Genomic DNA, 115,343 nt, shown 5'->3' with positions numbered 1-115,343 from the left:
TGTTCAAACTGATCAGCCTCTCATCCCCCACACGCCACACGGCGAGCATCGTCAGCTGGAACCCGATCAACGATAACTTCGCCGACGACATCTCGGCGGGGTTCATCGAGCTTGGGGTCAAATGCGGTGGCGATGACCAGTGCGCGACCGAACGCACGGTGCAGGAACTGCGCACCGGGAATTTCGACTTCATCTTCGTGCATCTGGACCAGCCTGACGACGCCGGCCACGAGAATGGTTTCGGACCAGGCTATCAGGATGCCATTGCCAAGACCGACAAGCAGATCGGGCTGATCCTCGACGCACTGGGCAAACGCAAGCGCGAGAATGCCGATGAGGACTGGCTGGTAATGGTCACCACCGACCACGGCAGAAGACTGCCGGACGGCTACGATCACGGCGAGCAGAGCCGCAGCGAAAAAACCGCGTTCATCGGCCTGAACAAACCGGCCAACGAACAACTGACCCAGCCCATCTCCGATCCTGACAACCCGGCGCTCAACGGTTTGTACGGCCTGGCCAGCGAGGCGGACGTGGTACCGACCATTCTCACCCACCTGGGCATCAACACCGATCCGCAGCGCTACACCATTGATGGCGTGCCGCTGATCGGTCACGTGGGCGTGCGCCAGTTGGGCGCCAGCCTGAATGCGGAAAAACGCACGGTCGAACTGCGCTGGCGCGTCACCGAAGGCAGCAAGCAGCCGCTGCGCATCTACCGTGCCGGCCAGTTGATCGCCAAACTGACGGACTCCTCCAGCCAGTACATAGACAGCGACCTGCCGCAACCCATCGGCCAGTTGAACTACACCGTGGTGTTCAACGAAGTGCCGGTGTCGGTTCTGGTATCGGACAAGTCGGTCAAGCGCTGAAGCGGCGATAACAAACGGGATCCTTATATTTTTTTCTCCTTTCACTGCGGCGCACAGACCTGAACCGCTACAAGTCCAAGCCACCGACATCCCGGCAGCACAGCAAAAACCCCTGATATTTGAATGGCTTACATGCCGGGGAAAAAACCCCGCACCACCCGTCGCGTCAAAAAAACCCGGCGGATAACCGACGCCAATCTTTAACCGCCCGCAAGCTGTTGACAGTAAAGGCCTTCGCGCATAGTTTTGGGTCAGTGATCGTTTTCTCCTGCCTGGGTCACGCTGCTGCATTTCAACAAGACGGGACGTATCCAGCCTTTTCAGTCCTGCGCTTTCAAGAAGACAAATCCTGTACATCGCCTTTGACCGGGCGACGCTTTTGTATGCCTTGGTTTAGCTGTCGTCTGACCGACGCAGTCACGGCGCGCGCGTGCCTGACTGCCCATTGATGCATGCTCAGCTGGAGTACCGGATGATGACCAATCTGTCGGCGGAGCCGATTTCGATGACCACGGGCAAGCCTGTCAAACCGGGCTTTTTCTCGCTGTCACTGCTGCCCCGGCTGGTCGGGTTCAGCGTGCTGTTTTTCATTGTCTGGCTGCTGTTTTCGACCCTGTTCATGCCGTTGCTGTCGTCATCGGCGACCCGGGCGATTCTCAATGCGCCAGTGATTCTGCTGACCACCCCCATCGATGGCGTGGTCAGCTCGCTGAAGGTCAAGGCCGGCGACACCTTCGACACCGGCCAGACCATCGCCACCATCGAGAACCCCAGGGCCAACCAGGAAACCCTGCTGACCCTGCAGACCCGCCGCCTGACCCTCGAGCAGCAACTGGCCTCGCTGAAAAGCCAGGCCGAGCACGACCAGCAGTTCTACGAGGCGCTGGACAAGACCAGCCAGCAATACCAGAGCGCCTATCACACCCGCCAGCTCTACACCCAGCGCGCCCTAAAGGCCGAAAGCGCGGCTGCCGATTCTCGCCTGCAGGATGCCCAGGCGACGGTGACGCGCAACATGGAACTGTTCCGCCAAGGCGCCGTGAGCCAGGCGGCAGTGACGTCGTCCAAGGCACAACTGGCGTCCTTGCAGGGCGCGGCCGAGTCAATCCGTTCGCAGCTGCGGATCAACAGCGGCGATGTGTCGGCGGCCAGCGAACAGGTGTACCTGGACCCCGACCAGTTGCGCATGTTCGACCTGCAATCGCGCATGACCACCCTGCAACTGAGCCTGGCCAACCAGGCGAAAAACCGCGCCACGCAACAGCAGGAGCTGGACAACCTGAACCGCCTGATCGACACCGAGCAGAACCGGGTCAAGCTGATGGCCGCCTATGATGTGGTGGCCTATGCCCCCGGCACCGTCCAGGAACTGATCGCACCCCAGGGGACGCTGGTGCGTGCAGGCTCGACACTGCTGCGGGCCACCGTGTGCGACCAGACCAACGTGATCGCCGTGTTCCCCGAGCGCATGGCCAGCAAGATCAACCGCGACACAATGCTCGAGGTCAAGGTCGGGGGCCTCAACGAACCGCTCAAGGCCCACGTGGTGCAATTGCTGGCCAAACCGGGCGATGCCCAACTGGCCAATTACAGCGTGCCCTTCCCCTTCGCCGAACAGAATGCGGTGTACGTGGTGGGCGCCTTCGATGCCGACCTTTCGCCCACCCAGCGTGCACGGACCTGCAACCCCGGCAACTGGGTCACGGCCGAGGTCGTGCGATGAAACCTCATTACTGGGCGCTGCTGGCGGCGCTCTTCGTCACGCAGGCGGCGGCGGAGCCGGGCCGGGCGCAGTTGCAGACCATGACCTGCACCGCCCTGGACCAGGCAGTGCAATCACTGGCCGAAGGACCGGTGCTACTGGCCAGCTACCCGGCCTTCGAAGGCCATCCGCCAGCAATCATCGCCTTGCGCGGCGTGGCCTTCACCTACGATAACGCGCTGGCAAGCATTGCCCTGTTCGGCTGCGCAAAACCGCAGTCGGCCCGGCGCATCGCCGACGCATTGGCCTACGCCACCGACAACGACCCGGATTACCACGACGGCCGCCTGCGCAACGCCTACGCCGCAGGTGTGGTGAAACAGCGCGGACCGATCCTGCTTCCCGGCTACTGGAGCCAGGAACGCGGCGCCTGGAATCAGGATGCCTATCAGGTGGGCAGCGCCACGGGCAATCAGGCCTGGGCGGCGCTGGCGTTGCTCGAAGCCTTTCGCCAGACCCGCGAGCAGCGCTACCTGCTGGCGGCTGAAAAGGTCCTGCTGTGGACCCAGCGCAACACCTACGACGCCCAGGCACCGGCGGGCTTCATCGGCGGCTTCTACGGCTACCCGCCCAACCCGGTGCGCCAGGGCTGGAAATCCACCGAGCACAACGTCGACCTGGCGGCAGCGTGGCAAGCGCTACAGCAGATCAAGGCCAGCCAGGACAGCGCGGAGCAGGCGCGCATCGCCCGCCACTTCGTCGACAGCCAGTGGCTGGAAAGCGAAGGCCGCTTTCTCATCGGCACCCTGCCGGACGGCCGCACCGCCGAGCATCAGCGCTCGGGACTGGATGCGCAGATCTGGCCGCTGATTGCCGTCAGCGATCCACCCAGGGACTGGTCGCGAGCATTGGCGTTCATCGATCAGGCCCACCGCTTCGACGCCGGCTACGGCTTCAACCGCAACCCCGACGGCCTGTGGACCGAGGGCACCGCCCAGGCCGCCGCCGTCGCGCAACTGACCGGCGCCAGCGACAAGGCCCGGCCCTTGTGGCCGGTGCTCATGGCCCAGCAGGCCAGCGACGGCTGGCTGTTCGCCACACCCCAGGCGCAAATCAGCACCGGGCTTGCCATCGGCCCGGACTCCACCAGCAACGACTTTTTCTACTACCACCTGCCTCATCTCGGCGCCACGGCCTGGGCGGCGATCGCTGCCAGTGGCGTCAACCCGTTCACCGGCGCTCAAGAGGCTAACTGACATGCACGCCCTCGACGATTTGCAGTTGTGGCAGTTGAACCTCGGCACGCTGGCAATGGTGATTCTGTTCACCCTGCTGACCCGCCGCGACCAGTGGCCGGCCCGCGCGGTGTTCGGGATCATGACCGGCCTGTTGCTCATCAATTACCTGGTGTGGCGGGTGCGCGAAACCCTGCCGGACATCCACGCCGGGTTCGCCACGTTGTGGTCCTACGCTTTCCTGTTCTTCGAATCGCTGGCGATCACCTACACCCTGGTGTCCATCGTGGTGATGCTGATTCGCAGCGATCACCGCAAGAGCGCCGATGCCGGGGAATACCGCCTCCGAGCGGCCGGGCGCCACGTGCCTGCGGTGGACGTGTTCATCTGCACCTACAACGAAGGCCTGGACGTTCTGGAAAAGACCATCATCGCGGCCAAGGCCATGGACTATCCCAATTTCAACGTCTGGGTGCTGGACGACACCCGCCGCGACTGGCTGCGCGACTACTGCCTGGACATGGGCGTGCACTACGCCCGCCGCCCGGACAACAGCCATGCCAAAGCGGGCAACCTGAACAACGGTTTGCGCACCTCGCAGGCCTCGACCAACGCGCCCTACATCCTGGTGCTGGACGCCGACTTCGCGCCCCAGCAGCCGATCCTGATGCGCACCCTGGGGCTGTTCGAAGACCCGAAAGTGGCGTTGGTACAGACCCCGCAGTTCTACTACAACCCCGACCCGATCCAGCACAACCTGGGCTCATCGACCTGCTGGGTCGACGAGCAGCGGGTGTTCTTCGACGTGTTTCAGCCCGCCAAGGACGGTTGGGACGCGGCTTTCTGCGTGGGCACCTCATTCGTGGTGCGGCGCGACCGGATCAACGAGATCGGTGGCTTTCCGACAGGCTCGGTGTGCGAAGACATCTACACCACCTACCGTCTGCTACAACATGGCTACGTCACCCGCTGGCTCAACGAGCGGCTGTCCATCGGGCTCTCCGCCGAAGGCCTGACCGAGTACATCAACCAGCGCGGGCGCTGGTGCCTGGGCACGATCCAGGTCGCGCTGCTGGCCGACGGCCCCTTGCGCGGGCGCGGCTACACGCTCAACGACCGGCTGCACTACATCCACGGCATGCTGCACTGGTTTTCCAAGCCGTTCATCCTGATGATGCTGATCTCGCCGCTGCTCTACTGGTACTTCGGCATCGCGGGGTTCTACGCCAAACCGATGGACTTCCTGGCCTTCGGCATGCCGGCGCTGATTGCGTTCTGGGGATACGGCACTTGGGTCACGGACCGGCGCACCCTGCCGATTTTCACCGAGGTCACGCAGATCGTGGCGTCGCTCGCCGTGACCGCGACCATCGTCAGCGCGCTGATTCGCCCGTTCGGCCGGCCCTTCAAGGTCACCGCCAAAGGGCTGGACCGTACCCAGGCCATGGTGCACTGGAAGCTGTTCGGGTTCTTTTTCTTCCTCACCCTGTTCGCTCAGGTCGGCGCCTTCACGGCGATTGCCACCGCCGACACCTTCGACGGCAACGTGCAGTTCAACCTGTGCTGGACGGTGGTGGCGCTGGTGTACAACGTCGCCACGCTGGTGGCCTGCGTCGATCGCCCGCGATTGCACGGGGAGGAACGTTTCCCCTTCGTCAAACCCGCCGGCTTGCACCTGGCCGGACGCATGTTCGCCGGACAACTGACCGACATCTCCATCAGCGGCGCGTCATTCGCCTGCGCACATGCGGCGCAGATCAGGCCGGGCCTGCGCGGCACGGTGTGGGTGAACAAGGTGGGCCGGGTGCCGGTGGAGGTCAAACGCCAGACCGGCGACGGCCGCCTGGGGCTGCAGTTCGTGGATCTGCAGGAGCCGTTGCGTCAGCGGCTTATCGGGCGCTTGTTCAGCGATGCCAATACCAACGTCGCAGGTAGAGCCAAGCCTGCGGTGGCGTTCAGCAGCCTGTTGCGCCGCTCGTTGATCGGCGAGAAGCAGCCGCGCAAGCCGGTTCGCCCGCGCAGGTCTCGCCAGCCCGGGCGTTTCGTGCAGCGCCACGGTTCGATGATCGTGGGTGTGCTTGCCTTGCTTCTGCTCGCCGGCTGCTCGCTGGAACCTACCTACGAGCGCCCCGACGCGCCCATCGATCAGCAATGGCCGAGCAACGCGCAAGGCGGCGCTGGCGAGGCGAAACTGGCGTTCGAGGAAGACTGGCACCGGTTCATCACCGATCCGCGCCTGCGCCAGGTGATCGAGCTGGCGCTGGAGAACAACCGTGGGTTGCGTCAGTTTGCGGCGTCCGTCGAGGAATCCCGGGCAGAATCCGACGGCGCCCATGCCTCGCTGTTTCCCTCCATTGGTATCAATACCTACGCCGGGCGCAGCAAGATCCCACCGCTGGTGCGCACTCAGAGCGGCGGGGTGAGTTCGGGCAGTATCGACAACACCTTCCAGGCCACCGCCGGTTTTACCTCTTACGAACTGGACCTGTTCGGGCGCCTGCGCAGCCAGCGCAATGCTGCTGACGCGCGTTTCGAGGCCAGCGAAGCGGACTACCAGACCGCGCGCCTGGCGCTGATCGGCGAGGTGGTCAGCACCTGGCTGAGCCTGAAAGCCAACCAGACGCTGCTGGACCTTGCCCAGTCCACCTTCCAGTCCCAGGAGCATTACGGCCAGTTGCTGCGCAGCAGCTACAACCTGGGCTCGACGGCGCGCATCGATGTGCATCAGGGCGATGCCATGACCAATACCGCCGCAGTGCAGGTCAACACGTACCGCATGAAAGTCGCGCAGAACCTCAATGCCCTGCGCGTGCTGGCGGGGCAGCCGGTGCCTGAATCGCTGCTGCCTCAAGGGGATCTGGCCAAGACCCTGGCCACAGCCGATGTACCGGCTGGCCTGCCGTCGAGCCTGATCCAGAGACGCCCCGACATCATGTCCGCCGAGGCGCTGTTGCGCGCCTCCAACGCCGACATCGGTGCGGCGCGCAGTGCGTATTTCCCGACGCTTTCATTGACCGGCGCACTGGGCAGCCTCAGTGGCGATTTCTCCAGACTGCTCACCGGCCCTGCCGAGTTCTGGCAACTGGCGGCCGCCGGCTCCATGACCCTGATCGACGGCGGCCAGCGCCGCGCCGTGGTCGACGCCAGCCATGCGCGCTACGACGCCAACCTTGCGGCTTACGAAGGCACGGTGCAGAACGCGTTCAGGGAAGCGGCCGATGCGCTGAATGCCCGGCAGGAAATGCTCGCCCAGGTGGCGGCGCAGAAACGTCTGGTCGAGGATTATCAGGAGGCCTGGCGCCAATCGCGGCTGCGTTTCGAGGCGGGAATGGACAGCTATTTTTCGACCATGGACGCACAGCGCTCGCTGTTTGCAGCGCAGCAGGAGTGGCTGACGCTGGAACTGGCGCGGCAGGTCAATCAGGTGAACCTGTACAAGGCGCTGGGTGGCGGCTGGAGCCCACCAAAGATGAAGGTCGCCCAAGCCAACTGACCCCACCTATCCCCCGTAGCAGCACGGCTTGCCGGCGATGGCGATCTTGCGCACGCAGTCGCGGGCAAGCGCGCTCCTACGGTATCGGGATCAACCCTATCCGTAGCAGTCCGGCTTGCCGGCGTCAGCGCCCGTGAGATCGCCATCGCCGGCAAGCCGGACTGCTACGGCAGATAGATGCTGAACAACCCGCCGCCCAGCTCGCCGCCGTTGGCGATTTCGATATGCCCCGGCACGCCCTGGCGCTGGTGCTGCCGCGCGATATTGGCGGCGAAGTACAGGCCCAGGCCCGTGCTGCCGCTGCTCTGGTTGATCCCGAGCACGTAGTCGGTCTGGTTCTCGATCATCTTGGCAGGGAAACCGGGACCGTCGTCGTTGACGCTGATGACCAACTGCTCACCCACCTGCCCCGCCGTGATCAACACTTCACTGCGCGCATAGCGAATGGCGTTGATGACCACGTTCGACACCACCGAGCCGATCAACTCGCGGTCGAAGAAGCCCGGCAGGCCGAAGTCGTCGACACTGTAGCGGGCGCTGATGCCACGGCTGGCGAGCACTTCCTGATGGAAGGCCAACTGCGCCTCGATGAAGTCATCCAGCTCGTGGTAGTCCGGGCGCAATGGCAACTGGTTCACGCCCAGTTTGTACAGCCCCAGTAACTGCACCAGCATGCCGTTCAAATGAGCGAACTCGTAGTCGATCACGCCCTGCTCGGGGGTGCCGCGCTGCGCTTCGGGCAATTTCTCCAGCCACTGGCCGTGGGCCTGGATCAGCGAGGCCAGGGAATTTTTCATGTCGTGCACGGTGGAGGCAATCACCATGGAAAAATCCAGCCCCTGATCCTGATCCTTCATTCGCCGAATGCCCTGATGCGCAGTTTCTGGTAGCGCTCGTAGCGCGGGTCGGTTTCGGGCATCTTGCCCACCATCTTCAGGCTGTTCTGACACTCCGCGAGGCTGGCCGCATCCAGGTTCTGCACGCCCATGTGCAGCAGCGACTGGGCCATGTTCAGGGCAATACTGATGTTCTTGGGTTGCAGCGCCAGGCCCTTGCGGAACAGGTCCTGGGCCTCGCCCAGCTTGCCCGCGCGATAGGCGCGAATGCCTTGCATGTTCAGGTCGATGGCGGCCTTGCCGGCGCTGAGGATGTCCGGATCGTCGGTCTGCTTGGCAATGTTCTGCATCACCACCGGGTCATCACCGTAAATTTCCGCACAGCTTTTCAGGATGCCCGCACCCGCGGCTTCCTGCCCCAACTGAGTCAGTTGCGCGGCCACGGCCAGCGCTGCATCGGCGCTCAGGAACTGCTCCATACCGTCGAGCCGGGCCATGGCCTGCTCGGTGAGTTTGGCGGCCATTTCCGGGTCGGAGCTGGCAACGCTGGTGGCCTTCATCAGGCGCGCGCGTACTTGCAGTCCGGCGTCGTTGGTGTGTTCCTTGGCAACTTCGCTCAGGGTCTGGTTGATCTCCACCCGGGTGCGCGCATCCAGCCCGCGCTCGCCGCCACGGCTGATCAACGCCTGGGCAAGACCCAGGTTGGTTTCCGGGTCCTTGAAGCGCGAGAACTGGCCCTGGGAAACCGCCTGACGATAGGCCTTGGAGGCTCCGTCAAAATCCTTGTTCTCCAGCGCCAACTGACCCAACAGCCGCTGACGACGGACCGCGTAAGGCGACAGGCGCACCGCTTCTTCAAGCATCTTCTGCGCACGCCGGCGATCACCCAGGGCGATCAGCACATCCGCCAGACCGTCGAACAGCACGGGCATGGCGTTGAAGGTACGAATCGCCTCTTCATAGACCGCCTGCGCCTCGGCGTTGCGACCACGCTTGTGCAGCAGTTTGCCCAGCGCAGAAAACGCCCAGGGTTGCGGACGGTCGGCCAGGATCGATTTGAGAAAGGCTTCCAGCGGTTCGTGCTGGTTCAGGTCACGCAGGGCGTCGGCCTTGTAGCGCAGGCACAACGGTGCGAAACGCGGATCTTGCTTGGTCAGGTTCACACAGGCGGCAAGCACTTCAGCCGGCTTGCCGCGATCCAGCGCCTGCAGGATGGGTTTGAGCAGGTTCTTGCGCTGGACGATCTTTTCCAGACGCTGGGCCAGGCTTGCGCGGTTGAACGGCTTGGTCAGGTAGGCATCGGGTTCCCACTCCAACGCACTCATGACCATCGCCTGGCTGTTCTCGGCGGTGACCATGACGAACACGCTTTCATGGCTGATGAGCTTGTCGGTCATCAGGTCTTCGAGGACCTGCTGGCCGTTCTTCTTGCCATCGCCCAGGTTGAAATCGTGCAGGACGAAGTCATAGCGCTTCTGCGAGCACATCTTCAGCGCCTGTTCGCCGGTATCGGCGGTGTCCACTTCCTTGACGCCCAATTCACGCAGCATCGACCTGACCGAGCTGCGAAAATCGGAGAAATCATCGACGATCAGAAAGCTTTTTTGGTTCCACGCCAGCATCGAGATTCCTGTCACGGGAGAAAAAATCAGCCCAGAGGCAACGGCACAACGGGTCGACATCGCCGCCCCCGATTTTTGCGGGGCAAATGATAGCCAACCACCACCGGCCAGCAAGCTATTTCACATCGGCGCCGGCCACTTTGGGTGCGGCAAGACGCCGCTTAACCGCGTTATCGGCGGCGCAGGGGTAAAGCTTAGGTGATGGCAGGGGGAAAAATCGAATGCCACAGGGGTGTTTGCCTGTCATGCGCGATGGCACGCCCCCGTAGCAGCACGGCTTGCCGGCGGGGGCGATCTTGAGGCCGCCATCGCGGGCAAGCGCGCTCCTACAAAAGCGCCGCAGATCATCCGTAGCAGCACGGCTTGCCGGCGGGGGCGATCTTGAGGCCGCCGTCGCGGGCAAGCGCGCTCCTACAAAAGCGCCGCAGATCATCCGTAGCAGTCCGGCTTGCCGGCGTCGGCGGTTTTGGAGACGCCGACGCCGGCAAGCCGGACTGCTACGGGACAGAGTAAAACCAGGCTTTTGATTTTGATCTTGGTGCGCGGTGGTACAGGCGCCGCCGAATGCGACGTCAAGGCGCCAGGCCGAGCGCAGGCGTCGTGTAGGGGGATGAGCGGCAGGAAGCCGCGAAAGCCGTGCGGGCCAGGGACGGCCCATCACGGCGTGCCCCCGGAACGGCGCCGGAGGGAGGGAAGTCCGAAGGACCCCAGCCTGTCGCAATGGCTTTGCCTACTTTCCCCGTAAGGAAAGTAGGTCGCCCGTAAGGGGCGAAACCCTAAAGCCCAACCACCGCCATAACGGATATACACACAATAACGGCGTCACCCCAAGACGCGGAGCGTCTAATCAGCCGTCACCACGCAGAGAGTGGGAACGATCATAAGCAGGCGCCAGAGCCATTCCTTCGCCACCTGTGACACATTGGCTAATTGACTAATTCGTCACATGTTTTGTCGTAAATCACATTTAAGGTACAATCCGCGCCCGCCGCACCCATCTGGACCTGATGACCGGACCGTGCGGCGGTTGTACTGTTTACTCAAGCTGCTGATTCCAATGATCTAACAACAAGCCAGCGCGGAGGGACACAGAACTCGAGGAGCGTTTATCGCCCTTGAACCCTACCTCCTCGCCCGTCGGGCGCGATACCGGACTTGCGTCAACGTCAGTTGCAAAACGACGTGACACTCCCCGGAATCGGCCCCCATAAAAACGGCAGGCGGATAATGTTCGATCAACTGGATAACACAATGCTGAAAAAGACGAGCAAGGCGCTGCTGGGGCTGGCAGTTACGCTGGGCATGCTTCAGGCACACGCCGCTGAAGCCAAGAAAGTGGATGTGCTGCTGATCGGCGGCGGCATCATGAGTTCGACCCTGGGTGTCTGGCTCAACGAGCTGGAGCCGGGCTGGTCGATGGAAATGATCGAGCGTCTGGACGCAGTCGCCGAAGAAAGCTCCAACGGCTGGAACAACGCCGGTACCGGCCACTCGGGCCTGGCAGAGCTGAACTACACCCCGGAAGACAAAGACGGCAAGGTCAACATCTCCAAGGCGATCGAGATCAACGAAGCCTTCCAGGTGACCCGTCAGTTCCTGTCCTGGCAGGTGCGCAGCGACGTCCTGAAGAACCCGCATTCGTTCATCAACTCCACTCCGCACATGAGCTTCGTGTGGGGCGATGACAACATCAAGTTCCTCAAGAAGCGTTACGAAGCGCTGCAGGCGAGCCCGCTGTTCCGCCCGATGCAGTACTCCGAAGACCCGGCGCAGATCGCCAAGTGGGTCCCGCTGATGATGGAAGGTCGTGACCCGAACCAGAAGCTGGCGACCACCTGGACGCCAATCGGCACCGACGTCAACTGGGGTGAAGTCACCCGTCAGTACGTGTCGTCCCTGCAGACTCGCCCGAACTTCAAGCTCAAGCTGTCCAGCGAAGTCAACGACATTACCCGTAACGCCGACGGCTCCTGGCACGTCGAGTACAAGAACCTGAAGGACGGCACCAGCAGCGCGACCGACGCCAAGTTCCTGTTCATCGGTGCCGGCGGTGGCGCACTCAAGCTGCTGCAGAAATCCGGCATTCCGGAAGGCCGCGACTACGCAGGCTTCCCGGTTGGCGGTTCGTTCCTGGTGACCGAGAACCCGACCGTTGCCATGCAGCACATGGCCAAGGCCTACGGCATCGCCTCCACCGGCGCGCCGCCCATGTCGGTTCCGCACCTGGACACCCGCGTGCTCGACGGCAAGCGCGTGATCCTGTTTGGCCCGTTCGCGACCTTCTCCACCAAGTTCCTGAAAGAAGGTTCGTACCTGGACCTGTTCAGCAGCATGACCACCCACAACTTCTGGCCAATGACCAAAGTGGGCATCGAGCAGTACCCGCTGGTCGAGTACCTCGCCGGCCAACTGATGCTGTCTGACGACGACCGTTTCAAGGCCCTGCAGGAATACTTCCCGCACGCCAAGAAAGAAGACTGGCGCCTGTGGCAAGCCGGTCAGCGCGTACAGATCATCAAGCGTGATGCCGAGAAAGGCGGCGTGCTGAAGCTGGGCACCGAAGTCGTCTCGTCCCAGGACGGCAGCATCGCCGCTCTGCTGGGTGCATCGCCAGGCGCCTCGACCGCCGCGCCGATCATGCTCAACGTGCTGGAAAAAGTCTTCAAGGACAAGGTTGCAACCCCTGAGTGGCAAGCCAAGATCCGTCAGATCGTTCCAAGCTACGGCACCAAGCTGAACGACTCCCCTGCCGCCGTTCAGCAGGAGTGGAACTACACCGCTGAAGTCCTGCAACTGGACAAGCCGCCAGTGATCGACCAGAGCGTCGGCACCAGCACCGCGACCCCAGCCACGCCGGTTGAAAGCAAGCCTGCGAACGACATGGCGCTTTAACAGGCTCCATCGTTGACGCTGTAAACAAAAAAGCCACGGGATTTGAACCCCGTGGCTTTTTCGTTTGTGATGCCCCTACCCTAAAATTGCAGCCGCCTACGTCCCGTAGCAGCACGGCTTGCCGGCGGGGACGCCCTCGAGGTCGCTCCGCCGGCAAGCCGTGCTGCTACCTGAGCGATCGCGACGGGATTTATTACACGGCATCACAAATGAAGTACCCGCCCCCGTATTTATCCGCTTCACGCAACTTTCTAAAGTCCACTCCACCTGCTGACCGATCACCCCGACCGGTCAACCTCTGGAGTTGCACTCATGCCTTTCATCAGCGTTCGCATCACCCGTGATGGCGTTACCAAAGAACAGAAAGCCCAGGTCATCGCCGAAATCACCAAGACCATGGAAACCGTGCTGGGCAAGGACCCGCACCTGACCCACATCGTGATCGAGGAAGTGGACACCGATAACTGGGGCTACGCTGGAATCACCACCACCGAGTACCGCAAAAACCTGACGCAGGCCAAATCGTGACCGTCGCCGTCAGCGTCGACTTCGTGTCGGACATCGTGTGCCCCTGGTGTGCGCTGGGCGCTACCGCCCTGGAACAGGCCATCGACAACCTCGCTGGCGAAGTGACCGTGGAGCTCTCGTACAAACCCTTCGAACTGAACCCGGACATGCCGGCTGAAGGTGAGCACGCGGTCCAGCACATGATGCGCAAATACGGCCGCACGGCTGCCGAAGTCGCTTCACGCAACGAGATGGTCATCGCCCGCGGCAAGGCGCTGGGCTTTGACTTCGACCTGGAAAAACGCAGCCACTTCTACAACACCTTCGACGCCCATCGCCTGCTGCTGTGGGCTGCGGGAGAAGGTCGCCAGGTCGCGCTGAATAAAGCACTGCTCAAGGCCTACTTCACCGACGGCCAGAACCCCAGCGACCTCGAGACGCTGGTACGCCTGGCGGGTGAAACCGGGCTGGACACCGCAGCCGCCCGCGAGGTGCTGGCAAGCAACCGGTTCGCCGAGGAAGTCCGGGAGCTGGAAGGCTTTTATCAGGCGCGCGGGATCACTTCGGTCCCGGCGATGGTGCTCAACGGTCGTCAGTTGGTCACCGGTTCTCAGTCGGTCGAGTACTACGAACAGGTCCTGCGGGAAATGGCGCAAACGCCTACACCGGCCTGAAGCCTTACCCCATTCGTTCAATACGCATTCTTACGTTTAAAGAGGATTCATCATGAGCAATTCGAAAAAAGTCGTTGTGGTCACTGGCGCATCCCAAGGTCTGGGTGCAGGCATCGTCGCGGGCTTTCGCAAGCTGGGTTATCAGGTGATCGCCACCTCCCGTTCGATCAAGCCTTCCACCGATCCGGACATCCTGACCGTGGCCGGTGACATTGCTGACCCGGCCACCGCCGAGAAGATCATCCGCGAAGGTGTGGCCCGTTTCGGCCGTATCGATACGCTGGTCAACAACGCCGGGATCTTCGTGGCCAAGCCCTTCACCGAATACAGCCTGGACGACTACGCCCAGATCGTCGGCACCAACATGACCAGCTTCTTCCGCATGTCGCAGCTGGCCATCGCCCAGATGGAAAAACAGGGCGGCGGCCATGTGGTCAGCATCACCACCACCCTGGTGGACCATGCGGTTGAAGGCGTGCCTTCGGTCATGGCTTCCCTGACCAAGGGCGGCATGAACGCGGCGACCAAATCCCTGGCCATCGAATACGCCAAGCGCGGCATCCGGGTGAACGCCGTTTCCCCTGGCATCATCAAGACCCCGATGCATGGCGAGGAAACCCACACGGCCCTCGGCGCCCTGCACCCGGTCGGCCACATGGGCGAGGTAGAAGACATCGTTGGCGCCGTACTGTACCTGGACAGCGCGAACTTCGTGACGGGCGAAATCCTGCACGTCGATGGCGGCCAGAGCGCCGGGCACTGATCGGACACGTCCGATTCGACAAACCCGAAAAGCAGGCAACACTTGAATCGGCCCGGTAAGCGGGCCGATTCCTCATTGAATGGCACAAGGCACTACTAATAGGGGCACATCATGAGCAAAAATCTGGACAAAGTGCTGTACACCGCCAGGGTCCACACCGATGGCGGACGCGACGGCGCTGCCGCGAGCGACGACAATCGCCTGAACATCAAGCTGTCTTCTCCGGGCGCCAAGGGCGACGGCACCAACCCCGAGCAACTGTTCGCGGCGGGCTGGTCGGCCTGCTTCATCGGCGCCATCGGCGTGGTCACGCAGAAGATGAAAGTGGCCATGCCCGCAGACACCAGCGTCGATGCCGAAGTCGACCTGGGCACCAACGAAGGCGGCTACCTGATCCAGGCCCGTCTCAAGGTCAGCCTGCCAGGGCTGGATCGTGAAACCGCGCAGAAGGTCGTGGAAGCGGCGCACCAGGCCTGCCCGTATTCCAAGGCGACCCGCGGCAACATCAATGCCGAAGTCACCCTGGCCTGACCGAAACCGGCGGCCATCCCAACCAGCTTCCCGAACGTCGGGCGGCTGGTTTTATTTTTTGATAGGCAGCTGGAAATTGTCGGCAAAACGCCCCGAAACAGTGCAAGAAATAACGATTCAGCGGCCATATCCTCGGCATCATGTGCGGTGCGCATACCCCATTCCCAAACGACATAACCCAGGGTTTACAGGCGTGATAGTCTCGCCGCACCTATGAGCATATGAAATGGCGTCAACGATGATCGCCAGTACAGGAAACGTCATGTCCAGAATGTCCCACACCGCGCTGCGCCGTAATTTCCGCGAGCTTCTCGCCTCCAACAAGTGCTTCGACACCGCCTCCGTTTTCGACCCGATGTCTGCGCGCATTGCCGCTGACCTGGGCTTCGAAGTCGGCATTCTCGGTGGTTCGGTCGCCTCGTTGCAGGTGCTGGCCGCCCCGGACTTCGCCCTCATTACCTTGAGCGAATTCGTCGAGCAGGCCACCCGCATCGGTCGCGTTGCGCAACTGCCGTTCCTGGCGGACGCCGACCACGGTTATGGCAACGCGCTGAACGTCATGCGCACCGTCGAAGAACTGGAGCGCGCAGGGGTTGCGGCGCTGACCATCGAGGACACCCTGCTGCCAGCGCAGTTCGGGCGCAAGTCAACGGACCTGATTTCCATCGAAGAAGGCATCGGCAAGGTCAAGGCGGCCCTGGAAGCGCGCTGCGATCCGGAACTGGCAATCATTGCCCGCACCAACGCCAACGTGCTGTCGGTGCAAGACCTGATCGAACGCACCCAGGCCTACGAAAAGGCTGGCGCGGATGGCATCTGCATCGTCGGCATCAAGGACTTCGAACACCTGGAGCAGGTGTCGGCCAAGCTCACCGTCCCGCTGATGCTGGTGACCTACGGCAACCCGAAGCTCAACGACTTCGAACGTCTGGCCAAGCTGGGTGTGCGCATCATCGTCGCCGGCCACGCGGCGTACTTCGCCTCGATCAAGGCCACCTACGACTGCCTGCGCGCCCAGCGCCAGGTCACCCACAGCACCGAAAACCTCAGCGCCACCGAACTGACCCACACCTACACCTTGCCTGAAAACTACGTGGCATGGGCCGAAGAGTTCATGGACGTCAAAGAGTAACAGCCCCAAGAGCGGTGCCCTCCCCTGGCACCGCTTCCCTCCCGCAAAACCCCACGCTCCCGTAGCAGCACGGCTTGCCGGCGGGAGCGATGTCAGGGCTGGCTCAGGCGCTCAGGTGTTCGTAGAGAATCGTCGAGCCCACCAGCATCAGCACAATACCGCCGACGATTTCGGCGCGCTTGCCGACCACTGTGCCAAGCACCCGACCCAGCATCACGCCCAGGGTGACCATGACCGTGGTCGCAAGGCCGATGGCACCGGCCGCCACCAGGATGTTCACGTTGACGAAGGCCAGGCCCACGCCCACCGCCAGCGCATCGATGCTGGTGGCAAACGCGGTGATCGCCAGAATCACGAAGGAATGGGAGTCGGGTTTTTCCTCCTCTTCGTCATCGTGCTTGATGCCGTTGTAGATCATGTGCAGGCCCAGGATCAGCAACAGCGTAAAGGCGATCCAGTGGTCCCAGTTCTCGACGTACTGAGTGGCCACTTGACCGATACCCCAACCCACAACCGGAGTAATGGCTTCGATCACACCAAAGATCAGGCCGGTGCGCAGCGCTTCGCTGAAACGTGGTTTGTGCAGGCTGGAGCCTTTGCCGATGGCCGCCGCGAAGGCGTCCGTGGACATGGCCAGGGCGAGGAAAATCAGGGAAATGGGATTCACGGTGTACTTCCAGTCGGGCTATAGAGACAACGACGCAACCACACGCCCGACTTTAGGCATGGATGCATCGCTGGTCTCGCCAACCGAAAGGTGTTCGCGCCACGGCATGAAGCCGAGAATGTTGACACGAACGCTCATGACCAAGGCCTGAGCAGGCTACTCCCCAACAACGGTGGCCACTATAGCGGCTACGATGTGAAAATTATATGACCTCGATAGATTTTCGTGGTTATGGCTATCGGCTTAGCTCTTCACCTTGGCCGCATACAACCCACCGGCAATCACCAGGCACGCGCCGATGATGGTCCAGTTATCCGGCAATTCGCCAAAAACCAACAGGCCGATCAGCGTGGCAAACAACAGCAGCGAATAGTTGAATGGCTGCAGGGTCGATGCCGTGGCGTAGCGTAACGCCTGAAGCAACAAGAGCTGAGCCACCACGCCGGTCATCGACAGAATCCCCAGCAGCACCCACTCCGTCCCCGTTGGCGTCACCCACAACGGCAACCCCAGCACCGTCACGGCAATTGCACCGATTACGCCCATGTACAGCATGTTGGTCGCGAAAGAGTCGTCCTGGCTGATGCGCCGGGTCAACACGCCGAAAAACGCGAAACCCAGGGCCGAGATCAGCGGAATCAACGCAGCCAGCTCGAACACCCCGGTACCCGGCCGCAGGATCACCACCGTACCGAGAAAACCCACACCCGCCGCGAGCCAGCGTCGCAGCCCGATGTACTCCTTGAGAAACAACCCGGCCAACCCCAGCGTCATCAAGGGGAACACCGCATACAACGCATGCATCTCCGCCAGCCCCAGGTAACGCAAGCCGATGCCGAACAGCACGATATCCCCTACCCCGAGCAAGGCCCGGATGATTTGCAGAAAAGGATGACGGCTCCGGCTGGCGTTTCTTACACCGCCACGATAGGTGCAGTAGGCAATGGCGAACAGCAGGAACACCCAGTAGCGCACCATCACCAGCTGCATGATGGGCAAGTCCCTGACCAGCACCTTGGTGATCCCGTCCTGGGCGGCAAAAATCAGCATCGACAGCAGGCACAACAAGATACCGAGTTGAGGTCTCGCAGCTTCATGGGCGCGCGCAGCGCCTTGCAGCGGAGTGCTCATAGAGGGTCAGTCCAGTGGCGGGTTTTGGGGTAGGTCGCAGGTGGTCACAGCTGCCGGGCATTTAAGCCAGAAAAGCGCGAGGGATGCATGTCTGGTAACGACGTGAAGGCGTCGGTGGTGGCCATGACTCACCGCCTGTGAAGCATTACCGCCACAAGAAAAAAACCCTTGGCCTCCCGTAGCAGCACGGCTTGCCGGCGGGGGCGATCTCAAAATCGCCTTCGCCACCAAGGCGGCTCCCACAGGATCGAGGTCAGCCATACCCGTAGCAGTCCGGCTTGCCGGCGTCGGCGATCGTGAATACGTCCCCGCCGGCAAGCCGTGCTGCTACAGGATGGAGTGGGTGTTTTGTGCAGACGCGACGTCAAGGCGCCAGGCCGAGCGCAGGTGTCGTGGAGGGGGAATTGCGAAGAAAAGGATATGTCCCCTGCAGGAATCGAACCTGCATCTAGCCCTTAGGAGGGGCTCGTTCTATCCGTTGAACTAAGAGGACGTAACGTCTGTAGCCTGAAACATGCCGACCGAACCGCTGAGCATGCCTGTCGGCGTCAGCGGGACGGCGAGCATGTTAACGGTAAGCCTTTGTTTTGTCATGTCGTCATTGTCATTTCAAGCTGTAGCCTCTTTCCCACGGACGCCCCCGCCCGAGCATCATCATGCAATTTGCAATGCACCACATTGATATCATTGCAAAGTGCAATCCAAACCCGCGCAAATTCATTCGTAAACCATTGATTTTATTGATTATTTTTTCACTAAAAAGCTGGCATGCAGGCTGCATTACTCCTGTTCGTGCAAATCCCCTTCAAAATCAATTCCAAGCGAAGGTAACCGACATGAACATGACTCTCTCGCTGTTGAATGCTGCGGCCCTGGTCGCTCTGGTGGCCTTTCACTTCCACGATGCTGGCAGCAAGACCGAGACAGTCGCCGTTCAGGCACAGCCTCATTATCTGATCAAGCAGGCGCCTCGCTACGCTGCAATGCCAAGCCAGCATTCCGACGCCATGCTGGCCAACGATACCGATGAAGCTATTCCTGTCGACCGCTCCGAACGCTGGGTGTTCTGATTTTTTACCAGCTGAAGCGGATTTGCCTGCTTTTCACTGACTACGACTACGAGAACCGCCATGTCCAAAGCAGCATTGTCCTTCTTGATTCTGAGCATCATGGCCATCGCGACGGATCAATTGCTCCCGACATCGATGGACACCCTGGGCACTATCGCCAAGGTTTCAGCAGGACTGTTCGCCTGCCTGTTCATGATGGCGTTGATCGTGGGACGCCGGATCAAGTTCGACCCTGTACTGCGCCAGGCCAAGCCGTGATCCACGGCGCTGCCATCTGCTACGCTTTTTTCAACTCGATCTGAGCTGCTTTCCTACACCCGCGCCCTACGCACCCGCCTGCCCCGCCCGAAGACCCTTCGTCTCTTTCTTGAGCCTGTGCTCGTATTTTGACCCAGACGCTTCTACTCTGAAGACAGATAGCCATCATGGCGCAAAGCCGCGTCTACGGCGGTTATCGCCTGGAATGTGGCAACCGGGAACTTTGCAAACCAGAACGCATTTCTGATAATTGGTGCTGGCTAAACGCCTTTATCTAGTTCAATATTGTCACAGATTTGACGCCAAGGATCCGACGTATTGAGGCATGATGGCGGACCTTTATGTTGGCTGGTTGAACATTTCGCCAAAATGACAGTCAGACGATGACATCACGCGGCTGAATGCAGAACCGCCTGCCCCTTTGAACTAAATCGGTTAAATATATGAGCCCTATGAAACAGGCCAATTATTCCAGTCGCACAGCTGACAAGTTCGTTGTCCGCCTCCCGGAAGGCATGCGCGAGCGTATTGCGGAAGTCGCCAAGCAGCATCACCGCAGCATGAACTCGGAAATCATTGCGCGTCTTGAGCAAAGTCTGATTCAGGAAGGCGCACTGGGCGACGAGCCAAGCCTGCGTCTGGACAGCCCGGAGCTGTCTCTGCACGAGCGTGAGCTGCTGCAGCGTTTCCGCCAATTGGCTCATCGTCAGCAAAACGCCTTGGTGTCGTTGATTGCCCACGACACAAGCCTGGCAAACGACGACGAATAAGTCGCCCTTGCTCTCCCGAAAGCCAGCCTGGCGCTGGCTTTTTCATGCCCGTCATAAATGCACTGCACGCTGCCATGAAAAAACAAAAACCGCCTCCCAGGGCGGTTTTTTGTTTGCTTGCGCGGACTAGAGCAGGAACAGCGTGGCCAGCCCCAGAAAGATGAAGAAGCCGCCACTGTCGGTCATTGCAGTGATCATCACACTGGAACCCATGGCCGGGTCGCGCCCCAACCGCGCCAGGGTCATCGGGATCAGCACCCCCATGAACGCCGCCAGCAGCAGGTTCAGCGTCATCGCGGCGGTCATCACCACGCCCAGCGACCAGCTGTGGTACAGCAGGTAGGCCACGACGCCGATCACCCCGCCCCACAACAAGCCATTGACCAGCGCAACGCCCAGCTCCTTGCGCATCAGGCGCGAGGTGTTGCCGTTGCCGGTGCTGACCTGGTCCAGCGCCATGGCGCGAACGATCATGGTGATGGTCTGGTTGCCCGAGTTGCCGCCGATACCGGCCACGATCGGCATCAGGGCCGCGAGCGCCACCAGCTTCTCGATGGAGCCTTCGAACAGGCCGATCACGCGGGATGCGAGGAAGGCCGTGATGAGGTTCACCGCAAGCCAGGACCAGCGGTTGCGCAGCGAACGCCAGACCGAGGCGAAGATGTCTTCCTCTTCCCGCAGACCGGCCATGTTGAGGACTTCGGTCTCGCTCTCTTCGCGAATCAGGTCGACCATTTCATCGATGGTCAGACGGCCGATCAGCTTGCCGTTCTTGTCCACCACCGGCGAAGAAATCAGGTCGTAACGTTCGAACGCCTGGGCGGCCTCGTAGGCGTCGCCATCAGGGTGAAAGCTGACCGGATCGTCGGCCATGACTTCCGACACCTGTTTCTCCGGGTCATTGACCAGAAGGCGCTTGATCGGCAGCACACCCTTGAGCACGCCGTCGTAATCGACCACGAACAGTTTGTCGGTGTGGCTTGGCAGCTCCTTGAGGCGGCGCAGATAACGCAAGACCACTTCCAGGCTGACGTCCTCGCGGATGGTGACCATCTCGAAGTCCATCAGCGCGCCGACCTGTTCCTCATCGTAGGACAGGGCCGAACGCACGCGCTCGCGCTGCTGGGTGTCCAGCGCTTCCATCAATTCATGCACGACGTCGCGAGGCAGTTCAGGCGCAAGGTCGGCCAGTTCGTCAGCGTCCATCTCCTTGGCGGCTGCGAGCAGCTCGTGATCGTCCATGTCGGCGATCAGGGTTTCACGGACGGAGTCGGATACTTCCAGAAGGATGTCGCCGTCGCGCTCGGCCTTGACCAGTTGCCAGACCGTCAGGCGGTCCTCAACAGGCAGGGCTTCAAGAATGTAGGCGACGTCGGCGGAGTGCAGGTCATCGAGCTTGCGCTGCAGCTCGACCAGGTTTTGCCGGTGAACCAGGTTTTCGACGCGATCCTGATGCTGACCTTCCTGGCGATGGGTCAGATCTTCGACGACACGCTGGCGCTGCAGCAGATCGACCACTTGCGCAAGGCGATCCTGCAGGCTTTCCTGCGTCTTTTTTACTTCGATTTCAGTCATAGGCGAACTCCACTCCCAGCAGTGGAACACGCCGGAAGATCAATCAGTCGATTCTTGATTGGTACAGCTTGGATTTAAGTTGCTACTGGGTAAGTCCATGGAGGTATTCCACAAGCCCCGGCGGGGCTGACGGGCGCAATCATACACCGCTTGTCGAGGCTGCATGTTAAAAATTCAACACGGAACAAGCGCTTGCAACGCAATGCTGACCGCGGGATGAGTCTCTCTATCCTGCGACGTCACATCCGGTGAAGAAAACACGCTCGCTCCCGAATAATCATCTGGCTAGGCTGCGCTGACCCCGTCAAGGAGGACGCGCCTGTGCCATTGGACCTTCGAAAAGCCATTATTGCTGCCCTGTTTTTCATTCCCGTGCCTACATGGGCAAACAGCGTGCAGCGCTGCACCGATGAAAGCGGCAATCTCACCTTCACCACCCTGGGCTGTCCGCCCGGCCATGACATGCAGTTGCACCAGGCTTACAACGCCCCACCGGGAACGATAGCACCCAGCCCTGCTCCGCCTGCGCCAGATGCCAAGACTGGCAGCAGCCACGAACTGGTGATCGTCGGCCAGCGGGACGACGGCTGCGGCAACGTGCTGGGTGCTGAACAGCGGCGCAAGGCGATCATCAACTACCAGACACCTGCCGGCATGACCAGACGCGATGTGGAAAGCCTGCTGGGCAGACCGGACAAGGTCGTGAGCCGCAACGGCGAGGTGAAGTATGTATACGAGGAGAAAAAAGGCAAAAGCCGGCAGGTGTCATTCGATGAACACGGCTGCGTGAAGGGCAGGATTCAGAAGCAGGAACGCTAGAAAGACAAAAGGCCCGCATTTTCATGCGGGCCTTCTGATTTATGGTGCACTCGACAGGATTCGAACCTGTGACCGCTCGGTTCGTAGCCGAGTACTCTATCCAGCTGAGCTACGAGTGCAAGTGGCGCTTGTTAAACCAGATCACCACTGGTTACTGCATTTTACTTCTGGAAGTGAGTGGTGCTTCCGAAGACCTGTTGAAGCCAGGCTCTTTCTTAAAGCAGTTATCTGTATCACTACAAACAACGCTTAAATGGTGCACTCGACAGGATTCGAACCTGTGACCGCTCGGTTCGTAGCCGAGTACTCTATCCAGCTGAGCTACGAGTGCATTTGTTGCCGCGCATTATAGGCCGTTGAATCTGCTTGTCAACCACTTTTTCTAGTAAATTCAACAACTTACCGAAGAAGCCAGATTACAACGTACTACGCAAATAATGGCGGAGAACGGGGGATTCGAACCCCCGACACCCTTTTGAGGTGTACTCCCTTAGCAGGGGAGCGCCTTCGGCCACTCGGCCAGCTCTCCGCAACACGGGGCGTATAATAACCACCCTTTTCCCCGTTTGCAAACCAAAAATTCAATAAAAATTAATGGCTTGGTTCCTGGCCCTTCTCTTTCTTGATGCGCTCGTAGATCTCTTCACGGTGAACAGCCACTTCCTTGGGCGCATTGACGCCAATTCGTACCTGATTACCTTTAACGCCGAGCACGGTTACGGTGATCTCACCGTCACCAATAATCAGGCTCTCCGCGCACCGACGGGTCAAAATCAGCATGCCTATCTCCTCAATCTACATTCAGGGACTACAGTCTGCACAACCAAAAGGCATCGTCCGGAACCTGTACCAGCAGCCCGGTCAGCCTTGAGTATTGACTAGCGGCGGAAAAAAAACAGTTTTATCGCGCCGTTCAGAAACACGAAAGGCGCGGTATTCACCGCGCCTTTCGGTCAACGCTCACTCGCCCTGGCGAGGCGCGTCGAGTTCAAAGGCAGTGTGCAGGGCGCGCACGGCCAGCTCCAGGTACTTCTCTTCGATCACCACCGAAACCTTGATTTCGGAGGTGGAGATCATCTGGATGTTGATGCTTTCCTTGGCCAGCGCTTCGAACATGCGGCTGGCAACGCCTGCGTGGGAGCGCATGCCGACGCCAACGATCGAAACCTTGGCGATCTTGGTGTCGCCGATCACTTCACGGGCACCGATTTCGCTGGCGGTCTTGTTCAGCACGGCCAGGGCCTGGTCGTACTCGTTGCGGTGCACGGTGAAGGTGAAGTCGGTGGTGTTATCGTGCGCAACATTTTGCACGATCATGTCGACTTCGATGTTGGCGGCGCTGATCGGGCCGAGGATCTTGAAGGCAACGCCTGGAGTATCCGGGACACCACGAATGGTCAGCTTGGCCTCGTCACGGTTGAAGGCGATGCCAGAAATGATCGGCTGTTCCATGGATTCCTCTTCATCAATGGTAATGAGGGTACCTGGACCCTCCTTGAAGCTGTGCAGCACGCGCAGCGGGACGTTGTACTTGCCGGCGAATTCCACCGAACGGATCTGCAGGACCTTGGAACCGAGACTGGCCATTTCCAGCATCTCTTCGAAGGTGATCTTCTCCAGGCGCTGTGCTTGTGGCACTACGCGCGGGTCAGTGGTGTACACGCCATCGACGTCGGTGTAGATCTGGCACTCGTCGGCCTTGAGGGCCGCCGCCAGGGCAACGCCCGTGGTGTCGGAACCGCCACGACCCAGGGTCGTGATGTTGCCGCTCTCGTCGACGCCCTGGAAGCCGGCGACGACAACCACGCGACCTTCCTTGAGGTCAGCGCGAATTTTCTGATCGTCGATCTGCAGGATACGCGCCTTGTTGTGCGCGTTGTCGGTCAGGATGCGCACCTGGTTGCCGGTGTAGGACACCGCAGGCACGCCACGCTTGATCAGCGCCATGGCCAGCAAGGCGATGGTCACCTGCTCGCCGGTGGAAACGATCACGTCCAGCTCGCGCGGGACCGGTTGATCGCTGATCTGCTTGGCCAGGTCGATCAGGCGATTGGTTTCGCCGCTCATGGCCGACAGCACGACCACCAGATCATCACCCGCCTCGCGGAATTTCTTGATCTTGTCGGCCACCTGCTCGATGCGCTCTACCGAGCCCACGGAGGTGCCGCCAAATTTCTGTACGATTAAAGCCATCTCAAAGCCGCCTCAGCCCGTGAAGGGCGCCCGTTAAACATTCAAACCACCAAGCGCTGCGACCTGCCGGCAGGCAGGCCGCAGTGGGTCGACCAAGGGTTTGTTACAGTCCCTGATCGGCGAACGGAACCGCCAGCGCGAGCGCTGCGTCCAGGCCTGCGGCATCGACACCGCCGCCTTGCGCCATATCAGGACGACCACCGCCTTTACCGCCAACGGCAGCAGCCGCTTGCTTCATCAAATCACCGGCTTTGAGTTGGCCAGTCAGGTCCTTGGTGACGCCAGCCACCAACACGACCTTTTCCTCATGCACACCGCCGAGCAGGATCACTGCGCGGCCGAGTTTGTTCTTCAACTGGTCAACCAGGGCCAGCAGCGCCTTGCCATCCTGACCGTCGAGACGGGCAGCGAGGACCTTGGCGCCCTTGACGTCCACCGCAGCGGCAGACAGATCGTCGCCCGCAGCGCTGGCCGCCTTGGCCTGCAGTTGTTCCAGTTGTTTTTCCAGCAAGCGATTGCGTTCCAGGACAGCCGACAGCTTGTCCAGCAGGTTGTCGCGGTTGCCTTTGACCAGGCTCGCGGCTTCCTTCAGTTGTTCTTCGGCACCGTTCAGGTACGCCAGCGCCACGGCGCCGGTGACCGCTTCGATACGACGCACGCCGGCAGCGACGCCGCCTTCGCTGACGATCTTGAACAGCGCGATGTCGCCAGTGCGGTTGGCGTGAATCCCGCCGCACAGCTCGACGGAGAAATCACCGCCCATGCTCAGTACGCGAACGCTGTCGCCGTACTTCTCGCCAAACAGCGCCATGGCGCCTTTCTTCTTGGCGGTGTCGATGTCGGTTTCTTCGGTTTCGACCGCAGTGTTCTTGCGCACTTCGGCGTTGACGATGTCTTCCAGGGCCTTGATCTGCTCGGGCTTGATCGCCTCGAAGTGGCTGAAGTCAAAGCGCAGGCGCTGACTGTCGACCAACGAGCCTTTCTGTTGGACGTGATCGCCCAGGACCTGACGCAATGCCGCGTGCAGCAGGTGGGTGGCCGAGTGGTTCAGGGACGTGGCCTGACGCACATCAGCAGCGACCTCAGTCTGCAGTGCAGCGCCTACCGACAGGCTGCCGGACACCTGCACGCCGTGGTGCAGGAACGCGCCGCCGGTCTTGGTGGTGTCGCGCACGTCGAAACGCGCAGCGCCAGCCTGGAGGAAACCGCAGTCGCCAATCTGGCCACCGGATTCTGCGTAGAACGGCGTGCGATCGAGGATCACCACGCCCTCCTCGCCTTCGTTCAGTTGCTGGACCGACTCGCCATCCTTATAGATAGCCACGACCCTGGCGTCACCGTTGGTGGCCTTGTAACCGGTGAACTCGGTGGCCACGTCAACCTTGACCAGGCTGTTGTAGTCCATACCGAAGGCGCTGGCGGAGCGGGCGCGCTCACGCTGGGCGTCCATCTCGCGCTCGAAGCCTTCCTCATCGAGGGTCAGGTTGCGTTCGCGGGCGATGTCGCCGGTCAGGTCCATCGGGAAGCCATAGGTGTCGTACAGCTTGAACACCACTTCGCCCGGCACCACGGTGCCCTTGAGCTCGGCCAGGTCCTGCTCGAGGATTTTCAGGCCCTGCTCCAGGGTCTTGGCGAACTGCTCTTCTTCAGCCTTGAGTACGCGCTCGATGTGCGCCTGCTGGGAAGTGAGTTCCGGGAAGGCTTCGCCCATCTCGGCAACCAGCGCCGCGACGATCTGGTAGAAGAAGCTGCCCTTGGCACCCAGCTTGTTACCGTGACGGCAAGCGCGACGGATGATGCGACGCAGTACGTAGCCACGGCCTTCGTTGGATGGCAGCACGCCATCGGCAATCAGGAAGCCGCAGGAACGGATGTGGTCGGCCACGACTTTCAGCGAAGGCTGGGCGTCATTGGTGCAACCGATGGCCTTGGCGGCAGCGGCCAGCAGGCTCTGGAACAGGTCGATCTCATAGTTCGAGTGCACGTGCTGCAGCACGGCGCTGATCCGCTCAAGGCCCATGCCGGTGTCGACCGACGGCGCTGGCAGCGGGTGCAGCACGCCGTCGGCGGTGCGGTTGAACTGCATGAAGACGTTGTTCCAGATCTCGATGTAACGGTCGCCGTCCTCTTCGGGCGAGCCCGGCGGCCCACCCCAGATGTCGGCGCCGTGATCGTAGAAGATCTCGGTGCAAGGACCGCACGGGCCGGTATCGCCCATGGTCCAGAAGTTGTCGGAAGCGTACGGCGCGCCCTTGTTGTCGCCGATACGGACCATGCGCTCGGCCGGTACGCCGATTTCCCTGGTCCAGATGTCGTAGGCTTCGTCGTCGGTGGCGTAGACGGTGACCCAGAGCTTGTCTTTCGGCAGTTTCAGGACGCCGGTCAGGAAGGTCCAGGCGAAGGTGATCGCATCGCGCTTGAAGTAGTCACCGAAGCTGAAGTTGCCCAGCATTTCGAAGAAGGTGTGGTGACGCGCGGTGTACCCGACGTTTTCCAGGTCGTTGTGCTTGCCGCCGGCGCGCACGCACTTCTGGCTGCTGACGGCACGGGTGTAGGCTCGTTTTTCCTGGCCCAGGAAGCAGTCCTTGAACTGGTTCATGCCTGCGTTGGTGAACAGCAGGGTCGGGTCGTTGCCCGGAATCAAGGAGCTGGAGGCTACACGGGTGTGGCCCTGCTCTTCGAAGAAGCTCAGGAAGGCTTCACGGATTTCTGCGCTTTTCATAGGTTCTTCCACGGGAACTGCGGCCAGAGGCAAATGCATAACGTCATTCGACGTAGCGACGGCAAAGGGCCGCATTATATAGGCGTTGCTTCCACGGTACAGCGTCTTTGTACGATAGAAGCAACCAATTGGATTATCGGTCGATTATTGCGCGCCGAATTCGGCAAATGCTGCAACCACCTGCTCCATTTGCGCGCCAGACACGTCCAGGTGCGTGACCATGCGCAGCCGCGACGCCGCGCTCAGGACGATGCCGCGCTCGGCGCAAAACGCCTTGAGCTGGTCGGCCCGCTCACCGATCTGCACATACACCATGTTGGTCTGAACCGGCTCGACGGTGAAGCCCAGCTCCGACAGAGCCTTGCCCAGGAACGCGGCATTGGCGTGATCGTCTGCCAGGCGCTGGACCTGATGCTCCAGCGCATACAGCCCCGCCGCCGCGATCAGACCGGCCTGGCGCATGCCACCGCCGACCATCTTGCGCAAACGGCGAGCCTTTGCGATGAACTCACTGGAACCGCACAGCACCGAGCCGATGGGTGCGCCCAGGCCTTTGGAGAGGCAAACCGATACCGAATCGAAATGCCGGGTGATCTCGCGGGCATCCACGCCCAGCTTGACCGAGGCGTTGTACAGGCGCGCGCCGTCAAGATGCAGGCTCAGGCCCTTTTCAGTGGTCAGTTTGCGCGCTGCGGCCAGGTAGTCCAGCGACAGGACCTTGCCCTGCATGGTGTTTTCCAGCGCCAGCAAGCGGGTCCGGGCGAAATGGAAGTCATCGGCCTTGATGGCCGCGACCACCTGATTCAGGTCCAGGGAACCATCAGGCTGGTTATCCAGCGGCTGGGGCTGAATCGAACCCAGCACTGCCGCGCCACCGCCTTCGTATTTATAGGTGTGGGCCTGCTGGCCCACAATGTATTCCTCGCCGCGCTCGCAGTGGGCCATCAGGCCCAGCAGGTTGCTCATGGTGCCGGTGGGAACGAACAGCGCCGCTGCGAAACCCAGACGCTGCGCCAGCCAGGATTCCAGCTGGTTGACCGTCGGGTCTTCGCCATACACGTCATCGCCCAGGGGCGCGCTGGCCATGGCCTCGCGCATGCCGGCGGTGGGCTGGGTCACTGTGTCGCTGCGCAGATCGATTACCGTCACGATGAAGCTCCCTGAAAAGTGTGTCGAACCTCAGTTCTGAGGCCTGGACCCTTGATAATCAAGTCTTCGCGCGGCAAAGCCAAGGCCTGCTTATAAGAAAACCTGATGAAAACCATCCAAAAGGCTCCATGCACATTCTGAAAATCTGTGTTACAAACTGCACGCCGACGAAATATGCCGTCGGCAACGTTCTCAGGGCGGGGTGCGATTCCCCACCGGCGGTAATGGCGCGCAAAGCACCTAGCCCGCGAGCGCTCGGTCGGGGTTTCGGTCCTGAACGAGGTCAGCAGACCCGGTTTGATCCCGGGGCCGACGGTCATAGTCCGGATGAAGAGAGAACGGGATTGGCACCACAGGATCGTCTCGCAGCCGGGTCAAGGGCATTTTTTTGCCGGGCCGCTTGCGACCGTACCCTGGCATCCCCTTCGATCCAAACGCCCTGTTTTTTAATTAAACAGGAGTCAGAACAGATGCAACCCACCGCAATTCACGCTCACGAGCGCATCGCTTTCATTCAAGCTTGCTGGCACAAAGATATCGTCGATCAGGCGCGCAAGGGCTTCGTCGCCGAGATGGCCAACCATGGCTATGCCGAATCCGACATCGATTTCTATGAAGTGGGCGGCGCCTTCGAAATCCCGCTGCACGCCAAGCTGCTGGCCAAGACCGGTCAATACGCCGGCGTCGTGGCCGCGGGCCTGGTGGTTGACGGCGGCATCTACCGCCACGAGTTCGTCGCGCAGTCAGTCATCAGCGCGCTGATGCAGGTCCAGCTGGAAACCGAAGTGCCGGTGTTCTCGGTGGTCCTGACCCCGCACCACTTCCACGGCGGCGAAGAGCATCACAACTACTTCTTCAACCACTTCGTGCACAAGGGCCAGGAAGCGGCGAAGACTTGCGCAGATACGCTGACCAAGCTGCGTGCGGTGCGGCGTCTGGGTGAGTCGCAGAAGGCTGTGGGCTGATTCACGCAAGCCCGGAATCGCCATTGTAGGAGCGCGCTTGCCCGCGATAGCGGTGTGTCAGCCAGGTATTCGTGATTGACACACCGCAGTCGTCCGAATGCGGCCCAGACCAAGCGCGCTCCTACGAGCCGGGTCAGCTACCCCAACTGCTCATCCGTAGTCGGCACGATGAGAATCCCGGCACGCAGGCCGTTCTTGACCTTCGGGTTGGGGAAGATGATGCGGGCGCCCTCCTCCTCTACCACCCAGCGTGAATCGGCCAGGTCCTCGGCCAGCACGAACCCCTTGTCCAGCCTGGTGAAGTTCTCGATGTCCGCCGGAAGGTGCAGGCGGAAGGCGTCGCTGTGCTTGATGATCTCTCGCGCCACGCTGAACAGCTTCAACCCGTCGATCTGATCGCCCACCAGTGGCTCGGTGCCGCGAATCAGGTGTTCAAGGCAGAGCTTCAACGGCGTCAGGTTCACGCTCTGGTTCTGCCCGAACGGCCGCGCCTTGCCCAGCTCCAGCGTAAAGGCTTCTGCATCGAGCTTCTCGTAGGTGTAGGCGCTGAACACGATGGACGGCTTGTTCTGCAACAGCACGGCCTCCATCCCGGCGCGGTGCAGGCGGATCAGCTCGCGGCGCGAATGCTGGCGCCCCTCTTTCCAGGGGTAGAGCGCGAACTGTTCGATCTTCGAGCCGCGAATGGCCGTGTGCAGGTCGTAGTGCAGGCGGTAGCGGTCCGGCACGCTGAAGAAACTCGCAGCCAGGCGCTCCAGCTCACAGGCACGCATGGCCTCGGCGCCGCTGCCTTGTTCATGACGGCCATTGAACAGCCGGTTGATGTCGTGCTCGACATAACGCTCGCCGCGACGCATCGCCTCGGGGTTGCCGAACAGGAACAGAATACGCGCCCGAGGCTTGAGTTCGCCTCGGGCAATGGCATGAATCAGCTCGTCGAGCAGCTCGATCGGCGCGGTTTCATTGCCATGGATACCCGCGGACAACAGCAGGTCGGTGCCATTGTCCTTGGCCTCTGGAGGGCGCACTTCCAGCGCCCCCTCGGCCAGCCAGCGCATACGCACGCCTTCGACGGTCAGTTGAGTCTTTTCTGCGGGTTCACGACCCGCCAGGGTCAGTTCAAGCAGTTTGCCGAGGGCGAGCATAAGGCCGATTACCTCTTAGTGATTGCAATCAGGGCCGTGGACGTGACCGTCTTCTTCATCTTCGCCGACGTCGGCCGCTTCCATTTCCAGCTGCAGGCTGACCAGGTTGGTGGCCATCGGGCGCAACAGCAGGTTGGCGTATTCGGTATCGCCTTCCTCGACGTCCACGCCGATCAGCAACTGACCGCGGCCATCCTGCTGAATCCACACCTCTTTGCCCTGCCAGATCACGGCAAAACGGGTGCAGGAGGTTTCCAGCTGGGTGCCATCGGTGTCTTCAAGGATCAAACGCAGCGCGTCGGTCATGCAGAAATTCTCTCTATAAGGCAGGAGCAGCGACGCCCCTGGTGCATCAATTGATTTGGAAAGGATAGACCGCGCCCAGCTTAAGGTGCTGAGTCAGTTCATCCAGCGCCGTACGACATTCGGTCAGCAACTGCGGATCGGCCAGATCGCTTTCGCTCAGGCGGTCACGGTAATGCTTGTCGACCCACTGCGTGAGGGTGTCATACAACGGCGCGGTCATGATAACCCCTGGGTTGACCGCTGCCAGTTCAGTTTCGTTGAGCGCCACGCGCAAACGCAGGCACGCCGGGCCGCCGCCGTTCTGCATGCTTTGCTTGAGGTCGAAGACCTTCACCTCGCGGATCGGGCTCTCGTCAGCGATCAGACGTTGCAGGTAATTCCACACCCGCTCGTTGCTGCGGCACTCTTCCGGCACGATCAGCAGCATCGAACCGTCTGCGCGAGACAGCAACTGGCTGTTGAACAGGTACGAGCGCACCGCATCATCGACCGCCACTTCGGTGCGCGGCACGCAGATCGCCTGGAAGCGGCCGCCGCGACGATTCAGCTTGTCGTGCAGCTCGCTGAGCATGTGCTCGGTATTGAGGAAGGCGTCCTCGTGATAGAACAGCACCTCGCCATTGCCCACGGCGATCACGTCGTTGTGAAACACGCCCTGATCGATCACGGCCGGGTTCTGCTGGGCAAAGACCACGCCCTCATCGCTCAGGCCGTGCAGGCGGGCGACGGCTTGCGAGGCTTCCAGAGTCTGGCGCGCCGGGTATTTCTGCGGCGCCGGGAAACGGGTGTCGAAGGCCGCGCGACCGAACACGAAAAACTCCACCCCTGCCTCGCCGTAACTGCGGCAGAAGCGCGTGTGGTTGGCCGCGCCTTCATCGCCGAACTGGGCGACGGCAGGCAGGGCGGCGTGGTGGGCGAAATGCTGCTGGTCGGCGAACATGGCGCCCAGTACGCGACTGGTGGTCGGGTGCTCGATGCTGCGGTGGTATTTGCAGTTCAGGTTGGCGGCGGTGAAATGCACGCGGCCGTCGGCGGTGTCGGCGCTGGGGCTGACAGTGGCGGCGTTGGCCACCCACATGCTCGACGCCGAGCAACTGGCGACCAGCAACGGCATGGATTCTTTTGCAGCGCGCTCGATGACCTGGGCGTCAGTGCCACCGAAGCCCAGCTTGCGCAGGCCGGCGATGTCCGGACGCTCCTGCGGCGCCAGCACGCCCTGGGTGAAGCCCATTTCCATCAGCGCTTTCATCTTCGCCAGGCCCTGCAACGCCGCTTCCCGCGGGTTCGAGGACTGCTGGCAATTGCTCTGGGACGCGACGTTGCCGTAGGACAATCCGCCGTAGTTATGGGTTGGCCCCACTAGACCGTCAAAGTTGACTTCACAGGATTTCATCGGTGAGGCTCCGTGGATCTGTTTTTATATGCACATTCTTCATGCGCTGCACACCTGTAGGAGCGCGCTTGCCCGCGACGGCTCTCTGTCCGCAAACGAGGTGTCGACTGACACTACGCGGTCGCGGGCAAGCGCGCTCCTACAGTCTTATTTCAGGGTGATGCCGGGGGTCAGGCTTGCTGGCAGCGCCAGCGTCCCGCTCTCCAGCGACGCCACCGGGTACGCGCAATAATCCGCGGCGTAATACGCACTGGCGCGATGGTTGCCCGAAGCGCCGACGCCGCCGAACGGTGCGGTACTCGCAGCGCCGGTCAATTGCTTGTTCCAGTTGACGATGCCCGCCCGGCTTTGCAGCCAGAACTGTTGATAGCGTTCCTGCGAATCCGACAGCAGGCCGGCCGCCAGCCCGTACTGGGTGTTGTTGGCTTCGTCGATGGCCGCAGCAAAATCCGCATAGCGAATCACTTGCAGCAAGGGGCCGAACAGTTCCTCGTCGGGACGCTCGGCTACGTCACTCACGTCCAGGATACCCGGCGTCAGCAAGGCCGCATTGCTGTCGGGCTGGGCCATTTCCAGCAGCGCCACGGCGCCATTGGCCAGCAGGTGCTCCTGGGCTTCGAGCAGCGCCTGGGCGGCACGCAGGGAAATCACCGAGCCCATGAACGGCGCCGGCTGCTGATCGAACGCACCGACCTGAATGGTCGACGTCACCTCAACCAGCCGCGCCATGAACGCATCGCCCCACGCACCTTGCGGCACCAACAGGCGGCGAGCGCAGGTGCAGCGCTGGCCTGCGGAAATGAACGCGGATTGAATCACGGTGTAGACCGCCGCATCGACATCCGCGACCTGATCCACCACCAGCGGGTTGTTGCCGCCCATTTCCAGGGCAAGAATCTTGTCCGGCCGCCCGGCGAATTGCTGATGCAGCGAGTTGCCGGTGCGGCTTGAGCCGGTGAAGAACAGGCCGTCGATACCGACGTTGGCCGCCAGCGCGATACCGGTTTCCCGAGCGCCCTGCACCAGGTTCAGCACACCGGACGGCAGACCGGCTTCGAACCAGCATTGCACCGTCAGCTCGGCGACTTTCGGTGTCAGCTCGCTGGGCTTGAACACCACCGCGTTACCGGCCAGCAGCGCCGGGACGATGTGCCCGTTAGGCAGGTGCCCCGGAAAGTTGTACGGGCCGAATACCGCGACTACGCCGTGAGGCTTGTGGCGCAACACGGCGTTGGCGTCGCCCAGCGGGCCGCTCTTCTCGCCGGTGCGCTCGCGATAACTCTGAATCGAGATCGCGACCTTGTTGACCATGCTGGTCACTTCCGTCGCCGATTCCCACAGCGGTTTACCGGTTTCCTCACCGATGCAACGGGCGATTTCATCGGCGCGGCTCTTCAGCGCGGCGGCAAAGGCTTCCAGCACCACGATGCGCTCTTCCAGCGTGCGAGTCGCCCAGGCCGGGAACGCCTGACGTGCAGCGCTGACCGCCGCCTCGACCTGCGCCGTGCTGGCACCCTGGCCTTTCCAGATCACCTGCTGGGTGACCGGGTTCAGCGATTCAAAAGCCTCGCCCTGCCCGGCCTGCCACTGGCCTGCGATATACAAAGTCGTCATTTACACACCCTCCCGAGCCGGCGACAGAGGCACCGCGCGCACCTGATCGCCCGCCGTCAGACGCAGGCGCTTGGCGGTTTTCGGATCGACCACCAGCGTGCCCGCTGCGAAACGCGCAGGGGCGGCAGTCACGCGGCAATCTTCGCGCTTGCGGTTGTGGATAAGAAACGGTGTCGCGTCATCGCCCGGCGTGCCCACCGCCAGCACCAGCGCCTGGCTGTCGCGCACGGCGCGGATCTTGCCGGTTTCACATTCGATTGCAGGGCCTGCGTCGAAGATGTCGACGTAGCCCTGATAGCTGAAGCCTTCGGCCTTGAGCATGGTCAGCGCAGGTTCCGTGCTGGTGTGCACGCGACCGATCACGTCCCGCGCCGCCTGGGACAGGAAGCAGCTGTACAGCGGGAACTTGGGCATCAACTCGGCGATGAACGCACGGTTGCCGACACCGGTAAGGTAATCGGCCTGGCTGAACTCCATCTTGAAGAAGTGCCGGCCCAGGCTTTCCCAGAACGGCGAATGGCCCTGCTCGTCGGACATGCCGCGCATTTCGGCGATGATCTTCGCGCCGAACAGCTCGGGGAATTCGGCGATGAACAGCATCCGCGCCTTCGACAGCAGGCGACCGTTGAGGCCGTTGCGGAAATCGGCGTGCAGGAACAGCGAGCACAGCTCGGAGTTGCCGGTCAGGTCGTTGGCCAGGAACAGCGTCGGGATCTCGCGATAGATGTTCAACTCTTGCGAGGCGCTGACCGTCAGGCCCACCCGGTAGTTGTACCAGGGCTCGCGCAGACCGACCGCGCCGGCGATGGCCGAGATACCGACCACGCGGCCGTCGTCGTCTTCAAGGACGAACAGGTAGTCGGTGTCGCCCCGCTCGGCTTCGCCACGGAAGGTTTTTTCGGCCCAACCGACCCGGTGCGCCAGACGCTCTTCATTGGCCGGAAGCGTAGTCAGGCCTGCGCCTGTGCTGCGCGCCAAATCGATCAGCGCCGGTAGGTCACTGCTGCGTACGGGACGAACGATCATGCTTTCTCCTCAGGCCGGCTCCTGTGGGGCACCGGCGAACTCTAACCCGCGACACGGCAACGCAAGGGGTTGCCGATGACTCAACTGTCAAACCGCGACGATGCGCACGCTGGCACCTTCACCGACACCCAGCGCCTCGGCGGCAGCCAGGCTCAGGGTCACCGGCTTGCCAGGTACCCAGTCCAGTTCCAGCATCACGGCGCGGTAGTCCTGCAACTGGCTGTTGGCGACCAGGTATGGACGGCCGCCCTTCACCGCATCGCCGCTGGCGACGGTGTCGACTTTCACCGGCACCACGCGGCTCTGGGCAATCGAGCGAATGCCGGAGGTGCGCGCATGCAGGGTTGGCCCGCCGTCGAAGATGTCGATGTAATGGTCGGTCTCGAAGCCTTCGCGCATCAGGATGTCGAAGGTGATCTGCGCGCGCGGGTGGACCTGGCCCATGGATTCCTGGGCTTCGTCCGGCAGCAGCGGCACGTAGATCGGGTAATGCGGCATCAGTTCGGCGAGGAACGTGCGGCTCTTGAGCCCACAGATACGCTCGGCTTCGGCGTAGTTGAGGTCGAAGAAGTTGCGACCGATGGCGTCCCAGAACGGCGAGTCGCCGTTTTCGTCGCTGTAGCCGACGATCTCGGTGACGATCGAGTCGGCGAAGCGCTCGGGGTGAGCAGCCACGAACAGCAGGCGCGCACGGGAGTTGAGCTCCGACCACAAGGTGCCCACCAGTTCGGGCAGCACGTAGAAGCTGGTCAGCAGGCTGTTGCCGGTCAGGTCATGGCACTGGGAGAGCACGTGGATCTTGTTGTGGATCTTCAGTTCGCGAGAGGCGTGAACGAAGGTTTCGTTGCGGAAACTGTAGAACGGCTCGGAATAACCGGCCGAGGCAACGATTCCGGAACAGCCCACCAGACGCCCGGATTCGGTGTCTTCGAGCACGAAGAAATAGGTTTCCTCGCCATTGAAACTGACCTCGGCGGCGAACGACGCTTCGGAAGCGGCGATCTTGTCACCCAGACGTCCAGCGTCATCCGGCAGGGACGTGACACCAATCGGACTGTCCGCAGCCAGGCGTTGAACCTCGCTCAGATCAGCCATTTGCGCAGGGCGCATCACCAGCATGGTGTCACTCCTTGAGAAAAAATCGGGCCGGGTATCCGGCAACAGAAAAAAACGTCATTACGACAGCGCCCTGTAGGAGCGCGCTTGCCCGCGACCGCGATGTATCAGCTGATACAGGCGTGACAGGCAGATCGCGTCGCGGGCAAGCGCGCTCCTACAGGTGGTGTGGCGCGGGTCAGGCTTTGGTCAACTTCGCCACGGCACGCTCGAAACGGTCCAGGCCTTCGATGATGTCGGCATCCTCGATCACCAGGCTCGGCGCGAAGCGCACAACGTCGGGACCTGCCTGCAGGATCATCAGGTTTTCCTGTTCGGCAGCGTTGAAGAAGTCCTTCGCCTTGCCTTTCCAGGCGTCAGTCAGTACCGCACCGATCAACAGGCCCATGCCGCGCACTTCGCTGAACACGCCATATTGCTGGCCGATCTTCTCGAGGCGCGCCTTGAACAGTTCGTGCTTGGCAGTAACACCAGCTAACACCTCGGGGGTGTTGATGACGTCGATGACCGCCTCGCCCACCGAGCAGGCCAGCGGGTTGCCGCCGTAGGTGGTGCCGTGCACGCCGACAGCCAGGTGCTTGGCCAGTTTCTCGGTGGTCAGCATGGCCGCCATCGGGAAGCCGCCGCCGATGCTCTTGGCGCTGGAGAGGATGTCCGGGGTCACGCCGTAATGCATGTAGGCGAACAGATGGCCGCTACGGCCCATGCCGCTCTGCACTTCGTCGAACACCAGCAGCGCGTTGTGCTCGTCACACAGCTTGCGCGCGCCTTGCAGGTATTCAAGCTCGGCTGGCAGCACACCGCCCTCGCCCTGGATCGGCTCCAGCACCACGGCGCAGGTCTTGTCGCTGACCGCAGCCTTCAGTGCTTCCAGATCGTTGTAAGGCACGTGGGTGATGCCGGTGATTTTCGGGCCGAAGCCGTCGGAGTACTTCGGCTGGCCGCCCACGCTCACGGTGAACAGGGTGCGACCGTGGAAGCTGTTCAGCGCCGCGACAATTTCGTACTTCTCGGTGCCGTACAGATCGTGAGCCACGCGACGGGCCAGCTTGAAGGCCGCTTCGTTGGCCTCAGCGCCCGAGTTACAGAAGAACACGCGCTCGGCGAAGGTGGCGTCGACCAGCTTCCTGGCCAGGCGCAGCGCAGGCTCGTTGGTGAATACGTTGGAGACGTGCCACAGCTTGTTGGCCTGTTCGGTCAGTGCACCGACCAGCGCCGGGTGGGCGTGGCCCAGTACGTTGACCGCGATGCCGCCGGAGAAATCGATCAGCTCGCGCCCCGCCTGGTCCCACACGCGGGAACCCTGGCCGCGTACCGGAATGAACGCTGCGGGAGCGTAGTTGGGGACCATCACCTGGTCGAAATCGGCACGTTGCACCGGTACTTGCTCAACGGACATCGGAGTCTCCTGAAGAGGAACGCCTGCCTGGGACTGGCGAGCGATGGAAGGATTGTAAGGACTGATTTGAGCGCGGCCTTGCCGCCAAGCGACAACTTCTTATAGCGCAAAACCGGCTTTTTCAGAGGCTTTCGGCAATGCGACAAAATGCTTCGGAAAGGCGCAGTTTAAACGTTAGCGGCGCGCAGTAGCAGCGTTGTGTGGATTTGAATTGTCCGACATGGACATCTGTAGGAGCGCGCTTGCCCGCGACGGGCTCGTGCCAGACAGCACATCCCCACCAGGCACATCGCATTCGCGGGCAAGCGCGCTCCTGCAGGGGATCGATTTGCAGAGTGTCAACCGCGCTCGGCAGGCACCGACGACAGTTCGAACGGGCTGCTGCTGCGGCGCTGGTTGCGGTCTTCGCGGGGGGTGGCGCCGAAGAAGTTGCGATAGGCGCTTGAGAAGTGCGGGCCCGAGGAGAAGCCGCACGACAGGCCGATCTGGATGATCGACTTGCTGGTCTGCATCAGCATCTGGCGGGCCTTGTTCAGGCGCAGCTCCAGGTAATACTGGCTCGGCACACGATTGAGGTACTGCTTGAAGATGCGCTCCAGTTGCCTGCGCGAAACACACACATGCTGTGCGATTTCGTCGGTAGTCAGCGGCTCTTCGATGTTGGCTTCCATCAACAGCACGGCCTGGGTCAGCTTCGGGTGGCTCGAACCCAGACGGTTCTGCAACGGAATGCGCTGACGCTCGCCGCCCTCGCGAATGCGCTCCACTACCAGTTCTTCCGACACCGCACCGGCAAGCTCGGCACCGTGATCGCGGGCCAGCACGGCCAGCAGCAGATCCAGTACCGACATCCCGCCGCAGGCCGTCAGACGATCACGATCCCAGTCGAACAGATGGCTGGTGGCGATGACTTTCGGGAAGCGCTCGGCGAAATCATCTTGCCAGCGCCAGTGCACCGCCGCGCGATAGCCATCGAGCAGGCCCAGTTGCGCCAGCGGATAGACGCCCGCCGACAGGCCGCCGATCACACAGCCTGCGCGCACCAGTTGCTTGAGCGCGCCAGCCAGCGCAGACGCCATCGGCGCCGGTGGCTCGTCGGCGACCAGAAACACCTTCTGGCAGCCTTCAAGACGCCCCGCCCAGGGCTCGCCCGGCAACTGCCAGGCGGCGCCTTCGACCGGTGGTTCGGCCTGCAGGAACGACAGTTCGTAGACCACTTCCGGATGCACCCGCTGCGCGACACGCAGGGCTTCTTCGGCCAGCGCCAGGGTCAGGGCCTTGGTGCCGGGCCAGATAAGAAATCCGATTCGATGGGCAGTCATGTCGTGCAATCCGGAACGTGTCGCAATTTTTTATGGGTCACACGCAGGGCGTGCAAAATCTGTTGCGTTCAGTTGATGGCGGCGAGCTGAATGACGCGCAGCATGAACTGTTCTCTCACAAAACGCACCGTTGAAAACGGGCGAATCGTTATTTCAGGCTACCGGACAGGAACTGCTGCAGACGTTCCGATTTCGGATTGACCAGCACCTCGCGAGGGTCGCCGCTCTCTTCGATCAGGCCCTTGTGCAGGAAAATCAGCTGGTTGGACACTTCGCGGGCAAAGCCCATCTCGTGGGTCACCACGACCATGGTGCGACCTTCCTGAGCCAGCGCCTGCATGACCTTCAACACGTCGCCGACCAGTTCAGGGTCCAGCGCGGAAGTCGGTTCGTCGAACAGCATCACTTCAGGTTCCATCGCCAGCGCCCGGGCAATCGCCACGCGCTGCTGCTCGCCACCGGACATGTGCCCCGGGTAGGCGTCCTTGCGATGGGCCACGCCGACCTTGTTCAGGTAATGCTCGGCCTTTTCCAGGGCTTCTTTCTTCGGCACGCCCAGGACATGGATCGGTGCTTCGATGATGTTCTCCAGCGCTGTCATGTGCGACCACAGGTTGAAGTGCTGAAACACCATCGACAAGCGCGAACGCATGCGTTGCAGCTGCTTGGGGTCGGCCGCCTTCAGGCCGCCGTCCTTGTTGGCCACCAGCTTCAACTCTTCGTTGTTGAGCAGGATGCGGCCGGATTTGGGCTGCTCCAGCAGGTTGATGCAGCGCAGAAAGGTACTTTTGCCCGAGCCGCTGGAGCCGATGATGCTGATCACATCGCCCGCTTTGGCCGTCAGCGAAACGCCTTTGAGCACTTCGTGACTGCCATAGCACTTGTGCAGGTCCTGGACTTCCAGTTTGTTCATGGTTTCGGTTCTCACAAGTAATCAGTCGCTGAGCAGGCGGCCGGAACGCAGCGGGGTACGCCCCGCCACCTTGGCCATCCAGTAGCCCGGCTGGGCGTAACGCAGTTTTTCGATGGCGAACAGCACCCCGGCGGTGCCGGCGCAGACGGTGGTTGCACGGTCGTTCAGCGGATCGACGACCTCGAACAGCGGCTCGCCCGGTTCGACCCACTCGCCTGCCGCACGCAGGAAAGTCAGTACGCCGGTGTGGGGTGCGTAGATCATTTCAGTGCCTTCGAACGGCATGCCTTCGCACGGTTCATGGGCCGGTTGTGGCCACTCGCCGCTGATCAGGCCGTGCCCGGCGAGAAACGCCAGAATGCCTTCGGCATAGGCTTGCGCCTCGGCTTTGCCAGTGTTGGACTGCCCGCCCAGTTCAAGGGTGGTGGACATGCAGGCCAGCGGGATCTGCGCCTCGGGGAATTTCTTCGCCAGCCGCAGCCATGGCAGCGAGCAGGCTTCGTCGAACGAACTGCCGCCGGAGTCTTCAGCCAGCAGGCCGACGCTGACACCCAGGTAGGCCGACAGCGAACGCCACTGCGGCCAGTGCTGGGGCAGCGCGTACATGTGCAGCGAGGCGTCGGTGTCGCAGTGCAGGTCGAGCACGATGTCGGCATTGCAGGCGTGGCTCAGCAGCACGCGATGCATGCCTGCCAGTTCGCTGCCCGCAGGCGGCAACTGGTCGAGCACATCGGCCATGGCCTGGCGAATCAGCTTGATGTTGGCCCGCGGATCGTCGCCCAGCTTGCCATCGAGCATCTGCGCCACCGGCTCGCTCAGCTCGGTGAAATCGCGGTTGAAGTTCTTGCCGCTGCCGTACTCGAAACGGCCCTGGTGGTTACCCTGCAGCAACTGCCCAAGGCCGATGGGGTTGGCCACCGGAACCAGCTCGATGACGCCGTTGAGCATGCCCTGCTCTTCGAGCTCGGCCAGGCGCTGCTTCAATTCCCAGGCCGTGCGCATGCCCGGCAGTTCGTCGGCGTGCAGGCTGGCCTGGATGTAGACCTTGCGCTCGCCCTGACCGAAGCGGAACACACTCAGCGTGCGCTCGGTCCCCAGGGTGCTCCAGGGCAGTCGATGATCGATGCGTTGCATATCAGTGCTTCCTCGGTGCGAGGTAACCGAGCCAGCGGCGCTCGGCCAGCTTGAACAGTTTCACCAGAATGAAGGTCAGGCACAGGTAGAACACGCCCGCCGTGATGTACGCCTCGAACGGCAGATAGAACTGCGCGTTCACCGTGCGCGCGGCGCCGGTGATGTCGATCAGGGTGACGATGGAGGCCAGGCTCGTGGTCTGCAGCATCATGATGACTTCGTTGCTGTACTGCGGCAGCGCCCGGCGCAAAGCCGACGGCAGCAGGATGCGGCGGTACATCTTGGCCTTGGACATGCCCATGGCCCGCGCCGCTTCGATCTCCCCCGGCGGGGTGGATTTCAGGCTGCCAGCGATGATCTCGGCGGTGTAGGCACTGGTGTTGATCGCAAAGGCCAGACACGCGCAGAAGGTCGCGCTGGACAGCCATGGCCACAGGAAGCTTTCGCGCACGGCTTCGAACTGCGCCAGGCCGTAGTAGATCAGGAACAGCTGCACCAGCATCGGCGTGCCGCGAATCACGTAGGTGTAGCTCCAGGCCAGCAGATTGACCCAGGCGACTTTCGAGACGCGCATCAGGGCCAGCGGCAAGGCCGCCAACAGACCGAATAACAGCGACAGCGCGAGCAGTTTGAGGGTAATCAACAGGCCGCCGAAATACAGCGGCAGGCTGTCCCAGACCACGTTGTAATCGAAGATCATAGGTCTGCCACCCTTACGCCGGCCGAGTAGCGTTTTTCGATATAACGCAGTACCAGCAGCGAGACACTGGTGATCACCAGGTACATGGCCGCGACTGCGAGGAAGAAAGTGAAGGGTTCGCGGGTGGCGTCCGCCGCCTGCTTGGCCTTGAACATCATGTCTTGCAGGCCGACTACGGAGATCAGCGCAGTGGCCTTGGTCAGAACCAGCCAGTTATTGGTAAAGCCCGGAATCGCCAGACGGATCATCTGCGGCACCAGGATGCGGAAAAATACCCGACCGCTGCTCATGCCATAAGCCATGCCGGCTTCGGCCTGCCCCTTGGGAATGGCCATGAAGGCGCCGCGGAAGGTTTCCGAAAGATACGCACCGAAAATGAAGCCCAGCGTGCCGATACCGGCCATCAGCGGGTTCAGGTCGATGTAGTCGTCGTGGCCGAGCAACGGCGCGACGCGGTTGAGCAGGTCCTGGCCGCCATAGAAAATCAGCAGGATCAGCACCAGATCGGGAATGCCACGAATGACGGTGGAATACAGGTCGCCCAGCCAGGCCAGCCAGCGCACCGGCGACAGACGCAGGGACACGCCGACCAGACCGAGCACGATGGCCAGTGCCATGGAGCACAGGGCGAGCTGCAGGGTCAGCCATGCACCGTCGAGAATGACGGCTCCGTAGCCTTTCAACATGTAGTGTGGCCCTCGAGCGCGGGATAGAAAAATGGCGCGATCAGAAGGATGAAGACCCCGCTGATTGCGCCATTACGGACGAACGTCGACTTACTTGCCGTAGATATCGAAGTTGAAGTACTTGTCCTGGATAGCCTTGTATTTGCCGTTGGCACGGATGGCGGCGATGGCGGCGTTGATCTTGTCCAGATCGGCCTTGTCACCCTTGCGCACCGCGATGCCTACGCCGTCGCCGAAGTATTTGACGTCGGTAAAGGCAGGACCCACGAAAGCGTAGCCCTTGCCCGAATCGGTGTTCAGGAAACCGTCCTGCAGCAGGGTGGCGTCCGCTACGGTACCGTCCAGGCGACCGGCGCCGATGTCCAGGTAGATTTCGTTCTGCGAGCTGTATGGCTTGATCTCGGCGCCCAGGGGAGCCAGGACTTCCTTGGCGAAACGCTCGTGGATCGAGCCACGCTGCACGCCGATGTTCTTGCCCTTGATTTCAGCCAGGTTGTCGCCCAGGACAGTGCCCTGCTTCATGACCAGACGGGCCGGGGTGTTGTAGTACTTGTTGGTGAAGTCCACGGACTGCTTGCGATCGTCGGTGATGGACATCGAGGACAGGATGGCGTCGATCTTGCGCACCTTGAGCGCCGGGATCAGGCCGTCGAACTCCTGCTCGACCCACACGCACTTGACCTTCATCTCTTCGCACAGGGCGTTGCCGATGTCGTAGTCAAAACCCACGATGCTGCCGTCCGGCGCCTTGGAGGCGAATGGAGGGTACGCCGCTTCGATACCGATCTTCAGGGGTTTTTCATCAGCGAACGCAGGCTGTACCAGTACGGACAGCGCCAGTGCGCCCAGCAGCATGAGCTTTTTCATTCTTGGAACTCCATCGGTAAAACGCGACAAGTGACCATGGGCGGTAACGCCCGATGAGCAGAAGGACTATCTGAAATTGCGACGCGAGGCGCTGGCGGGTTCATGGCCCGACAAGCCTTCGGCGAGTGATCGGCATTTTAGCGGCAGGCTTTAAGTCGATATTTCTTCAATGCGACAACTAGTTACAGAAGCACCGAGAAAGCCATTCAGCCTGATTGACAGCTCCAGAACAATATGCAAGGAGCGACGAGAGCAAACCTATCAACGAAGCAAATAACGCGCCCATTATTGGCAAAGCCTTCTAATCCGGCAAGTCCAGCGTGGCCAGTGATGGCTTTGGGGCGATGAGTTGCAGGGGTTTCGGGGTCAAAGGCCTCAACCGCTCACGCACCGCCACGACACTGGGGTGGGCGGTAACAAATCGATATATCCCGATGTCATCTGCGCTGCCCCCCTGTAGGAGCGCGCTTGCCCGCGACCGCAATCGACCAGCTTTCCCATGCATCACAGGCAGTCCGCCGTCGCGGGCAAGCGCGCTCCTACAAGGGACGGCGCTCGGCAAAAAAAGCCCCGCGCGGCGTGCACCGGGCGGGGCGTTCGGGACGTACGAGCGTCAGGCGACGTTCATGGTCTTGTGGGTTTCCACCAGATGGGCCACGACACCCGGATCGGCCAGGGTCGAGATATCGCCCAGTTGATCGTACTCACCCGTGGCGATCTTGCGCAGGATGCGGCGCATGATCTTGCCCGAGCGGGTCTTGGGCAGGCCCGGCGCCCACTGAATCACGTCAGGCGAGGCAATCGGGCCAATCTCCTTGCGCACCCAGTTGCGCAGTTCGATGCGCAGCGCCTCGTCCGGCACCTCGCCACCGTTCAACGTCACGTAGACGTAGATGCCCTGCCCTTTCAGGTCGTGAGGCACCCCGACCACTGCGGCCTCAGCGACTTTCGGGTGCGCAACCATCGCGCTCTCGATCTCGGCGGTGCCCATGCGGTGGCCGGACACGTTGAGCACGTCGTCCACCCGGCCGGTGATCCAGTAGTAGCCGTCTTCATCGCGACGGGCGCCGTCGCCGGTGAAGTACATGCCGCGGAAGGTCTTGAAGTAGGTGTCGACGAAACGGTCGTGGTCGCCGTACAGGCTGCGCGACTGGCCAGGCCACGAATCGAGAATCACCAGGTTGCCTTCGGCCGCGCCTTCGATCAGGTTGCCCAGGTTGTCCACAAGCGCCGGGATCACGCCGAAGAACGGACGGGTCGCCGAGCCTGGCTTGAGCGCCGTGGCGCCTGGCAGCGGGCTGATGAGGATGCCGCCGGTTTCGGTCTGCCACCAGGTGTCGACGATCGGGCAGTTCTGCTTGCCGACGGTGTTGTAGTACCAGTTCCAGGCTTCCGGGTTGATCGGCTCGCCCACCGAACCCAGCAGGCGCAGGCTCGAGCCATCAGCGCCTTCGACGGCCTTGGTGCCTTCGGCCATCATCGCGCGGATGGCGGTCGGGGCAGTGTAGAGGATGTTCACCTTGTGCTTGTCGATGATCTTCGACATACGGGTGATGTCCGGGTAGTTCGGAATGCCCTCGAACAGCAGCGTGGTCGCACCGTTGGCCAGCGGGCCGTAGACGATGTAGCTGTGGCCGGTGACCCAGCCGACGTCGGCGGTGCACCAGTAGGTTTCACCCGGTTTGTAGTCGAACACGCGCTCGTGGGTCAGCGCGGCGTACAGCAGGTAGCCTGCGGTGGTGTGCAGCACGCCCTTGGGCTTGCCGGTGGAACCGGAGGTGTAGAGGATGAACAAAGACTCTTCGGCGCCCATTTCCTTGGGTGCGCAGGTGGTCGACGCCACTTCGAGCAAGGTGTGGTACCAGATGTCACGGTGGCGGTTCCACTCGATATCGCCGCCGGTGCGCTTGCAGACGATGACTTTCTGCACGCTGCTGGTTTCAGGGTTGGTCAGGGCACGGTCGACGTTGGCCTTGAGCGCCGTCTTCTTGCCGCCACGCAGGCCTTCGTCGGCGGTGATGACCACCTTAGAGCGGCAGTCGATGATGCGACCGGCCAGCGCCTCGGGGGAGAAGCCGCCGAACACCACCGAGTGAATCGCGCCGATACGGGCACAGGCCAGCATCGCGACCACCGCTTCAGGGATCATCGGCATGTAGATGGTGACCACGTCACCGCGGTGTACATCCTGGCCGCGCAGGGCGTTGGCGAACTTGCAGACTTCTTCATGCAGTTCGCGGTAGGTGATGTTGCGGCTTTCGGAAGGGTCGTCGCCTTCCCAGATGATCGCGACCTGATCGCCACGCTCGGCCAGATGACGGTCGAGGCAGTTGTAGGAAACGTTCAGGGTGCCATCGGCGAACCACTTGATGTCGACGCGGTGATCGTCGAAGGAGGTCTGTTTGACGGTGGTGAAAGGCTTGATCCAATCCAGGCGCTTGGCCTGCTCACGCCAGAAGCCATCGGGGTTGACCACCGACTGCTGGTACATGGCCTTGTAGGTCGCCTCGTCTGTCAGCGTATTGGCTGCCACTTCAGGGCGAACGGGGTACAGGGAAGCCGCACTCATCTTTCTTACCTCGGTGGAAATGTTGTTTTTGTATGCAACCGTTGTATCTGCCGATGGCCGCGAAAGCCATTCGACGATGGTCTTACCGGCCATCAGCATAACGCCGAAACGCCCTGAAGTGGCCGTTGCGCGGCAAATCTTCATATTCGAACTACGACCAAAGAACTAGGCGCTGCGACTGTTTCAAGGTCGATTTCGCGATTGTTACCGGAATGCTCAATAGTCTTTATCAAAATGGTTTCTATATGAATATTTCCTGCGAGCCTAGAATTCGTTTCGCCAACACGGCAAACGATTGACAACTAACAGCCCCCCACACCGGCTTGTCGATCTGGCAACTAAACCGATAGTTCACTGGCTTCTCACAAAGCCCCACAAGGGCTTTGTGCACCCGGCCGACCGCAATTAGCGATTAGCCCGGGGCGATGAAGCAACCAAGAGGAAACTTGTAATGAAAGCTGCACTGGTTGTAATGGCTCTTTGTGGTTTCAGCGCCGCAGCAATGGCGCAGGACGGACCGAGTGAAATTTCCAGCCAAGCACAACCTGTCGAGCACTACAGCTACTCGACCGACCTGGACATCGCCAAAGTCATCTCCGTGGACGAAACGCCCAACGTCTGCAACGTGGTGCCACAGCACATGACCTACGAAGACTCCCATGGCCAGCGCCATGTGCTCGAGTACCTGGTGATGGGCAACGGGTGCAGTAACGGTTAACGATCACCGATCTGATTGTAGGAGCGCGCTTGCCCGCGACAACGATGGTCAATTCAATATCTGTGTATCAGACAGATTGCCATCGCGGGCAAGCGCGCTCCTACAAGCGTTAATCATTTAATATATATGCCTATCCTACCCCATAAAGTTTCAACTTATTGGCAATGGTCGTGTGGGAAACACCCAGTCGTTTACCCAATAACCGACTGCTCGGATGCGCCGCATATAACTGTTCAAGTACCGCCTTTTCAAAACGCCCGACAATATCTTCAAGCCCGCCTTCAAGGGAGAAATCTCCCAGCGGCTGGCGCACGCCATAATCGGGCAAGCGAATGTGCTCGGCCTTGACCATCCCGCCCTCGCACAACGACACCGCCTGAAACAATACGTTTTCCAGTTGCCGCACGTTGCCCGGCCAGTGGTACTGGGCCAGACGCTCCATGGCCGGGGCGGAAATGCCCGGCAGCGGGCAGCCGATCTGGCGGCTGGCCTGATCCAGAAAATGCTGCACCAGCGGACCGAGGCCATCCAGGCACTCACGCAGCGGCGGAATGTGCAGCGACAGCACATTGAGGCGATGATAGAGATCCTGACGAAACTCGCCGCGTGCGCACAATTCGGACAAGTCCACCTGGGTCGCGCAGATCACCCGCACATCCAGAAACACCTCTTCATCGCTGCCCACCCGACGGAAACAGCCGTCCTGCAGGTAACGTAATAATTTGGCTTGCAACCGGGTGCTCATCTCGGCCACGCCGTCGAGAAACAGCGTGCCGCCCGCAGTCAGTTCCAGCAGCCCCAGCTTGCCCTCCGCCCGCGCGCCTTCGAACGCGCCGGGGCCGTAACCGAACAGCTCGGTTTCGGCCATCGACTCGGAAAGCCCCGCGCAGTTGAGCGCCATCATCGGCGACTGACCGCGCGGGCTCGCCAGGTGGCAGGCCCGCGCCAGCAGTTCCTTGCCGGTGCCAGTCTCGCCTTCTATCAATAGCGGGGCGTCCAGCGGCGCCATGCGCCGGGCTTCGCGAACCACGGCGGCCATCACTTTCGAGCTCTGGAAAATGCTGTCGAAGCCACGCAACTCCTGCTTGCGCACGTTATAGATGTGCTCACCTACACGGTCGGCGCGATGCAGCGTCAGCACGGCACCGGCCATGGCCTCGCTGTCTTCGTGTTCCGATTGCAGCGGCGCGATGTCGGCCAGAAACACATCGCCCTTTACTTTCACCCGTAGCCCGTTGATGCGCGAGCGGTTGGCGCGCACCAGTTGCGGCAGGTCGAAGTCTTCGGCGTAGCGGGAAAGCGGGATGCCCGGCACTTCATCGACCCGGACCCCGAGCAACTGCGCCGCCGCCCGATTGGCCGCCACGATGGACCCGCCCATGTCGATGGACAGCACCGGAAATTCCAGCGCGCCCAGCAAGGCGTTCAACTCCATGTGCCGACGCTCGCTGGGCATCAATCCCACACGCTTGACGCCGAACACCCCGGGGATCGCTTCGAATTTCGGACCCAGCGCCTGGAATTGCAGGTTGATGAGATTCGGACAACGCAGGTAGATCGCGTCGCCGAATTCGCCGCCCACCTCCCCGCCGGAAACGTTCACACCGTAGGAAACCAGCAGTTCTAGAATGTCGCGCAGGATGCCGACGCGGTTCTGGCAATGCACTTTGATGCGCATGGGAAGTCGACTCATTGAGGGCTGGGAATAGTCACCAGACGCTTTTTTATGGTGAGCCAAAGTTTACCGTCAAGAATACGTGACAGTTCAAGCTTGTCTGCGGCGATTTCAGGCCGATATTTCGCGGCCCCTCCAATGACTGTCAGGATTTCTTTACAGGCAACACAGATTTCCCGCGCCTCCAGTCACAGCACCCTCGCGGCAAATGGCACACAAACCGGTATCTATATCCACAAGCGGGACGAACCCGCAACCCATTGCTCAAGAACAAGAACAAACCATTCAGGAGAGCAGCATGAGCACGCAGTACGTCGCCCGAGAACCCGACGCCAGCGGCTTCATACATTACCCCGAAGCCGAACACGGCGTGTGGAACACCTTGATCACCCGTCAGTTGAAGGTGATCGAAGGTCGCGCCTGCCAGGAATACCTCGACGGCATCGAGCAACTGGCCCTGCCCCACGAGCGCATTCCGCAACTGGCCGAGATCAATCGCGTGCTGGAAGCCACTACCGGCTGGCAAGTCGCCCGCGTTCCGGCATTGATCCCCTTCCAGACCTTCTTCGAACTGCTGGCCAGCAAGCGCTTTCCCGTGGCCACCTTCATTCGTACCCCGGAAGAACTGGATTACCTGCAAGAGCCCGACATCTTCCATGAAGTTTTCGGACATTGCCCGCTGCTGACCAACCCCTGGTTTGCGGAATTTACCCACACCTACGGCAAGCTGGGTCTGGCAGCCAGCAAAGAGCAGCGCGTGTATCTTGCCCGTCTCTACTGGATGACCATCGAATTTGGCCTGGTGGACACTGCCCAGGGCCGCAAGATCTACGGCGGCGGCATTCTCTCATCGCCCAAGGAGACCGTTTACAGCCTGTCGTCTACACCTGAACATCAGGCCTTCGACCCGATCGAAGCCATGCGTACGCCGTATCGCATCGACATCCTGCAACCCCTTTATTTTGTGCTGCCGGATCTCAAGCGCCTGTTCGACCTCGCCCACGAGGACATCATGGGCATGGTGCGCACCGCCACCGAACTGGGCCTGCACGCCCCACGCTTTCCCCCTAAAAACAAAGCTGCCTGACAAGGAAAACCTTCATGACCGCTCCCCAATCAAACCCGCTGAATCAGGCCCACTGCGAAGCCTGCCGTGCCGACGCGCCACAGGTCAGCGAAGCCGAACTGCCAGAACTGCTGCGCCAGATTCCGGACTGGAACATCGAAGTCCGTGATGGCGTGATGCAACTGGAGAAGGTCTATCTCTTCAAGAATTTCAAATTTGCGCTGGCGTTTACCAACGCGGTCGGCGAAATTGCCGAAGCCGAAGGTCACCACCCGGGTCTCTTGACCGAATGGGGCAAGGTGACCGTGACCTGGTGGAGCCACTCGATCAAGGGGCTGCACCGCAACGACTTCATCATGGCCGCCCGCACCGACGAGGTGGCCAAAGGCGCCGAGGGCCGTAAGTAAATGCATTTTTCACAGATTCAGCGCGTACCGGACGATCCCATTCTTGGCCTGATCCAGGCCTACGCCAGCGACCCCAACCCGAACAAGTTCGACCTGGGCGTTGGCGTCTACAAGGACGCGCAGGGCCTGACCACCATTCCCCGTGCGGTCAAGCTGGCCGAACAGCGTCTGGTAGATTCGCAGCCGACCAAGACCTACATCGGCGGCCATGGCGAGCCGCGCTTCGGTGCGCTGATCTGTGAACTGGTGATGGGCGAAGACTCGCCGCTGATCGCGCAAAAACGCGTGGGCGCCACCCAGACCCCGGGAGGCACCGGTGCCCTGCGCCTCTCGGCTGACTTCATCGCCAATTGCCTGCCCGGCAAAGGCATCTGGCTGAGCGACCCGACCTGGCCGATCCACGAAACCATCTATGCCGCAGCGGGCCTCAAGGTCAGCCACTATCCCTACGTGGGCAGCGACAACAAGCTCAACGTGCCGGCCATGCTGGAAGCCTTGAACACCGTGCCGGAAGGCGACGTGGTCCTGCTGCACGCCTGCTGCCACAACCCCACCGGCTTTGACCTGGGCCACGACGACTGGCGAGAAGTGCTGAAGATCGTCAAACGCCGCAACCTGCTGCCGCTGATCGACTTCGCCTATCAGGGCTTCGGCGACGGCCTGCAGGAGGACGCCTGGGCGGTGCGCCTGTTTGCCGCCGAGCTGCCGGAATTGCTGATTACCAGTTCCTGTTCGAAGAACTTCGGCCTGTACCGCGAACGCACCGGCGCGCTGCTGGTGTGCGCCGACACCAGCGAAAAACTGGCAGACGTTCGCAGCCAGCTGTCGGCCACCGCACGCAACCTGTGGTCCAACCCGCCGGATCACGGCGCGGCAGTCGTCGCCGAAATCCTCGGGGACCCGGAGCTCAAGGCCCTGTGGGCCGACGAAGTGGAAGAAATGCGCAGCCGCATCGCGCAACTGCGCCTGGGCCTGGTCGAAGCCCTGACCCCGCTGGGCCTGGGTGAGCGCTTCGCCCACATCGGCGTCCAACGCGGCATGTTCTCCTACACCGGCATGAGCGACGACCAGGTCGCCCGCCTGCGCAAGGAACACAGCGTCTACATGGTCGCCGCCGGCCGCGCCAACGTCGCCGGCATCGACGCCACGCGCCTGGATGCACTGGCTGCAGCGTTTGCGGCGGTTTGCAAGGATTGATTCTGTAGTTTCACCTGCCGGCAGGGGTAACCTGCCGGCAAGCCGTGCGCCGCCCGCCCGGGCTGCTACAAGGCTGTTTGACACAAGGAGAGTCATCATCATGGAGGAAGCCGTCAGCTACGCTCGCGCTTCTCGCGCCACGGCCTCGCAACCCCCTCGGCAAAGTTCGCGGGGGAGTCTGTTTCCCCACGTGTACTACAGCGACTGCTTTGTACGCCGCTTCCAGGCTGCAAGGTTCACCGCGCCTCTGGCCGCCTATCTGGAAATGACCCGCGCAGCACCGACCTGGGTGATCCGCTTGCTGGCCGTTCGCGATGGCCTGGTTCGCTGGCTGGGCATGACGCCTACCCGAGGATTCAGCTCCCGCACCACGCCGCCTGCGGCGGTGTGCACTGGGGACGATCTCGACTTTTTTCGGGTCCTGTCGTCCGACGCCGACAAGCTGCTGCTGACTCTGGAAGACCGACACTTTGAGGTCACGATCGAGGTTCTGCTGATCTCGCAACCTCAGTCGCAAAGCGTCTACGTGTCATCGACGGTCAACCCCCATACGATGGTGGGCAAAGGCTATCTGCGGTTGATCGCTCCATTTCACCGGGCGGTGGTAAGGTCCCTGCTCAACAGAATCCCATGACCCCCTCTGTAGGAGCGCGCTTGCCCGCGACTGCGGTGTATCAGCCACAAATGCGAAACTGACACACCGCCATCGCGGGCAAGCGCGCTCCTACGGGGCTCGGTGGTGGCTGGTGGTTTTGGTTGTAGCCTCGCATCGCCACTACATGACCAACGGCCATCATTAAAAGTCAGTTTGTCATTTGATGTGCTGTATTCTCCCTGTGCGTTTTATGGACGCGCTGCCTGATCGGCAGCTCAGGGCGGTTTGCAAACACGCGCACAACGCAACCGGCGAACCGAACCAAGCAACTTGTGAGGAGCGACAGACGATGCATGAAATCCCAAACTTCCCCTTCCCAAGCCAAACCCAGCAAAGCGCAGCAGCCCGACAGGAACTCGGTCAGCCGATCGAGATGAAAGCCGGAGCGAAAGACGGTGATAGCAAGAAAGCCCAAGGCCAACGCTGAAGGCTAAGTTTTCAGCCCCTATGCAAGAGCGTCTGCAAGGCGTACTTCCATAAGGGCTGAATTGCTCCGATAATGGACCGCATGACCGAATTTACCGAAACACAAGCTCAGGCCCTGATCGGCACCGCCGAAAAGATGATCGAAATCTGGGCACGCCTGAGCCCCGAAAAACAGCAAGCCCTGCTGGCCCGCTTCGGCACCCAGGAAAACGCCCTCGCGGCCCTGGTCACCACGCAACTCCTGGCGCCCGCCGCCAAATAATCAGAACAATACGCCCCCGAACAAGGCCATTTCGTACAGGCCCGGTTCAACCTTCGGCTGCCACTGGCACGCCCGCCTCGTTATCATGTGGCATCGCCTGGCTTTCAAGCGTCTACGCTCCATCAGGTTTCTGCCCCGCTGTTTTTTCTCAAGTGCAATCGTGGATTGATGCTCATGTCAGACGCTTCGAGCGCCGCAACACAACGCCCTATCGCCGTCACCTTGCAGGTCGTTTCCATCGTCCTGTTCACCTTCATCGGCTACCTCAACATCGGCATCCCGTTGGCGGTCTTGCCTGGCTACGTCCACACGGACCTGGGTTTTGGCGCCGTGACGGCGGGGCTGGTCATCAGCGTGCAATACCTGGCCACTCTGCTCAGCCGTCCGTACGCCGGGCGTATCATCGATAACCGCGGGCCGAAAAAGGCCGTGATCATCGGCCTGTTCGGCTGTGGTCTGAGCGGCGTGTTCATGTTGCTCGCGGGATGGCTCGATGCCTGGCCGATGGTCAGCCTGATCAGCCTGTTCGTTGGCCGGCTGGTGCTGGGCAGTGCGGAAAGCCTGGTGGGCTCCGGCTCCATCGGCTGGGGCATCGGCCGCGTCGGTGCTGCGAACACCGCCAAGGTCATCTCCTGGAACGGCATCGCCAGCTACGGCGCGCTGGCCATCGGCGCCCCCGTCGGCGTGTTGCTGGTCAAGAGCCTGGGCTTGTGGGCCATGGGCGTGAGCATCATCCTGCTGGCCGCGCTGGGCATTGCCCTGGCCTGGAAGAAAACTCCGGCGCCCATCGTGCACGGCGAACGCATGCCGTTCCTGCATGTGCTGGGCCGTGTGCTGCCCCATGGCACCGGCCTTGCGCTGGGTTCCATCGGCTTCGGCACCATCGCGACCTTCATCACCCTGTACTACGCCAGCCACACCTGGCCCAACGCCGTGTTGTGCCTGAGCCTGTTCGGCGCCTGCTTCATCGGCGCGCGTTTGCTGTTTGGCAACATGATCAACCGCCTCGGCGGTTTTCGGGTGGCGATTGCCTGTCTCTCGGTTGAAACACTGGGCTTGCTGTTGCTGTGGCTGGCACCGAACCCGAATCTTGCGCTGGCCGGTGCGGCGCTGACCGGTTTCGGCTTCTCGCTGGTGTTCCCGGCGCTGGGGGTCGAGGCGGTGAATCTGGTGCCTGCGTCCAGCCGTGGCGCGGCGGTGGGGGCTTATTCGTTGTTCATTGATCTGTCGCTGGGGATCACCGGGCCGGTGGCGGGCGCCGTGGCGTCGGGCTTTGGCTTCGCGTCGATCTTTCTGTTCGCGGCCTTGGCGTCGTTGGGTGGGCTGGGGTTGAGTGTGTACCTGTACAAGCAGGCACAGGTGATGCGAGAGCAGAAAACCGCCTCGTAGCAGCGCGGCTTGCCGGCGGGAGCGGCGTGTCTGTGACGAATGCGCCGTCTGACACACCGCTCCCGCCGGCAAGCCGTGCTGCTACGAGAGCGTAGTTGTATTAGAAATCTATCTTTCCGCGCCCTGCCTTGATCGACCCGCGCTTGGACTTGGCTTCCAGTCTGCGGGCCTTCGAGCCCAGGGTCGGCTTGGTCGGGCGGCGTTTTTTCTCGACCTTTGCCGCGCTGACAATCAACTCGCTCAAACGCAACAACGCATCGGCGCGGTTCTGCTCCTGGGTGCGGTATTGCTGCGCCTTGATGATGATCACGCCATCGCTGGTGATGCGGCTGTCACTGAGCGCCAACAGCCGTTCCTTGTAGAACGGCGGCAGTGACGAGGCGTTGATATCAAAGCGCAGGTGCACCGCGCTGGACACCTTGTTGACGTTCTGCCCGCCCGCGCCCTGGGCGCGAATGGCGGTCAGCTCGACTTCGCTGTCAGGCAGGTGCACGTTGTTGGAGATGATGAGCATCAGGCCCCTTCGGTGCTTACTTGATGATCGATGTGCGCTGGGCCATCGATTCGCCGTCGCTGTGGCGCTTGTTCTTGATGACGTAGAACACCCACATCACCACCAGCCACACCGGGATAGCGTACACCGACACCTGAATGCCCGGAATCATCAGCATGATCCCCAGTATCAGCACCACGAACGCCAGGCACAGGTAGTTGCCATACGGATACCAGAGCGCCTTGAACAGCGGCTGCAGGCCCTTGCGCGCCATGTGCTGGCGGAACTTGAGGTGCGAGTAGCTGATCATCGCCCAGTTGATGACCAGCGTCGCGACCACCAGCGACATCAGCAACTCCAGCGCATTCTGCGGGATCAGGTAGTTGAGCAGCACGGCGATCAGCGTCACCGCCGCCGACACCAGAATCGCCCGCACCGGCACCCCACGGCCATCGACCCGCGCCAGGGACCGGGGCGCATCGCCCTGCTCGGCCATGCCGAAGAGCATCCGCGCATTGCAGTAGGTGCCACTGTTGTACACCGACAATGCCGCGGTCAGGACCACGAAGTTGAGAATGTGCGCGGCGGTGTTGCTGCCCAGCATCGAGAACACGTGAACGAACGGGCTGCCGCTGTAGGCATCGCCTGACGCGTTCAGGTCAACCAGCAGCGCATTCCATGGGGTCAGCGACAGCAGCACCACCAGCGAGCCGATGTAGAAAATCAGGATCCGGTAGATCACCTGATTGATCGCCTTGGGGATCACGGTCTTGGGCTGGTCGGCTTCGGCGGCTGTAAAGCCGAGCATTTCCAGGCCGCCAAAGGAGAACATGATGAACGCCAGCGCCATCACCAGGCCGCTCACGCCATTGGGGAAGAAGCCGCCGTGTTCCCACAGGTTGCTGACCGACGCCTGCGGGCCGCCGCTGCCGCTGACCAGCATGTAGCTGCCCAGGGCGATCATGCCCAGGATGGCCACGACCTTGATGATCGCGAACCAGAACTCGGCCTCGCCGAACACCTTGACGTTGGCCAGGTTGATCACGTTGATCATCACGAAGAAGACTGCGGCCGAGGCCCACGACGGGATCTCCGGCCACCAGTACTGCACATATTTGCCGACGGCGGTCAGTTCCGACATGCCGACCAGGATGTACAGCACCCAGCAGTTCCAGCCCGACAGAAAGCCTGCGAAACCACCCCAGTATTTGTGTGCAAAATGGCTGAAGGACCCGGCCACCGGCTCTTCGACGATCATTTCGCCCAACTGGCGCATGATCATGAAGGCGATGAAGCCACACAGGGCATAGCCAAGGATCATCGACGGACCCGCCGATTTGAGCACGCCCGCCGATCCCAGGAACAAGCCTGTGCCGATGGCGCCGCCCAGGGCGATCAGCTGGATGTGGCGGTTTTTGAGACCACGCTTCAAGTCACCTGAATGGGACATGTGTTCACTCATTGCAAAGTCACCTTATTGTTCTTGTCTGCGACGGAATCGAACCCGACACGCTCATGACGTGGCGGAATGAAACGGGATGGGTAAATCCCGAGTGGTTTGGCGTCCATACGCCGAAGCTGCACAGAAAAAACGCGGCGCATTGTACACCTCTGCGCCGAAAGCTCGCCGCCAAAAACTGCCGGGATGAAGATCTGGCGCTTGTCCGTAGCAGTCCGGCTTGCCGGCGATGGCGTATTTGCGGCCGCCGCCGGCAAGCCGGACTGCTACGGGGTGATTGCGCTCGAAACCTGCAAAAAAAAACGCCAGTCACGGGGACTGGCGTTTGTTCACATCAAGCCAGGATCACTCAGGCTTGCGACGACCGAAGCCCGGGCGCTGGCCCGAACCTGCCGGGGCGCCGCGACGCTTGCCCGACGGGGTCTTGTCGTCGTCCACCAGCTTGATGCCAGGACGGGTGGTCTTGGGCTTGGCCGGGCGCTTGTTCATCTCGCTCGGACGCTCGGCCACTGGCGTGCCACGGCTGCTGTCGCTACGACCGCCGGCCGCTGGACGCGGTGTGCGGGCCGGGCGGCTGCCGTCGGCGGGCTTGCGTGCAGGGCGCTCGCCATCGGCCAGGCGCGGCTCGCGGGCCGGACGCTCGGCAGGTACGGCATCCTTGGCCGGACGCAACTGACGCACGCGCTCGCCCTTGCCCAGCGGACGGGAAGACTGGCGCTGCAGGCGTGCCAGCTTGTCCTTGGTCTTGGCGTTCATCTGCGGCATGGCGACCGGCGTCAGGCCGACTTCGGCGCTGAGGATGTCGACTTCCTGCTGGCTCATTTCGCGCCAGCGACCCATCGGCAGGTCGGAGTTGAGGAACACCGGACCGAAACGCACGCGCTTCAGACGGCTCACCACCAGCCCCTGGGATTCCCACAGGCGACGGACTTCGCGGTTGCGACCTTCCATCACCACGCAGTGGTACCAATGGTTGAAGCCTTCGCCGCCCGGTGCTTGCTGGATGTCGGTGAAACGCGCCGGACCGTCTTCCAGGATCACGCCGTTCTTCAGACGCAGCAGCATGTCGTCGTCGACTTCGCCACGCACGCGCACGGCGTATTCGCGGTCCATCTCGAACGATGGGTGCATCAGGCGGTTGGCCAGCTCACCGTCGGTGGTGAACATCAGAAGACCGGTGGTGTTGATGTCCAGGCGGCCGATGTTGATCCAGCGGCCCTCTTTCGGGCGCGGCAGGCGGTCGAACACGGTCGGACGGCCTTCCGGGTCGTCACGGGTGCAGATTTCGCCGTCTGGCTTGTTGTACATGATGACGCGGCGGACCGTTTCGGCCGCTTCTTCGCGCTTGATGACGCGACCATCGACGCTGATCGCGTCGTGCAGGTCGACGCGCTGACCCAGGCTTGCCTGTACGCCGTTGACCTTGATCCGGCCTTCGCCGATCCAGGCCTCGACGTCACGGCGCGAGCCGACGCCAATACGCGCCAGCACCTTTTGCAGTTTCTCGCCTGCTGGGCCGATCTCTTTGTCCTGCTTGTCTTGTTCACTCATCTGGGCACCTCCCGGTGTGTCGAATCTGAAGTGTCTGGCGAACGGGATCGCCAAAAGGCCGCGCATCATACGCGGATGGCGCCGGTTGCGCATCAGAGACTAGATGAAAACCGTCGGATCGTGGGGATTTCTTGCCTAAGCAACGACACCAGCCTCGTAGGAGCGCGCTTGCCCGCGATAGCGTCGGGTCAGACGAAAGGTGTGTCACAGGTAGACTGCGGTCGCGGGCAAGCGCGCTCCTACAGGGTAGGCGGCGAATTTCGACGTTACTGCGTCTCCTGATCATCCTCATCCACCAGCAAATCATCAAAATCGGTCTTGAGGCCCTGCTCCATCGTGTCCAGTTCGGCCAGCAGGCTGCGGAAGCTGGTTTCGTCCCGGGGCGCTTCGGGCTCCTGGGATTCGCCGTCCTCGGCCAGCGCCGCATCGGCCAGCGCCTGCAGATGCGCGGGAACGGGGGCGTCGTCGAAATCCAGCACCGGCTCGGCTTCCATCTCCCGAAGGTCGGCCAGGGGTGGCAGTTCGTCCAGGCTTTTCAGGTTGAAGTGATCGAGAAACGCCTTGGTGGTGGCGAACATCGCAGGTTTGCCGGGCACGTCCCGATAGCCCACGATGCGAATCCACTCGCGCTCCATCAGCGTCTTGACGATATTGCTGTTCACCGCAACGCCGCGCACGTCCTCGATCTCGCCCCGGGTAATCGGCTGGCGGTAGGCGATCAGCGCCATGGTTTCGAGCAAGGCGCGGGAATAACGCTGGGGGCGCTCCTCCCACAGGCGGCCGACCCAGGGCGCGAATTTTTCGCGGATCTGCAGGCGGTACCCCGACGCCACCTCTTTCAACTCGAACGCGCGGTTGTCACAGGACTTGCCCAGCAGCGTCAGGGCTTTCTTGAAGACCGCAGGCGCCGGGCGCTCGGCCTCCTCGAACAGCTCGTAAAGGCGCTCCAGCGATTGCGGTTTACCGGAGGCCAGCAGGAAGGCTTCGAGCAGCGAGGCAAGGTCACGGGGGTCGTTGAGGTTCATCGATCAGTCTTGCTCTTTATTCGGCTCGGGCGCGCACATGAATGACAGCGAAGGGTTCGTTCTGCACCAGTTCCACCAGTTGCTCCTTGACCAGCTCCAGCACGGCCATGAAGGTCACCACCACACCCAGGCGCCCCTCCTCTGCCGTGAACAGCTCGGCGAAGGGGACGAAGCCTGCACCTTTCAAGCGCTCCAGCACATCGCTCATGCGCTCGCGGGTGGACAGGGTTTCGCGGCTGATCTGGTGGCTTTCGAACATATCGCCACGGCGCAGCACCTCGGCCATGGACACCAGCAGTTCTTCCAGGGCAACGTCTGGCAACAACTTGCGCGCCCGTGCCTCCGGGGCGTCGAGCCTGGGCACCACGACGTCACGGCCCACGCGACTCAGGGTGTCGATGCCCTCGGCGGCGGCCTTGAAGCGCTCGTACTCCTGCAGGCGGCGAATCAGCTCGGCCCGTGGGTCATCCTCTTCGGCTTCGGCGGCTTCCGAACGCGGCAGCAGCATGCGCGACTTGATCTCGGCAAGCATTGCTGCCATGACCAGGTACTCGGCGGCCAGCTCCAGGCGCACGGTCTTCATCAGCTCGACGTAGCCCATGTACTGGCGAGTGATCTCCGCCACCGGGATGTCGAGGATGTTGATGTTCTGTTTGCGAATCAGGTACAGCAGCAGGTCGAGCGGGCCTTCGAAGGCTTCGAGAAAGACCTCCAGCGCGTCCGGAGGAATGTACAGGTCCAGCGGCATCTGCGTGACGGCCTGGCCGTAGACCATGGCAAACGGCAATTCCTGCTGGGCATCGGCCTGGGGATCCAGCGCCGGCTCTTGCAACTGCGCCTCGGTCACTCGACTTCAACCCCGAACGGCGTCGGGTCGCCGCAACCGACGCGTACCACCTGGGGCTCGCCTTCGGACAGGTTGATGACCGTGGAGGCGGAAACCCCGCCGTGACCTGCGTCGATGATCAGGTCAACCTGATGTTCGAGCACTTCGCGCATTTCAAACGGGTCGCTCATCGGCAGGGTTTCGCCGGGCATGATCAGGCTTACGCTCATCAGCGGCTCGCCCAGTTCCTGCAACAGCGCCTGGGCCACCGGGTGACGCGGGACCCGCAGGCCGATGGTGCGGCGCTTGGGGTGCAGCACCAGGCGCGGCACTTCCCGCGTGGCGTTGAGAATGAAGGTGTAGGGCCCCGGCGTGTGGGCCTTGAGCTCGCGAAAGGCGGCTGTGTCGACCTTGGCGAACAGGCCCAGTTGCGACAGGTCGCAGCACATCAGGGTGAAATTGTGCTTGTCGTCGAGCTGGCGCAGACGGCGGATGCGCTCTACGGCGCTTTTGTCGCCCATCTGGCAACCCAGCGCGTAGGACGAATCAGTGGGGTACACCACAAGGCCCCCGCGCTTGATGATGTCCACGGCCTGCTTGATCAGACGCGCCTGCGGGTTCTCCGGGTGGACCTGGAAAAATTGACTCACGGTATCTTCCTGTTCAGACGGCAGTAGGCTGGTCATGTTTGAACCGACGCCACAAGGGCGGCAGATCCTCCGGTAAGGGACGGTAGACGCCGATCTCGGACCAGGCGCCTGGGGCATGAAAATCGCTGCCGGCAGTCACCAGCAGACCGAACTCTCGGGCCAGAATGGCGAGGCTGCCCACCTGGTCGGCAGGTTGCAGGCCGTTGACCACCTCGATCGCCTGGCCTCCGGCGGCAAGGAACTCGGACACCAGCCTGCGGCGTTTGCTGCGAGTGAAATCATAATGCCAGGGGTGCGCCAGGCTGACCCAGGCCCCGGCGCAGCGCAGCGTGGCGACGGTGTCTTCGAGGGTCGGCCAGTGCTGCTTGACGTCGCCCAGCTTGCCCGCGCCCAGCCATTTGCGAAAGGCTTCGGCACGATCCTTGACGAAACCTTCATTGACCAGAAAGTCGGCGAAGTGCGGCCGCGCCGGCGCATTGCCGCTGTCGCCGAGGGTCATCTGGACCGCTCGGGCACCTTCCAGCGCCCCGGGCATACCTTTCATCGCCAATTTGCGACTGATTTCTTCGGCGCGCAACCAGCGCCCGGTGTGCAATTGCTCAATGGCATCGAGCAACGGCCTTGCATCGACATCAAAACCGTAGCCCAGAATATGGATGGTGGCACCACCCCAGGTGCAGGACAGCTCGATGCCGTTGATCAGCTGCATGTCCAGCGCAAGCGCCGCCGTGCGGGCTTCTTCGAGGCCTTCGATGGTGTCGTGATCGGTCAGCGCCAGCACCCGGACGCCGTTTTCATGGGCGCGCGCGACGAGTGCCGCGGGCGCCAGGGCGCCATCGGAAGCAGTACTGTGACAATGCAGATCGACATTCATGGGGGCGCTTTCGCAGTCATTGATGTTTGTTATTATGCCGTCACATCCAGCTTCTGGCTCTTACTGTGAAACAATTCATCGACTTCATCCCGCTTATCCTGTTTTTCATCGTCTATAAAATCAGCCCCCAAGCCGTCGACATCATGGGCCACAGCTTCATGGTAGGCGGGATTTTCAGCGCCACCGCGATGCTGATCGCCAGTTCTATCGTGGTGTACGGCATTCTTTACGTGCGTCAGGGCAAACTGGAAAAAAGCCAGTGGCTCACCCTCGCCGCCTGCCTGGTCTTCGGTAGCCTGACCCTGGCCTTCCACAGTGAAACATTCCTCAAATGGAAAGCCCCGGTGGTCAACTGGGTGTTCGCCCTGATCTTCGCCGGCAGCCACTTCATCGGCGACCGCCTGCTGATCCAGCGCATCATGGGCCACGCGCTGACGTTGCCCCAGGCCATCTGGGTCAAACTGAACATCGCCTGGATCGTGTTCTTCCTGTTCTGCGGCGCCGCCAACCTCTATGTGGCTTTCACCTACCAGGACTTCTGGGTTGACTTCAAAGTCTTCGGCAGCCTGGGCATGACCCTGATTTTCCTGATTGGCCAGGGTATTTTCCTCGCCCGTCACATGCACGATGCCGACGCATCGACGCAGCCTTCCACCAAAAAGACCGAGGACTGAAATGCTCTACGCAATCGTGGCAACAGACGTCGCCAACTCGCTGGAAAAGCGCCTGGCCGCCCGCCCTGCGCACCTTGAGCGCCTGACCGCGCTGAAAAACGAAGGCCGCATCGTGCTGGCCGGCCCGATGCCTGCCGTGGACAGCAATGACCCGGGTGCTGCGGGCTTCACCGGCAGCCTGATCGTGGCCGAGTTCGAATCCCTGAGCGCGGCTCAGTCCTGGGCCGACGCCGATCCGTACATCGCTGCGGGTGTGTACGATCACGTGGTGGTCAAGCCGTTCAAGCAAGTGCTGCCGTAAGCCACTCTGTGGGAGCGGGCTTGCCCGCGAAGAGGGATGATCCGGCAATGCGATGTTGTCTGGACCGCCGCCTTCGCGGGCAAGCCCGCTCCCACAGTTCGTTATTGATTCAGGATCATCGATCCCCCCGGCATTGCCTCCCCCACCGCTCATCATTCGCACCCACCTGCCGATATCCTGCCAAGACCAACAATAGTCAGGAGTCCAGATGCGTCCACGTCCGTGGTGTCTGCTGGCGGCCGCGCTCGCCGTCTCAGCGATGAGTCTCAACGTTCAAGCCGAAGAAACCGCTGACACCGTCAGCCATGCGTTGCCGCTGCCCAGCACGGCCACCCAGTTGACCGAGTTGCGCCAGCGCCTGGCCGAAAGCGAGAAACAACGCGAAGAATTGACCCGCAAGCTGCAGAATGCCGACGCCGAGCGCGAAAGTATTCAGCTTGGGCGCCTGCGCCAGGAGAACCAAAGGCTTAAACTGCAGCTCAAAGAAGTACAATCGGCGATGCCTGCGCGCATGCTGACCGAGCAACAACAATGGTTCGTCACAGGGGGCGGCGTTGCAATGGTGGCCCTGCTGTGCGGTATCTTTGCCAGCGGCTGGCGTAGACAGCGTCGGCAATGGCTAAATTGAGTGAGTCATGAGCGAGCTGTTACTTATTGATGATGACCAGGAGCTGTGCGAGCTCCTGAGCAGTTGGTTGAGCCAGGAAGGCTTTCAGGTGCGGGCCTGCCACGATGGCATGAGTGCTCGCAAGGCGCTGGCCGATGCAGCGCCTGCAGCCGTGGTGCTGGACGTGATGCTGCCCGACGGCAGCGGTCTGGAGCTGCTCAAGCAATTGCGCACCGACCACCCTGACCTGCCCGTGCTGATGCTCTCGGCCCGCGGCGAACCCCTCGACCGTATCCTGGGCCTTGAGCTCGGCGCCGACGATTACCTGGCCAAGCCCTGCGATCCCCGGGAGCTGACCGCCCGCCTGCGCGCGGTGCTGCGCCGCAGCCACCCGACCGCCGTGTCCAGCCAGATCGAGCTGGGCGACCTGTGCTTCAGCCCGGCCCGTGGCGTGGTGACCATCGACGAGCAGGAATTCACCCTGACCGTGTCCGAAGCGCGCCTGCTCGAAGCCCTGCTCGGCCAGCCCGGCGAGCCGCTGGACAAACAGGAACTGGCGCAACTGGCGCTGGGGCGCAAGCTGACCCTGTACGACCGCAGCCTGGACATGCATGTGAGCAACCTGCGCAAGAAGATCGGCCCCCACGCCGACGGCCGCCCGCGGATCGTGGCGCTGCGTAGCCGTGGTTACTACTACGCTCCCTAGCACCACAATCCTGTAGGAGCGCGCTTGCCCGCGACCGCATGCTGTCCGAGACGGATGTGCCGTCTGATACTCAGCGGTCGCGGGCAAGCGCGCTCCTACACGAAAGCAGCCTTGTGTCAGGTCAGTTCAAAACCCTCTTTACCCAAGCTTTACCCACGCCTGACCTCGCTTGACCTTGATCTCCATAAACTGGCCACAACCGGCACAGAGCCGGATTCGAGACAAGGAGATTCACCATGCGTAAGACTCTGATGGCTTTGATGTTCGCTGCTGCTCTGCCTACCGTTGCGATGGCCATGCCACCGGAAGGCGGTCACATGGGCGGTCCTGGCTTCGACGGCCCTGGCATGCATCATCACAAGGGCCCGTTCGACAAACTGAACCTGACCCCTGAGCAGCACCAGAAAATCGGCAAACTGATGGGCGATCAATGGCGCGGCCGTTCCGAGATCACCCAGAAATACCTGGCCAAGCTCTCGCCAGCCGACCAGAAGGCGATGAAGGATGAAATGGAGGCCAGCCGGGCTAAAACCCAGACTGACATCCGCGCCATGCTGACCCCGGATCAGCAGAAGACCTTCGACCAGATGCAGAAGGATCGCGAGCAACGCCGTGCCGACCGCGCCGAATTCGAGGCCTGGAAAGCACAGAAAGCGACCAAGACCCAGTAACCCGCAGCTGACGCGGCGTTACACTCCCCAACCCGACACGACCCCAAGCGTGTCGGGTTTTTCCAATTCAAGGGCCGCCGTCCGGGGCCCATACGAGGGCCTCACGTGCGTTCATTGTTCTGGCGAATCCTGGCGAGCTTCTGGCTCGCAATCGCGTTGGTGGCAGGTCTGTCGATCCTGCTTGGGCACATGCTCAATCAGGACGCCTGGATCCTCAGCCGCCACCCCGGCCTGCACAAGCTGCCGGAGAAATGGACGCAACTGTACGAAGAAAAAGGCCAGGACGCGGCCCAGGACTTCCTCCAGGACCTCAAGCGCAAGTACCACTTTGACGTCCAGGTGCTCAACGACAGCGGCGAGGCGGTGGTGCCCGGTACCTTCCCGATGCGCGCCGCTGCCTTCGAGGCCCGTCAGCAGAAAGACGACCAGCGCCCCCTGCCCTGGCGCCGGCTGACAGCGGAATACACCAGCGAAAAAAGCGGCGAGACCTACCTGCTGATCTATCGCATCCCGCACCCGGAACTGGACGCCTGGCACCGTCAGAGCCTGATGTGGCCGCTCAGCGCGCTGGGCATCGCGCTGGTGGTGCTGACCCTGTTCAGCCTCCTGGTGACCTTCTCGATCACCCGCCCCCTTAGCCGCCTGCGCGGCGCGGTGCATGACCTGGGACAGACCACCTATCAACAGAACAGCCTGGCGCAACTGGCCAACCGGCGGGATGAATTCGGCGTGCTGGCCCACGATTTCAACCGCATGGGCGCGCGCCTGCAAAGCCTGATCACCAGCCAGCGCCAGTTGCTGCGTGACGTGTCCCACGAGTTGCGCTCGCCACTGGCGCGGCTGCGCATCGCCCTGGCACTGGCCGAGCGCGCGGAACCAGCCGAGCGGGAAAAACTCTGGCCGCGCCTGACCCGCGAATGCGACCGTCTGGAAGAGTTGATCAGTGAAATCCTGGCATTGGCCCGGCTGGACGCCGACATGGGCAGCGCCGCGCCGGTGGACCTGCCGGGGCTGCTCGAACACCTGAAGGCCGAAACCGAGCTGAGCAGCACAGAGCAGACGGTGGCGGTGCACACCGAGCCCGGCGTTAGCCTGTCAGGCTGGCCGAATGTACTTGAGCGCGCCCTGGATAACCTGCTGCGCAACGCCCTGCGCTTCAACCCGGCGGGCCGGCCCATCGAATTGACCGCCAGCATGATCGACGACGCGTTGCACATCAGCGTGCGCGATCACGGTCCGGGCGTCAGCGCAGAAAACCTGGCGCAACTGGGCGAACCCTTCTACCGCGCCCCCAACCAGACCGCGCCGGGTTACGGCCTGGGCCTGGCGATTGCCAAGCGCGCGGCGGAGAAACACGGCGGCAACCTGGTGTTCGAGAATCACCCGCAGGGCGGGTTTGTGGCGAGTATCGTCGTCCCGAACGAAACCAAGGCATAACCCTGTAGGAGCGCGCTTGCCCGCGACTGCTGTGTGTCAGAGAGCACATTCGGCACAGACAGACCGCGGTCGCGGGCAAGCGCGCTCCTACAAAAGCGGGCGGCGGCTTCCTTAGCCCTGCCACTCGCTGACGAAATCAGCCACGTCAGCCTTTGGCGCCTCGCGCGGCGGATTCAGCGGGGTGCCCAGGTACAGGAAGGCAACCACTTCCTCTTCGGCCGACAACCCCAGCCCCTTGGCCACCTGCGGCGAGTACGCCAGGTCGCCGGTGCGCCACACCGCGCCCACGCCCATCGAGTACGCCGCCAGCAACACCCCATGAGCCGCGCAGCCTGCGGTGATGACCTGCTCTTTCTTCGGCACCTTGTAGTGATCCTGCAAACGGGCGATCACTACCACAACAAGCGGTGCGCGCAGCGGGCCCGAGCGGGCTTTCTCCAGCGCCTTCTCGTCCGCCTCGCCGCCCTTGTCGATCAGCGCCTGGGCCAGCAACTCGCCCATGCGGTTGCGCGCCTCGCCTTCCACGGTCAGGAAGCGGTAGGGCTTGAGCCCGCCATGGTCCGGCGCGCGCAGGGCAGCGCTGAACAGCGCTTCACGCTGGGCGGCGTCCGGGGCAGGTTCGATCAGCCGGGGAACTGACACGCGATTGAGCAAAAGGTCGAGCGCTTGCATAAGTCGTCTCCTGAAAATGATGGGGCATTGTAGTGCCGCAAATGCATTCTTGAACTTCAATAACGAATGACAGTGGCATTTACTTACACGACTCTGGGAAATGCCTTCGGTTTACTTGCCCGGACCTGCGGGTAGAATGAGCGCCTTTCCCCTACCAGATCAGAGCGACTGCATGGCGTTGCCGACCCTTCGCATCATCGGTTTCATTATCGGCATCTTCCTCATCACCCTGGCCATCGCCATGGTCATCCCGATGGCGACCCTGGTGATCTTCGACCGCACCGGCGACATGCCCTCGTTCCTCTGGTCCAGCCTGGTCACCTTTATCGCCGGTCTTGCGCTGGTCGGTCAGGGCCGCCCGGATCACGTTCACCTGCGCCCACGGGACATGTACCTGCTGACCGTCAGCAGCTGGGTGGTGGTCTGCGTCTTCGCGGCGCTGCCCTTCCTGTTCACCCAGCACATCAGCTACACCGACTCGTTCTTCGAAAGCATGTCCGGCATCACCGCCACCGGCTCCACGGTGCTCAGCGGGCTGGACAAGATGTCGCCGGGGATCCTGATCTGGCGTTCGCTGCTGCACTGGCTCGGCGGCATCGGCTTCATCGGCATGGCGGTGGCGATTCTGCCGTTGCTGCGCATCGGCGGCATGCGGCTGTTCCAGACCGAGTCTTCGGACCGCTCCGAGAAGGTCATGCCGCGCTCGCACATGGTGGCCAAGTACATCGTGCTGGTGTACGTCGGCATCACCATCCTGGGCAGCCTGGCGTTCTGGTGGGCCGGCATGAGCCTGTTCGATGCGATCAACCACGCGATGTCGGCGATCTCCACGGGCGGGTTCTCGACCTCCGACCAGTCCCTGGCCAAGTGGCCGCAACCCTCGGTGCACTGGGTGGCCGTGGTGGTGATGATCCTCGGCAGCCTGCCGTTCACCCTGTACGTCGCGACATTGCGCGGCCATCGCAAGGCGCTGATCAAGGACGAGCAGGTTCAGGGATTCATTGGGCTGTTGCTGGTCACCTGGCTGGTGATGACCCTGTGGTACTGGGCAACCACCGACCTGCCCTGGTACGACGCGCTGCGCCATGTGGCGCTCAACGTGACCTCGGTGGTGACCACCACCGGCTTTGCCCTGGGTGACTACAGCCTGTGGGGCAACTTTGCGCTGATGTTCTTTTTCTACCTGGGCTTCATCGGCGGCTGTTCGGGCTCCACCGCCGGGGGCGTGAAGGTGTTTCGTTTCCAGGTCGCCTACATCCTGCTCAAGGCCAACCTGCATCAGTTGATTCACCCCCGCGCGGTGATCCGGCAGATGTACAACGGCCATCGGCTGGACGACGAGATCGTGCGGTCGATCCTGACCTTCTCGTTCTTCTTCACCATCACCATCTGCCTGATCGCGCTGTCGTTGTCGTTGCTGGGGCTGGACTGGATGACCGCCCTGACCGGCGCCGCCAGCACCGTTTCAGGCGTGGGCCCAGGCCTTGGCGAGACCATTGGCCCGGCAGGCAATTTCTCGACCCTGCCGGATGCGGCGAAGTGGATTCTGTCGCTGGGGATGCTGCTGGGGCGGCTTGAGATCATCACCATTCTGGTGCTGTGCATCCCGGCGTTCTGGCGCCACTAACGCCGACGCCCCTGTAGGAGCGCGCTTGCCCGCGACGGCGGTGTGTCAGGCGAGGCATCGTAGTCAGGCAGACCGCCGTCGCGGGCAAGCGCGCTCCTACAGGTTTTATTCAATGGATTTCCTGACCCGATACTCCCCCGGCGTCTCATCGAACCAGCGCCGGAACGCGCGGAAGAAATTACTCGGGTCCGCGAACCCCAGGAGGTAGGCAATCTCCAGTAGCGTCATCTGCGGCTGCGCCAGGTATTGCTCGGCCAGCTCCCGCCGGGTGTCGTCGAGCAGGGTCTGGAAGCTGGTGCCCTCCTCCTGCAGGCGCCGCTGCAAGGTGCGCTGTGACAGATGCAGGCTCTGGGCGACGGCTTCGCGCTTGGGCTCGCCCTGAGGCAGCAAGCGCGTCAATACCTGGCGCGCCTGGTGCGTCACCCGGCTGCTGGCGAAGCGCGCCAGATAATCCCCGGCAAAACGGTCATGCAGCTTGGCCATGGCCTCGTCGGCGGTGGGCAGTGGCGCTTCCATTTCGCTGCGGGCGAACACCAGCGCGTTGTAGGGCGCGCTGAACGTCAGAGGCGCGTGAAAGAATTTCTTGTAAGGCTCGATATTCTTGGGCTGCTCACCCTGGATCAACACCTGGCGCGGATGCAACGGCCGGCCGGTCAGCCAGCCACAGAACGCCAGCGCGAAGGCAAGCGACGCTTCGGCGCTTTGCCGGGTGGGAGGCAGCAGGTCGCCATGCACGGTAAGAATCAGCGCATAGCCTTCAGGCAGCAGACGAAAACTGAGGTCGGCGCTGTCGGCGATGATCCGCTGGTAACGCACCAGGCGCTCGAAGCCTTCCTTGAGGGTGCGGCTGGACATCAGCGCGTAACCCGCGACGCTGAACGACGCAGGCCGCACGACCCGGGCCATGTTCAGGCCAATCGCCGGGTTTCCGGACAATTCCACCGCGCGCTGCCAGAGGCGGGTCATCGAATCCTGGGCGAAACGTGCATCGGGGTTCTCGAGGTCGGCGTACACCAGCCCCAGTTCCTTGAACAACGCCCGGCAATCCAGACCGTCCATTTCCAGGGACTTGACGATCCCCATGGCCCAACTTGAAGAAGTCGTTTTTTCCATGCTTACGTCTTCTGACTGAAGTCGGTCGCCCCCTGCGACTGATAGCCGAAGGATACTACGTTGGCACCCATTGTCACTGATTGGCAGGTGGGGTTGGTTAAACTGTTGACTGACTCACATCCAGGAATCGAGCTGTGGATAACGTCAAGACCTTCGACCGTTTCGCCGACTTCTATCCGTACTATCTGCACGAACATTCAGACAGCACGTGTCGGCGCCTGCATTTCATCGGCACTACGCTGGTGATCGTGATTCTGGCGAGCGCTCTGTTGAGCGGCAAATGGCTGCTGCTGTGGGTGTTGCCGCTGGCGGGCTACAGCTTTGCGTGGGTCGGGCATTTCTTCTTCGAGAAGAACCGCCCGGCGACGTTCAAGCATCCCTTCTACAGCCTCCTGGGGGATTTCGCCATGTACCGGGACATGCTCAGGGGCAAGGTGCCGTTTTAACGCGCTTTTCGTAGCAGCACGGCTTGCCGGCGGGGGCGTAATTGAAATCGCTCCCGCCGGCAAGCGGGACGCCGCCCGGCCGGGCTGCTACGAGACGGTCTCGCCAACCGGTTGATTCGCCTCAACGGATTTGGCCTTGACGTGCGCATCGGCCAGGCGGAACAGCTCGATGGTGCCGTCCCAATGCTCGATGAGGGCGGTGCAGGACTCGACCCAGTCACCGCAGTTCAGGTACTCGACGCCACCCACCTGACGGATTTCGGCGTGGTGGATGTGCCCGCAGACCACCCCGTCCAGCCCGCGCTTGACGCATTCGTGAGCGATGGCTTCCTCGAAGTCGCTGATGAAGTTCACCGCCGTCTTGACCTTGTGCTTCAGGTACGCCGACAACGACCAGTAACCCTTGCCGTACTTGGCGCGCCAATGGTTGAGCCAGCGGTTGAGGGTCAGGGTGAATTCGTAGGCCGAGTCCCCCAGGAATGCCAGCCAGCGGTGATAGCGGGTGATGACATCGAACTGGTCGCCGTGGATCACCAGCAGACGTCGGCCGTCGGCGGTGACGTGCTCGGCTTCGTCCACCAGCTGGATATTGCCCAGGATCAGTTTGGAGTAGCGACGCAGGAATTCGTCGTGGTTGCCGGTGACGTAGATCACCTCGGTGCCGCGCTTGCTCATGGTCAGCAGCCGGCGGATGACGTTGGTGTGCGCCTGTGGCCAGTACATGCCGCCGCGCAGCTTCCAGCCGTCAATGATATCGCCGACCAGATAGATCCTGTCGGCATGATATTGCTTGAGAAATGCGGACAGGTGCTCGGCCTGGCAATCCCGGGTGCCCAGATGCACGTCGGAGATCCACAAGGTCCGGACACGTTGTTTACGACTGGGTTTCGCGTTCTCGGCAATGCTCATGGATAGCCTCCGCTCGGGTTTCCACAAGGGTGGACCGGGTCGGTGAACCGAACATGACGAGGATGTTGAAATTTAATGACATGATTGAACGCCACCACACCCGACCGCAGCAGCACGGCTTGCCGGCGGGAGCGTTGTGTCAGACGGCGCATTCGTCATAGACACACCGCCCCCGCCGGCAAGCCGTGCTGCTACGGAGGTATTACCGCGTCTCAAGTCAACACAAACTCCACCGGCTCAAGCACAGGCGGCAATGGCTGTACGCCCAGGGCATCGAGGATATCGCGCTCGATCACTCGCACCAGCGCGTCCAGCGGCAAGTCGTTTTCGTCGTAGCCGAACGGGTCTTCCAGTTCGTTGCCAATCGCGTCCAGGCCAAAGAATGTGTAGCTGACGATGGCCATGAACAGCGGCGTCATCCAGCCCAGCGGCTCGGCCATGGCGAAGGGCAGCAGGATGCAGAACAAGTAGATGGTGCGGTGCAGCAGCAAGGTGTAGGGAAACGGCAGCGGCGTGTTCTTGATCCGGTCGCAGGTGGTCAGCGCCCGGCTCATCACGCTCAGGTGATTGGCCAGCAGCGTGTAGCGCCATTCGCTGATCTGCCCCGCCTCGCTCGCCTCGGAACACTGCCGCCCGACGTCGCGCAGCACGATGTCACAGCAATTGGCCCGGTTCAGGGCTGGCAACTGACTGACCCAGGGGGCCATGGCCTTTCGCGCATCCTGGCAGCGCAATGCGGCGTTCAGGCCGTGGGCAAAGCCGCACAGGTCACGCAGGATGGTTGCGCGAGCGCCGTCATCCTTGATTGCCTGGGTCTCGCGAATGATCGAGCGGGTCTCGGTGATGATGTCGCCCCAGGCCTTGCGCGCCTCGTACCAGCGGTCATAACAGGCGTTGTTGCGAAAGCTCATGAAGATCGACAGCGACAGGCCCAGCAAGGTGAACGGCGTGGCGCTGACCTTGGCAAAGTAGTCCGGGTGCAGGCTTTCGATCAACACAATACCCGCCGCCAGCAAGGTCACCAGCAGGCTGCGACCGGCGATGCGACGGGCAATCGAGCCCTTGAGAGTCGAGAGCACGTTGAGCAGGTTGGGATGGGGGCGAACGATCATGGCGCGGTGCTCGGTTCAGCTGTCAGGGCTGCTCGTGCGGTCATTGTGGCCTAGATCGCGGTCCGGATCGATCCGGTCCCGCACCCGCTGCTTGAGCACCTTGGCCTCGGGGAAGCCGCCATCGGCCTTGCGCTCCCAGATCTGCACCTCATCGCAGGTGATCCGGAACACGCCACCGGTGCCCGGCACCAGCGAGACCTTGCCCAGATCGTCGCCAAAGGTGCTGAGCAGTTCCTGCGCAAGCCAGGCCGCACGCAACAGCCATTGGCATTGCGTGCAATAGGTGATGGTGATTTCCGCCTTGGTGGTCATGGCTCAGCCCAGCCCTGCCAGCAGGTCGCGAGCGGTCTGTTGCGGGCCGTCGTCGGATTCGTCGATCACTTCCTGCAACAGGCGGCGGGCTTCTTCGATGTTGCCGTCGTCGATCAACACCTGGGCTTCGTTGATCTTGCTCAGGGGCTCTTCGTCCAGGTCCATGAGGTCGAACTCGGTGTCGTCGGTCATGAAGCTGTCGAGGAACGCGTCGTCGAGCTGGTCGCTCTGGCTCTGGACCAGGGAATCGACGTGGCTTTCAGGCTCATCGGGAAGGTCGAAGGTCATCTCGATTTCTTCCGGCGCGGCCTCTTCTTCAGCGAAGTCACTGAGGAATTGCTCTTCCGGCATCTCGAAGACTTCCGGCAACTCGGTCAGGTTCGAGGCGAACGCCGGATCCACCGCGGGTGGTGCTTCTGGCGCGGCCTTGCGTGGGGCCGGGGTGCTTTCGAACGGGTCGACCAGGTCCCAATCGGCGTCCATCGACAAGTCGTCCAGGTTGAGCTGGAAGTCGTCGGCCGGTGCCGGGTTGAGTGATGCCGCAGCGTTCTCGTCCAGTTGGCTGGCCTGGGTGCTGCTGGCGGCTGCCGCAGCGGCGACGGTCGCAGCCCCCGCCACCACTGCGGCGGCAACCGGTGGCTGCACCGGGGCCGGGGCGGCGGGCGCAGGTTCCACCTTGAGTTTTGGGTAGCGGCTGCGGATTTCAGCGAGTTTCTCGGCTTCGATGCCGTGGTCCAGCAGCACTTTCTCCTCGGCGTTGAAGCCTTCGAGATCGCCCTGCTCGCCCAGCAACTCAAGAATACGCAGGCGTACGTCGGTGCGTTGCGGCTGCTTGTCCAGAGCGTCGCGCAGGATCGCCAGCGCCTCGGCAAACCGGCCGTAGGCGATGTAGATGCTGGCGCCATCGAGGGCGTCGGTCGCAGCCCCTGCCAGGCGCTGGCCCGATGAGCTGGCAGCAGGCGCCGGGCTGGGGGCGCTCGGCGACACGGACGGCACTTCGTAGACCGGGGTGACGGTTGCCTGGGCAGGCTTGAGGATCGGCTCGGCCGGCTCTGGCTGCAGGGCCAACTGGTTCTTGATGCGGTTGCGTCGAACGGACCAGGCCAGCGCCAGCAGCAACGCCAGGACCAGCAGGGCGGCCAGGATCATGGGCCATGGCAGACCGTCATCCTGCACAGGCTGAACCGGCGCAGGGGCGGGCATTGGCGCAGGGGCGATGGCCGCAGGCTCGGTCTTCTGCACGGGCGCGGCAGGGGCTGGCGCCGGAGCAGGCCGGGAAGCCAGCGCCTTCATTTCAGCCAGTTGGGTCTGCAGCTCGATGATCTGCTTGTCCTTGCTCGCCTCGTCTTCAGCGGTCTTCTGCGCCTGATCCTTGAGCTCATCGACGGTCTTGCTGAGCTGCTGGTTCTGCAGCGCAGTGGCCGACAGTTGCTCGGCAGGGCTTGGCGTGCCCGCAGTTGGCGCGGCAGGACTCGAAGGTGCAGACGGTGCAGTCGCAGCGCCGGCAGGCACGGCTGCAGCCTTGGGTTCCAGGGCGCTGTCGGGAAGCAAGAGGCTCTGGCCGACTTTCAACTGGCTGCGCTCGCCATTGGGGAAGGCTTGCGGGTTGAGTGCCTGGATGCCGCTGATCAGCTCCGCGGGGCTGGCCTTGCTGCCGGGTGCCTGCACGTGACGGGCGATTCCGGCCAGGGTGTCACCGGAGACCACGGTGTAATGCTTGCCCTGGACGGCCTTGGGCGGCGCCACGGGAAGCCGCGAGCCATCGTTCCTGGGCCCGGCGGCTGGGGATTGGGCACGGCTGCGGGTGGCCGCAAGACCGGTTGGCGAGTTGGGCGGGTCGAGCAGCACGGTGTATTCGCGCAGTTGATCGCCGCTGGGGCGGACCAGGCGCACGACAAAATCCATGTACGGCTCGGTCACCGCCTTGCGCGACTCGACATGGACCACGGCACGATTGCCCCGGATCACCGGAGTGAAGCGCAGGTCGTTGAGAAAGAACACGCGCTCCACGCCGGCCTTGGCGAAGGCGTCGGCAGGTGCAAGCGCCACGACGATTTCGTCAGGGCTCAGCCCCGCTGCTTCGATCAGCTCGATATCCGCGTTGAATGGCTGCCCCAGCGCCGAGTGCAGGGTCATCTCCCCCAGCCCCAACGCTGCCGCCATGGAGGTGTGCAGCATGGACGCCGAGGCCACGGCCAATGTCAGCAATCCTGTGCGCAGACCCGACTGAACGCGAAATGGAAGGTAACTCCCGCGCCGACTACCGGCCTGAAAACTCTTCAGCATGCGAACCCTTATGAGGCAGGCTTCCCTGCAAATGCGTTGTACGAACACCCTGTCGGGGTCAAACCAGTATGGCTGCAAATAGAACAGGATGTTTCCACAGGTTCAACGTTTTATTGCAGGCATTGAGCCACAACGTCAGGATTTTTCCAGATTGTCGAGAATAGTCTGGTGCACACGCATGGCCACGCGCAGGTCTTCTTCATCTATACCGACGAACAATTCATGCCGCAGGGCGGTGGCGATGGTCTCGATTTTTTCGATAAGAGGGCGAGCCGTGTCGCTGAGCAGGATCTTTTTCGCACGACGGTCTTCGACAACCGCCTGACGGCGGACCAGGCCCTGATTCTCCAGACTGTCGAGCAGCCGGGCCAGGGTCGGGCCTTCCACACCGACGCTTTGCGCCAGCTCACGCTGGGTCGGCGGCGTCTTGAAGCGCGCCAGATGAAGCAGGACCAGCCAACGGGCCTGGGACAACCCAAGATCGGCCAGACGGCGGTCCAGCTCGGCACGCCAGCCCCGGGACATATGGGCCAGCTGCATGCCAAAGCGATGTTCTTCTGTTAACGGCATAGGTAACTCGATGGTTAAAGGCTAATCCTAATTAATAGGCAGCTAACCATGGAGCTTGTGACGAGGCAAGTGTCGGGGTGTGGTGTTTCGTCGCACAGCGCCGGGGTAGACCGGAATGCGGCGGGTTTGGCGTGGTATCGGCAACTGGCGCCGATCCTGTGGGAGCGGGCTCGCCCGCGAAGACGGCGTGTCAGGCAACGCTGTTGCGATTGAACCTACGCATTCGCGGGCAAGCCCGCTCCCACAGGTCCGGAGATATTCGCGTGTTCGGGGAAGCTTGGAGGGCAATGCCGAAGCTATCCCTTACACCTCGAACTCAGACTGCAGCGCCGCACGCACGCAATACAGCACGCCTTCCGGCACCCGGCCGGTGAACATCTCGGCGATGGCGGCCACTGGCGGCAGTTCGCCTTCGCCGTCGAGGAAGGCGTCCTGGATTTCGCTCAGCAGTTCTTCGGGCAGATCCAGTGCCTGCTCCAGCGACAACTGCTGCTTGCCGATGGCTTCGGCCAGCATCGTGTAGACGTTCTTCTCCGTGCACTGCAATTGCCCGGCGATCTGCGCAGGCGTCATGCCGGCGCGGGCCAGGCTGATGAGTTCGTGACGCAGGTCGGTGACCACCCGAGGCGCAGGCGCCGCACCGCCGAGCACTTCCAGGAAGGCCTCGCCGTAACGCTCCAGCTTGCGCGCGCCGACGCCGCTGACCCGGCCCATCTCGGCCATGGTGCCGGGCTGGCTGCGCAGCATTTCCAGCAGGGTCGAGTCGGGGAAGATGACGTAAGGCGGCACGCCGTGCTCTTCGGCCAGCTTGCGGCGCAAGGCCCGCAGCGCTTCCCACTGCTCGCGCTCTTCGCCGCGCACCAGTTGGCTCGCCGGGCTGCCGGACGCCTTGGGGGTGGTCTGGGGTTTGAGGTCGCGGCGCAGTTGCAGGGTGACTTCGCCACGCAACAAGGGGCGGCAGGTGTCGCTCAGGCGCAGGCCGCCGTAGCCTTCGAGATCGGTATCGGCAAGACCACGGGCCACCAACTGGCGGAACAGCGAGCGCCATTCGCCCTCACTGCGCCCCTTGCCTACGCCGAACACCGCCAGCTTCTGATGACCGAAGCTCTGCACCTTGTCGTTTTCCTTGCCCAGCAACACGTCCACCAGGTGGCCGACGCCGTAACGCTGGCCGGTCCGATAGATGGCCGATAGCGCCTGGCGCGCGGCCTCGGTGGCATCCCAGGTCTGCACGCCATCGACGCAGTTGTCGCAATGCCCACAGGGGTTGGGCATGTCTTCGTCGAAATAGGCCAGCAGCGCCTGACGCCGGCAACGGGTTTCTTCGCACAGCGACAGCATGGCATCGAGCTTGTGCTGCTCGACGCGCTTGTGGCGCTCGTCGCCTTCGGAGTTCTGCAGCATCTGCTTGAGCATCACCACGTCCTGCAGGCCGTAGGCCATCCAGGCATCGGCAGGCAGACCATCGCGCCCTGCCCGGCCGGTTTCCTGGTAATAGGCTTCCAGCGACTTGGGCAGGTCCATGTGCGCGACGAACCGCACGTTGGGCTTGTCGATGCCCATGCCGAAGGCAATGGTGGCGACCATGATCAGGCCTTCCTCGTTGAGGAAGCGGCGCTGATTATTGGCACGGGTCTCGATGGGCAAACCGGCGTGGTACGGCAATGCCGGATAGCCGTTGTCGCTCAGGAACGCGGCGGTTTCCTCGACTTTCTTGCGCGACAGGCAGTAGACGATGCCCGCATCGCTGCGCCGCTCGGACAGGAACGCCAGCAACTGTTTGCGCGGCTGCTCCTTGGGCACGATGCGGTAGAAGATGTTGGGGCGGTCGAAGCTCGACAGGAAACGCTCGGCGTTCTGCAAATGCAGGCGCGTGACGATTTCCTCGCGTGTGCGCTTGTCGGCGGTGGCCGTCAGGGCGATGCGCGGCACATCGGGAAACAGTTCGGCCAACTGGCCCAGTTGCAGGTATTCAGGGCGGAAATCGTGGCCCCATTGCGATACGCAGTGGGCTTCGTCGATGGCGAACAGGGCAATCTTGAGGTTTTGCAGAAACGCCAGCATACGCGGCTGGACCAGGCGCTCGGGCGCCAGATACAGCATCTTCACTTCGCCCAGGCGAATCCGGTTGGCCAGGTCACGCTGTTGCTCGGCGCTGAGCGTGGAGTTCAGCGCGGCGGCCGAGACACCCAGTTCGTCGAGGGTCGCGACCTGGTCGTCCATCAGCGCAATCAGCGGGGACACGACCACCGCCAGGCCATCGCGCAGCAGCCCCGGCACCTGGAAACACAGGGACTTGCCGCCGCCGGTAGGCATCAGCACCAGGGCATCGCCCCCGCTGGCAACGCGCTCGATAATGGCACCCTGGCGACCACGGAAGCTGTCGTAGCCGAAGATGTCTTTAAGTACGCGTTGAGCCTGGTCGAGCATAGATACCCCGGATGGTGCCACTACAGCGGATGAACAGTCGCTGTGAAAATCGCAAAGCGCGGCAGTATACCGGAGCGCCCGGACAGATAGGACAGTCGTGACACGAGCGGTCGAAATTCATCGCAATCGGGCCTGGATGGCCCTCTTCGCTGGCATCTGGCGCCCTCAGGGCCTAGAATTCAGCATCGTTTATTTCCAAGGTAGTCCTTCAATGTCCTTCGCTGAGCAATTACACCGCCTGCAAGCCTTCCTCGACGCCGACGAGCTGCATGACGAAGCGCTGGACTATGTAGCCGCCCACGGCTACCTGACCGCGCTGTCGATCTGCTCTGAAGTGGTGCCGGACCGCGAGTGGATCGACGCCCTGTTCGCCGAGCCGCCGCACTACAACGACGCGGCCCAGCGCGAGGAAATCGAATCCACCCTGGTGCTGCTCAAGGCGCACATCGCGCGTCAACTGGCCTCGGACGAAGAGTTCGAACTGCCATGCGACCTGGACCTGGGCGAGGACCCGGATGACTCGGAACTGCGCGGCTGGTGCATCGGCTTCATGGAAGGTGTGTTCCTGCGTGAAGCGGTATGGTTCGAGAATGACGAGGAAGAAGTCAGCGAAATGCTGCTGCCGATCATGGTCGGTTCCGGTCTGTTCGACGAGCAGCCCGAGTTCTCGGACATCGCAGCCGATGCGAATCTGATGGACGACATGATCGTGCAGATCCCGGAAGCGCTGTCCGCGCTGTTCCTGCTGCTGCACGCGCCGGACGAAAAACCGGCCATCCTCAAGCCGCGCCACCACTGAGTGGGCGCCTATGGCGCACGGCGGTTCAGGTAACTCCTCTCCACGTACGAGTCGTTCGCGGCTCGTGCGCTATCTGTTGCAGGGCATCGGCTGGCTGAGTGTGGCGCTGGGGGTGATCGGGATTTTTCTTCCGGTATTGCCGACCACGCCTTTTCTGCTGCTGGCCGCCGCCTGTTTTGCCCGCAGTTCACCGCGTTTCTATCACTGGCTGGTCGAGCATCCCAGGCTTGGCCCGTGGATTCGCGGGTACCTGGACGGTGAAGGCATTCCCCTCAAGGGCAAGGTATACGCCATCGGGCTGATGTGGATCAGCATCGGGTTTTCCTGCTGGCTGGTGCCGCTGGTGTGGGCCCGCGGGTTCATGCTGATCTGCGCAGCGGGCGTGACGGTTTACATCTTGCGCCAGCCCACGTTGAAGCGCTGATACGGGTAAAAGCAAAATCCCCTGAAACACAACACCGACCGTAGCAGCACGGCTTGCCGGCGGGCTGATCTCCAGGCAGCCGTCGCGGGCAAGCGCGCTCCTACAGGATTGGGGTGAATCCCATTTTCTCACCATACCCGACATCCGTAGCAGCACGGCTTGCCGGCGGGGGCGATTTCAAGGACGCCCCCGCCGGCAAGCCGTGCTGCTACGGGGCGGTGTACAACCAAAGCTTTTGATCTTGATCTTGGTGCGCGATGGTGCAGGCGCCGCGGAATGCGACGTCAAGGCGCCAGGCCGAGCGCAGGTGTCGTGGAGGGGGATGAGCGGCAGGACGCCGCGAAAGCCGTGCGGGCCAGGGACGGCCCATCACGGCGTGCCCCCGGAACGGCGCCGGAGCGAGGGAAGTCCGAAGGACCCCAGCCTGTCGCAATGGCTTTGCCTACTTTCCCCGTAAGGAAAGTAGGTCGCCCGTAAGGGGCGAAACCCTATCGTCCAGCCACCGCGACAACGGATATACACACAATTACAGCGTCACCCGCCGACGCGGAGCGTCGTTCAGAGCGTTACCACGCAGAGCGTGGGAACGATCATCTTTCACCAATCACCCACACCAACCACAAAAAACTGGTGCGGTGTTCCAGGCACACCGCAAGCCTCCCAATCAAACCGTATCGACCTTCAACGAATGATCCCCCAACATCCCGTTGATGATCGACGCCGTGTCGTGCCCACTCGCCACCACTCCGCCGGCCCCAGGGGACACACCGTAGTGCTGGGCAAGGTTGACCCCGGCCAGATCGATGGTTTGAGTGGCTGCTCCGCCCGCCACACTGCTCACGTCAATACTCGAAACCAGCGACGCGCCGCTCCCGCTCACACTGAAGTGAAGGAAATTCTCCAGCGAATTCGCGTCCCCATGCTCACCTTGCAACAGCTGCGACAGGTCGAGCTTGTCGATGCCGAAGTTGAAGTCGGTGATGGTGTCATGCCCGGTATTGCCTGCCTGATAGAGGAAAGTGTCATGCCCCGGCCCGCCCGTGAGCGTGTTGTTGCCTGGCCCGCCGATAAGGATATCGTCACCGGCGCCGCCATTGAGCACATCGTTGCCCAGCCCGCCGTTGAGGACGTTGTTCCCCGAATCCCCGGTCAGGTGATCGTTGTAGTTCGAACCGATCAGGTTCTGGATATTCACCAGCGTGTCGATCCCTGCCCCGCCCGTGTGCTGCGGCCCCAGTTCCGCGGTGCTCACGGTCACCCCTGCAGTGGCCAGCGAGTAGTTGGCGGTGTTGTTGCCAGCGCCGCCGTCGAGCAGGTCATTGCCCGGCCCGCTGAAGAGCATGTCATTGCCGTTGTCGCCGTACAGCTCGTTGTTGCCCGGGCCTGCCACCAGCACATCGTTGCCGTCGCCGCCGTGCAGATGGCTGTCTGCCGCACCGACCAGCACATCGTCGCCTGTCGTGCCGAGCACCACATGGCCGTCCTGATGGGCGATATTCACCGCCGCCGTGCTGCTGCCGCCGTGCGGGTCCGTCACGGTGTAGGTGCTGTGCACGTCAGGCGTGGTGTTGACCGCCGAGTAGTCGATCGACAGGCTCAGGTTGTAATGCTCCTTGACCCCGTGATCGGCCTCGTTGACCACGATCAGCCGGTACACGCCATCCTGCGTGGCGGTAAAGGTGCCGCCGTCGTTGATGCCGTGATAGGCGCCGTCTTCGAATTTCCAGGCCATGCCCAACACATCGTTGGTCAGGTTGTGATCGACGGTGACGGTTTCGCCCGCTTTCAGATGAACGCTGTACAGGTCCTGCGCATTGGACGGCGCACCGTTGACCGCCCCCAGATAACCGCTGATGACCAGCAATGCCGTGGTCGCGGTGGTGTTGAAGAAGTCGCTGCGTTCCAGGTTCTTCAACTGGTTGCTGTCTTTGTTCTGGGTGCCGGTAAACTGGATGGTCTTCAGCGAACCTGCGCTGAAGTCGGCGCCCTTGGTGGTCCAGCCGGTGTTGAAGGTGGTCGGGGACGCTGTCAGCGCGCCGCCGTTACCCGGCACATCGTTGGCCGCCAGAGCAGCGCCCGGAATGACGATGCTCGACCCGCCCAGGTTGGTGATGACGTTGTCGGCCACCGCCATCGGCGCCTCGTACACAGGTGGCGGCACCACATGCACATTCAGGTTGGCCGAGGCCAGGTCGCCGTCGTTATCGCTGAGCACATAATGAATGTTCTCGGTGACCGGCTGGGTCACTCCGATGGCTGGCGTAAAGCTGTATTCACCGGTGCTCATGTTGACCACCAGCGTGCCGTGCTCGCCGGTGACCGTCAGGGTGTGGGTCTGGGCGTTGAACGCACCGTGGTTGTCGCCGCCGCTGGCAGTGACCGAACCCTGCTGGTTGGCAGCCTTCGGATCGAAGGTGTAGGTGGTCCCGTCCAGGCTGACCGACTTGATGAAGCCCTGATCGGCGCCGAACGTGCCGCCTTCCAGCAGGCTGCCATGCACCCCGCCCTGTACCGTGCCGCTGAGCACCACGTTGAGTTGCCCAAGGTCGGTGACGATCACCGCGTTGCTGTTGCTGCCGGTGGCGCCGTTCCACGCGACAGGGTTCAGATAGGTGCTGCTGACATCGGTGCCCACGCCGATGGCAAAGGCATTGATGTGGTGGCTGTCGAGGAAGGTGGTCCAGGCATGCTCCTCGTTCGCGTCGATGCCATCGCCGCGCGCCGGATTGGGCACGCGGTCAGGATCGGAGTGCTGCGGCGAAGTGGTCGGGTTGCCGTCTGAGAAGAAGTACGCAAGGTTCTGCCCGCCGGCAATCGCGCCCTTCTCGACGAACGCCTGCTGTGCTGCGGCGAGGGCAGCGTCATAGTTGGTGCCGTTGCCTGCGGTCAGCGCGTTGACCATGGCCTTGGCCGTGGCGACGTCCACCCACTCGTTGCTGCCGATGTTCGCCTGGCTGTTGAAGGTCACCAGTTGCACGCGCACGTCGCCCAGCGCTTCGTACTTGTTCAGCAGCTCGATGATGGCCTGTTTCTCAAGGCCCAGGCGACTCAGCCCGTTCACCCCTGACGCCTCGTTCATGCTCGCCGAGTTGTCGACGATCAGCATCAGGTTGGTGTTGACCCCTTCACTGGTCACCGTCTTGTCGATGCACGCCGCCTTGGGCTGGTCGTCGACAATGTTGACGACGATCTGCGCGCTCGAACTGTGCCCCTGGGAGTCGGTCACCGTGTAGGTGAAGGTGTCATGGGTGATGTTCGGCCCATCGTTGGCCGGCGGCGTGGTTTTCGGCGCAGAGGTCAGGGTATAGGTGTAGCTGCCGTCGGCGTTCAGGTGCAGCACGCCGTACTGGCCTTGGGCGGTGCCGTTCTGCGCGCCGCCAAGGCTGTAGGTCAGCGCGCCATTGCCACCGTGCACCGAGTCGGCCACGGTGCCGGTCCCGGTTTCGGCGGTGGACCCTGGGTGGCTGCCGGTGACATTGCCCGGAGCCAGATCCTTGCCGTCCTTGTGGGTGTCCAGCGCGCTTTCCTTGACGGTGACATCGTGGTCGTCGCACGCCACCGGAGGGCAGCTCGTGACGTTGTGGAACACGTTGACCGTGACTGTGGTGGTGCTGGTGTCGCCGTCCGCGTCGCGGATGGTGTAGGTGAACACGTCCTGATGATCACCGGTGACACTGCCGTTGTTGTCGTTGGCCACGTAGGACGCCTGGCCATTGGCATCGACGATCAAGGTGCCATACGCGCCCTGGATGATCGTGCCCACGCCACCGGTCACTGGGGTGGAAGTATCGTTGCCTGCGCGCACGCCGACGATCAGCCCGCCTGCGCCAGGACCATCGGCACCGGCGGTGTCGTTGGCCAGGATATTGCCGCTGGTCTCGCCGCCTTCGAGCACGTAGCCGATGTCCGGGTTGGCGTGGGGAACGTCATCGTTGACGTGCACGTTGATATTGCCGTCCGCCACGTCGCCGTTGCTGTCCACGGCGTGCACGGGGATCTGCTCGTTGTTGACGGTGCCGTTGCCCTGATCGTGGTTTTCTGCGCCGTTCAGGGTGTAGGTGTAGGTCACTTCGCCGGTAGTCGGGTTGTAGCTCACTACCGTGAAGGTGCTGCCCGATGGCAGGGTGGTCGATTGTGGCGAGGTGATCGGTACGCCGTTCTCGATCACGTTGACGCCGCCGATGTTCAGGGTCTGCAGGCCATCGGGCGCACCGATGTGGACGGTGCCCGTCTGGGTCAGGGCGTCGTGGTTCGGGTTCGAGCCGCCGGGCAGGTTGGCTTCGTCGACGGTGCAATCGCTGCCGCCGATGGTCACCCCGGCATTGTGGAACACATTGACCGTGACCGTGGTGGTGCTGGTGTCGCCGTCCGCGTCGCGGATGGTGTAGGTGAATACATCCTGGTGATCGCCGCTGGCGCCATTGTTGGGGTTGGCGACGTAGGACGCCTGGCCGTTGGCATCCACGATCAGGCTGCCGTAGAGGCCCGCGATGACAGTCCCCACACCGGTGGTCACTGGCGTGGTGGTATCGGCGCCTGCGCGCACACCGATGATCAGACCGCCCGCACCCGGACCATCGGCACCGGCGGTGTCGTTGGCGAGGATATTGCCGCTGGTCTCGCCGCCTTCCAGCACGTAGCCGATATCAGGGTTGGCATGGGGCACATCGTCGGTGACGTGCACATTGATGTTGCCGTCAGCCACGTCACCGATCCGGTCCACGGCGTGCACGGCAATCTGTTCGTTGTTGACGGTGCCGTTGCCCTGGTTGTGGTTTTCCGCGCCGTTCAGGGTGTAGCTGTAGGTCACTTCACCGGTGGTCGGGTTGTAGCTCAGCACAGTAAAAGTGCTGCCCGATGGCAAGGTGGTCGATTGCGGCTGGGTGATCGCCACGCCGTTCTCGATCACGTTGATGCCGCCGATGGTCAGGGTTTGCAGACTGTCGGTCGAGGTGATTTTCACCGTGCCGGTCTGGGTCAGCGCTGCAGCGTTCGGGTCGCTGCCGTCTGGCAGGTTGGCTTCATTGAGGGTGCAATCGCTGCCGCCGATGATCACGCCGTCATTGTGGAAGACATTGACCGTAACCGTGGTGGTGCTGGTGTCGCCGTCGGCATCGCGGATGGTGTAGGTGAACACGTCCTGATGGTCGCCGGTCGCGCCATTGTTCGGGTTGGCGACATAGGACGCCTGGCCGTTGGCATCGACGATCAACGAACCGTACAGGCCTTGAATCACCGTGCCGACGCCGGTGGTGACCGGAGTGGAGGTATCAGCGCCCGCACGTATCCCGATAATCAGCCCGCCCGCACCGGGGCCATCGGCACCGGCCGTGTCGTTGGCCAGGATGTTGCCGCTGGTCTCCCCGCCTTCCAGCACGTAGCCGATGTCCGGATTGGCATGGGGCACGTCATCGGTGACGTGCACATTGATGTTGCCGTCGCCCACGTCGCCGTTGCTGTCCACGGCGTGCACGGCAATCTGTTCGTTGTTGACGGTGCCGTTGCCCTGATTGTGGTTTTCTGCGCCGTTCAGGGTGTAGCTGTAGGTCACTTCACCGGTGGTCGGGTTGTAGCTCAGCACGGTAAAGGTGCTGCCCGACGGCAAGGTGGTCGATTGCGGCTGGGTGATCGCCACACCGTTCTCGATCACGTTGATACCGCCAATGGTCAGGGTTTGCAGCCCGTCCGGCGCAGTGATCTTCACGGTGCCGGTCTGGGTCAGGGCTGCCGCGTTCGGGTCGCTGCCATCTGGCAGGTTGGCTTCATTGAGGGTGCAATCGCTGCCACCGATGGTCACGCCATCGTTGTGGAACACATTTACCGTAACCGTGGTGGTGCTGGTATCGCCGTCGGCGTCGCGGATGGTGTAGGTGAACACATCCTGGTGATCGCCGGTCGCGCCGCTGTTGGGGTTCGCGACATATGAAGCGTTACCGTTGGCATCGACGATCAACGAACCGTACAGGCCTTGAATGATGGTGCCTACCCCGGTGGTCACTGGCGTCGAGGTATCGCCTCCGGCACGCACACCGATGATCAGCCCGCCCGCACCTGGACCGTCGGCACCGGCCGTGTCGTTGGCCAGGATGTTGCCGCTGGTCTCCCCGCCTTCCAGCACGTAGCCGATATCCGGGTTGGCGTGGGGCACGTCATCGAGCACATGCACGTTGATGCTGCCGTCGGCCACATCGCCATCGCTGTCCACCGCATGCACGGGGATCTGTTCGTTGTTGATGGTGCCGTCGCCCTGGTTGTGGGTTTCCGGGCCATTGAGGGTATAGCTGTAGGTCACTTCGCCGGTGGCCGGGTTGTATCCCAGAATCGTCAGCGTGTTGCCCGATGGCAGGGTGATCGACTGCGGCTCGGTGATCGCCACGCCATTGGTCACCACGTTGATGCCGCCAATGCTCAGGGTCTGCAGGCCGTCGGCGGCAGTGACCTTGAGGGTGCCGGTCTGGGTCAGCGCGGCACTGTTGGGCGCGCTGCCGTTTTCGAAATTGGCTTCATTGAGGGTCACATCGCTGCTGCCCAGCGTCACGCCGTTGTCGATGACGGGAGGTGGCGGCTCGACCGGCGGAGGCTCGACTGGCGGTGGTTCAACGGGAGGCGGCGTGATGACGGGCGGCGGATTGCCGTTGTCGGAGCCGTTGACCAGCAGGCCCACTTCAGGCTCGGGGATGATGAAGGCGGAATTCAGACCGGCCGTCGGAAAGCCGATCACCGGATCCACATGCCCTGCGGTTTCGGTCAGCAGCACGAAGGTATGCCCGCCGCCCAGCGCAGTGGGCGAGCCGCCGGGGTTGGCATTGCCGGCAGCCGGGGCGTCGGTGACTTTGCTCGGGTCGGCGCCCGCCGCGATTGCCTTCTGCACCTGCTGCACGTCGGCCAGTTGCTGCTGGCTCGGCGCCACGGCATCGGGGGTGACGATAGGCGTGGCGTGATTGGCGAGGATCTCCGGCGTCAGCGCCATGCTGCTGTCCCGGCCCAGGGTCAGCTCACCGCCCTTGGCCAGCCTCACATCCACCGCGCCCGTTGGTCCGGTTTCCAGCGATTCGCCGGCGTAGACCCTGTCGCCTTCGATCACCAGACGCTTGGTGCCGTTGCTGGCCACCGCAAAAACGTCCCCGACTACCTGTTTCACCGTACCGATCAACCTGGCCATATCCACTCCCTAGCTACGCATACCGGATCAGAAAATGTTACGAATCCAACAAGAACTGTTCGAACGGCGTACATAAATGGCTTGGAGCCAGCATCAAACGACAAATTTATGTCGCTGAATTTTTTCAAGTTTTTTGCTCGAAAAACCACTTGATCGAACGCCGTCAAATTTCCGCTGAAACTCCCATAACAATCGTAAGATGCTTGTAAAACCTTGTTTACAGGCATTTCCCTGCAAGCAACCATCGCTTGAAACAGGCAAATGGCATAAGTTTTTTTTGGAATAAGGGTTATGAAAAAAACGTCTGAGCTTTTTGCAAACTTGTGTTTAGCTCTGATGTTACAAACCTGATACGGTCTTTACCGAAGGAATCGTCGGTTTTTTGGCGAACTCGGCACGACAACAAAATCACGGAGAAGCTCATGCGCGACTTGACCCCGCTTTACAGTGCAGTTGTGTTGGCGGTCGCCTGCGCCCAGGCGCACGGCATGTCACTGAATCAGGCGATTCAGACCACCATCGACAATCACCCGGAAATTCACTCGAACGTGAACAACCGATTGTCTGCCGATGAGGACGTCAAGATCGCCAAGGGCGGTTACCTGCCCAGCGTCGACCTGGTGGCCGCCTATGGCCGTGAGCACACCGACAGCCCCACCACCCGGGCGTTCGGCAATCACAACGAAGAAACCCTGAACTACACCCAGTCCGAACTTCGCCTGCGCCAGATGCTGTTCGACGGTTTCAACACCAAGAACGAAGTCGGCCGCACCCAGGCGGTGGTCAACTCTCGCGCGTACTACCTGCGCGGCACATCGGAAGACCTCGCGCTGCGCGCCATCGAGGTGTACCTGGAAGTGCTCAAGCGCCGCGAGCTGCTGGACCTGGCCAAGAACAACCTGCAGGCGCACCTGCGCATCAACGACCAGATCGGCCTGCGCACCAACCGCGGCATCGGCAGCAACGCCGACAGCGATCAGTCGAAGGCCCGTCGCGCCCTGGCCGAGAACAATTTCTACACCGCCCAGGTCGACCTGGCAGACGCCGAGGCCAACTTCTTCAGCGCCGTGGGCAGGATGCCCGACGAACTGGAAGCGCCGCCCTCGATCAAGGGCGAAGTACCCACCAGCCTCAACGACGCCAAGCAGAGCATGCTGGTGAACAACTCCTTCCTGAAGTCGGCCCAGGCCGACATCAATGCCGCCGAGAAGCAGTACGAGATCGCCAAGTCGCCGTTCTATCCGCGCTTCGACGGTGAACTGGCCGTCGGCGCGAACAACAACATCGCCGGCGAAGAAGGCCACGACAACGAATGGCGAGCGGCAGTGGTGATGAACTACAACCTGTTCAACGGCAATCGTGACAAGGCGCGCCTGAACTCCAACGCTTACAAGACCGGCCAGGCCATGGACATCCGCAACAACGCGCTGCGCATGCTCAACGAGAACCTGTCGCTGGCCTGGAATGCCATGAACAACGCCCGCACCCAGACCCCGATCGCCCGGGAATACGCCGAAACCACGACCAAGGTTCGCGCCGCGTATCAGGACCAGTTCGGCCTGGGCCAGCGCACCCTGCTCGACCTTCTGGACAGCGAAAACGAGCTCTACAACGCCGCCCGCCGCTACACCGAGCTGCGCTACACCGAGGAGTATTCGATGTACCGCGTGCTGGCCACCGAGGGCGAGCTGCTGAACAAGGCGCGTGTCGTCTTGCCGACTGCCGCAGTCGCCCTGACCGAGGTCAAGAGCGATGCGAGGCTGCCGGACCTGAAATAGATCAACCTGAAGTAGACCGACTTGAAGCCGCCCGACTTGAAGTAACGTAGTAGCGCGTGAGCGCGGGAGAAGTCTGTGACCAGCATGGAACTGCCCCACATAGAACCATCGCAACCGTTCGACCCACGTTCGAATTTCGACGACCCGCTGCTCGATGGCCTGCTCATCCTGTGCCGGCTTCACGACTGCAACGCCAGCCGCACCAGCCTCAGCGCTGGCCTGCCGCTGGCACAGCAGGCACTGACCGTCGATCTTCTGCCCCGCGCCGCTGCCCGCGCAGGGCTTCAGGGCCGCGTCCTGCGCCGCAAGCTCGACGCCATCGACCGCCTCAACCTGCCCGTCCTGCTGTTGCTCAAGGGCAACCGTTGCGCGGTGTTGCTGCGCTGGGAAGAAGACGGCCGCGCGCTGATCCTCCCAAGCGAAGCCGACGGCGGCGAACAGCGCGTCACCCGAGAAGAACTGGACGCGCTCTACACCGGTCAGGCGCTGTTCGCCCGCCCCCGCCACGAACTGGAAAACCTGCGCACGCCGCTGGTGCCGCGGGTAAACGCGTGGTTTCGCGACACCCTCAAGCTGTCGCGCTGGCTGTACAGCGACGCGATCCTGGCAAGCCTGATGATCAACCTGCTGGGGCTGATGGTGCCGCTGTTCGTGATGCAGACCTACGACCGCGTGGTGCCCAACCAGGCCACCTCGACGCTGTGGGTACTGGCCATCGGGCTGCTGATCGGCACCGGTTTCGAGCTGACACTGCGCCTGGTGCGCGCGCACCTGCTGGATCAGGCCGGCAAGAAGACCGACGTGATCCTCTCCGCGACCCTGTTCGAACGCATCACCGGCATGTCGATGAAGGCCCGTCCGGCCTCCATCGGCGGCTTCGCCCAGAGCATTCATGACTTCCAGGGGCTGCGGGAATTTCTCACCGCCGTGACCCTGACCAGCATCATCGACCTGCCCTTCGCCGTGTTGATGCTGGCGGTGATCGGCCTGCTCGGTGGCTGGCTGGTGGTGATTCCTCTGGTGGCCTTCCCGGTGACCATCCTCTTCGCCTGGATCATCCAGATGCGCCTGCGCGACACCGTCGAGCGCAGCCTGGCGCTGGGCGCAGAACGCCAGGCGTTGCTGGTGGAAACCCTGGGCGGGCTGGAAACCCTCAAGGCCTGCGGCGCCGAAAGCGAGCGCCAGCACAAATGGGAATCGACCCACGGCGCCCTGACCCGCCTGGACAGCCACGCCCGCGATCTCTCGGCCCTGGCCAGCAACGGCACGCTGTTCATCCAGCAGTTTTCAGGCATGGCGACCATCGTCGCCGGGGTCTACATCATCATCGCCGGCAACCTGAGCGTCGGCGCGCTGGTGGCCAGCTACATGCTCGGCAGCCGCGTGCTCGCCCCGCTGGGGCAGATCGCCGGGCTCATCACGCGCTATCAGCAGGCGCAGGTCACCATGAAAAGCACCGACGCGCTCATGGCCCTGCCCCAGGAACGCGAGCCCGGCAAGCACCCGCTGCAGCACACCCAGCTCAAGGGCGCCATCGACGTGGTCAAGGCCACCTTCGCCTATGGCGGCAGCGGCACTGCGGCGGCGCTGAACGAGGTCAGTATCTGCGTCAAACCCGGCGAGCGGATCGGCATCATCGGTCGCAGCGGTTCGGGCAAAAGCACCTTGGCGCGTTTGATGATGGGCTTCTATACACCCGACGATGGGCAGCTGTTGCTCGACGGTCTGGACCTGCGTCAGGTGGATGTCGCCGACCTGCGCCAGCAAGTGGGCTACGTCGCCCATGACCTGCCGTTGCTGGCGGGCAGTCTGCGCGACAACCTGACCCTGGGCGCACGCTACGTCACCGACGCTCGCATGCTGGAAGTCGCCGAGTTGACCGGCGTCACCGAGCTTGCGCGCAATCACCCGCTGGGCTTCGACCGGCCGGTGGGCGAGCGCGGGCAACTGCTCTCCGGTGGCCAGCGCCAGGCGGTGCTGCTGGCCCGGGCGCTGCTGCTCGATCCACCGATCATGCTGCTGGACGAACCCACCAGCCACATGGACAACAGCAGCGAAGACCTGCTGCGCCAGAAACTGCTGGGCCTGATGCAAGGCAAGACCCTGCTGCTGGTCACCCATCGCATGTCGATGCTCAGCCTGGTCGAGCGGCTGGTGGTGCTGGACAACGGCAAGGTGGTCGCCGATGGTCCGAAGGAGCTTGTCGTCGAGGCACTGCGCAAGGGCCGTGTCGGCCCGGCCACGGTTTAAGGAGCGTTCATCATGTCATCCGCTCAAAGCTATTTTCATCCGGGCCGCCAGGTCGATACCGAGTTCATGCCGGAAGTCGCCGGCGTCGCCGCGCAGGACTCGTCACGGGGTTCGCGGATCACGGTGTGGATCGCCGCTGCGCTGATCGTCAGCGCCCTGGTGTGGGCCAAATTCGCCGTGCTGCAGGAAGTCACCATGGGCGAAGGCAAGGCGATTCCGTCGAGCAAGGTCCAGGTGATCCAGAACCTGGAAGGCGGCATCGTCACTGAAATCTTCGTGCGTGAAGGGCAGATCGTGAACAAGGGCGACACCCTGCTGCGCCTGGACGACACGCGATTCCTGTCGAACAAGGGCGAGAGCGAGGTCGACAAATACACGCTGATGGCCCAGGTCGACAGGCTGTCTGCCGAGTCCGAAGGCCGACCGTTCAAGCCGTCCGCCGAGGTGCTGGCCAAGGCGCCGCAGGTGGCCGCCGATGAGCAGTCGCTGTACGACTCGCGCCAGCGTCGCCTGGCCAGTGAGCAGCGCACCTTGCAGGAACAACTGCGGCAGAAAACCCAGGAAGTCGCCGAGTTTCGCTCCAAGCAGGATCAGTACCGCAACCAACTGGGTTTCATTCAGCAGGAGCTGAGCATGTCGGCGCCGCTGGTCAACAGCGGTGCGGTGTCGCCGGTGGAAATCATCCGGCTCAAGGGCAAGGCGTCCGAGGCGCGCGGGCAGATGGACGCGACGTCATTGGCGATTCCGAGGGCGGAAGCGGCGATCAACGAGATCAAGAGCAAGATCCAGGAATCCCTGGACAGCTTCCGCTCCGATGCCACCAAGGATTTGAACGACAAGCGTGCAGACCTGGCAAAAGCCAGCGCCACCAGCATCGCCATCGACGACCGCGTGACGCGTACCACGGTGACCTCGCCGGTCAAGGGGATCGTCAAGACGCTGAAGGTCAATACCATCGGCGGCGTGGTTCAGCCGGGCAGCGACATGGTGGAAATCGTCCCGCTGGAAGACAATCTGCTGATCGAAGCCAAGGTCCGGCCGCAAGATGTGGCCTTCCTGCATCCGGGCCAGAAAGCCATGGTCAAGTTCAGCGCCTATGACTACACCATCTATGGCGGTCTGCCGGCGAAGCTGGAACTCATCGGCGCCGACACCACCACCGACGACAAGGGCAACACCTTCTACCTGATCCAGGTCCGCACCGACCGCAACCATCTGGGCAGTGATGAAAAGCCGCTGCTGATCATCCCCGGCATGGTCGCCACCGTGGACATCATCACCGGCGAGAAAAGCGTGATGGATTACCTGCTCAAACCCGTGCTCAAGGCCCGGACCGAAGCGTTGCGCGAACGCTAGGATCATCGGACCCGCAGGAGTGAGCTTGCCCGCGAATGGCCGGTACATTCGATGGAGATGTGCCGGATGCACCACCGCCGTCGCGGGCAAGCGCGCTCCTACAATGATGCGCGTCACGTGGCATCGCAGGACCTGTAGGAGTGAGCTTGCTCGCGATGAGGCCGGTACATCCGATGGAGATGTGCCGGACGCACCACCGCCGTCGCGGGCAAGCGCGCTCCTACAATGATGCGCGTCGCGTGGCATCGCAGGACCTGTAGGAGTGAGCTTGCTCGCGATAAGGCCGGTACATCCGATGAAGATGTGCCGGATGCACCACCGTCATCGCGAGCAAGCTCACTCCTACAGGGTTGCTGTGAATCCCTATTTCCGGCATCCCCGGAACCCGTAGGAGCGCGCTTGCCCGCGAATGGTCGGTACATCCGATGAAGATGTGCAGGACGCACCACCGCCGTGGCGGGCAAGCGCGCTCCTACAGATGCGAACCCAGTCCCGTAGCAGCACGGCTTGCCGGCGGGGGCGGACTTGAGATCGCTCCCGCCGGCAAGCCGTGCTGCTACGGGAGCAGGCGCAAGAAGACACGGAGCGTCAGGAGGATCATTATTTCTTGTCAGCCTTCTTGAACGCCGCCTCCAGTGCCTCATTGATCGTGCGCAGCACCTTGACCCTTGCCCAGCGTTTGTCATTGGCTTCCACCAAGGTCCAGGGGGCGATTTCGGTGCTGGTGCGGTCCACCATGTCACCCACCGCTTCGCGGTACTGCGGCCACTTACTGCGGTTGCGCCAGTCATCTTCGGTAATCTTGTGACGCTTGAAGGGGATCTTCTCCCGTGCCTTGAATCGCTCCAGCTGAGTCTTGTCATCAATGGCCAGCCAGAACTTGACCACCACGATACCGGCGTCAGTCAACTGCTCTTCGAAGTCGTTGATTTCACTGTAGGCCCGCAGCCAGTCGGCCTCGGAACAGAACCCCTCGACCCGCTCCACCAGCACCCGTCCATACCAGGACCGGTCAAACACCGTGAACTTGCCCCGCGCCGGAATCTGCCGCCAGAAGCGCCACAGATAAGGCTGCGCCCGCTCATCCTCGCTGGGCGCGGCAATCGGCACGATGTGGTACTGACGCGGATCGAGCGCCCCGGCCAGCCGCTTGATCGCCCCACCCTTGCCTGCCGCATCGTTACCTTCGAACACCGCGACCAACGAATGCCTGCGCATGCGCTTGTCACGCATCAGCCCGGACAGCCGAGCCTGTTCAGCGATCAACTGCTGTTCATAGTCGTCCTTTTCCAGCGCCAGGGTCATGTCCAGATTGTCCAGCAGGCTCAACTCGTCGGTGTTGCTGGGCAACGGCCCGAGGTTGACCAGGTTGGTGTTGCCTTCCGGGGTCTTGAGCGCATTCTGCAGACCTTCCAGCAGTAGCCGCCCGACGGTCAGGCTACGGTAATGGGGGTCCACGCCTTCGATCACATGCCAGGGCGCATAGTCGCGGCTGGTGCGGCGCAGCACCCGCTCGCCGAAGCGCACGAACTTGTCGTAGGTCTTGGACTGCTGCCAGTCCAGCGGGCTGATGCGCCAACTGTGCAGGGGGTCGTCCTTGAGGGTCTTGAGGCGCTTGCGCATCTGCCGCTTGGACAGGTGGAACCAGAACTTGAAGATCACTGCGCCTTCGTCGACCAGCATTTTCTCCAGACGCTCGGCACCATTGATCGCCTGATCCAGCACCGGGTCCTTGAAGCGCTTGTGCACGCGCCCCTGAATCATCTGGCTGTACCAGTTGCCAAAGAAGATCCCGATCCGCCCCTTGGGCGGCAGCTGGCGCCAGTAGCGCCAGGCCGGCGGGTGGGCCAGTTCCTCGTCGGTCTGCTGGTCGAAAGTGCGCACTTCGATGAAGCGCGGGTCCATCCAGTCGTTGAGCAGCTTGACGGTTTCGCCCTTGCCCGCGCCCTCGATGCCATTGATCAGCACGATGATCTGGCGCTTGCCCTGCTCGTGCAGTTCATATTGGGCTTCCAGCAATGCCTCGCGCAAGGCGGGCACTGCGGCGTGGTAGGTGTCGTCGTCGATGGTGTGGCCGATTTCAGCGGATTCGAACATGTACAACTCCCTGGGTCGGATCGCTCAAGATTAGCGGATCGAGCGAGTCAGTGAGGGCTATGACCGCGAAACCGTGTCAGGGGTCAATCCGGGTTGCGCAAGATTGGCCCAAGGCTGGGTTAATATAGCGGCCTTGCTCCCGCCTAAGCCTGACCATGACCACTATCCAGCACGCCCAGATCGACTGGGACGAACGCGGCAACCCGCACTCGCGGGCCTTTGCCGACGTGTACTTTTCCACCGAGTCGGGCCTGGACGAAACGCGCCATGTGTTTCTGACCCAGAACCAGCTGCACGAGCGCTTCACGGCGCTGCCTGCCGACGGGCGCCTGGTGATCGGCGAAACCGGTTTTGGCACCGGGCTCAATTTCCTCTGCGCCTGGCAATTGTTCGAAGCCTGCGCGACGCCGGGCGCGAGGCTGCAATTTGTCAGCGTCGAGAAATTCCCCCTCAGCCGGGCCGACCTGGAACGCGCGCTCACGCTGTGGCCGGAGCTGAAGACGTTTGCCGATCAGTTGCTGGAGCAATACGTTGCGATCCACGAAGGCTTTCAGCGCCTGGTGTTCGATGGCGGACGGGTGATGCTGACGCTGCTGATCGGCGACGCGCTTGAAATGTTGCCGCAGCTGGACGGGCCCATCGACGCATGGTTTCTCGACGGTTTCGCGCCCGCGAAAAATCCGGAAATGTGGACCCCTGAACTGTTCGCCGAACTGGCACGCCTGGCTGCGCCGGGTTCGACCATCGGCACCTTCACCAGCACCGGCTGGGTGCGGCGCGCGCTGAACGCGGCGGGTTTCAAGATGAAACGGGTGCCGGGCATCGGCCATAAATGGGAAGTGCTCAGGGGCAGTTTCATCGGCTGGCCCGAGGATGTTCCGCTGGCGACACCCAAGCCCTGGTTCGCTCGCCCCACACCTGTGAGCGGCGAGCGCAAGGCGCTGGTGATCGGCGCCGGGCTTGCCGGTTGTGCGACGGCATCGAGCCTGGCGGCACGGGGCTGGAAGGTCAGCCTGCTTGAGCGGCATGCGGACCTGGCACAAGAGGCGTCGGGCAATCCTCAAGGGGTGCTCTACCTGAAACTGTCGGCCCATGGCACCGCGTTGTCGCAGCTGATACTCAGCGGTTTCGGCCACACCCGGCGCCTGCTCGAACGCCTTGAACGCGGTGTGGACTGGGATGGCTGCGGCGTGCTGCAACTGGCCTTCGACGACAAGGAAGGCGAGCGTCAGGCGCAACTGGCCGCTGCGTTTTCCAGCGACCTGCTGCAGGTGCTGGGCAAGGATGAAGCCGAGGCGAAAGCCGGAATCACGCTGAACAGCGGCGGCCTGTTTTATCCACAAGGGGGCTGGGTGCATCCTCCTGCGCTGTGCCGTCATCAGACCAGCGATCCAGACATCCAGTTGCTGACCCACCGTGACGTGGTCGAGCTGCGCCGTGAGGGCGATCTGTGGCAGGCATTCGACGGCGAACGGCTGCTGGATTCGGCCCCGGTGGTGGTGCTGGCCGGCGCCGCGGAGATCAAGCGTTTCCCGGCCAGCGAAGACTTGCCGCTCAAGCGCATCCGCGGGCAGATCACGCGCCTGGCGCAGACGCCGGCCAGCACATCGTTGAGCACGGTGGTGTGTGCCGAGGGCTACGTCGCGCCGGGGCGGCTGGGTGAGCATACGCTGGGGGCCAGCTTCGATTTCAAGAGCGATGACCTGAGGCCGACGACCGCCGAGCACCTGGGCAACCTTGAGTTACTGCGGGAAATCTCGCCAGACCTGAGTCAGCGTCTGCAGGCTGATACCTTGCCCGCCGAGCAACTTGAAGGGCGCGCGGCGTTTCGTTGCACCAGCCCGGATTACTTGCCCATCGTCGGGCCGCTGGCCGACCGGGCGGCCTTTCTGGAGGCCTACGCGGTGTTGCGCAAGGACGCCCGGCAGGTGCCGGACATCCCGTGCCCCTGGCTTGACGGGCTGTATGTGAACAGCGGGCATGGCTCGCGCGGGCTGATTACTGCGCCGCTGTCGGGCGAACTGATTGCCGCCTGGCTCGACAACGAACCCCTGCCCCTGCCCCGCAGCGTCGCAGAGGCGTGTCACCCGAACCGGTTTGTGTTGCGCAGTCTGATTCGCGGCAAATAACGGCCCTGACCACATCCCTGTAGGAGTGAGCTTGCTCGCGATTGCGGTGGGTCATCGACGGATGGGGTGTCTGACACGACGCCGTCGCGGGCAAGCGCGCTCCTACAATCATGCGGTGAAACCCGATTTTCCGGCATCCCCGGAACCGTAGGAGCGCGCTTGCCCGCGAATGGCCGGTACATTCGATAGAGACGCGTCGGATGTACCGCCCTCATCGCGAGCAAGCTCACTCCTACAGGTGCCGCGTCGCTTCCCCCGTAGCAGCACGGCTTGCCGGCGGGAGCGATCTTGAGGCCGCCCCCGCCGGCAAGCCGTGCTGCTACGGGTGGGGGGACGCGGCAGGTGCAGAACAGAGGCCTGCCCGGTATGCTCCTCGTACCCTTCTGTCAGGTGCATGTCGATGCTGCAAGTCCAAGGCGTGTTCAAGAGCTATGCCACGGCCCAGGGCCCGCTGGCGGTGTTGCAGGGGGTGGATTTGCAATTGGGCCAGGGCGAAAGCCTGGCGCTGATGGGCGAGTCCGGCAGCGGGAAGAGCACCCTGTTGCATCTGGTGGCCGGCCTGGACCAGGTCGATCAGGGCAGCATCGACATCGCCGGCCACAGGCTCGACCAGATGAACGAGCCGCAACTGGCCAACTGGCGGCGGACGGAAATCGGCCTGGTGTTCCAGCAGTTCAACTTGATCGGCAGCCTCAAGGTCGAGGACAACCTGGCCTTTCAGGCGCGCCTCGCCGGGCGCTTCGATCCGCAGTGGCAAGCCGAGCTGACCGAGCGTCTGGGCCTGGGTGCCCTGCTCAAGCGCTACCCCGAACAACTCTCCGGCGGCCAACAGCAGCGCGTCGCCATTGGCCGCGCCCTGGCCTCGCGCCCCGGCCTGCTGCTGGCCGATGAACCCACTGGCAACCTCGACGAAAACACCAGCGATGAAGTCCTGAATCTGCTGATGGACCTGCTGGCCGACACCCCCACCAGCCTGTTAATGGTGACCCACAGCCCGCGAATCGCGGCACGCCTGCATCGCCAGACCGTACTGCATCTGGGCCGTCTGGCTGGCGAAGGCGAAGCCTGATGCCGGTATTCTTCTGGACGCTCAAGGCGCTGCTCAGCCACTGGCGGCGTCACCCTGTGCAATTCTTCAGCGTGCTCACCGGGCTGTGGCTGGCCACCAGCCTGCTGACCGGCGTGCAGGCGCTCAACAGTCAGGCCCAGGAAAGCTATTCCCGGGCCGCGCAACTGATCGGCGGCGAGCCACAAAAGATTCTGGTGGCACCCAACGGCGCGAACTTCTCCCAGGAGCTGTTCGTCACCCTGCGCCGCGATGGCTGGCCGGTATCCCCCGCACTGCGCGGGCGGGTCACGCTCAAGGACTTGCCCGACCAGCGCCTGACCGTGCTGGGCATCGAACCGGTGTCGCTGCCCGTCAACACGGCGCTGGCGGGACAATCGCTGGACACCGCGCAGATCGTCGACTTCTTCACCCCGCCGGGCAGCACCTGGATTTCCCCGCAGACCATGCAGGCGCTGGGGCTGCACGAAGGCGAGCGCCCTGTCAGCGAGAACGGGCAGATCCTGCCGCCCTTGCGGGCCCAGGCCGACATGGCGCCGGGGCTGTTGATGATGGACATCGGTTTCGCCCAGCAACTGCTCAATCAGCCGGGACAGATTTCCCGGCTGATCCTGCCCAGGGATTTCGCCGACAGCAGCCCCGAGCTGCCCGACGGGATCAAGGGCGAACTGGTGATGCGCAAGAGCGGCGAAGACAACGACCTGGGTCGCCTCACCGAAAGCTTCCACCTGAATCTGGACGCCCTGGGCTTCCTGTCATTCGTGGTCGGGCTGTTTATCGTGCATGCGGCAATTGGCCTGGCCCTGGAACAGCGCCGTGGCCTGCTGCGCAATCTGCGGGCGTGCGGAGTCAGTGCACGAGGGCTGATTGGCAGCCTGGTGATCGAACTGGGCGTGCTGGCCCTGCTCGGCGGCATTGCCGGGGTCATCAGCGGTTACTGGTTGGCCAGCGTGCTGCTGCCGGACGTCGCCGCCAGCCTGCGCGGGCTGTACGGCGCCGAAGTGGCCGGGCACCTCAACCTCAGCATCTGGTGGTGGTTGAGCGGGCTGGGGGTCAGCCTGCTGGGGGCGTTTCTCGCCGGTGCCAGCAGCCTGTTGCGCGCGGCGCGCCTGCCGTTGCTGGCCTTGGCCAACGCCCAGGCCTGGCAGGACACCCACGCCCGCTGGCTCAAGCGCCAGGGCTGGATTGCCGCCATCGCCGCGCTGATCGCCATTCTGGCTGCGGTATTCGGCAACAGCCTGGCGCTGGGTTTCGTCCTGATGGCCAGCCTGTTGCTGAGTGCGGCACTGGGGTTGCCGGTGTTGCTCAATGCCCTGCTCAACGTCTTGCTGGGCAAAAGCCGCTCGGTGCTGGGCCAGTGGTTCCTCGCCGACTGCCGCCAACAACTGCCCGCCCTGAGTCTGGCGCTGATGGCGCTCCTGTTGGCGATGGCCGCCAACATCGGTGCGGGCAGCATGACCGCAGGCTTTCGCCAGACCTTCAATCACTGGCTGGAACAACGCCTGAGCGCCGAGCTGTACATCAATCCGCAGAACGCCGCCCAGGCAGCACCCTTGCAGAAATGGCTGAGCGAGCAACCGCTGACTTCCGCCGTGCTGCCCAACTGGCAGGTGTCGCTGCAACTGCACGGCTGGCCTGCCGAGCTGTACGGCATCATCGATAACCCGCACTACCGGCAACACTGGCCGTTGCTGGAAGCGGCGGGCGACGATCCCTGGGGGCAACTGGCCAAGGACGACACCCTGATGCTCAGCGAACAGTTGGCCCGGCGGCTGAACGTCGGCGTCGGCGACGAGGTCACGCTGCCCGCCCCCGAAGGCGGATGGCAGCTGCGGGTGGTCGGAATCTATGCCGACTACGGCAACCCCAAGGGCCACATTCTGGTCAATTCGGACCACCTGCTCGAGCACTGGCCGAACCTGGCACCCAACCGTTTCAACCTGCGCATCGACCCTCGGGCCATCCCGCAATTGCTGCGGGTGCTGCACAACAAATTCAGCATCGACGACAACCGCATCGTCGACCAGATCCAGCTCAAGGCCTGGTCGCGGCAGGTGTTCGAACGCACCTTCGCCGCCACCGCCGCGCTCAACAGCCTGACGCTGATGGTGGCGGGTGTGGCGCTGTTCATCAGCCTGCTGACCCAGAGCCAGAGCCGCCTGGGGCAACTGGCGCCGCTATGGGCACTGGGCGTGACGCGCCGGCAACTGATGCTGCTCAACCTGGCGCAAACCTGGCTGCTGGCGGTTCTGACCCTGGTGCTGGCGATTCCGCTGGGGCTGTTGCTGGCGTGGTGCCTGGATGCAGTGATCAACGTGCAGGCCTTCGGCTGGCGCCTGCCGTGGCAGATCTTCCCCATGCAGCTGCTGCGCCTCATGCTGCTGGCGATGCTTGCCACCCTGCTGGCGTCGGCCTGGCCGCTGTATCGCCTGTACCGCACCCGCCCTGCCGATTTGCTGAGGACCTTCGCCAATGAAACCTAAGGCGATTGCCCTGCTGATGGTGGTGCTGCTGTTGGGCGGCTGCGACGACAAGCCCGAAGAAGAGAAAGGCTTTGCCGGCCTCGCCGACGATGCCGCCAGCTACGCGCAGGTGACGCCGGACAAGCGCTGGTCGTTCCCGGAGGATCACGGCCCGCACAACGACTTTCGCATCGAGTGGTGGTACATCACTGCCAACCTGACAAACGCCGACGGCGAGTCATTCGGTGTGCAGTGGACGCTGTTCCGCAACGCCCTGCCCCGCTCGGCCAGCGTTGAAAGCAGCGACCAGGGCTGGAGCAACCGCAATCTGTGGATGGGCCACGCAGCAGTGACCTCCAGCGACGAGCACTACGCCGCCGAACGCTATGCCCGAGGCGGCGTCGGTCAGGCGGGCGTGACCTCTGCGCCGTTTTCGGCGTGGATCGACAACTGGACGTTGAGCAGCCAATCGACTTCCGACGATCCACTGGCGAGCATGCAAGTGACCGCGCAGGATCCGAAGTTCGCCTACGACCTGCACCTCACCGCCAGCAAGCCGCTGGTGCTGCAAGGCAAGCAGGGCTTCAGCCAGAAGTCCGAGCAGGGCCAGGCGTCGTATTACTACAGCCAGCCATTCTTTCAGGCCGAGGGCAGCATCGAGATCGACGGCAAGGCTTATCAGGTGTCAGGCCCGGCATGGCTGGACCGGGAATGGAGCAGCCAGCCGCTGACCGAAAACCAGACCGGCTGGGACTGGTTCTCCCTGCACTTGAATGACGGCTCGGAGGTGATGCTCTACCGCATGCGGCAAAAAGAAGGCGCGCCGTACCTGACCGGCACCTGGATCGGTGCCGATGGCAGCACGCATTTGCTCAAAGCGGGCGACATAGAACTTGAGCCCCAGGACACCACCGACGTCGATGGCCGCGACATGCCCACGCAGTGGTCGGTGAAGATCCCGGCCAAAGGTCTGGACATCTCGGTCGAAGCGCTCCACTCACAGGCGTGGATGGATTTGCAGATTCCCTACTGGGAAGGCCCGGTGACTGTCAGCGGCAGCCAGAAAGGCGTGGGGTATCTGGAAATGACCGGGTATTGAACCTCGCGCCCTTGGTTTTGTAGGAGCGCGCTTGCCCGCGACAGCGTCGGATCAGCCGACATTTGCATCGCAGACATACCGATGTCGCGGGCAAGCGCGCTCCTACAGAGATCAGATGTGCGCACCCGCTTATAACCGATCGTTCTAAAACTCTCACAATCCTCACCGGTCAGTCTTAGGGTAGCCGGACTTCCCCGGCCACGTTCCCCAACGGAAAACCGGTAAGGACTTATGTGCGGATTAGCTGGAGAGTTACGTTTCGACAACCAACCTGCGGACCTCGCCGCAGTAGAACGCATCACCCATCACCTGGCGCCTCGCGGGCCGGATGCGTGGGGCTTTCATAGCCAGGGGCCGATTGCCCTGGGCCATCGCCGCCTGAAAATCATGGACCTGTCCGACGGCTCGGCGCAGCCGATGATCGACAGCCATCTGGGCCTTTCCCTGGCCTTCAACGGCGCGATCTACAACTTTCCCGAACTGCGTGCCGAACTGGAAAACCTGGGCTATCAATTCCATTCCGGTGGCGACACCGAAGTGCTGCTCAAGGGTTATCACGCCTGGGGCGCGGACATGCTGCCCAAGCTCAACGGCATGTTTGCCTTCGCCATCTGGGAGCGCGACAACAATAGCCTGTTCATCGCCCGCGACCGCCTGGGCGTCAAACCCCTGTACCTGTCGCTCACCGACAAGCGCCTGCGCTTCGCCTCGGCCCTGCCTGCCCTGCTCAAAGGCGGCGACATCAGCCCGATGCTCGATCCGGTGGCGTTGAACCACTACCTGAACTTCCATGCCGTGGTCCCTGCCCCGCGCACCTTGCTGGCAGGCGTCGAGAAAATTCCGCCCGCCACCTGGATGCGTGTGAGTGCCGGGGGCAAGGTCGAGCAGAAAACCTGGTGGACCCTGCCCTACGGCCCTCACGCCGATGAAGCCAACCTGACTCTGGAAGACTGGCGCGACCGTGTGCTCGACAGCACCCGTGAAGCGGTGGCGATTCGTCAACGGGCGGCGGTGGATGTGGGCGTGCTGCTGTCCGGCGGCGTCGATTCGAGCATGCTCGTCGGCCTCCTGCGCGAAGTCGGCGTGAAAGACCTGTCGACCTTTTCCATCGGCTTTCAGGATGCAGGCGGCGAGCGCGGCGACGAGTTCCAGTATTCGGACCTGATCGCCAAGCACTACGGCACCCATCATCATCAGTTGCGCATCAAGGAAAGCGAGATCATCGAGCAGTTGCCTGCGGCGTTCCGCGCCATGAGCGAGCCGATGGTCAGCCACGACTGCATCGCCTTTTACCTGCTGTCCCGCGAAGTCGCCAAGCACTGCAAGGTGGTGCAAAGCGGCCAGGGTGCCGACGAACTGTTCGCCGGTTACCACTGGTACCCGCAGGTGGACGGCGCGAGCGACCCGTACGCGGCCTATCGCGACGCCTTCTTCGACCGCAGCTACGACGAATACGCGAAGACCGTCGCACCGCAATGGCTGACCGCCAATGACGCGGCGGGTGATTTTGTACGTGAACACTTCGCCATGCCCGGCGCCGATGCAGGCGTGGACAAGGCCCTGCGTCTGGACAGCACGGTGATGCTGGTGGACGACCCGGTCAAGCGCGTCGACAACATGACCATGGCCTGGGGCCTGGAAGCGCGCACGCCGTTTCTCGACTACCGCCTGGTCGAACTGTCGGCCCGTGTGCCGGCGCGCTTCAAGCTGCCTGACGGCGGCAAGCAGGTGCTCAAGGAAGCGGCACGTCTGGTGATCCCGTCCGAGGTCATCGACCGCAAGAAAGGCTATTTCCCGGTGCCGGGTCTCAAGCACCTTGAGGGCGATACGCTGAACTGGGTGCGTGACCTGCTGCTAGACCCCAGCCAGGATCGCGGGCTGTTCAACCCGACCATGCTCGACACCCTGCTGACCAACCCCGACGGTCAATTGACCCCATTGCGCGGCTCCAAGCTGTGGCAACTCGCGGCCCTGAACCTGTGGCTCAGTGAACAAGGACTGTGATTGATGAAAGCCAATGCTTCAAGCTTTAACCAGCGCTTGCTGCGCGGGCAGGCCCCGTCTTATGAGCGCCTGCAGGCGCGCTTTGCCGAAGACGGCAGCACGCCGGACGCCGAACCCCTGGCCCTGCACTGCGGCTGGGGCCGGCTGCTGATCGGCCACACCTACTCCGACCCTGCGACACTGGCCAACGAACTGCTCAACGAGAAGCCCGGCGAGCGAGACATCGCGCTGTACGTGGCGATGCCGCAACAGGTGCTGGCGCAATCGCCTCAGCAGCTGTTCCTCGACCCGTCCGACACCCTGCGCCTGTGGTTCAGCGACTATCGTCCGTCGCAGCGAGTGTTTCGCGGCTTTCGGATTCGCCGCGCCCAGAGCCAGGAAGACTGGACCGCCATCAATAACCTGTACATCGCCCGTGGCATGCTGCCCATCGACCCGACCCTGCTGACCCCGCGCCATCAGGGTGGCCCGGTGTACTGGATCGCCGAGGATGAAACCAGTAACGCGGTGATCGGCAGCGTCATGGGTCTCAATCACCAGAAGGCCTTCAACGATCCGGAAAACGGCAGCAGCCTCTGGTGCCTGGCGGTCGATCCGCAATGCACCCGCCCCGGCGTGGGCGAAGTGCTGGTGCGGCACCTGATCGAGCACTTCCAGAGCCGCGGCCTTGCGTATCTCGACCTCTCGGTGCTGCACGACAACCAGCAGGCCAAGAACCTGTACGGCAAGCTGGGTTTTCGCAACCTGCCGACCTTCGCCATCAAGCGCAAGAACGGCATCAACGAAAAGCTGTTTCTCGGCCCAGGCCCGCAAGCGGACTTCAACCCTTATGCGCGGATCATCGTCGAAGAAGCCCATCGCCGTGGCATCGACGTGCAGGTGGATGACGCAGAAGCCGGCCTGTTCACCCTGATTCACGGCGGGCGGCGCATTCGTTGCCGCGAGTCGCTGAGCGACCTGACCACCGCCGTGAGCATGACCCTGTGCCAGGACAAGCGCCTGACCCACAAGGCCCTCAAAGCCGCCGGCTTGCAATTGCCGGTGCAGCAACTGGCGGGCAATGCCGACGACAACCTGGGTTTTCTCGACGAGCACGAACGCATCGTGGTCAAGCCGGTGGACGGCGAGCAGGGCCAAGGCGTGGCGGTGGACCTGCGCACCATTGAAGACGTGCAAGACGCCGTCGAGCGTGCGCGGCAGTTCGATTCACGGGTGTTGCTGGAAAGCTTTCATGAAGGGCTGGATTTGCGCATCGTCGTCATCGGCTTTGACGTGGTGGCCGCTGCCATTCGCCGCCCTGCCGAGATCATGGGCGACGGGCGCCACACCATCGGTCAGTTGATCGAAGCCCAGAGCCGCCGTCGTGCCGCCGCGACCGGTGGCGAAAGCAAGATCCCGCTGGACGAGGAAACCCGTCGCACCGTGGAGGACGCAGGCTTCACCTTCGACAGCGTGCTGCCCGCCGACCAGCGTTTGGCGGTGCGGCGCACGGCCAACCTGCACACCGGTGGCTGCCTGGAAGACGTCACGGCGATCCTCCACCCGGTGTTGAAAGACGCCGCCATCCGCGCCGCCCGAGCGCTGGACATTCCGGTGGTGGGCCTGGACCTGATGGTCCCGGCCGCCGACCAGCCGGAGTACGTGTTCATCGAAGCCAACGAACGCTGCGGCCTGGCCAACCACGAGCCACAGCCGACAGCCGAGCGCTTCGTCGATCTGTTGTTTCCCCATAGCCTGCCTGTGCACGGCTGACATCGGCGCGCGCTCCTACACGGGGCGTCTTGCGCCATCAATTGAGGAGCTCCCATGACCACTGCAAAGAAAATCCTCGAACCGGATCTGAATTACCTGCAGAAAGTCCTGCTGGAAATGCTCGCGATTCCAAGCCCGACCGGCTTTACCGACACCATCGTGCGCTACGTCGCCGAGCGTCTGGATGAGTTGGGCATTCCCTTCGAACTCACCCGTCGCGGCACCATCCGCGCCACGCTCAAGGGCAAGCAGAACAGCCCCGACCGCGCCGTTTCCGCGCACCTGGACACCATTGGCGCCATCGTGCGCGAGGTCAAGGACAACGGCCGCCTGGGCCTGGCGGCGGTGGGCTGCTGGTCCAGCCGGTTTGCCGAGGGCAGCCGGGTCAGCGTGTTCACCGACACCGGCGTGATCCGTGGCAGCGTATTGCCGCTGATGGCCTCGGGGCATGCGTTCAACACCGCCGTCGATACCATGCCCATCAGTTGGGACCACATCGAGCTGCGCCTTGATGCCTACGCCTCAACCAGGGCCGACTGTGAGTCGCTGGGGATCAACGTCGGCGATTTCGTCGCCTTCGATCCGCTGCCCGAGTTCACCGAAAGCGGCCATATCAGTGCCCGCCATCTGGACGATAAAGCCGGTGTTGCCGCCCTGCTCGCGGCGCTCAAGGCCATTGTCGACAGCGGCGCCGAACCGCTGATCGACTGCCACCCGCTGTTCACTATCACCGAGGAGACCGGCAGCGGCGCGGCGGGCAGCCTGCCGTGGGATGTCAGCGAATTCGTCGGCATCGACATCGCGCCCGTCGCCCCGGGCCAGCACTCCAGCGAGCACGCCGTCAGCGTGGCGATGCAGGATTCCGGCGGGCCTTACGACTATCACCTGTCCCGGCACCTGCTGCGCCTGGGCCAGGAAAAAGAGCTGTCGGTGCGCCGCGACCTGTTCCGCTATTACTACAGCGACGCCCACTCGGCGATCACCGCAGGCTACGACACCCGCACCGCGCTGCTGGCGTTCGGCTGCGACGCGACCCATGGCTATGAGCGGACCCACATCGACAGCCTCAACACCCTGAGCCGCCTGCTCGCGGCCTACATGATGAGCCCGCCGGTATTCGCCAGTGACGCCAAGCCCGCCAATGCATCGCTGGAGAACTTCAGCCATCAACTGGAGCACGATGCTCAGATGGAGTCCGATACCCGTGTGCCAGCGGTGGATACGCTGGTAGGCCAGCGCTAGAGGCGCAAGCCCTGCTGCGTGATCTGGGATAACTACGATGGTCGGCCAATGAGGATCTGTGGGAGCGGGCTTGCCCGCGAAGGCGGCGGGTCAGCCACCCTCGATGCGTCAGGTCTGACGCATTCGCGGGCAAGCCCGCTCCCACAGAGTGATCCCGGCGCATCGGCTGTAGGTGCTTATGAAGTTAAGCTTGAGCACCAACAGAGTGTTCACGGGATTTGTGCGAATCATCGGCCGGGCCTGTAGCCGCCATCCGTTAACCACGCTAGCATCCCCGCCATCTGCCTTTTGCCATCCCAGAGAACTGCCATGCTGATCCCCCACGACCAACTCGAAGCCGACACCCTGACGCGTCTGATCGAGGATTTCGTGACTCGCGACGGCACTGACAATGGCGACGACACACCGCTTGAGACCCGCGTCCTGCGGGTCCGGCATGCGTTGAGCAAAGGCCAGGCGGTGATCTTCTTCGATCTGGACAGCCAGCAGTGCCAACTGATGCTCAAGCACGAAGTGCCCAAAGAGTATTTCGACGAATGAAAAAGTGCCGCAAGGCGTGAGGACTCGGGTCTAGACGCCCGTCGACTGGTTTGCCATCAGCGCAAGCCGTGCCGCGATCCGTTTATAGACCTCGGCGCGGTGAATCTTCACGTGTTGCGGGGCGTCGATCCCCAGGCGCACCTGATTGCCGGTGATGCCCAGAATCTGCACCGTGATGTCATCACCGATGGAGAAGGTTTCTCCTATTTCTCTCGTCAGTACCAGCATTTTTCCTACTCCCTTGGATGTAACCGAGGGAGCAGGTTGACGCGCCCGCCCTGGCGCTTCAATGCGCCGCGATCAAATCAGTCATGCCCTTCAACACCGCAAGGCGCTGGCTGACAGACACGTCCTACAAAGCGGCCAAAAGCGTCACAACCTTGCCGAAAGGTCCGCATCCAGAATCAGGATTTTTCCCGGGGCATTCTCAGGCCGGGACGATCAAGACACCGACCAGCGCGGGCCCAGCAGAATGATCGTGGCGCCAACGACGCACAACGCCACGCCGATCCAGTCAGAAGTCAGTGGCCGCACGCGCTCGATCACCGCCAGCCAGGCAATCGAGGCAATGATGTAGATCCCGCCATATGCGGCATAGGCACGCCCTGCGTAGGCCGCTTCGATGCGCGTCAGCAGCAGGGCGAACAGGGTCAGGCTGAGTAACGCGGGAATGATCCACAGCACGCTCTTGCCCTGGCGCAGCCACATCCAGAAGCCATAGCAGCCGGCGATTTCGAACAGGGCGGCGAGGAAGAACCAGAGGTAGTTGAGCACGAGGGTTGCCTTCAAGGGTGTGCGAAAAGATGCGCGCCACCCTATCAGAAAATGCAGCCCGGATCGTGCGAGACGGTCAGCCCCGCGCCTTGGCCCGCATCCGCTCGGCCATGTGGGTCATCTCGTCGTAGATGGCCTGCGGGTTCTGTTGCTTGACCTGCCAGGCCATGCGCCCCTGCTCGTGGGGCAGGATCATGAATTCGCCCTTTTGCACCTGTTCATGGATGAACTCGGCGATGTCGGCGGCGCTGATCGGCGAGCTTTCCAGCAGCTTGCCGACCTGGGCTTTCATGGCGGGCGTCGGGCCGCGGAAGGAGTCCAGCAGGTTGGTCTGGAAGAACGACGGGCACACCACATGCACACCGATTTCCTGCTGGCGCAGCTCCACCAGCAGGCTCTCGGACAGCGCCACCACGCCGGCCTTGGCCACGTTGTAGTTACTCATCGCCGGGCCCTGCATCAGGGCGGCCATGGACGCGATATTGATGATGGTGCCTTTGCTTTTTTCCAGCAGTGGCAGGAACGCCTTGCAGCCCTTGACCACGCCCATGAGGTTGATCGCGATCTGCCAGTCCCAGTCCTCCAGCGACAGCTCATCGAAGAAGCCGCCGGATGCCACGCCCGCGTTGTTGACGATGACGTCGATGCCCCCAAGCTTCTGCTCGCAGGCCTGTGCGAAGGCGGTGAGCTGGCTGTAGTCCCGAACATCGCAGCGCTGAACGAAACCGTCGCCACCGGCTGCGCGAACCAGCTTCAGGGTTTCCTGAAGGCCGGCGTCGTTGACGTCGGACAATGCCAGTTGCCAGCCATCGCGGGCCCAGCGCAGTGCGATTTCCCGTCCCAGGCCCGATCCTGCGCCAGTGATCATGATGCGATTTTGCATAGCCAGTGCCTTGTCGTTTCCCGAGGAAGTGACCTCAGTGTAAACAGCGGCATTGTCAGACAATGCCTTCATTAGCTCGCTGAATATGCCGGGCAAACCGCTACGTCAGATTCGTCGAACCTTTTGCTCATCCCACAGGTCGGAATCTGCAAGCGGTTCGCCTTTTTGCCCGCCGGGCAACGACCCGAATGAAACACCACTTCACAAAAACGAAAAGGAACTCATCATGGGCATAGGCACGATCCTGATCATCATTCTGATCCTCCTGCTGGTCGGGGGGCTTCCCGTATTCCCGCACTCCAGAAGCTGGGGTTACGGGCCATCGGGCATCATCGGTACGATTCTGGTCATCCTGCTGATATTGGTCCTGCTCGGCAGGATATGACGATCCCCGCGTTGTAGGAGCGCGCTTGCCCGCGATCGCGATGTGTCTGTGACCTCACCGTTGCCTGACACACTGCTGTCGCGGGCAAGCGCGCTCCTACAGGGTTGAGTCAATCCGTGCGAACAAAAACGCCCCGAATGATCGGGGCGTTTTGTTTTAGCGGGTTTTACTCAAACATCAGTGCGAATCAGTGCGACACCGCACCGCTGGCACCCAGGCCGGTCTGCGAACGCACGAACTGTGGATAGAACAGTTCACGCTCGCCTTCGGCAGCCTTGGACTTGTCGGTCACCGAGAAGAACCAGATGCCCACGAACGCGATGATGATCGAGAAGAACGCCGGGTACTCGTACGGGAATATCGCCTTCTCGTGGTGCAGGATCTGCACCCAGATGGTCGGGCCGAGAATCATCAGCACGACCGCGCTGATCAGGCCCATCCAGCCGCCGATCATGGCGCCACGGGTGGTCAGGTTTTTCCAGTACATCGAGAGCAGCAGCACAGGGAAGTTGCAGCTGGCCGCGATGGAGAACGCCAGGCCGACCATGAACGCGATGTTCTGGCTTTCGAAGGCAATACCCAGCAGGATCGCCACGATGGCCAGCGCAACAGTCGTGTATTTCGAGACGCGGATTTCATCCTTCTCGTTGGCCTTGCCCGCCTTGATCACGCTGGCATACAGGTCATGGGACACCGCCGAGGCGCCAGCCAGGGTCAGGCCGGCAACCACTGCCAGGATGGTCGCGAACGCCACCGCCGAGATGAAGCCCAGGAACAGGCTGCCACCCACGGCATCGGCCAGGTGCACCGCCGCCATATTGTTGCCGCCGATCAGCGCGCCTGCTGCATCCTTGAACGCCGGGTTGGTGCTGACCAGAAGGATCGCGCCGAAACCGATGATGAAGGTCAGGATGTAGAAGTAGCCGATGAAGCCGGTCGCGTACAGAACCGATTTACGGGCTTCCTTGGCATCGCTCACGGTGAAGAAGCGCATCAGGATGTGTGGCAGGCCAGCGGTACCGAACATCAGTGCCAGACCCAGCGAGAACGCGGAGATCGGATCTTTGACCAGACCGCCCGGGCTCATGATCGCCTCGCCTTTGGGGTGAACCTTGGTGGCTTCGGAGAACAGCACGTTGAAGTCGAAGTTGACGTGCTTCATCACCATCAGCGCCATGAACGATGCGCCGGACAGCAACAGCACCGCCTTGATGATCTGCACCCAGGTGGTGGCCAGCATGCCGCCGAACAGCACGTACAGGCACATCAGGATACCGACCAGCACCACCGCCACGCTGTAGTCCAGGCCGAACAGCAGCTGGATCAGCTTGCCCGCGCCGACCATCTGCGCGATCAGGTAGAACGCCACGACCACCAGCGAACCGCAGGCGGACAGGGTACGGATTTCCTTCTGCTTGAGGCGGTAGGACGCCACGTCAGCGAAGGTGTATTTGCCAAGGTTGCGCAGGCGTTCGGCGATCAGGAAGAGAATGATCGGCCAGCCGACCAGAAAGCCGATCGAGTAGATCAGGCCGTCGTAGCCGGACGCGTACACCAGTGCGGAAATACCCAGGAAGGACGCCGCCGACATGTAGTCCCCGGCGATTGCCAGACCGTTCTGGAAACCGGTGATCTTGCCGCCCGCCGAGTAATAATCAGCTGCCGTTTTGTTCTTTTTCGCCGCCCAGTACGTAATGCAGAGGGTGAAGGCTACAAAGGCCACGAACATGATGATCGCGGCGATGTTCAGGGGTTGCTTCTGCACGGCGCCGGTCAGGGCGTCCGCCGCCATGAGTGTCGGTGCGAAAGCGGCAAGGCCCAGAGCTGCTAACAGGCGCCGGCTCATTGTTGTGCCTCCTTCAGGATCGCGTTGTTCAGCTCATCGAACTCGCCGTTTGCGCGGCGCACGTAGATGGCTGTCAGCACGAACGCAGAGACGATCAACCCGACTCCGATCGGCATTCCCCAGGTGATGGATGATGTGGCGCTGAGTTTGGCGCCCAGAATCTGAGGCCCGTACGCAATCAGAAGGATGAATGCGGCATAGAGCCCAAGCATGATCGCCGAGAGAATCCAGGCGAATCGTTCCCTTTTCGAGACCAGCTCCTTGAAACGCGGGCTGTTCTGAATCGAGAGGTAAATGCTGTCGTTCATTGTTTTTGTCCTCGCAGCACAGATGGATGTCACGTATTCAACTTTAGCCCGCTCTGGCCCGTACTCCAGACGACCTTAGTATTAGAACGACATTAGTTGTTACATCCGTGCGCGCAAACTTGCTCGTCGCAGGAAAAAGAAGAGGCAACTTTGGCGAAAGAGACACCTGTAGGAGCGCGCTTGCCCGCGACGGCGGTGTGTCAGCCGACAGTGATGTCACAGACAGATCGTAATCGCGGGCAAGCGCGCTCCTACAGTTGCAGGCGCAAATAAAAAACCGCCCGGCGAGGGCTCGCCGGGCGGTTTCGATGAACATGAATCTTTTATGGCAGGATTACTTGCCAGTCCATTCCTTGACGCGCTCAGGGTGCTTGGCCACCCAGTCCTTGGCCGCCTGCTCAGGCTTGGCGCCGTCCTGGATTGCCAGCATGACTTCGCCGATCTCGTCCTTGCTCGACCACTGGAATTTCTTCAGGAAGTCGGCAACGTCCGGGGCTTTCTTGGCCAGGTCCAGGCTGCCAATGTTGTCCACGGTTTCAGCCGCGCCGTACACGCCCTTTGGATCTTCCAGGAACTTGAGTTTCCACTTGGCGAACATCCAGTGCGGCACCCAGCCGGTCACTGCGATGGACTCTTTCTTGTTCTCGGCACGGGTCAGTTCGGCAATCATGCCGGCACCGGAACTGGCCTGCAGCTTGTAGCCATCGAGGCCGTAGTCCTTGATCGCCTGGTCGGTCTTGATCATCACGCCTGAACCTGCGTCGATGCCGACGATTTTCTTCTTGAAGGACTCGTCGGTCTTCAGGTCGGCGACCGAGTTGGCTTTCACGTACTCAGGCACGATCAGGCCGATCTTGGCGTCCTTGAAGTTGGGGCCGTAGTCGGTGACCTTGTCCTTGTTCTTGGCCCAGTACTCGCCATGGGTCACTGGCAGCCAGGCCGACAGCATCATGTCCAGTTTACCGGTAGCAACGCCCTGCCACATGATCCCGGCAGCGACTGCCTGCAGTTTCACGGGATAGCCAAATTTCTGCTGAATCACTTCGGCGGCCACGTTGGTGGTCGCAACACTGTCGGACCAGCCATCCACGTAGCCGATGCTCAGCTCAGGTTTGGTGTCGGCAAGGGCCAGCGTGGAACTGATGGCAAGTGCCAGAGCGGCACCGGCACCCAGGATTTTTCGCATCTTCATCTGTACTTCCCCGGTAGTCTGAACCCGACGGTCGTCGGATTTCGTTAACGTTTTTTTTGGCCTTCGACGCTCGCCCACATTTGGCGCATCGCCCGGCCTTCACGCTTTAACCACTTGCCTGCGCAGCCGCACTCGCTGCGTTGACGAAACGATCATCAACCCCCACCAACCTTGTGCCTTTCCTCTTAGCGACACTCAGGCAACGGGAAACGACATCACTGGGCCATCAACGACAAACAGGTCGTAAAAGCAGCCGCAGTCCGTCCGAAAATTGCATGGCTAACGAAAATGCTGCGCCCAGCCCCGAACCGTAGGAGCGCGCTTGCCCGCGATTGCGGTGCGTCATCGACAAGTTTGGCGTCTGACACCACGCAATCGCGGGCAAGCGCGCTCCTACGGGACAGCGGTGGCCGGTGATATGCTGCGGGCCGTCTGCCCTCTTTTGGCCCGATCATGCCCGCCACTTCCCGCTCGCCTGTCGTCCTTTACCTTTGCTCCTGTCTGATTGCTCTGTTTGCCCTGTGCGGTTATTGGTACGGACTGGGGAAACCTGTGGTTCTGCCTGACGCCGCGACGCCCACGCACAAGCTGCAATGCGCCTCCTACACGCCGTTCGACAAGGATCAGTCTCCGTTCGACCAGCCCTTCAAGCCGCGCCCCGCACGCATGGATGCGGACCTTGCCTTGCTGGCGACGCGCTTTGAATGCATCCGCACCTATTCGATGACGGGCCTGGAGGCGATCCCGGAGCTTGCGCGCAAGCACGGGCTGAAGGTGATGCTAGGCGCCTGGGTCAGCGCCAGTGCAGCGGACACTGACAAGGAGATCAAGGCGCTGATCAAGGAGGCCAACGCCTACCCCGATGTTGTCACCGCTGTGATCGTCGGTAACGAAACCCTGTTACGCAAGGAAGTGACCGGCGCGCAACTGGCGAAGCTGATCGGCCGGGTCAAGGCCCAGGTCAGACAACCGGTGACCTACGCCGATGTCTGGGAGTACTGGCTGCAATACCCGGACATCGCGCCCGCCGTGGATTTCCTGACCATCCACCTGCTGCCCTACTGGGAAGACGACCCCAGGGGCATCGACGATGCGTTGGCTCACGTGGCGCAGATTCGCCAGACCTTCGGCGAGAAGTTCGCCCCCAAAGACATCCTGATCGGCGAAACCGGCTGGCCCAGCGAAGGCCGGCAGCGGGAGACCGCACTGCCGAGCCGGGTCAACGAGGCGAGGTTCATTCGCAGTTTTGTCGCCATGGCCGAGCACAACGGCTGGCACTACAACCTGATCGAAGCCTTCGACCAGCCGTGGAAACGCGGGGCTGAAGGGGCGGTCGGGGGTTACTGGGGACTGTTCGATGCCGATCGCCAGGAGAAAGGCGTGTTGGCCGGGCCCGTGTCGAACCTGCCACTGTGGCCGGTATGGCTGGCGGTCAGCGGGGGAATTGCCCTGATCGCGCTGGCGCTGGCCGGACGAGTGACCCAGCCGCGCCAGGCGCTGATCCTGCCATTGCTGGCGGTGTTCGGCGGATGTTGCATCAGTACCTGGGGCGAACTTGCGCGGGTCACCAGCCGTTTTACCGGGGAGTACCTGTGGGCGCTGGCACTGGTGGCGTTGAATCTGCTGGTGCTGGCGCACGCCGCCTTGACCCTGTCGGCCAGAACCGGCTGGCGCGGGCGGGCATTCAAGTGGCTTGACGCCAGGGCTTTCTGGTGGCTGGGCGCGGCAGGGTTCGGGGCGGCAGTAATGATGCTGGCGATGGTGTTCGATCCTCGTTACCGTAGTTTTCCCACGGCAACGCTCTGGCTGCCCGCCCTCTTCTATTTGTTCAGGCCCGTGAGGGTGTCGCCGCGTGAGACGGCGCTGCTGGCGTTTATCGTCGGCGCGGGGATCGTCCCGCAACTGCTGCGTGAGGGCTTGAGCAATCCGCAGGCGCTGGGATGGGCCCTGGCCTGCGCCTTGATGACCCTGGCGCTGTGGCGCAGCGTGCGGAACACATTGTGTTACCGCTGAGGGGATTGCAGAACAGAATCCGGGTAACACGGAAACAGAATAGCTGACGCCGGAGCAGCCGACAAATCAGCTAAATCAGCAACCCATTGATTTTAAAGACTTTTAAAAAGTTGGCACGGCACCTGCTATATCTCCTGCATAACAAGAACAAAATGTGAAAACCCAATAAAAATAAGATGAATCGGCTCTGACATAACAAGAACAACGGTACAGAGACGCAGCCAACTGATTTTTTTGGAGTAGATGTGCTTTGCAGAGGCCTAGGCCTCACCACCCTACAGAGAACAATAAAACTACCTCAAGGTAGCGTCCGAACGGGTTGGGTCTGTCGCGATAGCGAAGTGGACCAAAGCAGATAAGCGCTCAAAAAAATACGTTTGCTCTTGTGTCCCGGATGGGGACCGCCAAAACGCTGTGAAGGGACCGGTTGCCAAAAACAACAACAGACCGCCCTAAAACAATAAGAAAAGAGCACGTGCAACGATTTAAAGGGGAGCTTCGGCTCCCCTTTATGCTGTCTGGGATCTAGATAATGCATCTGCCCCCTCCGTAGCAGCACGGCTTGCCGGCGGGAGCGGTGGATCAGCCAAAGATGCATTGCCTGACACGACGCTCCCGCCGGCAAGCCGTGCTGCTACGGGGATGTATGTTTACTACGCACCAACCGCAACCCGGCAATCACCACCGCAAACACCGCAAGGCTCGCCGAGTACAGCACCAGCGCCAGCATCCCCAGCAGCAACCCCACCCAGGCAAGGTAGCGGCCAACACGGTTCGGCAAGGCAAACCCGAGCACCGACGCAATCAACGCGCCCCAGCCCAGCACCCCGAAGTGAATCAACAGCCCCAGGTTCGAACGCACCGAACATTGCCAGTGCGCAACGGCCTCGTCGGAACAGGCCCCCACCCAACGCACATCCTCCATCAGGCCATAGCGCACGCCATAGCTGGCAGCCAGCCAGAGCGCCAGGGCGAGTAACAGCAATACCTGCGGCAGACGACGGGACACAACACACCCCAAGGGCAAAAAAACGACGCTCAGCATATCCGTAGCAGACAGCGAACGGCATCTGCCTCACATAAAAAGCACAAGCTGACACGCCAAAGGTGCTGGAACCTGTATTGTCGCCTAGGGTCTGTACGGGGATGACTCAAATACGGTGCAAAATGCCACTACGGCACTTTTCGCCCCGTACCCGGGTCATAGCCTGCGTATCTCAACAGCACTTCTTCCCAAGGGATTCAGTCATGCTTCGTTTTTTACGCCTCGCCGCCCTGTCTGGCGGCCTGTTCTTGAGTGCGTCCGTGATGGCGGTCGACGTCGATCCGTCCAGCTATGGCTTCCCTCTGACCAACCCGTTTGAAGCGACCATCGCCACCACGCCTCCCGATCTGCGTGCGAAAGTGCCTGAAGACGCCGATATCGACCAGGACGACTACAGCCTTACCTTGCGCCCGGATCGCGAGTTCACCCTGCCGGACAACTTCTGGGCAGTGAAGAAACTGCGCTATCGCCTGGCCAAGCAGGACAAGCCGGCGCCGCTGATCTTCCTGATCGCGGGCACCGGCGCACCGTACAACAGCACACTCAACGAATACCTCAAGCGCCTGTATTACGGAGCCGGGTATAACGTCGTACAGCTTTCGTCGCCGACCAGCTACGACTTCATGAGCGCCGCCTCGCGTTTCGCCACCCCTGGCGTCACCAGCGAAGACGCCGAAGACCTGTACCGGGTCATGCAGGCCGTGCGCGCCCAGCAGAGCAAGCTGCAAGTCACCGAGTATTACCTGACCGGCTACAGCCTCGGCGCGCTGGACGCAGCCTTCGTCAGCAAACTGGACGAGACCCGCCGCAGTTTCAACTTCAAGAAAGTGCTGCTGATCAACCCGCCGGTGAACCTCTACACCTCGATCACCAACCTGGACAAACTGGTGCAGACCGAGGTGAAAGGCATCACCAACAGCACCACCTTCTATGAACTGGTGCTGCAGAAGCTGACCCGCTACTTCCGCGAGAAAGGCTACATCGACCTCAACGACGCGCTGCTCTACGACTTCCAGCAGTCCAAGCAGCACCTGTCCAATGAACAGATGGCGATGCTGATCGGCACCTCGTTCCGTTTCTCGGCAGCCGACATCGCGTTCACCTCCGACCTGATCAACCGCCGTGGCCTGATCACCCCGCCCAAGACGCCGATCAGCGAAGGCACCAGCCTGTCACCGTTCCTCAAGCGAGCCTTGCAGTGCGACTTCGACTGCTACGTGACCGAACAGGTAATCCCGATGTGGCGCGCCCGCACCGACGGTGGCAGCCTGCTGCAACTGGTCGACCAGGTGAGCCTGTATGCACTCAAGGATTACCTGGCCGGCAGCAAGAAGATCGCCGTCATGCACAACGCCGACGACGTGATCCTTGGCCCGGGCGACCTGGGTTTCCTGCGCAAGACCTTTGGCGATCGCCTGACCGTTTACCCGTATGGCGGTCATTGCGGCAACATGAACTATCGCGTCAACAGCGACGCCATGCTGGAGTTCTTCCGTGGCTAAACATCTTTTGCTGACTGCCGCACTGCTCTGCGCAGGCGCTGTTCAAGCCGCCGAGGCACCCATCGTGTCCCAGGCCGCACCCGTCAAGCGCGTGGAAAGCCCGGATGGCTTCACCGAGCCCCTGAAGTCGCTGAAATTCAACCCCGGCCTGGACCAGCAGGAGTTCGAGCGCTCGTCGCTCAACGCCCTCAACGTCTACGACCCGCTGGAATCCTGGAACCGCCGCGTCTACCACTTCAACTACCGCTTCGACGAGTGGGTGTTCCTGCCGGTGGTCAACGGCTACAAATACGTCACGCCCAGCTTCCTGCGCACCGGGGTCAGTAACTTCTTCAGCAACCTGGGCGATGTGCCCAACCTGTTGAACAGCCTGTTGCAATTCAAGGGCAAGCGCTCGATGGAAACCACCGGGCGCCTGATCATCAACACCACCCTTGGGATTGCAGGGCTGTGGGACCCGGCGACCAAGATGGGCCTGCCCAAGCAGAGCGAAGACTTCGGCCAGACCCTGGGCTTCTATGGGGTACCGGCCGGTCCGTACTTCGTCCTGCCGATTCTCGGCCCGTCGAACTTCCGCGACACCGGTGGCCTGGTGTTCGACTTCACTGCCGAATCGCAGATCAACTTCCTGAACGTGGCTCAGGTCAGCGAGGACCATCCGGAGCTGTACCTGCTGCGCGCCATCGACCGACGCTACACCACCAGCTTCCGCTACGGGCAGATGAACTCACCGTTCGAGTACGAGAAGGTGCGGTACGTGTACACCGAAGCGCGCAAGTTGCAGATTTCGGAATAGACCCCTGTAGGAGCGCGCTTGCCCGCGACGGCGGTGTGTCAGCCGACAGTGATGTCACAGACAGATCGTAATCGCGGGCAAGCGCGCTCCTACAGGCGTAAACCATCTATATTCCTGATAAAAAC

The 115,343-nt window shown here is 62.2% G+C and carries 95 protein-coding genes, 4 tRNA genes and 2 riboswitches (1 of these 101 cut by a window edge); of the genes, 47 read left to right on the top strand and 52 right to left on the bottom strand.

The window, feature by feature from the left end; genetic code table 11:
* The 4 genes from ACIPOO_RS23435 to ACIPOO_RS23420 all read left to right on the top strand — a co-directional run.
* A protein-coding gene (locus ACIPOO_RS23435; RefSeq protein WP_400610136.1) for an alkaline phosphatase family protein crosses the window boundary here: on the top strand, positions 1 to 872 show its 3' portion. The gene continues 355 nt to the left of window position 1, outside the view; 872 of the gene's 1,227 nt are visible here — the last part of the coding sequence; its start codon lies off the left edge, out of view; the stop codon is at positions 870 to 872.
* 472 nt (positions 873 to 1,344) lie between these two features.
* Complete coding sequence (locus ACIPOO_RS23430) at positions 1,345 to 2,595, top strand: HlyD family secretion protein (protein WP_400610134.1); 1,251 nt, start codon at positions 1,345 to 1,347, stop codon at positions 2,593 to 2,595.
* Entirely contained in the window at positions 2,592 to 3,830 is a 1,239-nt protein-coding gene (locus ACIPOO_RS23425; RefSeq protein ID WP_400610132.1) for a hypothetical protein, read from the top strand. The genes ACIPOO_RS23430 and ACIPOO_RS23425 overlap by 4 nt, the downstream gene beginning before the upstream one ends.
* Before the next feature lies 1 nt (position 3,831).
* Positions 3,832 to 7,302, top strand: coding sequence for an efflux transporter outer membrane subunit (locus tag ACIPOO_RS23420; RefSeq protein WP_400610130.1), 3,471 nt, complete (start codon positions 3,832 to 3,834; stop codon positions 7,300 to 7,302).
* A gap of 164 nt (positions 7,303 to 7,466) precedes the next feature.
* Here ACIPOO_RS23420 and ACIPOO_RS23415 read toward each other — a convergent pair whose 3' ends face one another.
* Together ACIPOO_RS23415 and ACIPOO_RS23410 are read right to left on the bottom strand one after the other, a co-directional pair.
* Positions 7,467 to 8,159 carry a sensor histidine kinase gene (locus ACIPOO_RS23415; RefSeq protein ID WP_400610128.1) on the bottom strand — a complete coding sequence of 231 codons (693 nt, stop codon included), beginning with the start codon at positions 8,157 to 8,159 and terminating at the stop codon, positions 7,467 to 7,469.
* Complete coding sequence (locus tag ACIPOO_RS23410; protein ID WP_400610126.1) at positions 8,156 to 9,760, bottom strand: response regulator; 1,605 nt, start codon at positions 9,758 to 9,760, stop codon at positions 8,156 to 8,158. Before ACIPOO_RS23410 ends, ACIPOO_RS23415 begins: the two co-directional genes overlap by 4 nt.
* Before the next feature lie 1,251 nt (positions 9,761 to 11,011).
* Here ACIPOO_RS23410 and mqo point away from each other — a divergent pair.
* The 6 genes from mqo (at position 11,012) to ACIPOO_RS23380 (ending at position 16,259) form a co-directional block, all read left to right on the top strand.
* Entirely contained in the window at positions 11,012 to 12,652 is a 1,641-nt protein-coding gene (gene mqo, locus ACIPOO_RS23405) for a malate dehydrogenase (quinone) (RefSeq protein ID WP_400610124.1), read from the top strand.
* 312 nt (positions 12,653 to 12,964) lie between these two features.
* Entirely contained in the window at positions 12,965 to 13,180 is a 216-nt protein-coding gene (locus ACIPOO_RS23400) for a 4-oxalocrotonate tautomerase family protein (protein WP_274134548.1), read from the top strand.
* On the top strand, positions 13,177 to 13,833 hold the full coding sequence (locus ACIPOO_RS23395; RefSeq protein WP_400610122.1) for a DsbA family oxidoreductase: 657 nt from the start codon (positions 13,177 to 13,179) through the stop codon (positions 13,831 to 13,833). The genes ACIPOO_RS23400 and ACIPOO_RS23395 overlap by 4 nt, the downstream gene beginning before the upstream one ends.
* A 52-nt stretch (positions 13,834 to 13,885) precedes the next feature.
* Entirely contained in the window at positions 13,886 to 14,596 is a 711-nt protein-coding gene (locus ACIPOO_RS23390; RefSeq protein ID WP_400610120.1) for an SDR family NAD(P)-dependent oxidoreductase, read from the top strand.
* Positions 14,597 to 14,707: 111 nt separating this feature from the next.
* Entirely contained in the window at positions 14,708 to 15,127 is a 420-nt protein-coding gene (locus ACIPOO_RS23385) for an organic hydroperoxide resistance protein (protein ID WP_400610118.1), read from the top strand.
* Positions 15,128 to 15,389: 262 nt separating this feature from the next.
* Positions 15,390 to 16,259, top strand: coding sequence for an oxaloacetate decarboxylase (locus tag ACIPOO_RS23380; protein WP_400610116.1), 870 nt, complete (start codon positions 15,390 to 15,392; stop codon positions 16,257 to 16,259).
* A gap of 103 nt (positions 16,260 to 16,362) precedes the next feature.
* On the opposite strand, the gene mntP is transcribed toward ACIPOO_RS23380, so the two are convergent.
* The 3 genes from mntP to ACIPOO_RS23365 all read right to left on the bottom strand — a co-directional run bounded on the left by mntP (position 16,363) and on the right by ACIPOO_RS23365 (position 18,550).
* Positions 16,363 to 16,926, bottom strand: coding sequence for a manganese efflux pump MntP (gene mntP / locus ACIPOO_RS23375; protein WP_400610114.1), 564 nt, complete (start codon positions 16,924 to 16,926; stop codon positions 16,363 to 16,365).
* Between the two features lie 5 nt (positions 16,927 to 16,931).
* A riboswitch (yybP-ykoY riboswitch) is annotated at positions 16,932 to 17,103 on the bottom strand.
* 66 nt (positions 17,104 to 17,169) lie between these two features.
* A complete protein-coding gene (locus ACIPOO_RS23370) occupies positions 17,170 to 18,057 on the bottom strand; it encodes a DMT family transporter (protein WP_274134542.1) in 888 nt (295 codons plus the stop codon).
* Positions 18,058 to 18,478: 421 nt separating this feature from the next.
* Positions 18,479 to 18,550: transfer RNA gene (locus ACIPOO_RS23365), tRNA-Arg, on the bottom strand.
* A gap of 343 nt (positions 18,551 to 18,893) precedes the next feature.
* On the opposite strand from ACIPOO_RS23365, the gene ACIPOO_RS23360 reads away from it, so the two are divergent.
* The 3 genes from ACIPOO_RS23360 to ACIPOO_RS23350 all read left to right on the top strand — a co-directional run bounded on the left by ACIPOO_RS23360 (position 18,894) and on the right by ACIPOO_RS23350 (position 20,155).
* Positions 18,894 to 19,127, top strand: coding sequence for a hypothetical protein (locus ACIPOO_RS23360; RefSeq protein WP_274134553.1), 234 nt, complete (start codon positions 18,894 to 18,896; stop codon positions 19,125 to 19,127).
* A 60-nt stretch (positions 19,128 to 19,187) separates the two neighbouring features.
* On the top strand, positions 19,188 to 19,385 hold the full coding sequence (locus ACIPOO_RS23355) for a PA3371 family protein (protein WP_400610112.1): 198 nt from the start codon (positions 19,188 to 19,190) through the stop codon (positions 19,383 to 19,385).
* Between the two features lie 443 nt (positions 19,386 to 19,828).
* Positions 19,829 to 20,155, top strand: a complete 327-nt coding sequence (locus ACIPOO_RS23350; RefSeq protein ID WP_093464019.1) for an Arc family DNA-binding protein — start codon at positions 19,829 to 19,831, stop codon at positions 20,153 to 20,155.
* A gap of 126 nt (positions 20,156 to 20,281) precedes the next feature.
* Here the strand turns inward: ACIPOO_RS23350 and mgtE are convergent, their stop codons facing one another.
* Positions 20,282 to 21,730 (bottom strand): magnesium transporter, encoded by a 1,449-nt coding sequence (gene mgtE / locus ACIPOO_RS23345; protein WP_274134539.1) that lies wholly within the window; start codon positions 21,728 to 21,730, stop codon positions 20,282 to 20,284.
* 327 nt (positions 21,731 to 22,057) lie between these two features.
* On the opposite strand from mgtE, the gene ACIPOO_RS23340 reads away from it, so the two are divergent.
* Positions 22,058 to 22,549 carry a cell envelope protein SmpA gene (locus tag ACIPOO_RS23340; protein ID WP_400610140.1) on the top strand — a complete coding sequence of 164 codons (492 nt, stop codon included), beginning with the start codon at positions 22,058 to 22,060 and terminating at the stop codon, positions 22,547 to 22,549.
* A 42-nt stretch (positions 22,550 to 22,591) separates the two neighbouring features.
* On the opposite strand, the gene ACIPOO_RS23335 is transcribed toward ACIPOO_RS23340, so the two are convergent.
* The 7 genes from ACIPOO_RS23335 to ltaE all read right to left on the bottom strand — a co-directional run bounded on the left by ACIPOO_RS23335 (position 22,592) and on the right by ltaE (position 28,613).
* Positions 22,592 to 22,668, bottom strand: a tRNA-Arg gene (locus tag ACIPOO_RS23335).
* Positions 22,669 to 22,803: 135 nt separating this feature from the next.
* Positions 22,804 to 22,880, bottom strand: a tRNA-Arg gene (locus ACIPOO_RS23330).
* A gap of 107 nt (positions 22,881 to 22,987) precedes the next feature.
* A tRNA-Ser gene (locus ACIPOO_RS23325) sits at positions 22,988 to 23,078 on the bottom strand.
* A gap of 62 nt (positions 23,079 to 23,140) precedes the next feature.
* Positions 23,141 to 23,329, bottom strand: coding sequence for a carbon storage regulator CsrA (gene csrA, locus ACIPOO_RS23320; protein WP_274134538.1), 189 nt, complete (start codon positions 23,327 to 23,329; stop codon positions 23,141 to 23,143).
* Positions 23,330 to 23,509: 180 nt separating this feature from the next.
* Complete coding sequence (locus ACIPOO_RS23315; protein ID WP_274134536.1) at positions 23,510 to 24,742, bottom strand: aspartate kinase; 1,233 nt, start codon at positions 24,740 to 24,742, stop codon at positions 23,510 to 23,512.
* A 103-nt stretch (positions 24,743 to 24,845) separates the two neighbouring features.
* Entirely contained in the window at positions 24,846 to 27,464 is a 2,619-nt protein-coding gene (gene alaS / locus ACIPOO_RS23310) for an alanine--tRNA ligase (RefSeq protein WP_274134535.1), read from the bottom strand.
* A gap of 144 nt (positions 27,465 to 27,608) precedes the next feature.
* A complete protein-coding gene (gene ltaE, locus ACIPOO_RS23305) occupies positions 27,609 to 28,613 on the bottom strand; it encodes a low-specificity L-threonine aldolase (RefSeq protein WP_400610109.1) in 1,005 nt (334 codons plus the stop codon).
* 184 nt (positions 28,614 to 28,797) lie between these two features.
* Positions 28,798 to 28,957, top strand: a riboswitch (FMN riboswitch).
* A gap of 126 nt (positions 28,958 to 29,083) precedes the next feature.
* Here ltaE and ACIPOO_RS23300 point away from each other — a divergent pair.
* Positions 29,084 to 29,578 carry a 6,7-dimethyl-8-ribityllumazine synthase gene (locus tag ACIPOO_RS23300; RefSeq protein WP_274134532.1) on the top strand — a complete coding sequence of 165 codons (495 nt, stop codon included), beginning with the start codon at positions 29,084 to 29,086 and terminating at the stop codon, positions 29,576 to 29,578.
* A 137-nt stretch (positions 29,579 to 29,715) separates the two neighbouring features.
* On the opposite strand, the gene astE is transcribed toward ACIPOO_RS23300, so the two are convergent.
* The 14 genes from astE to acs all read right to left on the bottom strand — a co-directional run bounded on the left by astE (position 29,716) and on the right by acs (position 45,768).
* Positions 29,716 to 30,723, bottom strand: a complete 1,008-nt coding sequence (astE, locus tag ACIPOO_RS23295) for a succinylglutamate desuccinylase (protein WP_274134530.1) — start codon at positions 30,721 to 30,723, stop codon at positions 29,716 to 29,718.
* 15 nt (positions 30,724 to 30,738) lie between these two features.
* Complete coding sequence (locus ACIPOO_RS23290) at positions 30,739 to 31,029, bottom strand: topoisomerase II (RefSeq protein ID WP_274134528.1); 291 nt, start codon at positions 31,027 to 31,029, stop codon at positions 30,739 to 30,741.
* 46 nt (positions 31,030 to 31,075) lie between these two features.
* The gene (gene astB / locus ACIPOO_RS23285; protein WP_274134527.1) at positions 31,076 to 32,422 is read right to left on the bottom strand and encodes an N-succinylarginine dihydrolase; all 1,347 of its coding nucleotides are present in this window, start codon (positions 32,420 to 32,422) and stop codon (positions 31,076 to 31,078) included.
* A 147-nt stretch (positions 32,423 to 32,569) separates the two neighbouring features.
* Positions 32,570 to 34,036 carry a succinylglutamate-semialdehyde dehydrogenase gene (gene astD, locus ACIPOO_RS23280; protein WP_400610106.1) on the bottom strand — a complete coding sequence of 489 codons (1,467 nt, stop codon included), beginning with the start codon at positions 34,034 to 34,036 and terminating at the stop codon, positions 32,570 to 32,572.
* The gene (gene astA / locus ACIPOO_RS23275; protein ID WP_274134524.1) at positions 34,037 to 35,062 is read right to left on the bottom strand and encodes an arginine N-succinyltransferase; all 1,026 of its coding nucleotides are present in this window, start codon (positions 35,060 to 35,062) and stop codon (positions 34,037 to 34,039) included.
* Positions 35,063 to 35,149: 87 nt separating this feature from the next.
* Entirely contained in the window at positions 35,150 to 36,181 is a 1,032-nt protein-coding gene (aruF, locus tag ACIPOO_RS23270) for an arginine/ornithine succinyltransferase subunit alpha (RefSeq protein ID WP_274134523.1), read from the bottom strand.
* Positions 36,182 to 36,356: 175 nt separating this feature from the next.
* Entirely contained in the window at positions 36,357 to 37,577 is a 1,221-nt protein-coding gene (locus ACIPOO_RS23265) for an aspartate aminotransferase family protein (RefSeq protein ID WP_400610103.1), read from the bottom strand.
* Positions 37,578 to 37,915: 338 nt separating this feature from the next.
* Positions 37,916 to 38,899, bottom strand: a complete 984-nt coding sequence (gene argR / locus ACIPOO_RS23260) for a transcriptional regulator ArgR (RefSeq protein ID WP_274134520.1) — start codon at positions 38,897 to 38,899, stop codon at positions 37,916 to 37,918.
* 148 nt (positions 38,900 to 39,047) lie between these two features.
* A complete protein-coding gene (locus ACIPOO_RS23255; RefSeq protein WP_274134519.1) occupies positions 39,048 to 39,812 on the bottom strand; it encodes an ABC transporter ATP-binding protein in 765 nt (254 codons plus the stop codon).
* A 21-nt stretch (positions 39,813 to 39,833) separates the two neighbouring features.
* Positions 39,834 to 40,946: a succinylglutamate desuccinylase/aspartoacylase family protein gene (locus ACIPOO_RS23250; protein WP_400610101.1), complete on the bottom strand. Its 1,113-nt coding sequence runs from the start codon at positions 40,944 to 40,946 to the stop codon at positions 39,834 to 39,836.
* Between the two features lies 1 nt (position 40,947).
* Entirely contained in the window at positions 40,948 to 41,646 is a 699-nt protein-coding gene (locus ACIPOO_RS23245) for an ABC transporter permease (protein WP_400610099.1), read from the bottom strand.
* On the bottom strand, positions 41,643 to 42,332 hold the full coding sequence (locus ACIPOO_RS23240; RefSeq protein WP_274134516.1) for an ABC transporter permease: 690 nt from the start codon (positions 42,330 to 42,332) through the stop codon (positions 41,643 to 41,645). Before ACIPOO_RS23240 ends, ACIPOO_RS23245 begins: the two co-directional genes overlap by 4 nt.
* Positions 42,333 to 42,422: 90 nt before the next feature.
* Positions 42,423 to 43,199, bottom strand: coding sequence for an ABC transporter substrate-binding protein (locus tag ACIPOO_RS23235; protein ID WP_274134515.1), 777 nt, complete (start codon positions 43,197 to 43,199; stop codon positions 42,423 to 42,425).
* A 613-nt stretch (positions 43,200 to 43,812) separates the two neighbouring features.
* Positions 43,813 to 45,768, bottom strand: a complete 1,956-nt coding sequence (acs, locus tag ACIPOO_RS23230) for an acetate--CoA ligase (protein ID WP_274134512.1) — start codon at positions 45,766 to 45,768, stop codon at positions 43,813 to 43,815.
* A 451-nt stretch (positions 45,769 to 46,219) separates the two neighbouring features.
* On the opposite strand from acs, the gene ACIPOO_RS23225 reads away from it, so the two are divergent.
* Positions 46,220 to 46,486, top strand: coding sequence for a DUF2790 domain-containing protein (locus ACIPOO_RS23225; protein WP_400610096.1), 267 nt, complete (start codon positions 46,220 to 46,222; stop codon positions 46,484 to 46,486).
* 130 nt (positions 46,487 to 46,616) lie between these two features.
* Here the strand turns inward: ACIPOO_RS23225 and ACIPOO_RS23220 are convergent, their stop codons facing one another.
* Positions 46,617 to 48,164 (bottom strand): sigma-54-dependent transcriptional regulator, encoded by a 1,548-nt coding sequence (locus ACIPOO_RS23220; RefSeq protein WP_400610094.1) that lies wholly within the window; start codon positions 48,162 to 48,164, stop codon positions 46,617 to 46,619.
* A gap of 295 nt (positions 48,165 to 48,459) precedes the next feature.
* On the opposite strand from ACIPOO_RS23220, the gene phhA reads away from it, so the two are divergent.
* From phhA to ACIPOO_RS23190, 6 genes are all read left to right on the top strand, one after another.
* A complete protein-coding gene (phhA, locus tag ACIPOO_RS23215; protein ID WP_274134508.1) occupies positions 48,460 to 49,248 on the top strand; it encodes a phenylalanine 4-monooxygenase in 789 nt (262 codons plus the stop codon).
* A 14-nt stretch (positions 49,249 to 49,262) separates the two neighbouring features.
* Entirely contained in the window at positions 49,263 to 49,634 is a 372-nt protein-coding gene (locus ACIPOO_RS23210; protein WP_274134506.1) for a 4a-hydroxytetrahydrobiopterin dehydratase, read from the top strand.
* The gene (locus ACIPOO_RS23205) at positions 49,635 to 50,831 is read left to right on the top strand and encodes an amino acid aminotransferase (protein ID WP_274134505.1); all 1,197 of its coding nucleotides are present in this window, start codon (positions 49,635 to 49,637) and stop codon (positions 50,829 to 50,831) included.
* 190 nt (positions 50,832 to 51,021) lie between these two features.
* A complete protein-coding gene (locus ACIPOO_RS23200) occupies positions 51,022 to 51,465 on the top strand; it encodes a DUF2867 domain-containing protein (protein ID WP_400610091.1) in 444 nt (147 codons plus the stop codon).
* Between the two features lie 529 nt (positions 51,466 to 51,994).
* Positions 51,995 to 52,174, top strand: a complete 180-nt coding sequence (locus ACIPOO_RS23195; RefSeq protein ID WP_274134501.1) for a hypothetical protein — start codon at positions 51,995 to 51,997, stop codon at positions 52,172 to 52,174.
* A 174-nt stretch (positions 52,175 to 52,348) separates the two neighbouring features.
* Positions 52,349 to 53,563: an MFS transporter gene (locus tag ACIPOO_RS23190; RefSeq protein WP_400610089.1), complete on the top strand. Its 1,215-nt coding sequence runs from the start codon at positions 52,349 to 52,351 to the stop codon at positions 53,561 to 53,563.
* 100 nt (positions 53,564 to 53,663) lie between these two features.
* Here the strand turns inward: ACIPOO_RS23190 and arfB are convergent, their stop codons facing one another.
* From arfB to ACIPOO_RS23155, 7 genes are all read right to left on the bottom strand, one after another.
* Positions 53,664 to 54,077, bottom strand: coding sequence for an alternative ribosome rescue aminoacyl-tRNA hydrolase ArfB (arfB, locus tag ACIPOO_RS23185; protein ID WP_400610087.1), 414 nt, complete (start codon positions 54,075 to 54,077; stop codon positions 53,664 to 53,666).
* Positions 54,078 to 54,093: 16 nt separating this feature from the next.
* Positions 54,094 to 55,518: an amino acid permease gene (locus ACIPOO_RS23180; protein ID WP_400610085.1), complete on the bottom strand. Its 1,425-nt coding sequence runs from the start codon at positions 55,516 to 55,518 to the stop codon at positions 54,094 to 54,096.
* A 342-nt stretch (positions 55,519 to 55,860) separates the two neighbouring features.
* The gene (rluB, locus tag ACIPOO_RS23175) at positions 55,861 to 57,066 is read right to left on the bottom strand and encodes a 23S rRNA pseudouridine(2605) synthase RluB (protein WP_274134493.1); all 1,206 of its coding nucleotides are present in this window, start codon (positions 57,064 to 57,066) and stop codon (positions 55,861 to 55,863) included.
* A 266-nt stretch (positions 57,067 to 57,332) separates the two neighbouring features.
* Positions 57,333 to 58,091: an SMC-Scp complex subunit ScpB gene (gene scpB, locus ACIPOO_RS23170; RefSeq protein WP_400610083.1), complete on the bottom strand. Its 759-nt coding sequence runs from the start codon at positions 58,089 to 58,091 to the stop codon at positions 57,333 to 57,335.
* 16 nt (positions 58,092 to 58,107) lie between these two features.
* Positions 58,108 to 58,806 carry a ScpA family protein gene (locus tag ACIPOO_RS23165; RefSeq protein ID WP_274134551.1) on the bottom strand — a complete coding sequence of 233 codons (699 nt, stop codon included), beginning with the start codon at positions 58,804 to 58,806 and terminating at the stop codon, positions 58,108 to 58,110.
* Between the two features lie 128 nt (positions 58,807 to 58,934).
* Complete coding sequence (locus tag ACIPOO_RS23160; RefSeq protein ID WP_274134490.1) at positions 58,935 to 59,567, bottom strand: L-threonylcarbamoyladenylate synthase; 633 nt, start codon at positions 59,565 to 59,567, stop codon at positions 58,935 to 58,937.
* 13 nt (positions 59,568 to 59,580) lie between these two features.
* Positions 59,581 to 60,441, bottom strand: a complete 861-nt coding sequence (locus tag ACIPOO_RS23155) for a PHP domain-containing protein (RefSeq protein WP_400610080.1) — start codon at positions 60,439 to 60,441, stop codon at positions 59,581 to 59,583.
* Positions 60,442 to 60,506: 65 nt separating this feature from the next.
* Here ACIPOO_RS23155 and ACIPOO_RS23150 point away from each other — a divergent pair, with 65 nt between their 5' ends.
* From ACIPOO_RS23150 to ACIPOO_RS23125, 6 genes are all read left to right on the top strand, one after another.
* Entirely contained in the window at positions 60,507 to 61,115 is a 609-nt protein-coding gene (locus tag ACIPOO_RS23150; protein ID WP_274134487.1) for a septation protein A, read from the top strand.
* A 1-nt stretch (position 61,116) separates the two neighbouring features.
* Positions 61,117 to 61,416: a YciI family protein gene (locus ACIPOO_RS23145; protein WP_400610078.1), complete on the top strand. Its 300-nt coding sequence runs from the start codon at positions 61,117 to 61,119 to the stop codon at positions 61,414 to 61,416.
* Positions 61,417 to 61,624: 208 nt separating this feature from the next.
* The gene (locus ACIPOO_RS23140) at positions 61,625 to 62,044 is read left to right on the top strand and encodes a translation initiation factor 2 (protein ID WP_274134485.1); all 420 of its coding nucleotides are present in this window, start codon (positions 61,625 to 61,627) and stop codon (positions 62,042 to 62,044) included.
* A 7-nt stretch (positions 62,045 to 62,051) separates the two neighbouring features.
* A complete protein-coding gene (locus ACIPOO_RS23135) occupies positions 62,052 to 62,729 on the top strand; it encodes a response regulator transcription factor (protein ID WP_274134484.1) in 678 nt (225 codons plus the stop codon).
* A gap of 236 nt (positions 62,730 to 62,965) precedes the next feature.
* Positions 62,966 to 63,400 carry a Spy/CpxP family protein refolding chaperone gene (locus tag ACIPOO_RS23130; protein WP_274134483.1) on the top strand — a complete coding sequence of 145 codons (435 nt, stop codon included), beginning with the start codon at positions 62,966 to 62,968 and terminating at the stop codon, positions 63,398 to 63,400.
* 105 nt (positions 63,401 to 63,505) lie between these two features.
* Entirely contained in the window at positions 63,506 to 64,837 is a 1,332-nt protein-coding gene (locus tag ACIPOO_RS23125) for a sensor histidine kinase (protein WP_400610075.1), read from the top strand.
* Positions 64,838 to 64,948: 111 nt separating this feature from the next.
* Here the strand turns inward: ACIPOO_RS23125 and ACIPOO_RS23120 are convergent, their stop codons facing one another.
* On the bottom strand, positions 64,949 to 65,509 hold the full coding sequence (locus ACIPOO_RS23120; protein WP_400610073.1) for a nitroreductase family protein: 561 nt from the start codon (positions 65,507 to 65,509) through the stop codon (positions 64,949 to 64,951).
* 172 nt (positions 65,510 to 65,681) lie between these two features.
* On the opposite strand from ACIPOO_RS23120, the gene ACIPOO_RS23115 reads away from it, so the two are divergent.
* The gene (locus ACIPOO_RS23115; RefSeq protein ID WP_400610071.1) at positions 65,682 to 67,136 is read left to right on the top strand and encodes a TrkH family potassium uptake protein; all 1,455 of its coding nucleotides are present in this window, start codon (positions 65,682 to 65,684) and stop codon (positions 67,134 to 67,136) included.
* 105 nt (positions 67,137 to 67,241) lie between these two features.
* Here the strand turns inward: ACIPOO_RS23115 and ACIPOO_RS23110 are convergent, their stop codons facing one another.
* A complete protein-coding gene (locus tag ACIPOO_RS23110; protein ID WP_274134476.1) occupies positions 67,242 to 68,249 on the bottom strand; it encodes an AraC family transcriptional regulator in 1,008 nt (335 codons plus the stop codon).
* A 134-nt stretch (positions 68,250 to 68,383) separates the two neighbouring features.
* Here ACIPOO_RS23110 and ACIPOO_RS23105 point away from each other — a divergent pair, with 134 nt between their 5' ends.
* Positions 68,384 to 68,695 carry an Mpo1-like protein gene (locus tag ACIPOO_RS23105; protein ID WP_400610069.1) on the top strand — a complete coding sequence of 104 codons (312 nt, stop codon included), beginning with the start codon at positions 68,384 to 68,386 and terminating at the stop codon, positions 68,693 to 68,695.
* 87 nt (positions 68,696 to 68,782) lie between these two features.
* Here the strand turns inward: ACIPOO_RS23105 and ACIPOO_RS23100 are convergent, their stop codons facing one another.
* The 6 genes from ACIPOO_RS23100 to recQ form a co-directional block, all read right to left on the bottom strand.
* Positions 68,783 to 69,604, bottom strand: coding sequence for a UDP-2,3-diacylglucosamine diphosphatase (locus ACIPOO_RS23100; protein WP_274134472.1), 822 nt, complete (start codon positions 69,602 to 69,604; stop codon positions 68,783 to 68,785).
* A gap of 212 nt (positions 69,605 to 69,816) precedes the next feature.
* Complete coding sequence (locus ACIPOO_RS23095; RefSeq protein WP_400610066.1) at positions 69,817 to 70,716, bottom strand: bestrophin family protein; 900 nt, start codon at positions 70,714 to 70,716, stop codon at positions 69,817 to 69,819.
* Between the two features lie 15 nt (positions 70,717 to 70,731).
* Entirely contained in the window at positions 70,732 to 71,028 is a 297-nt protein-coding gene (locus ACIPOO_RS23090) for a SelT/SelW/SelH family protein (RefSeq protein ID WP_274134469.1), read from the bottom strand.
* Positions 71,029 to 71,031: 3 nt separating this feature from the next.
* Positions 71,032 to 73,221 carry a FimV/HubP family polar landmark protein gene (locus ACIPOO_RS23085; protein WP_400610138.1) on the bottom strand — a complete coding sequence of 730 codons (2,190 nt, stop codon included), beginning with the start codon at positions 73,219 to 73,221 and terminating at the stop codon, positions 71,032 to 71,034.
* 228 nt (positions 73,222 to 73,449) lie between these two features.
* Complete coding sequence (locus tag ACIPOO_RS23080; RefSeq protein WP_274134468.1) at positions 73,450 to 73,884, bottom strand: MarR family transcriptional regulator; 435 nt, start codon at positions 73,882 to 73,884, stop codon at positions 73,450 to 73,452.
* A 303-nt stretch (positions 73,885 to 74,187) separates the two neighbouring features.
* Positions 74,188 to 76,314: a DNA helicase RecQ gene (recQ, locus tag ACIPOO_RS23075; protein ID WP_400610064.1), complete on the bottom strand. Its 2,127-nt coding sequence runs from the start codon at positions 76,312 to 76,314 to the stop codon at positions 74,188 to 74,190.
* A gap of 211 nt (positions 76,315 to 76,525) precedes the next feature.
* On the opposite strand from recQ, the gene ACIPOO_RS23070 reads away from it, so the two are divergent.
* Positions 76,526 to 77,113: a UPF0149 family protein gene (locus ACIPOO_RS23070; protein ID WP_400610062.1), complete on the top strand. Its 588-nt coding sequence runs from the start codon at positions 76,526 to 76,528 to the stop codon at positions 77,111 to 77,113.
* Positions 77,114 to 77,123: 10 nt separating this feature from the next.
* Entirely contained in the window at positions 77,124 to 77,537 is a 414-nt protein-coding gene (locus tag ACIPOO_RS23065; RefSeq protein ID WP_400610060.1) for a YbaN family protein, read from the top strand.
* 664 nt (positions 77,538 to 78,201) lie between these two features.
* On the opposite strand, the gene ACIPOO_RS23060 is transcribed toward ACIPOO_RS23065, so the two are convergent.
* On the bottom strand, positions 78,202 to 84,699 hold the full coding sequence (locus ACIPOO_RS23060; RefSeq protein ID WP_400610058.1) for a retention module-containing protein: 6,498 nt from the start codon (positions 84,697 to 84,699) through the stop codon (positions 78,202 to 78,204).
* 422 nt (positions 84,700 to 85,121) lie between these two features.
* Between ACIPOO_RS23060 and ACIPOO_RS23055 the strand changes: the two genes are divergently transcribed.
* The 3 genes from ACIPOO_RS23055 to ACIPOO_RS23045 all read left to right on the top strand — a co-directional run bounded on the left by ACIPOO_RS23055 (position 85,122) and on the right by ACIPOO_RS23045 (position 90,083).
* Complete coding sequence (locus ACIPOO_RS23055) at positions 85,122 to 86,477, top strand: TolC family outer membrane protein (RefSeq protein WP_274136767.1); 1,356 nt, start codon at positions 85,122 to 85,124, stop codon at positions 86,475 to 86,477.
* 75 nt (positions 86,478 to 86,552) lie between these two features.
* Positions 86,553 to 88,727 (top strand): type I secretion system permease/ATPase, encoded by a 2,175-nt coding sequence (locus tag ACIPOO_RS23050; protein ID WP_400610056.1) that lies wholly within the window; start codon positions 86,553 to 86,555, stop codon positions 88,725 to 88,727.
* Positions 88,728 to 88,739: 12 nt separating this feature from the next.
* Entirely contained in the window at positions 88,740 to 90,083 is a 1,344-nt protein-coding gene (locus tag ACIPOO_RS23045; protein WP_274136766.1) for an HlyD family type I secretion periplasmic adaptor subunit, read from the top strand.
* A 600-nt stretch (positions 90,084 to 90,683) separates the two neighbouring features.
* Here the strand turns inward: ACIPOO_RS23045 and pap are convergent.
* Positions 90,684 to 92,180 (bottom strand): polyphosphate:AMP phosphotransferase, encoded by a 1,497-nt coding sequence (gene pap / locus ACIPOO_RS23040; protein ID WP_400610054.1) that lies wholly within the window; start codon positions 92,178 to 92,180, stop codon positions 90,684 to 90,686.
* Positions 92,181 to 92,335: 155 nt separating this feature from the next.
* Between pap and mnmC the strand changes: the two genes are divergently transcribed.
* The 8 genes from mnmC to ACIPOO_RS23000 all read left to right on the top strand — a co-directional run bounded on the left by mnmC (position 92,336) and on the right by ACIPOO_RS23000 (position 104,474).
* The gene (gene mnmC / locus ACIPOO_RS23035) at positions 92,336 to 94,309 is read left to right on the top strand and encodes a bifunctional tRNA (5-methylaminomethyl-2-thiouridine)(34)-methyltransferase MnmD/FAD-dependent 5-carboxymethylaminomethyl-2-thiouridine(34) oxidoreductase MnmC (RefSeq protein WP_400610052.1); all 1,974 of its coding nucleotides are present in this window, start codon (positions 92,336 to 92,338) and stop codon (positions 94,307 to 94,309) included.
* Positions 94,310 to 94,709: 400 nt separating this feature from the next.
* Entirely contained in the window at positions 94,710 to 95,378 is a 669-nt protein-coding gene (locus ACIPOO_RS23030; protein WP_274135787.1) for an ABC transporter ATP-binding protein, read from the top strand.
* On the top strand, positions 95,378 to 97,858 hold the full coding sequence (locus ACIPOO_RS23025; RefSeq protein WP_400610050.1) for an FtsX-like permease family protein: 2,481 nt from the start codon (positions 95,378 to 95,380) through the stop codon (positions 97,856 to 97,858). The genes ACIPOO_RS23030 and ACIPOO_RS23025 overlap by 1 nt, the downstream gene beginning before the upstream one ends.
* Positions 97,848 to 98,936: a lipocalin-like domain-containing protein gene (locus ACIPOO_RS23020; RefSeq protein ID WP_400610048.1), complete on the top strand. Its 1,089-nt coding sequence runs from the start codon at positions 97,848 to 97,850 to the stop codon at positions 98,934 to 98,936. The genes ACIPOO_RS23025 and ACIPOO_RS23020 overlap by 11 nt, the downstream gene beginning before the upstream one ends.
* 231 nt (positions 98,937 to 99,167) lie before the next feature.
* Positions 99,168 to 100,940 (top strand): N-acetylglutaminylglutamine amidotransferase, encoded by a 1,773-nt coding sequence (locus ACIPOO_RS23015; RefSeq protein ID WP_400610046.1) that lies wholly within the window; start codon positions 99,168 to 99,170, stop codon positions 100,938 to 100,940.
* 3 nt (positions 100,941 to 100,943) lie between these two features.
* Entirely contained in the window at positions 100,944 to 102,692 is a 1,749-nt protein-coding gene (ngg, locus tag ACIPOO_RS23010; RefSeq protein WP_400610044.1) for an N-acetylglutaminylglutamine synthetase, read from the top strand.
* Between the two features lie 54 nt (positions 102,693 to 102,746).
* Positions 102,747 to 103,934: an osmoprotectant NAGGN system M42 family peptidase gene (locus ACIPOO_RS23005; RefSeq protein WP_400610042.1), complete on the top strand. Its 1,188-nt coding sequence runs from the start codon at positions 102,747 to 102,749 to the stop codon at positions 103,932 to 103,934.
* 309 nt (positions 103,935 to 104,243) lie between these two features.
* Positions 104,244 to 104,474: a YheU family protein gene (locus ACIPOO_RS23000; RefSeq protein ID WP_081566003.1), complete on the top strand. Its 231-nt coding sequence runs from the start codon at positions 104,244 to 104,246 to the stop codon at positions 104,472 to 104,474.
* Positions 104,475 to 104,504: 30 nt separating this feature from the next.
* On the opposite strand, the gene csrA (ACIPOO_RS22995) is transcribed toward ACIPOO_RS23000, so the two are convergent.
* From csrA (ACIPOO_RS22995) to ACIPOO_RS22985, 3 genes are all read right to left on the bottom strand, one after another.
* Entirely contained in the window at positions 104,505 to 104,702 is a 198-nt protein-coding gene (csrA, locus tag ACIPOO_RS22995; RefSeq protein WP_274135779.1) for a carbon storage regulator CsrA, read from the bottom strand.
* A gap of 213 nt (positions 104,703 to 104,915) precedes the next feature.
* Entirely contained in the window at positions 104,916 to 105,248 is a 333-nt protein-coding gene (locus ACIPOO_RS22990) for a YnfA family protein (RefSeq protein ID WP_400610040.1), read from the bottom strand.
* Between the two features lie 76 nt (positions 105,249 to 105,324).
* The gene (locus ACIPOO_RS22985; RefSeq protein ID WP_400610038.1) at positions 105,325 to 106,131 is read right to left on the bottom strand and encodes an SDR family oxidoreductase; all 807 of its coding nucleotides are present in this window, start codon (positions 106,129 to 106,131) and stop codon (positions 105,325 to 105,327) included.
* 226 nt (positions 106,132 to 106,357) lie between these two features.
* Between ACIPOO_RS22985 and ACIPOO_RS22980 the strand changes: the two genes are divergently transcribed.
* A complete protein-coding gene (locus ACIPOO_RS22980; protein WP_020290439.1) occupies positions 106,358 to 106,516 on the top strand; it encodes a DUF3309 family protein in 159 nt (52 codons plus the stop codon).
* 187 nt (positions 106,517 to 106,703) lie between these two features.
* Here the strand turns inward: ACIPOO_RS22980 and ACIPOO_RS22975 are convergent, their stop codons facing one another.
* The 3 genes from ACIPOO_RS22975 to ACIPOO_RS22965 form a co-directional block, all read right to left on the bottom strand.
* Complete coding sequence (locus ACIPOO_RS22975; protein WP_274135775.1) at positions 106,704 to 108,362, bottom strand: cation acetate symporter; 1,659 nt, start codon at positions 108,360 to 108,362, stop codon at positions 106,704 to 106,706.
* On the bottom strand, positions 108,359 to 108,670 hold the full coding sequence (locus ACIPOO_RS22970) for a DUF485 domain-containing protein (RefSeq protein ID WP_274135774.1): 312 nt from the start codon (positions 108,668 to 108,670) through the stop codon (positions 108,359 to 108,361). The genes ACIPOO_RS22975 and ACIPOO_RS22970 overlap by 4 nt, the downstream gene beginning before the upstream one ends.
* Positions 108,671 to 109,004: 334 nt before the next feature.
* Positions 109,005 to 109,862, bottom strand: coding sequence for a glycine betaine ABC transporter substrate-binding protein (locus ACIPOO_RS22965; protein WP_274135773.1), 858 nt, complete (start codon positions 109,860 to 109,862; stop codon positions 109,005 to 109,007).
* A gap of 453 nt (positions 109,863 to 110,315) precedes the next feature.
* Here ACIPOO_RS22965 and ACIPOO_RS22960 point away from each other — a divergent pair, with 453 nt between their 5' ends.
* The gene (locus ACIPOO_RS22960) at positions 110,316 to 111,875 is read left to right on the top strand and encodes a glycosyl hydrolase family 17 protein (RefSeq protein ID WP_400610036.1); all 1,560 of its coding nucleotides are present in this window, start codon (positions 110,316 to 110,318) and stop codon (positions 111,873 to 111,875) included.
* A 634-nt stretch (positions 111,876 to 112,509) separates the two neighbouring features.
* Here ACIPOO_RS22960 and ACIPOO_RS22955 read toward each other — a convergent pair.
* Positions 112,510 to 112,884: a hypothetical protein gene (locus ACIPOO_RS22955; RefSeq protein WP_400610034.1), complete on the bottom strand. Its 375-nt coding sequence runs from the start codon at positions 112,882 to 112,884 to the stop codon at positions 112,510 to 112,512.
* Positions 112,885 to 113,123: 239 nt separating this feature from the next.
* Here ACIPOO_RS22955 and ACIPOO_RS22950 point away from each other — a divergent pair, with 239 nt between their 5' ends.
* The gene (locus ACIPOO_RS22950; protein WP_274135770.1) at positions 113,124 to 114,422 is read left to right on the top strand and encodes a serine/threonine protein kinase; all 1,299 of its coding nucleotides are present in this window, start codon (positions 113,124 to 113,126) and stop codon (positions 114,420 to 114,422) included.
* A complete protein-coding gene (locus ACIPOO_RS22945) occupies positions 114,415 to 115,218 on the top strand; it encodes a VacJ family lipoprotein (protein ID WP_274135769.1) in 804 nt (267 codons plus the stop codon). The genes ACIPOO_RS22950 and ACIPOO_RS22945 overlap by 8 nt, the downstream gene beginning before the upstream one ends.
* Positions 115,219 to 115,343 lie beyond the last annotated feature (125 nt).

The organism is Pseudomonas sp. NPDC090201 (genome assembly GCF_044746825.1).
GTDB classification, from domain to species: domain Bacteria; phylum Pseudomonadota; class Gammaproteobacteria; order Pseudomonadales; family Pseudomonadaceae; genus Aquipseudomonas; species Aquipseudomonas putida_AD.
The sequence above is the reverse complement of the archived record's forward strand: the minus strand, read 5'-3'. Positions and strand labels throughout refer to the sequence as shown.

Excerpts from the sequence above, each read along its gene's own strand:
- ACIPOO_RS23430 (WP_400610134.1), top strand. The coding sequence starts at position 1,345 with ATGATGACCAATCTGTCGGCGGAGCCGATTTCGATGACCACGGGCAAG.
- ACIPOO_RS23425 (WP_400610132.1), top strand. The coding sequence starts at position 2,592 with ATGAAACCTCATTACTGGGCGCTGCTGGCGGCGCTCTTCGTCACGCAG.
- ACIPOO_RS23420 (WP_400610130.1), top strand. The coding sequence starts at position 3,832 with ATGCACGCCCTCGACGATTTGCAGTTGTGGCAGTTGAACCTCGGCACG.
- ACIPOO_RS23415 (WP_400610128.1), bottom strand. The coding sequence starts at position 8,159 with ATGAAGGATCAGGATCAGGGGCTGGATTTTTCCATGGTGATTGCCTCC.
- ACIPOO_RS23410 (WP_400610126.1), bottom strand. The coding sequence starts at position 9,760 with ATGCTGGCGTGGAACCAAAAAAGCTTTCTGATCGTCGATGATTTCTCC.
- mqo (WP_400610124.1), top strand. The coding sequence starts at position 11,012 with ATGCTGAAAAAGACGAGCAAGGCGCTGCTGGGGCTGGCAGTTACGCTG.
- ACIPOO_RS23400 (WP_274134548.1), top strand. The coding sequence starts at position 12,965 with ATGCCTTTCATCAGCGTTCGCATCACCCGTGATGGCGTTACCAAAGAA.
- ACIPOO_RS23390 (WP_400610120.1), top strand. The coding sequence starts at position 13,886 with ATGAGCAATTCGAAAAAAGTCGTTGTGGTCACTGGCGCATCCCAAGGT.
- ACIPOO_RS23385 (WP_400610118.1), top strand. The coding sequence starts at position 14,708 with ATGAGCAAAAATCTGGACAAAGTGCTGTACACCGCCAGGGTCCACACC.
- ACIPOO_RS23380 (WP_400610116.1), top strand. The coding sequence starts at position 15,390 with ATGTCCAGAATGTCCCACACCGCGCTGCGCCGTAATTTCCGCGAGCTT.
- ACIPOO_RS23370 (WP_274134542.1), bottom strand. The coding sequence starts at position 18,057 with ATGAGCACTCCGCTGCAAGGCGCTGCGCGCGCCCATGAAGCTGCGAGA.
- ACIPOO_RS23360 (WP_274134553.1), top strand. The coding sequence starts at position 18,894 with ATGAACATGACTCTCTCGCTGTTGAATGCTGCGGCCCTGGTCGCTCTG.
- ACIPOO_RS23355 (WP_400610112.1), top strand. The coding sequence starts at position 19,188 with ATGTCCAAAGCAGCATTGTCCTTCTTGATTCTGAGCATCATGGCCATC.
- ACIPOO_RS23350 (WP_093464019.1), top strand. The coding sequence starts at position 19,829 with ATGAGCCCTATGAAACAGGCCAATTATTCCAGTCGCACAGCTGACAAG.
- mgtE (WP_274134539.1), bottom strand. The coding sequence starts at position 21,730 with ATGACTGAAATCGAAGTAAAAAAGACGCAGGAAAGCCTGCAGGATCGC.
- csrA (WP_274134538.1), bottom strand. The coding sequence starts at position 23,329 with ATGCTGATTTTGACCCGTCGGTGCGCGGAGAGCCTGATTATTGGTGAC.
- ACIPOO_RS23315 (WP_274134536.1), bottom strand. The coding sequence starts at position 24,742 with ATGGCTTTAATCGTACAGAAATTTGGCGGCACCTCCGTGGGCTCGGTA.
- alaS (WP_274134535.1), bottom strand. The coding sequence starts at position 27,464 with ATGAAAAGCGCAGAAATCCGTGAAGCCTTCCTGAGCTTCTTCGAAGAG.
- ACIPOO_RS23300 (WP_274134532.1), top strand. The coding sequence starts at position 29,084 with ATGCAACCCACCGCAATTCACGCTCACGAGCGCATCGCTTTCATTCAA.
- astE (WP_274134530.1), bottom strand. The coding sequence starts at position 30,723 with ATGCTCGCCCTCGGCAAACTGCTTGAACTGACCCTGGCGGGTCGTGAA.
- ACIPOO_RS23290 (WP_274134528.1), bottom strand. The coding sequence starts at position 31,029 with ATGACCGACGCGCTGCGTTTGATCCTTGAAGACACCGATGGCACCCAG.
- astB (WP_274134527.1), bottom strand. The coding sequence starts at position 32,422 with ATGAAATCCTGTGAAGTCAACTTTGACGGTCTAGTGGGGCCAACCCAT.
- astD (WP_400610106.1), bottom strand. The coding sequence starts at position 34,036 with ATGACGACTTTGTATATCGCAGGCCAGTGGCAGGCCGGGCAGGGCGAG.
- astA (WP_274134524.1), bottom strand. The coding sequence starts at position 35,062 with ATGATCGTTCGTCCCGTACGCAGCAGTGACCTACCGGCGCTGATCGAT.
- aruF (WP_274134523.1), bottom strand. The coding sequence starts at position 36,181 with ATGCTGGTGATGCGCCCTGCGCAAATGGCTGATCTGAGCGAGGTTCAA.
- ACIPOO_RS23265 (WP_400610103.1), bottom strand. The coding sequence starts at position 37,577 with ATGTCCGTTGAGCAAGTACCGGTGCAACGTGCCGATTTCGACCAGGTG.
- argR (WP_274134520.1), bottom strand. The coding sequence starts at position 38,899 with ATGACTGCCCATCGAATCGGATTTCTTATCTGGCCCGGCACCAAGGCC.
- ACIPOO_RS23255 (WP_274134519.1), bottom strand. The coding sequence starts at position 39,812 with ATGAACAAACTGGAAGTCCAGGACCTGCACAAGTGCTATGGCAGTCAC.
- ACIPOO_RS23250 (WP_400610101.1), bottom strand. The coding sequence starts at position 40,946 with ATGCAACGCATCGATCATCGACTGCCCTGGAGCACCCTGGGGACCGAG.
- ACIPOO_RS23245 (WP_400610099.1), bottom strand. The coding sequence starts at position 41,646 with ATGATCTTCGATTACAACGTGGTCTGGGACAGCCTGCCGCTGTATTTC.
- ACIPOO_RS23240 (WP_274134516.1), bottom strand. The coding sequence starts at position 42,332 with ATGTTGAAAGGCTACGGAGCCGTCATTCTCGACGGTGCATGGCTGACC.
- ACIPOO_RS23235 (WP_274134515.1), bottom strand. The coding sequence starts at position 43,199 with ATGAAAAAGCTCATGCTGCTGGGCGCACTGGCGCTGTCCGTACTGGTA.
- acs (WP_274134512.1), bottom strand. The coding sequence starts at position 45,768 with ATGAGTGCGGCTTCCCTGTACCCCGTTCGCCCTGAAGTGGCAGCCAAT.
- ACIPOO_RS23225 (WP_400610096.1), top strand. The coding sequence starts at position 46,220 with ATGAAAGCTGCACTGGTTGTAATGGCTCTTTGTGGTTTCAGCGCCGCA.
- ACIPOO_RS23220 (WP_400610094.1), bottom strand. The coding sequence starts at position 48,164 with ATGCGCATCAAAGTGCATTGCCAGAACCGCGTCGGCATCCTGCGCGAC.
- phhA (WP_274134508.1), top strand. The coding sequence starts at position 48,460 with ATGAGCACGCAGTACGTCGCCCGAGAACCCGACGCCAGCGGCTTCATA.
- ACIPOO_RS23210 (WP_274134506.1), top strand. The coding sequence starts at position 49,263 with ATGACCGCTCCCCAATCAAACCCGCTGAATCAGGCCCACTGCGAAGCC.
- ACIPOO_RS23205 (WP_274134505.1), top strand. The coding sequence starts at position 49,635 with ATGCATTTTTCACAGATTCAGCGCGTACCGGACGATCCCATTCTTGGC.
- ACIPOO_RS23195 (WP_274134501.1), top strand. The coding sequence starts at position 51,995 with ATGACCGAATTTACCGAAACACAAGCTCAGGCCCTGATCGGCACCGCC.
- ACIPOO_RS23190 (WP_400610089.1), top strand. The coding sequence starts at position 52,349 with ATGTCAGACGCTTCGAGCGCCGCAACACAACGCCCTATCGCCGTCACC.
- arfB (WP_400610087.1), bottom strand. The coding sequence starts at position 54,077 with ATGCTCATCATCTCCAACAACGTGCACCTGCCTGACAGCGAAGTCGAG.
- ACIPOO_RS23180 (WP_400610085.1), bottom strand. The coding sequence starts at position 55,518 with ATGAGTGAACACATGTCCCATTCAGGTGACTTGAAGCGTGGTCTCAAA.
- rluB (WP_274134493.1), bottom strand. The coding sequence starts at position 57,066 with ATGAGTGAACAAGACAAGCAGGACAAAGAGATCGGCCCAGCAGGCGAG.
- scpB (WP_400610083.1), bottom strand. The coding sequence starts at position 58,091 with ATGAACCTCAACGACCCCCGTGACCTTGCCTCGCTGCTCGAAGCCTTC.
- ACIPOO_RS23155 (WP_400610080.1), bottom strand. The coding sequence starts at position 60,441 with ATGAATGTCGATCTGCATTGTCACAGTACTGCTTCCGATGGCGCCCTG.
- ACIPOO_RS23145 (WP_400610078.1), top strand. The coding sequence starts at position 61,117 with ATGCTCTACGCAATCGTGGCAACAGACGTCGCCAACTCGCTGGAAAAG.
- ACIPOO_RS23140 (WP_274134485.1), top strand. The coding sequence starts at position 61,625 with ATGCGTCCACGTCCGTGGTGTCTGCTGGCGGCCGCGCTCGCCGTCTCA.
- ACIPOO_RS23135 (WP_274134484.1), top strand. The coding sequence starts at position 62,052 with ATGAGCGAGCTGTTACTTATTGATGATGACCAGGAGCTGTGCGAGCTC.
- ACIPOO_RS23130 (WP_274134483.1), top strand. The coding sequence starts at position 62,966 with ATGCGTAAGACTCTGATGGCTTTGATGTTCGCTGCTGCTCTGCCTACC.
- ACIPOO_RS23120 (WP_400610073.1), bottom strand. The coding sequence starts at position 65,509 with ATGCAAGCGCTCGACCTTTTGCTCAATCGCGTGTCAGTTCCCCGGCTG.
- ACIPOO_RS23115 (WP_400610071.1), top strand. The coding sequence starts at position 65,682 with ATGGCGTTGCCGACCCTTCGCATCATCGGTTTCATTATCGGCATCTTC.
- ACIPOO_RS23110 (WP_274134476.1), bottom strand. The coding sequence starts at position 68,249 with ATGGAAAAAACGACTTCTTCAAGTTGGGCCATGGGGATCGTCAAGTCC.
- ACIPOO_RS23100 (WP_274134472.1), bottom strand. The coding sequence starts at position 69,604 with ATGAGCATTGCCGAGAACGCGAAACCCAGTCGTAAACAACGTGTCCGG.
- ACIPOO_RS23095 (WP_400610066.1), bottom strand. The coding sequence starts at position 70,716 with ATGATCGTTCGCCCCCATCCCAACCTGCTCAACGTGCTCTCGACTCTC.
- ACIPOO_RS23090 (WP_274134469.1), bottom strand. The coding sequence starts at position 71,028 with ATGACCACCAAGGCGGAAATCACCATCACCTATTGCACGCAATGCCAA.
- ACIPOO_RS23080 (WP_274134468.1), bottom strand. The coding sequence starts at position 73,884 with ATGCCGTTAACAGAAGAACATCGCTTTGGCATGCAGCTGGCCCATATG.
- recQ (WP_400610064.1), bottom strand. The coding sequence starts at position 76,314 with ATGCTCGACCAGGCTCAACGCGTACTTAAAGACATCTTCGGCTACGAC.
- ACIPOO_RS23070 (WP_400610062.1), top strand. The coding sequence starts at position 76,526 with ATGTCCTTCGCTGAGCAATTACACCGCCTGCAAGCCTTCCTCGACGCC.
- ACIPOO_RS23065 (WP_400610060.1), top strand. The coding sequence starts at position 77,124 with ATGGCGCACGGCGGTTCAGGTAACTCCTCTCCACGTACGAGTCGTTCG.
- ACIPOO_RS23060 (WP_400610058.1), bottom strand. The coding sequence starts at position 84,699 with ATGGCCAGGTTGATCGGTACGGTGAAACAGGTAGTCGGGGACGTTTTT.
- ACIPOO_RS23055 (WP_274136767.1), top strand. The coding sequence starts at position 85,122 with ATGCGCGACTTGACCCCGCTTTACAGTGCAGTTGTGTTGGCGGTCGCC.
- ACIPOO_RS23045 (WP_274136766.1), top strand. The coding sequence starts at position 88,740 with ATGTCATCCGCTCAAAGCTATTTTCATCCGGGCCGCCAGGTCGATACC.
- pap (WP_400610054.1), bottom strand. The coding sequence starts at position 92,180 with ATGTTCGAATCCGCTGAAATCGGCCACACCATCGACGACGACACCTAC.
- mnmC (WP_400610052.1), top strand. The coding sequence starts at position 92,336 with ATGACCACTATCCAGCACGCCCAGATCGACTGGGACGAACGCGGCAAC.
- ACIPOO_RS23030 (WP_274135787.1), top strand. The coding sequence starts at position 94,710 with ATGCTGCAAGTCCAAGGCGTGTTCAAGAGCTATGCCACGGCCCAGGGC.
- ACIPOO_RS23025 (WP_400610050.1), top strand. The coding sequence starts at position 95,378 with ATGCCGGTATTCTTCTGGACGCTCAAGGCGCTGCTCAGCCACTGGCGG.
- ACIPOO_RS23020 (WP_400610048.1), top strand. The coding sequence starts at position 97,848 with ATGAAACCTAAGGCGATTGCCCTGCTGATGGTGGTGCTGCTGTTGGGC.
- ACIPOO_RS23015 (WP_400610046.1), top strand. The coding sequence starts at position 99,168 with ATGTGCGGATTAGCTGGAGAGTTACGTTTCGACAACCAACCTGCGGAC.
- ngg (WP_400610044.1), top strand. The coding sequence starts at position 100,944 with ATGAAAGCCAATGCTTCAAGCTTTAACCAGCGCTTGCTGCGCGGGCAG.
- ACIPOO_RS23005 (WP_400610042.1), top strand. The coding sequence starts at position 102,747 with ATGACCACTGCAAAGAAAATCCTCGAACCGGATCTGAATTACCTGCAG.
- ACIPOO_RS23000 (WP_081566003.1), top strand. The coding sequence starts at position 104,244 with ATGCTGATCCCCCACGACCAACTCGAAGCCGACACCCTGACGCGTCTG.
- csrA (WP_274135779.1), bottom strand. The coding sequence starts at position 104,702 with ATGCTGGTACTGACGAGAGAAATAGGAGAAACCTTCTCCATCGGTGAT.
- ACIPOO_RS22985 (WP_400610038.1), bottom strand. The coding sequence starts at position 106,131 with ATGCAAAATCGCATCATGATCACTGGCGCAGGATCGGGCCTGGGACGG.
- ACIPOO_RS22980 (WP_020290439.1), top strand. The coding sequence starts at position 106,358 with ATGGGCATAGGCACGATCCTGATCATCATTCTGATCCTCCTGCTGGTC.
- ACIPOO_RS22975 (WP_274135775.1), bottom strand. The coding sequence starts at position 108,362 with ATGAGCCGGCGCCTGTTAGCAGCTCTGGGCCTTGCCGCTTTCGCACCG.
- ACIPOO_RS22970 (WP_274135774.1), bottom strand. The coding sequence starts at position 108,670 with ATGAACGACAGCATTTACCTCTCGATTCAGAACAGCCCGCGTTTCAAG.
- ACIPOO_RS22965 (WP_274135773.1), bottom strand. The coding sequence starts at position 109,862 with ATGAAGATGCGAAAAATCCTGGGTGCCGGTGCCGCTCTGGCACTTGCC.
- ACIPOO_RS22960 (WP_400610036.1), top strand. The coding sequence starts at position 110,316 with ATGCCCGCCACTTCCCGCTCGCCTGTCGTCCTTTACCTTTGCTCCTGT.
- ACIPOO_RS22950 (WP_274135770.1), top strand. The coding sequence starts at position 113,124 with ATGCTTCGTTTTTTACGCCTCGCCGCCCTGTCTGGCGGCCTGTTCTTG.